Origin of the sequence: Legionella waltersii (assembly GCF_001468085.1) — a bacterium.
Lineage (GTDB): Bacteria > Pseudomonadota > Gammaproteobacteria > Legionellales > Legionellaceae > Legionella > Legionella waltersii.
Genome location: NZ_LNZB01000060.1, coordinates 1 through 115,343 on the forward strand (window position 1 = coordinate 1; position 115,343 = coordinate 115,343).

The window sequence follows — 115,343 nt, forward strand, 5'->3', positions numbered from 1 at the left end:
TCATGATCCCATCGCACGAAATTGTACACATAAAATACTTAAAGTTATTTATAGATGCGGAGCACTTTGTGCTTGAAATGCTTACGAACAACCCCAAACTCGAGGCAAACAGTGTTTTTAATGAGGGAGTTTAGATACACTCAATGACCGAATTAAAACTACTTTTTAACGAAGAGATTGGGAGTTTTTGTAAGTCCCGTAAATCTTCAAGTCGAACTAGAGAAGGTCTTCAATGAACACTCCCAAACTTACCTCTGTATCCAGTGAACAAGAAGATTCCATCCATGCAGAAGCAATGTATTTTAGTGATCAAATCCTGAGTAGCGGTCTGCATGCGGATAGAATCATTAGCGCAGTCCAAAATTATCCGAATTCACTGCGCCTCAACCTGTATCTAGCACTATCTTATCTATTTGCTCAAACAGACAATGAAACAAATACGGCTAAAGCGTTGCTTAAAAAATCTCTTCCTCAATTAAAAAATGCAGACGATGTTCTTGTTCTATGGCACCAAGCACTGCAAAGTTGGGCTGATATCAATTATAAAAGTGCAATCAGTACATTCGTGCAATTGGTTCGATCTTACCCTGATGAACTCTTGGCTTTAAAACTGATTGAATGGTTAAATTACTGTTCAGGACAAGTGATTACGGCAAAACCTATGCGCGAATTATGCGTCAGTCTAGCGGATCGTTACAAAGACAACAGTTATTTTTTGTCCATTTATGCGTTCGCAGAAGAATTATGTGGAGAACTTAAGACATCCAAAACAATAGCCCAACAAGCAGTCGATATAAACCCAGAAGCTGCATGGGCTCATCACGCATTAGCACATTATTTTCTAAATAGTGGACAACTTGACGAAGGACAAAAGCAACTCGAAGTATTCAAATCAACTTGGAATTCGGTCATGCCTTTGTTAAGAGGCCATAATCTATGGCATCTGGCTTTGTTTTATCTAGCAAACAATGAGAAAGAAAAGGCATTAAGCCTGTATCGATTGGAACTTAGCTCTGAAAATCCACCGGCATTTTTAGCAAGCATGGATTCCATTGCCCTGTTATGGCGAATGGAATTAGCTGGTTGGAGTTCACAGACATCCGGTTTATGGCGCCCATTAGTCAAATCAATACAATGTGACCCCCATTACCATTACCTGCCATTTAATAACCTTCATTTATACTATGCCTTAGTGCGTGCAGGACAAGTAGAAAAAGCCAAAGAAGCTTATCACTTTTTAAACTCTTATTTTAACAAAGGAAACCATCCGGAAAAAACGCGATGGCAAAAGATAGGGTTGCCAACGATAGAAGGCGTTATCGCTTTTGCAGTAGGGGATTATAAACTGGCCAGAAGCAAATTAATTCCTTTGCTTCCGAGCATTAATGCTTGTGGAGGTAGTGATGCTCAATCCGAACTGTTTATACAAACTGCTTTAGTCTCTGCTTCAAGATCAGGAAAATCGTCCTTAGCTCATACTATTTTTGATGATCATCTCAGTCATTATAGAAATAGTTACTTGGCTGGAGCTCTATTTAGACAATAATGCAGAACCTTCTCTTGCAATAGTTAGCAAGATTAGTCAAACAGGAAACTAACCAATTCCATAGACTTAACTACGTAAACAAGTTGTGATAGGAATTGAGAAAACGATGAATTATGCACACCAGATCAATAAAGTGATTGACTACATTGGGAAACATCTTGATGAGAAACTTTCTTTAGAAGAATTGAGTAAAATGGCTTACTTCTCGAAATTCCACTTTCATAGGTTGTTTACTGCTTACACAGGTTTATCTTTACAACAATACATTCGCTGGCTTCGGCTTAAACGAGCGGCGCATCAACTTATTGTTCATAAAGATAAGACAATTATTGAAATTGCACTCGATGCGGGGTTTGACTCTCATGAGGCGTTTACTCGTGCTTTCAAACAAAGTTGCGGAGTAAACCCTAGTGAGTTCAGAGATCAATTAAGCTGGCAAGCTTGGGAGAAACCACCTTATTGTTTGCAACAAAACGGTGAAAAAATGATGACAGTAATAATAAAAGACATGAGTGCTAGACGTTTAGCTGTGGTAGAACATCGAGGGGATCCCAGGCAGGTGGGCGAAAGCGTCAATAAATTAATTCATTGGGCAAAAGATCAACCGATGAATTTAAAACCCAAAGCAGGTGAAGCCTTTGCTTTTGCTTATGATGATCCAAAAACAACGCCTAAGGAAGAGTTTCGTCTTGATTTAGCGATTACAGTACCCGAACAAATAAAACTTACCGGCGAAATTAAAGAAAAGAGGCTTCCAGCAGGTCGTTATGCAGTAGCAATTCATAAAGGAAGTCGTGAGAATATTGGTAATACTGTTTATGGCATGTATCGAGATTGGCTACCCCAGTCAGGTGAAGAGCTTGGCGATTTACCTTGCATATTCTGTTACTATAATTTCGACCATGAAGTAGCTGAAACGGAGTTATTAACGGAATGTTGGTTATTGCTGAAGTAACGACAATCTGAGCATTAGGGCAGCACTCATTATTCATGAAGGTTTGCCCTACACATCATTCATTATTTTCAGGTTGTCCCTCACCTTGCTGAATTCCTTGCTCCAAATTCTGTTGCTCTACCTGATTAGCATTGTCTAATTTTCGTTTGGTTTTATCAAGAATATTATTGGTTTGTGGTGGATTGGTATTAGCCGTAGAATCATCACTGTAAGCGATATTCGTCAAAGAATATATCGCGAGGAAATAAACAAGAGAACAATATTTCATAATTTTCTCCAAAATTCTGAACCTAAACAGAGTATAGAGTTTAGAATTCTGTGTGCCAAATTGATCCTAATAAAGGAACAGGGACGGACTCCGGAAAGGAACGGCGGAAAGGAACAGGGACGGACCCCGGAAAGGAACGGCGGAAAGGAACGGGGACGGACCCCGGTGGGGTCCGTCCCCATTACTACCCATTAGTACTATTAGTACTAAAGAGTTAACCCTTTTTGCAAGTTCTTAAGAGCATCTTCAAGTACACCTGGAGCTTTTTCTAGAGTTTTACCTGGATCAACATAAGAAAAATGATCATGCGTATAAGCTTGAACACTATTTAAAAATGAAATAAGGGTATCGTCTTTTGAGGCTTTCAACTCCCCCAATGCAAATTTTAAAGTATCGGGATGTTGCTCACATTGAGAGCTCATTGACGGTGCAAAAACAATTTTTGCTTTACTATTCCACGCTTCTTCTTTTTGAATTACAGAAAAACCATCTTTACCAAGCGTTGGTCCGACTTGCGATAAAATATAATGTAAATGCGAATAATTGGTATGAGACACTAATATCAATTGTATGTTTTCATGCTGATCAAGGAAATCTTTAAATCCCTTGATGCGCTTTAAAGCTTCGGAGTCAACTTTACACATTGAATTAAACATGTTGCTAAAATCAGTAAAGCTCATGGTTAACTTAAACTCTTTATTGAAGCTCTCACACAGCTGACTCACAGTCATTTTACCCAATCTTAAAGACTTTAAATGTCCCGATGATTGCAACCAATTCCAAACATCATCACCCGTCTTTTCAACCGAGCTTTTTTTAAACCAGTCTGAAAATTCCTTTTTGAGTACATCAAGATTCGAGCTAACAAATTGACCTAAGGAAAATACCGCGTAAATCATAACTTCTCTTCTTCTGTTAGGGGGACGTCTCTGCCCAAGTTGTACAACTAGGAACAGAGTCTGTTCCTTACCATTAATTAGCTGATTGTATAGGAATCATGGCCTATAAAACGCGCACCAGGGCCCTCATGAGTGATATCTACAGATTGCTTATTTAATATAGAGACAGTGTCAATGGCCTTTTGGTCCTTATCAAAGTTACCACTAATGCTCAATACGGATTCACACATAGGATAAACCACACTAAAGGAGATCGCGTTACCTACCCAATAACCTGTAATTGGTCTCTTCGTATTTATTGCTTGAGGGCATGATTTTGAGGCAACTGCAGTTGTAAAATAGCCTTCAATTTTATTATCCGCCAAAACATTAATTTCAAGGGTTGAACCGCGTTGGTTTTTAAAGGTTAATGTCTTTTGGGCTGAAAGAGCTGGTTGGCAAACAAGCGCGGTTGCAATCAAAGCCGTAGACAAAAGGTTTAACTTCATTACTAAATCCTCTTTAGTGTTTATTATGTGGACAAATGAATGCGTATGCTATCATTTTATTTCGATACATCAAAATTTCTGAATAGCAAAAACCCTGATTACTATTGCTTTACTTCCTACCCACTCAAAAACTGTTCTATATTTAAACATAAAAGGTTGTGAGTTTATAGACGGCTAAACACAGATAGGTGATTGTATGTGGATGGGCAACGCGTGATGAAGATGGTAAACACTGTTATTTTCAAGGACACAGTGGACAACTATTGGTTGCATCGGACAAGCCTCTCCTAGAACTTGATGTCGAAGTAAGAAATACAAAGACAGAAGGCGAAAGCGGATCTGCTGAGCACCCTACTAAATAGAGCTAGACTATAGACAACCTAGTCACAAACGTAGAAGTCAACATCTATTTAGAGCAAAATGATTTCATGATAAAATTAAAACCATTGAAATTAAATGAAGTGCCTGTAACTCATGTTGATTGATGTTGTTTCTCTGAGCCAATTTAGCTGTGATAAACCTATAATAGCTCGATTAAAGTATGCCACTCACGAAAATTTTGTAGGAACAGTCATCCCTGGGTACAATCCTGATGCTCATGACTTTGCATTGATGACACCAGATGCCGCTAATGCACTATGCCAAGTACAACAGTACCTTCTTAATCACTATAATTTCAGCTTATTAATCTATGATTCCTATAGACCAAAGCGAGCTGTCGACTATTTTCTAATATGGTCTAAGCAAGCAGGATCATCAGAGATAGAGACAGTCCGCAAAGAACTACACTACCCTATCATCAATAAAAATCAGTTGTTCGAACTAGGATACCTTGCTGAAGATTCAAACCATTGTTATGGCAATACAGTAGATCTAGTACTCATTGATGCTCAAGGAAATAAGCTTGATATGGGAACCCGCTTTGATTTCATGGACATCAAATCACGCTCAGATGCAACTGCAACAGAAATTGGAGAGAGAGCTGTTCACCATCGTAAAATTCTCCGTGATGCGATGATGCACTTTGATTTTGAACCCTATCCTGAAGAATATTGGCACTATACTCATGGAGGGATAGAGGGAAGAGAAGTAATGACTCCAATGGACGTAGCTATCACCTCTGACCTGAAGGGAGTAACCAGAGTCAAAACTTCTGAGGGTATAAAGTAAACAGGGATCCCCGTGGCGAATATCCTGGGACGGACCCCAGTGGGGTTCGTCCCCCTCATCTTTCCCCCCTTGAAGATAACATTTACCTGTATTAGAGTTGCAAACTATTTCTCTTATCTTCAGTGAGTACCATGAATTTAAAAACCATAACTAACCTCCTCTGTTCATTGCTTGTTGTTTCATTGTCTGGAGTAACAGAGGCCAATACCACCCGGCCAGAAGCAGAACAAAAGCTAGCCCATGATATATTTAAGCAGTACATAGAAATCCAATCTGGGTTCACAACCGGTGCTACAACTCCTGTTGTAGAAGCAACAGTAAAACGCTTAAAAGAGGCTGGATTTACTGACAAGGATATTTTTGTCGGTGGAGCAAGTCCTAAAAAGGCGAATCTAGTGGTTCGTTATCGAGGTACTGGCGAACTAAAACCAATTCTTTTGCTTGCTCATATCGATGTGGTAGAAGCTAAGCGCTCAGACTGGCACACTGATCCCTTTCAATTTGTCGAAAAAGAGGGATACTTTTACGGTAGAGGAACAACAGACGATAAAGATCAAGCCGCAATTTGGATTGCTAACCTAATTCAATACAAAAAAGAAGGTTTCAAGCCCAATCGCGACATCATTGTGGCACTTACAGCAGATGAAGAAGGCAGCAGCCCGTATAATGGAGTCCGTTGGTTACTCAAAAATCATAAACACTTAATTGATGCAGATTTTGCTCTCAACGAAGGTGGTTGGGGAGATGCGTCCGAAGGGAAAAAGCTAGCCAATAATATCCAAGTCAGTGAAAAATACATTCTTAATTTTCAGGTTGAGGCACGCAATAAAGGCGGACATAGTTCATTACCCACTCAAGATAATGCGATTTATCAACTTGCAGGCGCTTTAGGCCAACTCGCCAAAGTAGAGTTTCCATATGGAGTCAATGAAGTTACCTCTGCTTACCTGAAAGAAAGAGCGGCCTCCGAAAAGGGTCCCATTAAAGCCGATATGCTTGCTGCAGCAAATGGTTCAGTTGATGCAATGAAACGTTTAGCAAAACTTAACCCTCAATGGAATGCCACCCTACATACAACCTGTACACCCACACTGGTAGAAGCTGGCCATGCCATGAATGCCCTTCCACAGCAGGCTGTAGCTACTATCAATTGCCGAGTTCTTCCCGACGAGACTCCCGAGTCAGTCGAACAATCATTACAAAAAGCGATCCAAGACCCTAATGTGAAGCTTGTGCGCCAAGGTGCTATTACCAAAGGCCCGTCTTCCACACTTCGAAACGATGTTTTGAATACGGTAAGAACAGTCACCAATGAGTTCTGGCCATCAGTACCAACAATTCCAGTGATGGTTATGGGAGCAACTGATGGACGCTTTTTACGAGCTGCAGGTATACAAACCTATGGAATTAGTGGACTATTTGTCAACCATGATGACGTCAGAGCCCATGGACAAGATGAACGAATTAGCGTTCAAGGCTTTTATGAAAGTCAGGCTTACCTCTATGAGTTAGTAAAGCGATTCGCTTCCAAAAAGTAAGTGAGGTAGGCGATACAAGGAGACTTGCTAAGATGGCAAAAGAAATGATCCCACAAACCATTTCCTTTCGTTTGTTGGGGATCATTTTTCTGATCATTATTTTAATGCAAACTACAACCGATCAATATTTACCCTCACTCCCCGAAATTACTCAATTTTTTAAAAGTACCGAAGCTGTAATACAGTTATCCCTGACCTTTTTTATGCTGGGATTAGGCTTCTCGCATCTCTTTTATGGTCCTGTCTCAGATCGAGTAGGCAGAAAACCCCCTCTTATGTATGGAATAGGTATAAGTATTATAGGAAGTCTAATTTGTTATGCTTCCCCTAGTACAGAACTATTAATTCTTGGCCGTTTTTTACAAGGATTTGGCATAGGCGCGTGCAATTCAGTAGGGCGTTCTCTAGCCAGGGATTTATTTACAGATAAGGTATTAGCGAAGGTTGGGTCCTACGTTGGAATTATTAGTCTACTGATAATGGCTGCTTCTCCTATTTTAGGTGGATTCATTCAAGAACAGGCTGGGTGGCGTTCTAATTTTCTATTTTTAGTGCTTTTTGGTTTATTCGTCTGGGTTATCGCTGCTTTTGCACTTCCAGAAACCAACAAACAACTCAACCCACAAGCAACCCATTTGCGTGTGATGTGGAAAAACTATATTCAATTACTCTCTAACGGAGTTTTTCTTGGTTATACGCTTTCTGCATGCTTTGCTTTTGCGGGTTTAGTGGCCTATTTTACGATTGCTCCTTTTTTATTTCAGGACATTCAAGGGCTTAGTCCACTCCAGTTTGGACGATTAAGTTTATTTATTGCCGGAGCAATTTGTTTGAGTGGAGTTATAAATAGCGTTTTGGTCATGCATAAGGGCATTGCTTTTATGACTAGGCTTGGAGCAAGTTTAATGATAGTGGGTGGTTTATGGTTATTAGTTGACGCCACATTTCATTGGGATCAGGTTTTTGGAGTGATGATACCCATGTCACTATTTAGCATGGGCGCGGGGTTTACATTTATTAATGCCTTTGCTGGAGCCTTCCACCCGTTTCCTGAGATAGCCGGCACCGTTGGCGCTTTGTATGCCTGTATGCAAGACTTAAGCGCTTCCATCATGAGTGGGTTTATAGCAGGAATAAAGGCCTATGGCTCACTCTCATTAGCAATCATTTTATTATTGTTGGGTCTGGGCTCATTAAAGGCATGTTATCATGCTAATGAAAATAATCGGATGTTGAAAGGATAGTGAATGAAAATTACAAGTAATCAGTTGAAACAAATCGTTAGTAAGTTGTCTGGAATGAAAGAAGAGAACATTCAAGAAGAGATGACTTTAATCGAAGATTTGCATTTTGATTCATTAAAAATCGTAGAACTCTTAGCTATTTTAAGCGAAGAATACCAAATTGAGGTGACCGAAGATGAGGCAATGAATTTCCACACCTTTAAAAACTTATACGATTTTACTCAAAAACAAGATTAGTTTTAAACAACCTCTAGTAATGCGCAAGCAGCGATACCTCCCCCACCAGCGGCAACCAGCAGCACCTTATCATTCGCTTTGATTGGCTTATTGACTCTTAAATCGTCCAGAGCGATGCCGACGCTGGAACCGGAAGTATTACCCGTTTCTTCAACCGTCTTCATTGTATTTTCTTCTGGGATACCTAATTGTTTTGCAACAGACAATACAAGATTTTTATTGCCCTGATGAGGAACTAACCACTGAATATCTCCAGGTTGAAGACCTAGCTCCTTGAGAAAATCAAGTGCACTTTCAACCATTCCATTCACTGCCTTTACAAATAAAGCGGTGCTTTCTTTAATGGTAATAAAAAATTGGGCCTGGTCTTCACAACGAGATGCAGGCAAGCGTGAACCACCTGCAGGAGTAGAAACAATGTCACTGACTTCCCCGTCAGCGAATAAGGCAGAAGCTAAGAATCGGAACTCCGCGTTTTTTCCATCTTTAGAGACTATACAGGCTGCTGCCCCATCGCCAAATAAAACACTGGTAGCAAAATTGTCTTTATTCAAAAATTTGGAACGAATCTCACTAGCAATGAGCAAGACAGATCCGGAGGTATTTAGGGCTAAGGATGCACTAGTATGTAGCCCAACAACAAAGCCGGCACATGCAGCACCAACATCGAATGCTCCGGCTTGATTTAGTCCAAGTCGATACTGGACCAAAGGGCTAGTTGGAGGTGCTGGGTAATCACCTGATATCGTTGCTAAGATGATTTGACGTACATTCTCTTTCTCATCTGGCTTCGCTGTGAATAGCCTTTCAGAAGCCATTACTGCCAAATCGCTACAAGCTTGATCGTCTGTAACCCAACAACGATGTTTTATTCCTGTTGAAAATCCGATGACAGTTGGGTTTTGGGAACTATTCATCCAATCCAGAATATCCTGATTACTCATAACGACTTCAGGTAGCGCAATATAAGGGCCTTTGAGGTATATCGTTTTCTCTGCTCTCAATAAATTCATGATAGCACCCCCTCAGAGCGCACTAAAGGAAGTCCGCCGCTTACTGTCAAGACTGAGCCCGTAATAAACGATGTGGGTGAGAGCAGAGGGTCTATTGCCTCAGCGATCTGTGCAGGTTCGCCCATCGTTCCCTGCGGAATTAGGTTTGCAACTTTTTCTTGGTAACTGGCATTCTTCCAAAACTGTTCGGTACGGGAGGTCTTTATCAAACCTACCCTGACTATATTTGATAAAATATTATCCGCACTGTAATCAACAGCCAAATTGAAAAACAAACCTTCTAAAGCTGCTTTTGCTGCGCAATACATCGGATAACGGCTTGTACCAGTGATGGCAGATAGACTAGAAATAAGAATGACACGACCAAATTGATTTTTTAAAAAGTGAGGGAGCAGTTTATGGATAAGCCAAATATTGCCCTGTAGATTTTCATTGAGATACTTTTGAATTGACGCATAAGGTAAAGCATGTAATTTTCGTAATTGATTGACTCGAGTGAATGCATTGAATACGACCCCATGTAGTGGTTCTGCGAGTACTTCAGCAATCTCTTGGTCACTTGCTTCTGGATTAGCAAAATGATAAATAAAGCCGCGTACGGCCATTCCACGCTTTTTATAAGTCTCTAAGGTCTGCTGCAAACTGTCCTGATTCGAACAAGTGATAACAATACGATCTCCTAACTCCATTCTTCTTTTTGCTATGGCCATGGCAATATCCGAGGAGCCACCTGTAATTAATAAGTTCATTTAACCCCCAATTCTATGAGATAGTTTTCAAGGGAAGCAAGTGTTTCAAAACGCTCTTTTGCTAATGGAATTACAGGAATTTTAATGTTGAACTCTTGCTCTAGTTCAATGATTAATAAAGCCAACATCAAACTATCCAATCCAATCTGATCAAGCGCTGTTTTACTGTCTTCTGGCAAATGACCAAGGCCAATACGCTCGAAGATCTGCTTAATCTGATTTTTTAGCATGCTCTAGCTCCTGCCTTATCAGATCATTGCGATTAAGCTTCCCATTCCTGTTTCGTGGAAAACTGTCTAGAAAACGAAAAGTCAGAGGAGGTTTTTTAGGAAGTAATTGACGCATTACTGTTTCCGTCAAATGTTGAGAATCCCGAAAGTTTGAAAGAGTAGATTTCTCAATGTACAGGATAAGGCGTGTTCCATAAATGTCATCGTCAATAGGTAATACAACAGCCTCCTTGATGGATTCAATTTGACAAATCGCTTGCTCAATGTCAGTAGTCGTCATTTTTTCTCCGCCAATATTCACAACATTGTCCAATCTTCCTTTTATAGCAACTAATCCATTAGGTAAAATGTCAGCAACATCTCCGGTGGATAACCAACCGTCTTGTACTTTCGTGTTGATTTCTTCACCGAGATAACCCAACATAACCTGACTCCCACGAACAAGCAATTCATGTTGCTTCGACAACTTAATTTCCCAATCTCCAACAGGATATCCAGCATAATTTTCCAAGAATCTTGGGTCCTGACTAGAATACGATAACACTCTTGGTGAAGCTTCTGTTAGACCATAGTTGTTATAAACAATAGCATTTGGAAATCTTCCTAGTAGTTCTGCTCGTAATTGCACTGATAACGGAGCTCCAGCAGAAACTATGGCTTGAATTTTTTCAGCGCCTATCTTATACAGCGCACCCATTTTGCTTATAGCGACCCAATGTGATGGAACACCACTCCACATTTCTGGAACTTTCTCCGTCTCAAGTAAGTTTTTGACTTCCATAAACTGACTGATCAAGCGCGTACTAATTCCAGACATCAGGCCTGGTAATAATTGCCCTAGCAATCCGAAGGAATAAGACAAAGGTAAAAACAATACCTGGTCTTTGACATGATTCAACTGCAATGATTGAATAACTGCATCACAATTTGCCAAGATATTTTGTAAAGACAATTGCACTACTTTAGGCTGGCCTTGGCTCCCAGAGGTCAATAAAAGAAGTGCTGCATCAGGATGTAAGCTTTTGTTTACCTTCTGTTTCACCTCCCATATCTCACCCCCCTCTCTTATGATCATTGCATTACCTAGCATTGCTAGATGGGTATCTCTCTCATCTTCAATCAAAGAAGGGGGGAAAATAGCCACAGGACGCCCTGTTTTCAAGCAGGCCAAACACTGAGTAACAAATTCAATACTTGGGTTTGCCGTTAAAACCAGCGTGCTGTTTGACAATGGTTTTATTTTTTCAGTGAGAGCATTGACTCTTTCTTGCAGCAAAGCGTAATGGACACACTCTTCATTCGTTTGCAGTGCAACTCGATGTGGACAATGTTGCGCAATAGTAAACTGTCTTGCCATGTTACCCCTCTTCTAGGTTCAAATGCCAAGATGCTAAAACAGGAATAGTATTTTCCAGCAAATGCTTGCGACAAAAACTCCTGCGAATTTTTCCACTCGTAGTATGTGGGAGAGATTTAAGGGGCACGAACACAATAGTATTGGCTTCAAGTTGATGGTTACGATAAATTAATTCAAATATCTCATTGAATAACTTGTCTTGTTCTTCTTGACCCATACCCTTATTTTTTACTTCACACATGACAACCAATTTATACTCAGGGCCTTCTTGCACTACAAAAGCAGAACATTTACCCAATAATTTGTGAAAATCAGCGTGCATAAGGCTATATTCTATGTCTTGAGGATAATGGTTTTTACCATAAATAATAATGAGATCTTTTATCCGCCCAGTCACGTAGAGTTGATCGTCATGAAGAAATCCTAAATCTCCAGTCCTAAGGTATCGAGGACCGGAGTTGTCTCCATTAATGTAGCCATGAAATGCCTGTTTTGTTTCCTTTTCTTGCTCCCAATAACCTTGAGAAACGCTGTTGCTCTGCACCCAGATCTCACCTACTTGATCGTTATCACAGGGCTGAAGGGTATCGGGGTCAATAATCTTCACCGATTGAATTTGATGACCACAACTCACTAATTGATAACTCCCAGGAGCACCCTCCTCAACAAAATTGACTCGATGATCTTTAAATGGCTCTTTATCCAAAGTTAAATAGGTGAATCCCTGATATGGGTTAACACAAGCAACTAAAAGGGTGGCTTCAGCAAGTCCATAACAAGGATAAAAGGCCTCCTTGTGAAAGCCGTAATCTTTAAATGCGCTGTAAAAATGATCCAATGTTTCCTTGCGGATTGGCTCGGCACCATTGAACGCTATTTTCCAAGAGCTTAAATCCAATCCTTCCTTTTTTTCCTCTTTTATACGCTTTACACAATAATCATAGGCAAAATTAGGCCCCCCACTGATGGTTACTTTGTAACGACTGATGTGCTTTAACCAAGATAAAGGGTTTTGCAAAAAGGAAAATGGAGACATCATTATGGTCGAAAAACCAGCAAATATGGGGGTTAAGATACAACCTATTAAACCCATGTCGTGATGTGGGGGGAGCCAAGAAAAGAGTATAGAATCATCATCCATCTGCGATGAATGATGAATTTTTAATACGTTGTCGATTAGATTCTGATGGCTGACCATCACTCCTTTGGGATGCATAGTGGAACCCGATGTGTATTGAAGAAAAGCCAAATCAGATTTGGATGCAGAAGTCTTTTCCCATAATGAAGCTTTAGCTAAAGAAACAGATTCCAAAGGAATTACTCTGGTGCCTAAAAACAGAGGTATTTCTCTGTTCGTTTCGGCAAATTTATGCATGAAGTCCGAAAGCATCAGCGTTAAAACAGGTGCTGCATTCCTAATAATTCGCTGCGCCTTGTCGAGCAGTTTTTCCTGTGCTGGTGGATAAATAGGCACCGCGATACATCCGGCATAAAGGCAACCCAAAAAAGCTTGAATCAGCGACAAGCCAGGAGAAAAAAGCAATAAAATCCGATCTCCTGGTTTAGCCCCATATTCAGTAATAGTGCTCGCTATAGCCTTTGCATGCCTATCCAACGCTTTATAGGTCATGTGCTCTTCTGCATCTCGATTAAGAAAAGTGCAAGTGATCTTTTCCGGACTTTCTTGCGCTCGGATTTGCACCACTTCAGCCAAAGTTTGGCACTGTAATAATTCACTATTCACAATCTAGCACCTGCCCACAATTACGATTTAACGTAGTTGATGATTTGACCTGCGTAGGATAACCCCCCACCAACACTCATTAAGAGAATTTTACCTGATCGATCAAATAAATCGTCTTCCACCGCTCGAGCTAAGGTATAAAGTATCGATGCACCGCCAATATTGCCAATGGAGTCAGCATCCCAGAGCATTACTTTATTCTGCATCCTAAATTCATCCAATAAGTGATCCATTAATTTGCGATTGACTTGGTGTGGAATTATCCAGGTTATCTCATCCCGTTCTTTTTGCGTAGGTAAAAGCTGATTGATTAACTGTTGATAATGACTCAAGGCCAGAGCCTTCATTAATTGCTCATCACCCACTAAATGATAGCCCACAGAATCAATTTGCTCATGGGTGGGTGGAAAAATACCCTGAGTAGTAAACGCATCGACATACTTCCCCTCAGTAGAAAACAAACATTTTTCAACGCTGAAAGATCCTTGGGGATTTTGTTCAATGAAAATAGAAGCTGCCCCATCTGCCAAACCAAACCAGGTGAGTTCACTTTCAGGATCGATGACTTTTGAGAGAGTTTCAGAGCAGCAGATCAAACAATTTTTGTACCCCAACTGCAATAAGGCATAAGCTAAATGCATAGTAGATAGTGAGGTTGAGCATCCCGTTTTTAGGTCATACGCAGGAAGATTCAATCCTAGTTTTCCCATCACCGCCGCAGCTTGTGAACCAGTAAATCGAGTATTGGTTGTGGAACCCAGCAAAAATGCTTGAATTCCTTGCGGATGGTATCTCTCGATCAATTGAGAAACCACCTTTAGCGCTAATGACTCCGCGTTTAAATGTCTCGATTTATCAAGTGGCTCCCAAGGCTTGTGAGACCAATATCGCTTATGAAAACCGAATTCTTCTCCAATTTTTTCGGCAAATTTAGTTTGAAATGACAGTGATTTGTCAGCTGTTCTTGGAAAATGTCTCAAAATATCAAGGTTTGTAATTGGATCTGAAGACGGTAAAGCTCTGGAAGTCGCCGTGATATTGAAACGCAATTTGGGTTCTAAAATCGTCATAAAAAGCCTTTTATGCACTTGTTATCAATTACACTATTGATTTAATGAGTCAAAATCAAGTAGTGCTGTTAGACACTCTGGATTATTTAACTCTGTCAGGACTTCGCCCCTCCCAAGGCTGAGGAATCGATTCCTATTATAGTGCCCCAACTAATCTCTTCTCTGATGGTCAGTAAGTGTAGGTCCGGCGCTTCGCCTAATGGTGCTGCCTTCGGGGTCATTCGTGAAAGTGGATAGTTCCGTATCCGCTTGCTGACGCGCGCGGCTCGGTTCATTCTTTGCTGTCTGAATCAAATCCTAATCACAGCAGGAGTGAACCGAGCCGCGCGCGTCAGCAAGCGGACCGAGACTGGCCGGATAGATGAACCTAATGACAGCTCTTAAGGCAGCGCCATTAGGCAAGCACCCGATCTTTGGTATAAATGCCCCATTTTAAAATAAGTCGATTCCTCATCCCCCAAGGTCTAGGCAAAAATGGTTTTCATAAGGGAGTTCGATAAAGGAAGTGACCTCATTAAACCCATTTTTTAATGATGAGATTGAGGTTTTTCGTATGTCCTGTTAGTGTTAGGCTATAGTTAAAAATAGTGTTTGCATTTTTATTATTTCAAGGAAGAGCATGCCCCTACAACCTACGAATAATAAATTAATACAATGGATTGATAGACTCATTGACAAGAACAGTTTTCAACCGATTAACACTGCCTCAACGAATAGTCTAAGTCTTGAGGATGAGTGTGAGGTTCTGGCTGGATTAGCAACGGTAAATCAACAGCCAATTGCACTTTATGCCCAAGATAACTCCATAAACCGCGGTTATATCCGTCAAGAAGGCGGAATGAAAATCATTCATATCATGGATAAAGCGAAGGAATTAAACATCCCTATTATCGCGTTATTAGGCTCACCTGGGGTGTACTTAGAGGATGATTTGTTAAGTGGTGATATTTATACTCAAATTTTATCAAGAAACATTCAACTTTCTGGGCAAATACCGCAAATTGCGGTAATCATAGCCCCTACACTTGGCGCACCAGCTTATTCCGCAGTACTTATGGATTTCTTATTTTTTAATAAACACCGCAGTTATTTAATGGTGACTAGTCCAATGGTTGTACAACAAGCCATTGGAGAAAAAACAACCATGGCAGAACTAGGAAGTGCTTCATTGCATGCTACTGTAACAGGAATTGCAGATTTTGTTGCTGATAATGCGACAGTCCAAATCGATCAAGTAAAGACAATGCTGGCCTATTTGCCGTCCAACAGCAGAAATCTCCCACCACGCCATTCCATTCTGGAGCCTACAAAACCGTTACCAGAAATACCCAATAATCCCAAAATACCCTTTAACATGTTGAACTTGATCCATGCTATTGTTGATAATTCTACGACCTCTCTCTATAAACAAAGCTATGGCCAAGCAATGATATGTGCTTTTGTACACATTAATGGCCTAGCTGTAGGAATAATGGCTAACCAGAGCATCCGGTTAAGTGGTGCAATAGATTGCGAAGCAGCCCAAAAAGCGTCTAAATTTTTACGCCTTTGCGACTCTTATTGCATTCCAATTTTAACCTTGATCGATGTACCAGGTTTTATGCCTGGAAAACGTGAAGAGCAAAGAAGTTTGCTTTTGCATGGAGCAAGATTGTGTACAGCGATGCAAACCCGAGTCCCTAGATTAAGTTTAATCGTGCGGAAATGTTATGGGGCTGCTGGCTTTTTAATGATGCAAACCCGTTCACAAAATGGCGATTTAGTTCTGGCATTGGAATCGGCTAATTTAGGTATAATGGATAAGACAACCACAAATAAGGTTCAAACAATTGATGCGCAAACGTCTAATCATAAACAGCAACTAACAAAAGACTCTCCGCATTCATTGGATGACTCATTAGTACAAGCCTACCAACTTGGCCTTATCGATGAGCTTATTAAACCCCATCAAATTCGTTCACGCTTATCTCATCATTTGGAGTTATTATACAAAAAGATGGATAATCTGCCTCCTGCCCGACATTCTATTTTTTGAGGACACCAATGCCCCCCAATCAAAAATGGGTACTACTATTAGAGTCTCTGGAGAATACTTTAGGCAGCCCTCACGATAAGCAGTCCCCTGTTAATTTTGAACAAAGCCTAGACTACGATGAGCATGAAGCTTTGCCCTGGAGTCAAGTGGAGCTCATCCAGAAATGGGGATTCATGGACTATTTAATCCCTGAAAATTTGGGCGGTAAATTGCATGGTTTAGATGATTTATATGGATTAACGAAGCTCATTGCTCGCCGTGATATCACAACAGCCATCGCACTTGGTTTGTCTTTTTTAGCCGCATTACCGACGTGGCTTGCTGGCAGCAAAAAGCAAAAGGAACAATTGGCTGGTCGACTGCGTCAAGGAGAGATTGGCGCTTTTGCTTTAACCGAAGAAGAACATGGTAGCGATTTAACTGCCAACGAAGTAACCGCCATTTCCAATGAACAAGGTTGGGTATTATCTGGTGAGAAGTGGTGTATCAATTTCGCAACCTTAGGTCATTCAGTCACCGTATTGTGCCGAACCCATGAAAAAGCAGGGTTACGTGGATTTTCTTTATTTTACTTTGATAAAAGTAACATTAACCAAGGTTTTTCACCTACTCCAAAGTTGCCAACTCATGGTGTTCGTGGGTTAGACATTAGTGGGTTTTGCTTAGATAAACTGCTTGTACAAAACGATGCTTTAATCGGTAAAGAAGGCAAAGGCTTAGAAATCATTTATAAGACTTTTCAAGTCTCACGCACTTTGTGCGCCAGTTTATCCGTTGGAGGAGCTGATACAGCATTACGTTTAGCCTTGTCGTTTTCACTAAAAAGACAGTTATACAATAAACGGGCATATGATCTTCCAGTTGTAAAACAAAAATTAAGCGAGCTGTTCGTAACTACTCTCATTACTGATTGTATTTCCTTAGTGGTTGCAAGAGCGTCTACAGTAGCACCTGAGTACATGAGCCTATGGTCTGCAGTCATCAAATATTTTGTACCTAAAACCACGTCTGAGATCGTCGAAAACTGCGCAATTATTTTGGGTGCAAGAGCTTATCTAAGAAGTACAGAATGGGGAATTTTTCAAAAAATTCGCCGAGATATTCAAATTGTTGGGTTATTTGATGGTAGTTCACAGGTCAATTTATCGATCATTACAGGTCATTTGCTCGCACAAGCGGAGCTTCGAGATAAATCGACTCTGAAAAAGCCTATGGATATGGATCAATTGTTTAATTTAGAAAAGGAATGTCCTGCATTTGAAGGTGATCAATTTAGCCTATTTACTACGAAAGAGGACCTTGTCCTCTCTGGGATAAAACAACTGCAGTCACAACCTCTCAATAATCTTATTCACCAAGTCGTCAGTGAACTTAAAATGCTTGATGCACACCTCTTAGGATTACGTGATGCAAAAGCGTATGAACCTAGAAGTATAGAAGCTTTTGACTTAGCAGATAAGTATTGTCGACTTTTTGCGGCGAGCTGTTGTTTACAATTTTGGTTTTATAATCAAAAGGCTCTTAGCCAGGAACTACAAAACACTGAGTGGTTGCACCTAGCCGTCGCTCTATTATTAAAAAATACTGCAAAGGGTTTTCACGATGAACAAATTCATGAAAAAATGAGTGACGTTTTACTCTCTTACTTTCAAGACAATAAATTATTTTCAGTTTGTTCTGTGCGGATCAAGGAATAGAAAGGGTATGAATTGGAAAAGATGGCTAATTTCGAAATTAACCCAACAAAAATACAAGCAATTTATTGAAGACACGAAGCATCCTCAACATGCGCGGGCTCGTTTATGGAATGCTGAAACGTTACCATTGATGCAAAAATCTGCTTATTGGAAGCCTATTTTAGAAAAAAATTCTTCTCTCAAATTAGAAGACTTTCCAATCAGTGAATACGAAACCTATGAAAAGGAATTACTTTCCGCTCAAGAAAGTACTATTCAACCTTTTAATGGAGAAAAATTAATTTTTTGGTCTGAAACCTCTGGAACCTCGGGAGTTCGTAAATATTTCCCGATCACTCAATCATTCCAACAACAGTTTCAACGGACCATGGGGCCTTTTGTACATAGTTTAACACAGCGGTTTTCAGGTTTTTTTAAAGAAAAACTTCTTTATCTTGTAGCCGTTGATGCAAACAGGACAACGCCTAGTGGAACACCTTGTGGTTGGATCAGTCATTTTAACTATCGCCACCTACCTCGTTTTATTAAACGATTTTATGCGATGCCTGTCGAAGTTTTTGCGAGCCAGGAAAATTATGAGAACTGGGGACCTGTGTATGCTTTAGCAACCGATCTCAGTGCTATTTTTGCAGTAACCCCTATGGTAATTGATGTTTTTTATGAACGCTGCTCTGCTGGACTTGATGAGTATTTACTGTATTTATTAGGTAAAAAATCCATGCCAAAACACCTCCCAAAACTTAAGATCAGTAGAAAGCGTTTAAACCATTTAAAACAGCTCATTGGAAAAACTCGCCCATCATTTAAAGATCTTTGGCCATCTTTAGAATTATCTGGATGTTGGACATCCGGATTATGTAAGTATCCCGCACAACAACTACAACAGAAAATGGGAAAAGCCATTTGTTTAGTGGATGGAACCTATTCGGCAACTGAAGGCTGGTTGACCGTGCCTTTAGACAATGAACAGCAAGGTGGTGTTTTGCACCCCGGTGCCCATATTGCGGAGTTTATTCCTGAAGGAGATGAGATACATCCGGATAATTTATTGCAATGCTGGGAATTAGATCCCGGGAAAAAGTATGAAATTTTTATAACAACAGCGATGGGTTTTGTGCGTTATCGATTGAAGGATATTGTTTTGTGTACCGGTTATTTGAATAGCGCACCCATTTTGGAATTTTGTTATAAAACGCAGTTATTAAAATTAGAAACTTGCGCACTTACAGGACAGGAGCTGCAAGAGATGTTAATTGCCGTTTCTTTCAGTATGGAGCCCCATTGGTATTTCGCACGAAATAGCCTGGGTGATCGCATTGTGTTAGTTGTCGATGACTTAGCAATTATCCCAGACACGCTGTTAAAGACCATGCATCAAGAGTTAATACGAATTAGCCCTACGTATTCCCACAGCGTAGAACATGGTGAAGTTGCTCCTATTGTTTTATTCCAAAAAGCAAAAGAAGATTTAATCGCCAGTTCGCATGGTCAAACTAAGCCGAAATTGATTTCATATGAGGTGGTTTCAGAAATATAGCTCGGGCGAAGATCCTCAGGACCATAACCCGGGCTTCACTCCTAAAGATCTCCGATCGAGAATGCAATTGTCCAGTTTCGACAATCGCGCTGGAGCATAAACAACATTGTCATTTTAAGCAATCCACTCTTTTTTGTGTTTACGTTACAATAGGCGCAATTAATTCACATTTAATGTGTCCGAATAAAAACAGGACCTACGCAAAACCCCAATCTCTTCGTTAAAAATAGACTTCAATTCAGTTATTTAGTCAGTCTAACATCGCATTATCTCAGACGCGTTGCATGTTCTGTCTTATTTTCTTTAGCATTTCAAGTGCTATAGTCTCATTGACAGAATGAGTTTTTTCTAATTCAGATAATAACATTTGTGTTAAAATAGGAATTTCTTCATTTTGTGCTGCAACCGATAACACTATGTTTTTTATGTGTAATTTCATATGACTATGAACAATGCCCTCTGAAACAAGAGCATTTAAAGCGGCAAAATTTTGTATTAACCCTACTGCTGCTACAATTCGAGAAAGTTCATCTGCATGACTTACGCCAAGTATTTTAAGACAAATCGTTGCTATTGGATGGATTCGTGTTACCCCCCCTACTACGCCAAGTTGTAATGGAATTAGAATTTCTCCATGCAAATGGCCATTATTCATTTCCCATTTAGTAATTGAACTGTACTGTCCATTTCGTGCTGCATAAGCATGAACCCCAGCCTCTACAGCTCGCCAATCATTTCCTGTGGCAATCAAGACCGCATCAATCCCATTCATAACGCCTTTATTGTTTGTTGCTGCTCGGTATGGATCTAGTTGAGCAAACAAAGAGGCTTCTTCTATTCGTTTTCCTAACACCGGGTCGATGTTGTAAATCACTGCATTTGCTGCTGTAAGTTTTTGGTCTGCTAAATTGGATAAGATGCAAAGCGAGACCTCTTCTCCAGTGTGTGATTCAATTAACTCCCTTAAGAACTCACAGGCCTGATTAATTCGGTTTGCTCCCATGGAATCAATCGGATCGATTAATACATGCAAAATACCCATAATTTTCTTATCTGGGCGCTCTAGTTTACGCACAGTAATATCTGCAGCACCACCACCACGTTTGAAAAGAGAGTTCAGGACGGCCTGATTTACCTCGTGTAGAAAAAAAGCCTTTTTATCATTTATCTTTTTGTCAAAGTCTAGAGGATCATTTAGGCATGCAATTTGAATTTGACCTATAGCATATTTCCCTAAAATAGTAGTGCTTAAATTTCCATTAAGAGTGACTTGTTTGGCTGCTTTATTAATTCCTGCAATGACTGAGTGTTCTTCAGTGACCATTGGTATTACAAACCCTTTTCCATCTATGCAAAAATTGACAGCTACACCCAATGGAATACCGAACCAACCAATTGGATTTTCAATGAGCGCGCTTAGTAACTCTTCATTGGTTGTGCCACCACCAAGCAATTTGAGGGCGCTTTCCTGATCTAATACACCCATATTAATTAGGCACTCGAGTTTTTTCTCTTGAGTTAATTTTGAGAATCCTTCCAAAACCCTGACTTTTGATTTAAATTTGCTCATGTTATGCCTTGCCTATGTACTACTTTTTTAATCCGGTATTAACCCATTGAATTAGGGAGCGTCCTAATACAACCAATTTATTGTTCCAATTTAATTTAGTTTTATTACGATCAATTATTAACTGTGGTTCTTTGCAAATTTTATTGAAAACACACCAGTAGTAATTCATAAGTATTAAAAAAGTTAAACGGCCACGGTCTAAAAATTTAGCCAAAGGAAACGCTCGCTGATAATACAGTTTTGTCAAATCAATCAATTTTTGTTTGGCTTTGATTTGGTTATCAATCGGTATATTGATTAAATCGCCTGGTTTTTTAAGATTAGTCCCTAGCAAATCAGTTGGAATATATACTCTGTCTAAATTTAAATCGTCAATTGGGTCGCGTAAAATATTAGTTAGTTGTAAACTAATCCCACAAATCACCGCGAGTTGATCCGTTTCATCTCCAAACAAACCAAAAATATTAACAAATATTCTTCCTACGGATGAGCCAGCTGCCAATTTACAGTAATCCAACAACTCCTCTTCAGTATGATAAATTTGCTTCTGTAAGTCTTGTCTTTGGCAAAAAATCATGTCATCAAAACAGTTTTTGTTGAGTTTAAAACGATTAATTGTATCGATTAGTGCTGGCCAAAAAGGCTCAATGCAATCTTCAAGACATGGACTACTCTGCCAGATGCTATCCGTTTTCTTTTCAACTTGATCCAACTCACTGATCCGCTCGGCAATGGGCTTGTCTGCAGTATCCGCGATATCATCAACATAGCGCATCCATGCGTAGACCGCAAATAAAGCCTTTTTAAAGTCCTTTTGTACAAAGCAAAGACCGAAATAAAAGCTGGAGTTTTTTTTCGTGATTTCAGAGCAGTACTTATAAGACTCCTCTAGGGATAACTCAATTGAGTGCTTAATTTCTTTTTTAGTGAGATTCATTACGATTCCGAAAAAAGAAAAAACTCCTGCGCAATATGTATATTTATAGCACATTCAAACGATTTATATCGACCACTACGCTAAAGACTGTGCCACTGCAGAAAGATCCCTAGCTCGTGACGACGAGGGGAGCTTACTTGTTCTATACTTAGTTAAGCTTAGATTATGCAATGAACGCAATGAAAGACGATGCCGTACAAAAAGATAAGTTGGTCAGAGAAATATACCAACATTCAGATGAGAATTTCCCAATTCTTTCTTGGTTCATGGAGCCTAATAAAAAAAGGGCACTTATGGCTATCTATGGGTTCTTAAGGATTGCAGACAATCATGCAGATAACTTTTCAACGTCTATCCAGGAAAAACTGAATCGACTTAATGAGTGTGAGGAGCAACTAAGAATTTGCTATCGCCATGCAGCAGAAAAGCCATTGTATGTTAGTTTGCAAAAAGCGATAGAAGTTTATGAGTTACCGATAGAGCCATTTCTTAAATTATTGCAATCATTTCGTAATGATGTTATTAAAACAAGATACCAAACCTTAGACGATTTACTGGCTCAATGCCAATTATCAGCTGATCCAGTAGGTCAACTGCTGCTGTTGGTTTATCAGATAAATGATGAAGAAGCGTTGCCTTATTCCAATGCAATCTGCACTGCGTTTCAATTAATTGATCATTGGCAAGATATTCGCGACGATTTGAGAGCGGATAGATTGTTTATTCCCTTAAATCTTCTTAAGCAATTTCAACTTAAGGAAGAGGATTTGAACAATTGTCATGATGGTTACGTGCTTGATGGACTTATTGGGCATCTTATTGCCTTAACAGAAAATATACTTGATCAAGGTAAGCCACTAATGACCATGACAAAAAATTGGCCATTCTCCTTTCACTGTAGCTTAATTTGGCTATCCGGAAAAAGACTACTGAAAAAAATGGCTCGAAATAAGACGACTATTTTAAATACTAAAACAAAGTTGAATAAAATCGATGCGATAGCGATCCTATTTAAGGCTCTTATTATCCAAGAACCATTACATTGGCTATTTAAATTGAACTCTACTAAACTCAAATCAATGTGACTCAGTATGAAAACAATGGATAATAATTCGGTCATTTTAATCACTCCGAACGATGAGGTACTCGGTACAATTGATAAAATGATGGCCCATCGCTTCGCAATGCTTCATAGAGCTTTTTCTGTATTTGTATACAGAATGATCAAAGGCAACATGGAGTTGCTGTTACAACAACGGCAAATGGATAAATATCATTGTGGTGGACTGTGGACTAATACATGTTGTTCTCACCCTACCCCCGGAGAGGAACTTGTTGCTGCTGGAGAGCGTAGGCTTTTGGAAGAAATTGGAGTACAAACCAAACTTAGTATTCTTGGTAAATTTCATTATGTTGCTAGCTTAGATAACGATCTTTTTGAAAATGAGTTGGATTATGTATTAAGCGGACTATTGGATGCTGCCGAGATCCCATTTAATAGAGATGAGGTGAACGCAGTTAAATGGGTTTCAATCAATGATCTGCATGATTGGTTGGCAAAAAAGCCTGAAGAATTTACGCCATGGTTTTGTAAGGCGTTAACTGTTTTTTTGAACAACGTAGGCAAGCTGTGAAATAGCGTTCTTTTCAAGAACCAACCTTTAAAAATCTCGGTTAATAATGTATCGCGATAATCCCTCTAAACAAGGATTAAAACATCCCGCTTTTTTTAAAAACTCAATTGCTTCCTCATACAGTTGATCCCTTCTTTCTTTTGCACGCCTCATGCCTACTAATACAGGATAAATGGGTTTATTCATGTCGATGTCTTTGTTTTGGGTTTTGCCTAATATTGACGTGTCGGTTTCAATCCCAATAATATCATCATGAATCTGAAAGGATAAACCAATACTTTGACCATACTTTGTTAAGTTAACTAATACGTGTTCATCGTTACAGTTCGCTGCATAGACAGCCAATTGAATACAGGCAGTGAGTAAGGCACTGGTTTTCATTTGATACATGCTCTCAACTTCGTTGACAGTTACTCTCTGGTTGACCATTTCAATATCTAATTCCTCACCACCAATCAATCCTCTCGAGCCAATTGATCTTGCAAGGACTCTTATCATTTTCAAAACATTATCTGGATGCACACTATCCAGACTTGAAATTATTTCAAAAGCCAGGGTATGTAGGGCATCACCGGCTAGAATTGCTGTGGCTTCACCATAAGCTACATGACAGGTAGGAACACCTCGCCGCAAATAATCGTTATCAATTGCTGGTAAATCGTCATGGATTAACGAATAGGTATGAATCATTTCTATTGCCGCAGAAACCATAGAGAGTATTTGATCATCGGCATGAAGCTGATTTCCAATTGCAAATATAAATGCCGGTCTTAACCGTTTGCCACCATTTAAGACTGAATATCTCATTGCTTGATGTAATTTGGTTGGATGAGTTGACTCTGAAGGAAGCTGTTCATTTAAAATGAAATTCACTTTTTCCTTGCATGAGTTGAGATATTTAATTATGTCCATTTAAGTACCCCATATAACCGTGTTCAATGCTTGAGTTTAAAGCATTGCTTATTGAGAATTAACTTACTCATCCAAAGGATATAGTTTTATTGGAAAATCTGGGGGAGGATTGTCTTTCCACAAGCTAAGAACATGACCTCCATACCCTGCTCCGACTATTTTGGTTGCTAATGCGTGTTCTTTAAGAACCAAAACATGATCATTCAACTTAGGGGACACTAATCCCCACTCATAATAGCATTCATTCCCGAGATTCAAACCATTTATAAGCAATGACAAGCCTAGATTGTCTTCTCTCATAAGCGCTTCTTTGACTAACGTGGTTGCTAACCTCATTTTATCGTCAATTTGTTGTGCTTTCTCTTTGTCGCTATCGCGGAGATTCTTCACTTTTTCAACACAACTTTTAGTGATAGAAGTCACCTCTGAGTTACTTAAATACAACTTGGGCTTCCATAGAGGTGTTATCGATGCAATTTCATGCGAGGAATAGTAAATGATCAACTTATTAGACATTACCCCTGCAATATCGACTCCACTGGACTGGCCATGAAAAATTCCTTCCAATTTCACCGCAAATTCAAATATCTCAGATGGTTTTATCCATTGTTGATTTGCTACCCATTGTGCCACAGCCACACTTATGGCGGCTGAAAAACCTAAGCCCCCACCAATAGGAATCGTGTTTCTAATATTGAAATAGCCCTTAAGATTTGCGGGGTTCCTATTTAATAAATCCAAGGCATGATTTACAACCGGCCATAGCAGAACTTGTAGAGAATTATGTCCCTCACCGGATATCGTAGCGGTGGTCTTTATTTCAGCAGGTACGTATTCTAAACTAAAGTGATAACTCATTAACGGAGATACTAGAGCGAATCCACCTCTCTGTATAACATGTTCTCCAGCAATAATGCATTTTGCTGGAACTCGGGTGCGAAATGACATTTACAGTCTCAACTTTACCATCATCTTACTATATTATATACAATATGAGCAGACTTTACGAAGTATCGGCGAGCTATTAATACAACTAGAGCCTCTCTCCGCCAGGCCGAGAGAGGCTTGCATTAATGGTGCACGTAGTAAACCTCAACTGCCTCTCGAACATGATAATCCTCATTCCTCGCAGGTCCACTCCCTCACGGCTGAGGGATCGACTCATTTTATAGTCCCTCGGCTAATCTCTTCTCTGATGGTCAGTAAGCGTAGGTCCGGCGCTTCGCCCAATAGCGCTGCCTTAAGCAGCGCTTTTCGTGAAAGCGGATAGTTCCATATCCGCTTGCTGACGCGCGCGGCTCGGTTCACTCCCTACTGTGACTAGGATTTGATGCAGACAGCAAAGAAGAAACCGAGCCGCGCACGTCAGCAAGCGGAGCGATGCAGGGCGTATAGAAGAACCTAATGAAACCGCTTAAGGCATCGCCATTAGGCGAAGAACCCGAATTTGGGTATAAATACCCCATTTAAAAAATGAGTCGATCCCTCAGCCTTGGGGGTCGATTATTATGAAGCAAAGTTAGTTCATAAACAGAAGGGAAATACCAACCTCCATAGCAACCAGTCGATTGTGATATTGGGTAGAGAGGGTGTACCATCCTTCATGCCTTCCTTCTGGAGCATTTGATTTGCTCAGGACTTCTAAACAACTGGAATAATGAATTGGAAATACTAAGCCACTTGAAAGTGCTTTTTTTAAACCACGTTGTTTTGTGTAGGATTATCATCAGGTTCAAAATCGTCTTCGGATAACGAACTGCCAGATTTTAGTTGCGCGTTGGGTCCTCTCACCGGAGGTGTTATCTCCTTTTTAGTAGTAGGTTTGATATCGAACCCCTTAACCATGCTTTCATAGCTTCTGGAGCTTGTTAAAACGCCTTCCTTCTTGTCTGGAGGCTTTGAGGATTCGACCTCCTTTTCTGTTTCAGAGCTACAAACTGCTTTGAAACTGGTAACCGGTGAAATAAATACTCGAACGGCTAAATTACCCCCCTTGAACAAACCTTGTAACCCATAAGCCACTAACAAGAACAAGCTTCTTAAAGACTGAGTGACCGCATTCGTTGGACACCAAGCAATTAAAGCATTTTTAATGTAATTCGCAGTTTCTGATAAGAAATTTAACAGGAACTCCGTTGGCAATTTAATCAAGCTGTGTACAGGAATAAAGATAAAGCCCAAAAGGCCAAAATAGAGTGCTTTTTTAGTCCAACCAGATTCTTGAGGATAACCTAGGAAATAATGTTGAAATCTTTTGGATTGCCTATTTTTCTGGCTTTCCAAAGGCATATAGGTATCTATCCAGGCTTTTTTAATAAAATCTAAATAGCTACTTTTGATTTTGTTTTGTTGTTCAATCGAAGCCACAGGTTTCCTAAGAATCCTAGCAGCCCTTAGTACTGGGCTGTCAGTGGTACTGTTCAATAGGTTGTCTCTGTTGATTTCCTGATGGTTTTTCAATAAAGCTTTAGCTGCTTCTAGATTTGCTGCAGTGTGGTAACCGCAAGAAACTCCATCGAAAAAGGATTGAGTGCCTAGTGTATTATAGCTTACCTGCAGTGTTTTTTGCCCAAACTCAATCGAGGTTTCTGTGTGATAATTTGGAAGAATTGATAACGCCAAACCACCCAATATTGCAGCTACAGTATTAATTTGCTGGTAAAAAAGCTTCTGAACATTGCTGGTTTTAGAGTCAAAAATGGTAACTCGTAGTTGGTCTTCATCATAATTTTGCGGGGGGAAATGGGCCGTGACAATATGTTGTTCGGTGGCTCCTGGTCCAACTAGTCCACAAAGGACATTGTAGTCATTAAAGCTCCCTTCATCCAATTCGATACAAGCTTTTAAAGAATTGATAAGTTCAACTGTGCTGGCGGAGGAAACAGGTTGGGTAATAACAATAGTCTTATTGACTTTGTCAATAGTATATCCAATTGGATTGCTTACTGTATTTTTCTTGTTTTCAGCAGCAATAGTACAAACAGGCTCGTGACCTAGATAGTCCTTTAACACCATCTCACTGTCTATATTGCTCAGTACTTGATAACCAGGCATTTCCCAGAACTCTTTGTTTGCACATATTGTATTTTACACAACCTGTATTAAATCAACATTAAATGGAAGGACTGTTTCTAAAAAACACTTTATGAGCGACTCTGAGTTTCAGAGAAACGATAGAACTAAAAAAAACGAATTGTTTTTCAATTGGATTAGGTACTAAAATAACCAATTAACTGTTCAGAATCGATAATGCGAACACCGAATAAAAAAGCCCCCATCAAGAAGACTCAATTTCCTATATCTTTGTTGATAGTCATTGACCTGATTTCTGTGATGTTAAGCCTCATGCCTAGCGTGGCTGCACTCTCAATTACAGGTCTTTTTTTATACTATACGTTTTCTAAAACTTGGTTTGCACTTGTACTTGCCCCCTTTGTGTTGCTTCTATCGTTCATTTTAATCATTGCTGGCCTTAGAGTATGCTTACCCAGACTTAAGGCTGGTCGTTATAAACGAGAATTAAACAAGGCAATGCTGTCATGGTTTTGCCATTTTGCATTATCAAGAGCCGCAAAAATTGCAGGACTTATTCATTTATTGCAATCCTTTAACACGTTAAAATTTCTCTATTGGCGCGCATTAGGAGTAAAGGTGTCTTTCCAAATCATGAACTCCTTCGACATCGATTTAGTCGATTGTCCATTGATCACTATCGGTAAAGAGGTTACTTTAGCGAGTCAAGTCTCGATTAGCTGTCATTCAGATGTAGGAAATTATCTATTTCTGTCTCCAGTTGTCATTGAAGAGAATGTCTTTGTGGGTATGGCAACAAAGATTGGCCCCGGAACAACCATTAAAAAAGGCGCATGGATTGGCTATGGCAATGCTTTAATCAATCAAACCATTGAAGAAAATGAGAAAGTTGGCAATGTACGACCAATTCCAGAATAGGTTTCTCCAAAAGATAGTCTTACCCGTTCTGTTTTGTCAATAAACGTCTTTTTAGCATAGAAAAATTAGCAAAGTTCTAGAGTGCATTGTAGTATTGAATTCTATCTTATGTAGATGGGTAGCTTTTTTTTAACTAGAGGTATACATTTGTACTCAAATTGTTTTATGGATAGAGCTTATGATTTCATTGACGACTTACTGGCAACAATTTAAAGATTGCATCGATTGTATTCGCGTAGAAAATGCAAGTGAACATTTTCTAAATCAATTGCGTACTGCAAATGATTTAATCACAGCAGGCATGACTATTGAAACGCTGGGAATTACAGCAATTAAAGGAGTAGGAAGCCAATTAGCAGAAATCGCCAAAAATTTTAATCATGAAGTTTCCATTCCTGCGCCACCTGATGTTTACCGCTTTTACCTTCCCAAAATCATTGAAACCAATGGATTAATTTTAGCCATTACCTACTACCAACACTTAAGCAACTATCAACATGTTCAATATCAGGGAAGCATTACATTCTTTAGAGGAACAGTAGAAAAAGGCGTCGAAGAAAAGAAAATAAAAACGAAGTTTCAAGCCTCTGCAATGCTGAACGAAATTAGAGATTACTGCAAAAAAAACTCAATCAATCTGAATGAATCTGAACTCCTCAGAAAGCAAGAAGAGTCAGCAAAAGAGTACATGACACGTATTATTAAAACCTATTCCCCCCCTCCTGAAACTAAGATTGAAAACAAATCCCCACCCAAGGTCGTGCAAAAAAGTGAATTACAAAAACTTGGAGAGTGCCTTGAAATTCTTAAATCCAAAGAAATGGAGTTGCAATCAAAAATAGACTCTCTTGCAAAAAAATTAATCGAGTATCGCCAATCAAGTCACCAGTATTTGGAGTTAAATAAGGAGTGGAATGACAAATCCTTCGTGACCAAATTTTTTGTCTGGCTAATGTCTTGGTTTAAAAAAGATACATTCATACATCAATTGGCTGAAGCCCAAAAAAAACACGACACAGCAACACTTGATCTGAATAATGAGTTTATGCCCTATTCCTCTCCTGAAAATTATCAAACCGTTTTAAAAATACAAATAAGAGCCTTACACAGTGAATACGAAGACACCAAAAAACATATGGAACAAATCTCCCTCGAACAATTCAAAAATGATCTTAAACAACAGTTGCCCCCCAAGGCACCAGATAGCCAAGCAATACCATTAACGCATCAACAATTAACAACCACTGTATGTCCGGTGAGAAAAGACTCTTCTTATAGAGAATCAAACTCTTACAGCCTCTTTAACGAGTATGCTCCCAGCAAAGAAACGATGCTATCTGTCGGCGTAGCAATAGCCGCTGTTGCTTATGAGAGCTTAAGATCGACTTGTTAACGATCCCATATTTTATTAAACAGGGATGGCGGTATGATCTGACCAAAACCTAGTTGCAGAGCCCGTTCAACCAACTGTGAACGGCTAGCACACCTCAACTTGTCCTTTAGAAGATTAATGCGATCTTCAATGGTTCGATGAGATCGCTTTAGGATGAAGGGGCTCTGATTCAGTTGTCATTCGCTGCCCTTTAAACGATATTGGCTTACAAGCAAACCAAACCTATGCCTGCTTCTTGTTTCCTGGTGAAAGCGTCAAGATTGAATTAAAACAGCCGTATTTTAGTCAAGGAGCACATGGTACTTATGCTTTGCTGTTTTAGGATGTGGCTTAAAACAGTTGCATGAATTTATAGAGTCTAGAGCTAGCTCTGAGTTCGAGCGTAATCTCAGAGCTACTGATTAAAATTAGACTCTAATTGAATAGATTTAGTTTATTCTCACAATTAAAAGCAGGAAGCTTAGTCTCATTATGTACGTCAAAAAATGAAAATGTGTTTTTAGCCTGAGAAAGAAACAGCCTTTCCCAGTTGTCCAAGGCGTTAACTGCTGCTCTATGTTCTTTGGGGTTCCGAATGGTTGCACCAAAGGAATCGGTTGCAGCCCAAAACTGCATTCTTTTTCGGAGAGTACTTAGAGAACTTATTTCATGTGAGGCAATCATTTCACGCATCTGATCTTCGGTAAACTCAGCATACGCAGGATCCTGTTTATATTTCTTTGCAAAATACTCTTTTTCAACAGTACTTAATTTACCAAACAATTCCTTTAATTGGTCATTGATGTAATCAATTTCTTTCGGAGTAGGAATCACTTTATCTATATGCGCCCGTTGTTTAAACGGCCCAAAGAAGACGTTAATGCGATTTACAAACTGAGTTATTGCCTCGAGTGTTGCATGGCCATTCTCAGCACGTAATTGATATAAATCAGAACTTAAAAGTTCGCTTAGAGCCTCGTATTGAATCATTGTGAATCTTATTAGTTAGATAGAGCCATATTATATCATAAAATACATAATTAATGATCTTTTTGATTTTTTTGCACACAACAATTTCCGCCCCCTTACGATCCCGGATCGGTTGGTACTGAAATTAAACCGAGCAGCGACCGTCAGGGAGCGGATGAATCCAAACACAATAATTGCTACTTCCTATATTGCATGGCTTCTCGATGTCTTAGACTGTCTTCTTTTGTATTTTTTGAAGAAAGTGGAAACAAACTTACCTCTCTAGGTGCCTGGAGATTGAGATCAAGGCGAGTTTTTTGGTATTGCTCACAGATCTCTGATTGAATTTCCGTAGGCAACACCCCGATAGTCCCATACACTTTCATATTACCACTTGGCTTTTTGTTCTTGGGAAATGCCTTAACTATAGACACAGCTTCTAATAAATCATCCACAAATTGCTCTTTAAAATTAGGCATTAAAGTATGAACATGGGTCAAACAAATATGAAATCCATCAGGGTTCTGTAATAAGTTCAACTTCCACCCTTTTTTGTCAAGCTCATCGGCGATTAAATGGGCGTTTAGTGTATCACTACGAAAACCGAGTACTGACCATTTAGGATCTCCATAGATGCTGATCTCTTTATTACTAAGGACTCCGTATTTCATTAATTGCTCATTGAAGTGGGTTTGGATAGACTCTCTTAAGTGTATGATATTTTCAGCAATCTCTTGATATCGCTCGCGACCATAATAAGACATAGTGGCGTACACTTCAGCAACTCGCGCGCCGCTGGTAGAACCATCTAAAATGCCTGGAGTAGCGTATAAACCACCACTCCAATTCAATGCAGCATAAACTGACAACGCTGGAGAATCTTCACTAAATAAGCAAAATGACGTGCCTTTTGAGCAATAACCATATTTATGCGTATCTGCAGAAATTGAAGTTACTCCAGGTACGCGAAAATCCATAGGATCTGTAGAAGTATCTAAGAATGCAGTTAGAAAGCCACCTAAGCAAGCATCTACGTGAAAAGGAACATTCTTTTTTCTCGCCAACTGGCCTAATTTCGAAATAGGGTCATTGATCCCATACATAAATGATGGGGCTGAACCAACCATTACCGCCGTGTTTGTAGAAATATATGAAGCCATCACATCGGGATCAACAGCTCCAGTTTTTTTATCCACTGGGACCACTATCAAAGTGGCTCCAGTTAGCTTTGCTGCCTTCTTAAATGCCGCATGTGCTGTTTCAGGGACAACAATTTCTGGATAGGCAATACCTCTTGCTCTGGCCTGTATAACATAAGCTGCCATAGCTTCAATAATACTTGTTGTACCGCCGTGCGTTAATAAACCATAGCCTTTCTTAGAGCCATGGAATAAATGTTGACACCAACTAATAATCTCTGCCTGCATGGCATTGATCCTTGGCCATTTATCATGCATAGGATTGGTTAATTCGGTTGCTCCATAGGTCTCTTTTAATAATTCCACCAGTTCTCTAGGGTGCGTCGTATAAAGAGCCCCTGAGTCCTTCCCATCTCCCTTTTTTAATATAAATTGTCTATCAGGATGTTCGTTGTCTATCCTATCGAAGCGATAAGTGCATTTCTTACCTTCAATCTCAAACTCCTTAAGAATTTGTTCCGGAGGGACCCCCTCTTGAGGCATTTCTTCTTGTAGATTCATTTCAGAACGCTGAACCTTAATTTTTTCTTTCGTTGACTCCAGATTTTTTTCAAGCTCTTTGTCAACTCTGGATCGAACCCCTGGCAAATTTTTAGCTAGATCATACGCAGTATCAATAATCCTTTGTTTCATACTGACCGAATTACGACTTCGATACGCTCTTAAAATCCAAGGATTTTGATATTGATTATAAAGAAAATAGAGTAATGCTGTTCCGAAAATAAGCTGGCTGGCAGGGGTGTCCTGGAGATTTTCATCGATTGTTGTGATTGCACTGGAAACCAAATCTGCTAGAAATCCAAACATTGTGTAACTCCTTTTTAACAAAGTGAGGAAGTATACTCAGTTTGATTTCATAAATACATACAAGAAAACCCCAAATGAGGTTGCACCTCCAAAATGGGTACGTACTTCAGTGGGGTCAGTCCCTGAGGAATCGACTCATTGTTTAAAATGGGGCATTTATACCAAAGGTCGGGTGCTTCACCTAATGGCGCTGCCTTAAGCGGTGTCATTAGGCTCTTCTATACAGCCAGCATCGGTCCGCTTGCTGACGCGCGCGGCTCGGTTCCTTCTTTGCTGTCTGAATCAAATCCCAGCCACAGCAGGGTGTGAATCGGTCCGCTTGCTGACGCGCGCGGCTCGGTTCCTTCTTTGCTGTCTGAATCAAATCCCAGCCACAGCAGGGTGTGAATCGGTCCGCTTGCTGACGCGCGCGGCTCGGTTCCTTCTTTGCTGTCTGAATCAAATCCTAGCCACAGCAGGGTGTGAATCGGTCTGCTTGCTGACGCGCGCGGCTCGGTTCCTTCTTTGCTGTCTGAATCAAATCCCAGCCACAGCAGGGTGTGAATCGGTCCGCTTGCTGACGCGCGCGGCTCGGTTCCTTCTTTGCTGTCTGAATCAAATCCTAGCCACAGCAGGGTGTGAATCGGTCCGCTTGCTGACGCGCGCGGCTCGGTTCCTTCTTTGCTGTCTGAATCAAATCCCAGCCACAGCAGGGTGTGAATCGGTCCGCTTGCTGACGCGCGCGGCTCGGTTCCTTCTTTGCTGTCTGAATCAAATCCCAGCCACAGCAGGGTGTGAATCGGTCCGCTTGCTGACGCGCGCGGCTCGGTTCCTTCTTTGCTGTCTGAATCAAATCCTAGTTACAGCAGGGAGTGAACCGAGCCGCGCGCGTCAGCAAGCGGATACAAAACTATCCCCTTTCTTATCCATTACTTGTTTGAGAAACTTACCTTGGAGTTATACTCCACATACATACTTCTAAGCCATCAACAGCTCTGTCAAACTCATTAAAAACACGGTGAGATTGAATGGGTTTTACAAGTTCTTTAGGGATAAATACTGCATCAATGTCGGCATTTTTTTGCATGTGTCCCGCAACATCGATGATACGATCACTAAATTCTTCGAGAGGTGTCGACAAATCATAATAAACAAAGCCTGAGTTAATACCACAACGCAAATGAAAATCGGCTTTCATCAGTTTTGTCTTATTAAATTCGTTCAAACTAATGATGATGTCCCTCGCTGTGTCTACAGCGTCTTCTGTCCTATTAAAACAGGCCATGACCCCATCAGGTGTCCAAGCGGCTTTTAGGTAACCATGTTTGATAAATTTTGAAAGAATAAAATTATGGTATTGATTAAAATCACTCTCAACAACAACAGGATCTTCCCCCTGCTTCATCCCGGTTGAATCAACAACATCTATCGCTAAAAAGGACAAATACCTACCTGTTTTTTCTAACTCTTGTTTTAATTTAATGAAGTCATTCAACAATTGTTTGCGATTTTTTCCTTTAAAATTACTGGAGTCTTCCATTGTTTTTTCGATATTGCTGATCAACTGTAAGTGATTGTTGGTTTTTACAGTACTCTTGAACCTAAGAAGTTGTTTTCTCATTCGGATCTGATTCACTCTGTCTTCTAGCTCTTTAGTAAGCTTAGCGAGGACTAGTAATACTATAAAAGTAATTAGTCTTGACGCATCCCTTCCAACAATTTGCGTTGGTATTGCGCTTTTTACTGTGGCGTTGAGTTGTTTATCGATTTGAATAGGGTATTTCAAATAGGAGAATGAGCTTACATTGGCAATAAAAGGTTTTATAAAGCCAAATAGGGTCACAATGATTAGACAAAAGATGAGTAATCGAAGTCCTTTTACCAGGTAAACCATGCCAGCATGAAAAATTTGCATTTCAATCAGCCTAACAAAGTGCTTACCAACTAATTATAGCGCAATATCATTTAAAATTTTCATAATGAGGACGGAACCTAATGGGATCCGTCTACTTGAGCATTGACATTCAATTTAGGATGAGACTGATGTTTTCCTAAGTCCTGTCATAATGAAAACGGTGAACCCAATTTTTTTCGAACAGCATTCTGATAAACAACCTCAGCAACGCTTAGATCTTGAATGGCTAAACCAACGGATTTAAACACGGTCAGTTTCTTCTTATAGTCCCCCTCTTTCTCTAACAACCAATGACCAATTTCAACAATATCCTCTCTGGGTAGAATACCTGCCTCAACGGCGCTTACTATCTCACCCGCTTCAGCTAAAGCTGCACCCAATTGATCAACGACAACCACTGCCTTGCCCAATACCGAATTAGCCACTTCCTTCATGTCTTTTGTATGAGAACCAATCGCATTAATATGGGCATCTGGTTTTATCTCATTAAAGTGAATTAAAGGCTCAGTACTGCTTGTGGCCGTACAAATAATATCAGCATCTTTAATTGCTAATTGAATCGATGAACAAACCTGAATATCAAACTTTCCAGCAACCTTCGTGGCGAAAATAGCAGCGTTTTTTTGGTTTCTAGACCAAATGGAGACTTGTTTAATTGGTCTCACTGCAGCAACAGCCTCTAGTTGGGTGACAGCTTGAATCCCAGAACCGATAATGGCAACATGGCTTGCTCCTTCCTGCGAAAAATACTTTGTTGCCAAGCCAGAAACTGCTCCCGTTCTCAGCGCAGTTAAGTAAGCAGCATCCATCAATACTTTTGCTTCTCCTGTAGCAGCGTCCAATAAAAGAATACATCCAGTAATACTTGGTTTATTGTTGAGAAGATTATTGGGGAAGATGGACACAAGTTTTAAACCTAACACTTTATCCGAGGCAAGATACCCCGGCATCGCTAAGGTAAGTGCATTCTCTTCTTCAACAGGAATTCCTGTCCTTAAGAGCAAACGCACTTTATTTTCAGCCAATTGAGTAAACGCTCTTTCCATTGCATCTATGGCTTGCTTCATGGTAATGCATTGTTTTACCTCGTCTAAGGACAATAATTTTAAGCTCATGGCTACTCACTTTCAGGGAAAATTGTACAGGACTTACAAAAACTCCAGATAAAAATAATAACAAAAATTGGCGAGTATTAGCGAGAGGTGATAAAGTTCTAGTTTGCTAAGACAGGACTTACGAAAAACCCCAAGGTCGAGGCCACTATCAATGTCAATGAAGATATTTAGATGCTCTCAATGAATGAACTGACGATTAGTGTTAACGAAGAAATGGGGCGTTTTTCGTAAGTCCTGTAAGATTGAGTAAGTTTCATGTTCAATACCTATAATGGAATGCCCAAAGGAGTTAAATCTCTATTTTTTATACAGGCCTTTTCTACGTTTGCCTACGCAGTGCTCTATTCTTCTTTAGCGCTTTATTTGAGCAAACAAATCGGATTAACCCCCTCTAAAGTGAATCAAGTCGTTGGCTTGTTTCTTAGCTTTAACTACATTTTACAATTGCTTGGCGGCTTAATAGGTGGGCGTTATCTGAGCAACAGAGTTCTGTTTCTATTAACCAGTTTGATACAAATTCTAGGTTTAATCGTATTAGTCTTCGCCTACCAGTCATTGCTATATCTTGGATTAAGTTTATTTTTAATTGGCTGCGGTCTTAACTTTACTTCGTTCAATAGCATGCTCACGCAGCAATTTACCCCCGGTGACTCAAGACAATCTGGCGCTTTTTTCCTGAGCTATGCCGTAATGAATATAGGCTTTTTTGCAGGCTATACAACGAGTGGTTTTTTCGATTTTTCAAACCAATATCAACTCCTATTGGGCATCTGCATCGTTACGAACGCACTGTCTATACTGTTTTTATCAGGCAGTTGGTATCACTTAGGTGATCGCGATACCCCTTTAACAGGGCTGTATAATAAAACTAAAATTGCAGTCAATCGGTCAAAGGCGATGATTCTTTTGCTACTGCTTATTCCTGCGATGTACATAGGTTTTCACTTGTCGTTAATCAGTAATATTTTAATTTTAACAACTAGCCTAGTTATGTTTGTCCTCCTATTTATCTTTGGATTAAAGCAAAACTCAGCCGATAACAAACACTCTATTTTCGTTTATTTAATCTTGGCACTCGGATCCATTGCTTTCTGGACCATTTATCTAACGGGTCCAATGGGCGTCACGCTTTTCATCAAGCAAAACGTGAATCGAGAGTTGCATGGGATTGAATTTGCAACGCAATGGCTCAGAAACATCAATCCGATGATGATTATTTTATCTGCTCCAATTGGAGCTTGGATTCAGTCCAAATTAAAATCGAAAGACATCCAGCTTACGGTAGCTGTGCATTTTTCATTTGGATTTTTATTCCTCGCATGCTCTTTTGTTTGCTTGTTTATAGGAATACATGACGCAAATGCAGCTGGTTATACTTCTGTGTATTGGGTAATAGCTCATATGACGTTGCAAGGTTTAGCCGAATTAATGATTGGCCCTATTGGATTAGCATTGGTAGGTCAAATTGCACCCATTCGAATGCAAGGAGTTATGCTGGGATCTTGGATGTTATTTTCCGGCGTTTCAGCCACCTTCGCCCAATACATTTCAAACTCCATGCTGCAATCTGAACGTCTTGACCCGCTTAGCTCTAATCCCGATTTTTTTCTAGTGTTTCAAAAATTGGCAGTATACTCCCTATTGGGAGCAATCCTGTTTTATTTGATATCTAATCGCTTACAGCAATCCGGCAATGCACTAGCTCAAAGCTCCTAAAGCCATTAACTGCTGCTTACTCTTGCGAAAACGTTCGGTGTTTGTGTCCACTAAGGTAACATGACCAAGCTTGCGATTAGGCCGGGATTCTTTACCGTATTGATGATAATGGGCTCCAGGGATATTCAGACACTGGTTTATTGAAGGCATCTCACCTATGCAATTCAACATAAAAGAATGTCCAATTGCCTCAGTACTTCCTATTGGTAAGCCAAAAATAGCCCTTAAATGATTTTCAAATTGACTCGTACAAGCCCCTTCTAGTGTCCAATGGCCTGAGTTATGTACTCTTGGCGCCATTTCATTCACAAGCAATTGCTTTCCATCATAGAAAAACTCCACACTAAGAACACCCACATAGTCTAAGGCAGTTAAAATAGCGGTTACTATGCCTTCCGCTTCTTTTTGAAGGTGTGGTTTGTCCACAGGAACTTCAGACCAGCGTAAAATCCCCTCTTTGTGATGATTGCGAACTAGTGGATAAAAACTAATTTTTTTCTCTTTGTTTCTTACACCAATTAAAGACACCTCAAATTCAAAGGGTATCAATTGCTCGACTATCAACTCTTGATCTCGAAGGGTTTGCCAACCTCTTTCTAAATCAACCTGCGATTTAAGAACACACTGCCCTTTGCCGTCATAACCAAGTCGCCTGGTTTTTAATATGGCATGGCCTAATTCTGAATACGCTTGTTGTAACCTTTCTTTTGAGCTCACATCATAAAAGGCAGCGGTTGGAATGCTCAGTGATTTCAGAAATTGTTTCTCTAATAATCGATCCTGAGATACTGCTAAAGCCTTAACGGAAGGATAAAACGTTTTACTTTTAGTAACGTATTCAACACAAGACAAAGGAATATTCTCAGTCTCGATGGTCACGTAATCCGCATTTTCCAAAAGCTGATCCAAGGCTTTTTCATCCGTTAAAGGGGCTGTAATTACCTGAGTCACTTCGCTTGCACAAGCCTCAGAACTTGGATCCAAACAAATGGTGTGTATTCCAAGTGGATGTGCGCTTAGTGACAACATCCTTGCTAATTGTCCTCCACCTAAAATTCCAAGTTTCATAGGGAGTCCTTCTGTGGATTAGGGTTGTTCAATACTTTTTGCGTTTGCTCTTGACGGTAGGCTTGCAACCTTTGACGTACATCCACGTATTTATTCCCAAGTATGGCTGCAGCAAATAAAGCAGCATTGATAGCCCCTGCTTTACCTATTGCTAAAGTACCCACTGGAATTCCTGCGGGCATTTGCACGATTGACAATAAAGAATCGACTCCATTGAGCATATTTGAAGGAACAGGCACCCCCAAAACAGGTAAGCTGGTTTTGGCCGAAACCATGCCGGGAAGATGAGCTGCTCCACCGGCACCTGCGATAATGACCTCAAATTCATTTTTCTCAGCATGCTCAGCAAATTGAAAAAGTTTATCTGGAGTTCGGTGTGCGGAGACAATTTCAGCATGATAGCTGATGTTTAAAGCCTCTAAGGTCTCCACGGTATGTGACATAATCTGCCAATCACTTTGCGAACCCATGATAACCGCCACTAGTTTTTTATCACTCACCTTCATCACTCCTAGAACATGATGCTTTCAATTTAAGGTGACTAGTTTATCCTAGAAAGCACAAATTTAATAATTTTATGGATGGATACCGTTTCACGACGTTGAGGAAGTGATATAAAGAAAATAATGGAGACCGACCCTGAGGAATCGACTCCTATTATAGTGCCTCAACTAATCTCTTCTTTGATGGTCAGTAAGCGTAGGTTCGGCGAAGCAGATAGTTCCGTATCCGCTTGCTGACGCGCGCGGCTCGGTTCACTCCCTGCTGTGACTAGGACTTGATTCCGACAGCAACGAAGGAACCGCGCCGCGCGCGTCAGCAAGCCGACCGATGCGGGCCAGATAGATGAACCTAATGACACCCCTTAAGGCAGCGCCATTAGGCGAAGCACCTGACCTATGGTATAAATGCTCCATTTTAAACAATGAGTCGCTCCCTCAGGGACTGCCCCCACTGGGGTCAGTCCTCGTCATTTGCCCGTGATTTGTTGATTAGTTGATCCACGAATTCATTTACCCATATTTACAATTTAGTAACATTTACTTAACAATTCCTTAACATTCGTTTGGCATAATGCCGAAGCAGAAAAGGAGTTCTATTGTTTGTTGTTAACCAGATTGATGGTTAGTTAATAATTAAAATTACCTGGGGAGTCAATTATCATGGCATTATCAGATATCAAAATCAAAGACGCGGTAGTACATTACACTCAATCAATCATTACAGGATCGAATTATGAACTGTTAAGGCAGTATCTTCTGGAAAGAAAGCCCGTCCAAGCAGTTATGGAAAGTGTTAAAAAAGACCTTCATCAACTCTGTGAGAGCGATAAACAACGATTCAAGCAAGAATACACTGTCTCAGCCTGTGAGACTCAATTAATTAGCGATGAGCAAGATGCTTTCAGTGATCAAGAACAATATGACACTGAAACACGTTTAACTCAAGAATATTCCATACAGCTTCCTGAATTAAGAAAGCAATTGGAAAGTCTTAAATCCACTTATTTACTCCAAGAAAAAAGCACACAGCTGGTACAAACCAACTTAGAGATGTATAAAAGAGAGGAATCGAGGATTGAAACTAGGTTAAGTGGCATTAGAACCCAAAAATCGTTACTGACTTTACAATATCCCTACACTCAGACAGTCCATACTCATTTCCATTCTCATCCAGCAGTCGTAACCACTCACCCTAATTCATCTTACAATTGGACTTGGTCGAATCAACTTCAATGGAACAATTTATGCATCGAAGAGAGTCAGTTGTTGAGTGAATTACAACAAGTTAGAGGTAATATCAGCAGTAAAAAATTGGAATGCCGTTTCGAAGAAACTAAATTAAGTGAACTCTTAGAACAAAAGACAACACTAGAAAGAAAAATCGATTCAATGCAACGTCAATTAAACACTGAATTTCCCCAAAACGAAAAGTCTAGACAGCGTCGCAAAGAGGAAAGAGCTTTTAGAGCCAGCGCGAGAAAAACAGAAGACCCTCAATTAAACCAGTTATCTTATCGCAATCGCGAAGCACTCTCTCAAAAAATCTCTACTCAAAATAAGGCATTAGATCGGTTAAAAGAGAAATTAGATCAAGAAGCCAGTGATATGAGCTACTCCGTCTTCTTAACAGAGCTAGAACTAAAACTTGAATCTCAGAATACCAATCATTTGCTTATGAATGAAAATGAAGCGCTAAAAATGATTTTAGGCATCATGAAAGAATACCAGCTTCTGGCTACTGAAGAACAAAGGATGCAAACTCAATTAAAGGAAGAAAACAGAAAATTACAATCCTTACAACGCAATTTAGAGTCAAATACACAACTTGCTGAAAGCAATCAACAACTCACTCAAAATAGTGAATCGGCAGCAAGTGCCAGAAATACCTCTCTCTTTATTGGTGGTACTAGCGCAGTGGGAGGTGTAGTTGGAGCAATCATGGTTACTAACATGATCGTTGACCCCATACTGTTTTTTGTACCTGGAGGATTAGCTCTAGTTGCAGTGGTCTCTCTCATAGTCGCATTCGTCTACCATATTCAGAAATCTAGCTATGATGCTGACATTGATCGCAATAATAAATCAATGATATCAAACGAGACCGAATTGTTGGACGAAACCTATAAAAAGGACAATGCAAACTCTCCTAAACCAACTCTCCAACAACAAATAGAGACAACCCAAAAAGAAATCCAAACGCAAAGTGCTCTTTTGGAAGAACATCAGCAAGCCATGATCAGGTTGATGCAAAAGGGCCAAAATGTAAGTCATACGTATCAACGAATCTATCCGCTCTTCACACCGTCTGAAAATAGAGGGTATCCTTATACCCCTCAACCCTCGGCGCCAACGGATGACCGAATGCCCCCATCCTATGAGCCACCTACTTACACTGTGGGTGATTTGTTGAATTATGGAGGTTACCTACCAGCTACTTATCAATAATTAGCGCTTGTTTTCAACATGTTGTAAGGGCACGGACCCCACTGGGGTCCTTCCCTGAGGAATCGACACCTATTTTAGTGCCCCAACTAATCTCTTCTTTGATGGTCAGTAAGCGTAGGTTCGGCGCTTCGCCGAATGACGCTGCCTTAGCAGCGTCATTCGTGAAAACGGATAGTTCCGTATCCGCTTGCTGACGCGCGCGGCTCGGTTCACTCCCTGCGGTGACTAGGATTTGATTCATACAGCAAAGAAGGAGCCGAGCCGCGCGCGTCAGCAAGCGGACCGATGAGGGCCAGATAGATGAACCTAATAACACCGCTTAAGGCAACGCCATTCGGCGAAGCACCTGACCTTTGGTATAAATGCCCCTTTTTAAAAAAGGTGTCGATCCCTCAGGGTCCGTCCTCTCCCTTATCCCATGAGCGACTCAAACAGTTAGCCGAATCCAAATTACATTTCACCTTGAATAATCAAGAGACCGTATGCTATAAAAACCTATACCACGCTCACTATAATTAGGGATAAACATGTATTCAATTGGAATGTATTTAGCAAAGCGGCTTGAAGAATTAAAAATATCTGAATATTTCGCTATCCCTGGTGACTATAACTTAATTCTGCTGGATGAGGTTCTCAAGAATAAGCAATTACAAATGATTAATTGTTGCAATGAACTAAACGCCGGCTATGCAGCAGATGGTTATGCTCGGATCAAAGGCATTTCTGCTTTGTTTGTAACCTACAGCGTAGGCGGTTTAAGCGCGATCAATGCCATAGCCGGAGCCTACTCTGAAAACCTACCGGTATTAGTCATTTCTGGTGGCCCCAATACTAACTCTATTCAGGACGCTGAAATTTTACATCATACCCTAGCCAATGAAGATCATCTCTATGTAAGAGACATGTTTGCCAGAGTCACTGCGCATTCAGTTTGTATTCGCAAACCAGAACTTGCAGGTATACAAATTGATGAAGCGATAGCTATAGCTATTTCAAAGAAAAAACCTGTTTATATTGAAATCGCTTGTAATATTGCCAACTACCCGATTGCTGAACCTACTCTTCGAGCCTTTAATGCTCATAAAGTCAGCGATAGCTCTTCTCTTGCCGCCGCAGTTAATCATGCCTCTGAAAAGTTAAATAATGCCACTAAACCAAGCCTGATCGTTGGAAGTAAAACCAGATCTTGTGGAGCCCTTGAAGCAGTGGATAAGCTGGCAAGCAGTATAGGATATGCCCTTGCAGCCATGCCCGATGCCAAAGGATTTGTTTCCGAACAACACCCCAATTTTATCGGAATCTATTGGGGACCTGTTAGTTCATCGGGTTGTGCTGAAATTATTGATTCAAGTGATGCTTACCTGTTAATCGGTCCTAATGAAAACGATTACACCACTGTCGGGCACGTGTGGGGTATTAATCCTCATAAATCCATATCCATCGCGGATGGCAATGTTGTTATTGGTGATCATGTCTACACCAATGTTTACATGAATGATTTTCTACAGGCACTAGGTAAAAAGCTAAAGTTCAATGATGGGTCATTTAAAGCTTATCAACGCATTGCAGAAGAAGTCGTCCTTTATCCAGAGCCTAAAGAACCCAATAGCCCAATCACTACCCGCTATCTGTTTGGTCAAATTCAAAAAATGCTATCCAATAACAAAGCCATCCTGGCTGAAACGGGCGACTCTTGGTTCAACTGCATGCGCTTAAATTTACCTGAAGGATGTCCTTTTGAAATTCAAATGCAATATGGGTCTATTGGTTGGTCTGTAGGGGCATTGTTAGGCATGCAAACTGCCCTTCACAACAAAAAGAGAGTGATAGCCTGCATTGGTGATGGCTCATTCCAGATGACAGCCCAGGAGATTTCAACTTTAATTCGCTATGGATTTAAACCCATCATTTTCTTAATGAACAATGCTTGTTATACCATTGAAGTCCAAATTCATGATGGTCCTTACAATGTAATCAACAATTGGCATTACGCAGAATTGGTCAATGTATTTCGAGGCGAACAAAGTAATGCCAAATCTTTCGTGGTCAAATCAAACAAAGAATTGGTCAATGCCATTAACAATGCAGAAAAAACGGATGCCCTTTGTTTTATCGAAGTGCATTTGGACAAAGATGATTGCAATAAGAATTTGTTGGAATGGGGATCTCGTGTGGCAAATTACAATGGACGTCCACCACGCCCTTAATTGAAGTTCAGTTACCCCAATGTATTTGACTTGGATAATTTATTGGGTAAAAGTTTAAAACACCTTAACGGTCCCTATGCAATTCACCCCATACAATGTCATCAATTTGATGACAATTGTTATTGATAGGAGCAAATTGACAACCATCTGATATAATTAAATTCAAGACATATTGATTAATTTATCCCAATGAAATCTAGAGATGATAACAGAGTTCATTTTAAACCCAGTGGTGACAACACTTTTACCATAATTACTATAAGTCATTACGAGGAAAACAGAAAAAATATAGATTTTTGTCAAGAATTTGTTCCTACCAGAGGGAAAGAATTTGATACAACTTATGAATGTACTTTAGATGCAGAAGCAATGGATAAAATTGTCACTGAATTTATAAGTAACCCACCGACTAAAAAATTAAACGAGCCTTTAAAAAAGGTCGAAGATTTAAAAAAAGATCCCTTTATTGTCGGGGAAGCTCATCAGCATATTAGCTCTAAACGATTTTTAATTGAAAATATGAAGATGTTAAAAAGAGAAGGCTTTGAAATTTTATTTATGGAACATTTTTTTTATGATACTGATCAAAATGACTTAGATAAATTTTTTCAAACAAAGGATGCACCTTTATCAGGCACACTTCTAGCAAGATTAAAGGAAATGGAAAGACATGGGATTATGACTAAAGATTTAGATGAAGAATGGGAAAAATATAGTTTCACAGATATTTTATATGCAGCACGTGACGCGGGTATTAGAGTTATTGGAGTTGACGTTAGCACGACTTATAAAGCACAAAAAATTGGCTATGACAATGAGCAGTTAGATGATAAAAGACAGAAATACATGAACTACACTGCCTATGAAATCATAAAAAAAGAAACAGGGCCTGGGAAAAAGTGGTTTGCATTAATGGGAAATACTCATGTTCATTCTTTTGCCAATGTTCCAGGTGTAGCAGAATTGACTGGTGCCAGAAGCGTACAAATATTTGATACAGGAAATAATAGTAAAATAAGTGAAGTTAATCTCAATTCAAGTTATAAAGTAGGTAACGTTGATTTACAAGGCGACTTAGTCATTACACAAAATCCTAAAGAGAGTACATTTAAAATTTTATTTCAAAAGGAACACGAAGAAGCCAGTAAAATTCAAGCATATTTAAGCGACCTAAAAAATAGTTTTAAAAAAAAATATTGGAAAGATTTTTTTAATGGAAAACCAGAGGACCTTAAGCATAAAAATATCGACAGTCCTAAATATAAGGCGATTAGAGATTTAAGACAAAAGATAGAAATAGCCAAAAACTTGGGAACACTAGCTGAAGTTCAACAATATCTAAAAGAACCGATCGAGTGTGTGATAAAAACGTCTAAGGAACAACAATTACATAATTTTATTCTTTTTAAAAAAGCTCTTAGAAATAGTCAAGTAGCTGATAATTTAGAAGATTTTAAAAAAAATCATCCGTACAATGCCCCCCAAATTTAGACCACACAAACCGAAAAATTTAGGCCATAATACCCCTCCTGTTAGGGGATAAATGGCTAAACATAAAAAGTGGTTGTCCTCAGTAAAATTTGAAATTGCATTATTGGCACTGATGAGTGAGGCTTGTGGATATTTTGATGAGTTAAAGACCTAACCACCGAATAAATTGGTTGGTCGTTTTTAGACTCGCTGTTGGCTTTGCTTCAAAATTAACCGTAAATTGATTTTGCGGCTCTTGAGGCAATTGCGACAGCGCAATGATCGGTTTTATGTCTTTTATTTTACCTAAATTGACGATTTTCATTTGCGTCTCAAAGTACCCACCATTCACCATAATAATTTGAGGAATGACTAAACGTATACTGCCTATAGCTTCTTGATTGCCCTGTGCTACGATTTGATTAAACTCATTCCGACTCAGAGCAATATACTCAGCATGATCAATTTGACGGCGAAGCATCCTAGCTAAAGGAGCTTGAACATGAAAGATTTTTTCATAATTATCTGCAGACATTGTTAGAATAGGATCACTTTCATCCATTCTACTGTTTTTATTTAAATCAACGTAAAGGATATCTTCTCGTACCTCATCCTCTGAAGGAGTTTGAGTTTCAGATCTTGCCTGGTAGTTGACAGAATTTGAACTGTTCTTTTGGCAGTTTAAAAATTTTGACTGATCAAACCATTCTTCACTTGGGTAATAAACCACCAACAATGAATTGTCTTTAATGGTATCTATGATCTGTTTTTTTAAAGACAAAGGTACTGCGGGACAACCCCAGCTCCTTCCCGGTCTTCCATATCGTTTAATAAATTGCTCATCCATATACCAACCACCATGCATGACAATATAACGACTAAATGCATTGTCATTAAATTTGGGGTCAAGACCTACCAATCGTAGAGATAATCCTTCTCGACCATAGTAGGCTTGTTCAGTCTTATAAACTCCTAAGCTGCTGGCCTTGCTATTGTTTTTATTCGAGAATTTATCGGTTAATAACGTTCCTGATTTAATACCATGCGACACATAGGTATAAAACAATCGTTTTTTAGTGTGCAAATCAAACACCCATAGCCGTTTTTGATTGGATGGCAAGGAATAATCAATAATCACTAATACGTTATTTCTATCCACATGATAAGCATTTGCGCATCTTAAGCTGGTGATCACCTTGTCAATCACTTGGGGACGCAGTGTCGCACTTTCTTTATGCAACATGACCTCAATGTCCTGAATGGGCGTTATTATTGGAGGAATATAGCTGTCGGTTACTGCTTCTTCTATCGTTTGAATTGCGTCTTGACTGGTTTGAATAGGCAGATTAAAAGAACTAACTGCTAAAATCCATAGCAGATATATAATCATGATTGGTCCTTCATTCTAATTATATGTTTCTTTCCCCGTACTTCTTAATATAGGACATAAAGGGCTTTTGTGCTTAATAATTTTATTTTAATCCTAATGAATTTATTTTGATCGACATGATTTTGCGAAGCAATTATTGGCTTTATTCATAACAGGACTGAATTTTTTAACTATTTAAAGAACGCAAGTAGAAGAATTGATTGCAAGCGACATGCTTTTCTCGCTATTATTTGAAAATTATTCACTTCATAGTTCAATAGGGATGTTTTAGTATATGAAAGCAAGTTCCTACCTAGTATTTAGTTTACTTCTGTTGCCTTGCTCTATGGCCTACCCTGGAAAATATGAGCATCCCAAGAACATCAACACATCAACCGATGTGACGGGTGAGATAAATCAAAGTACATCAACACTGAAAAACATCACTCCTGAATTTCTGTATAGTTACGTTGATTTTAACTTTGACTCCTCAATTGGTACCCGTTTTAATCGCTACAATGGTTTTTCAAACCTGTATTCCGTTGGGGCAGATCATATTAATCCATTCAAAGACCTCATTGCCGGTTTGTACGTGTTAAAAGTGGATACCGAAGTTAATTCTCAGCTTTCATTAAACCCAGGCTCGATAATCCCTGCTCAACAAACCATTCATAATGGAACTTTGTATGGACATATCAAAAAACCAATTGGAGAAAATTTTAGTATCGATGTTGCTGGGGGTTATGGACAAAACCAGATCAAATCAGTAACCACTTTGAATTTAAATACACCTGCACAAAGCTATGCAACATCCAACTATTACAATGAAAACTGGCTAGCCAATTTAAATGCCATATACAACAAGCAATGGGGAAAATTGAACACCAGGGCTTATGTCGGCGTACTCTACAGTCAATTAAATACTGGGAGTTATGCAGTATTTATGTTAAATGGCGGGACTCCACAAGCCACTTTACCTTTAACAACCAAAACCACTTACGTCGTTGAGGGGGGTGAGATAAGCTATAAACTAAACTCTACCTTTTCACCCTTTATTAATGCTGCATTGATTCAAGTCGCTGATTATGTAAACAGTAGACCCATCATGGCCCAACCTATTAATGGCTCTCTTCCTCAATTAATCATGGACAAGAATGGATTTCGAGTTGGTGGTGGTTTGAATTTTACCCACAAGCAGTTCACAGTCCGTCTTGAAGAAAAATATTACAGGGCAGGAAATATATTCTCCAGCTACCAAACATTAGCTGCGCTTGAATATCGATTCAATTAGTTATCAAAAAATCAAAAGGATTGCTGGGTGTGAATAGGTTTTATCAATTCAAAACGTCGATAAAACAAACCAAATGGATTGAGTTCCTGCTAGGAATAAGCTGTACCTTGCTGGTCTTGCTTCACTTGGTCATTCACGCCCCTGTTTTGAGCGATTTGATAAACAATTTGGACAACCAAATTTACGATAAAATCGTTCAACTTAATTTGCGTCCCCAACCGCATAACCCCAATGTTGTGATTATAGACATCAATGAAGAATCCGTTAAGCAGGAGGGTCGATGGCCTTGGCCAAGGGATAAAATGGCAAAATTAATTTCCATTTTGAAACAAAGTGGAGTGGTCACTATTGGCCTTGACATCATCATGTCTGACCCAGAAACAAATTATGCAACAGCCTTAAAAAAGAAACTGTTGCAATATTCTGCCAATTCAACAAAGGAACAAAATGAGCTGATTACTGCCCTTAATAAAATTAGCAATCAGGTGGATAATGATCAACAATTTTTACATGAATTAACCGATAAAAATGTAGTACTTGGCTTCTTATTTCAATATGAAGAAAACGTCCAGAAAGGGAGCTTGCCCCCCGCATTAACAAACGATAAGGATCAGCCAATCAATCCTGGCAAGTTCGATTTTTATCATTTTCCTGGATATGATGGAATTTTAGATTCTTTTATTAAAACATCAACTCTTGGAGGATTTGTTACTAATTTACCTGATTCTGATGGCACTGTACGAAGAGCCCTTGCCTTGGCAAGTCATAAGGGAAAACTCTATCCAAGTTTATCCCTTGCAATTGCAATGAATTATTTAATGGTAAACCATATTCAATTTATTCACCAAAATGGCCATCTCTCTGGGCTGCAATTAGATGGAATTAATGTACCAACGAATGCTCGTGGGCAAATGCTAATTCCCTTTTGGGGAAGTGCCGGCAGTCTCCCTTACTATTCAGCAAGCGATATTTTGAATCATCACTTTAACCAAGAGGATCTGAGTGGCTCCATCGGGGTCATAGGGTCCTCGATGATTTTGCTCTCTGACTTACACCCAACACCTGCCTATCAACTGTTCCCCGGGGTTGAAATGGTAGGTAATTTAATCAAGGGGATCGCTTCTCAACAAATACCCCATGAATTCGACTGGCGCTCTCTTTATGGAGCCTTAATTATTATTGTTCTTGGTTTGCTTCTTTCATCGAGCTTCTCGATCCTGTATGTCGTGGGTAAATTGATATTGTCCATAGCCTTCATTCTAGGCTCAATAGGTGTAAGCATCTATTTGTTTTCAATGCATAACATGTATTTACCACCTGGAATATTGGTTATTTTAATCAGTCTACTTGCCCTATCAAACTTTACCTTTTCATACATTACTGAACGCCGCCAAAAACGAGAAATTAGACAATTATTCGGACAATACGTTCCTGAGGATTACGTCAATGAGCTGCTTGAATCTCCTGAACATCACAGCATGGAAGGACAAACTCGCACCATGACTGTATTGTTCTCAGACATTCGTAACTTTACCACCATTAGTGAAAATCTAGACGCTACTGAAGTGAAGAACTTACTCAACTCTTTTTTCACACCCATCACCGAAATTATTTTCAATAACAAAGGTACTATTGATAAATACGTTGGAGACATGGTCATATCATTCTGGGGAGCTCCCATGGAAGATAAAGAACATGCCTATCATGCTGTTTCCACCTCTTTGACCATGATTGAGCACCTGCCAATCATCAATGCTGAGCTCCTTGAAAAGGGATTACCCTCTCTGCAAATTGGGGTGGGCTTAGCAACTGGCCCTATGAACGTTGGTGACATGGGTTCAAAATTCCGTCGCGCTTACACAGTACTTGGTGATACTGTTAATCTGGGATCGCGATTGCAGGATTTAACTAAATTCTATAAAGTCCCTATCTTAACCAATGATATAACTTACGCAGGGCAAAATAAGTTTGTATGGCGTCCAATTGATAAAGTAGCTGTTAAAGGACGAGCAAGTGCGTTGACTATTTATCAACCTCTAGGTATGGTTGCTAGTGTAACAACTGAAGTTGAAACGGAGTTACAACGTTACCTAATGGCTTTAAATTTCTATTATCAACAGAATTGGAAAGAAGCCGAAACAAGTTTTAAAAGTTTACTGGCTAGCGCCCCAAGTACTTACTTATACCAATTGTACTTGGATCGCATTGCCCAGTTTAAGAAGACCCCTCCACCAGAACATTGGGATGGAGTCTTTATCCATAGCCATAAATAGATTAAGCGTTAATTACAAGGACAAACATTGAATACAAATCCATTAAAGAGAATCCGTATGAAAAAAGTCATTTTAGTCGGTTTATTTTTAACCATCAACAACGCGTTTGCCGAAGACGTCGCAACAGTGCTTTTTGCATCCAATAAAGCAACTGTAATTAGACACAATTCAGAAACCTCTTTGGTACGCGGTGCCAAATTGGCAGTCGGAGATGCCATCAAAACTGGACCAAAATCGTTAGTCAATATTAAATACAACAATGGCACGTTAGTGAATTTAGGGGATAATTCAGACTACAAAATAATAGCCTATTCCTCAAAGCCAAATGAAGTGCAAGTCAATGCTGAATTATCAAAAGGCAAACTAAAATTTCAAACCACAGGAAAATCAAAAGAAGTACTCAATACCCCAATTATTGCTCTAGCTATCATGGGAACGAGTGCTCACATTTATGCGACTTCCAATGGAATTTACGTGAATTTAGCAGATGGTCAAATCTTAGCCGGGAATAACTCGCTACCAACAAACCAGACCTCGCTTGTTAATCCTAATGGACAAGTATCGGAATCTCAAATGCCACCTGAAGGTAATGTAGAGACCCCATCAGGATCTGAGGGTAATGTTGATATTTCAGCCTCCTCAAGCTCTCAAAGCGAAAACGAAGGTCCCTCCCCAACAGTAGTAGAAGGAGTAGCTTCCGTGGCTACGATTGCCTCGACACAAGTAGCGAGTGAAACGTCAGGAGAATCAGCTACTGCGGTTCCAGCGATTTCCATTGACTGTGCTGTAGGTGGATCACCACCTTAATCAATAAAGGAGATACAATGAGTCAGAATCAACTAAAAAGAAAGCTACGGTGGATTGCAACTATCACTTTATGCATGATGCCTTTCTATTCTTCGAATGCCGTCCCAATCAATACAAGCGATTCGACAAAGAGGATTACGATTCAAGTTTCTACAGAAAATCAAAAGATAAAGCCCTGCGCTTATAGTGATTATGCCATTTGCACAATCGAGTTAAATCAAATGGATGCGCCCTACGGGGTCCTTACAATCACCAATTCCGGGGGGTGACACTAAGTAATATTGACGTAGGGCCAATTACAAACTCCACCATTTTGATGTCAGCAACCATACAATCGAGAACAAACTGCACTACAGTCATTCCTGGAGCCCAATGCGTCATACGTTTTTTCCAATTTGCTGCAGGAACGGCGAGTGAATTGTTAGATATTACGGGTAATGGTGTAGTACTTGGACAGTTTATACTCTCCATAAGTTAATGAGTTGTCATCAGACCTATTCTGAAACTCCCCCAAAGAGGCTATATTGGAACTGCGCATTCGGTGCAGCTCCAGTAAAAGCAAGGATGGAAAATCAAGTGCACGATAACAAATTGACTAAAACCCACTCAAAACCAACTTTCCTCTAGACCGTCCACTTTCTAATAATGCATGTGCCCTGCGTAAATTTTCTGCATTGATTCGTCCCAAACATTCCGCAACGGTAGTTTTAATCCGGCCTGCGTCAACAAGCTTTGCCACCTCCGTTAAAATATCATGTTGCTTAATCATATCAGGGGTTTTAAACATGGATCGCGTGTACATCATTTCCCAATGAATGGAGATACTTTTCAGCTTAAAAAGCTTGATATCTAAATTCTGTGGATCATCGATTAAAGCAAATTTCCCTTGGGGTTTTAAGACCTCGACTAAAGCTTTAGCATGTTCATCGGAGTGCGTTAAACTAATCACGTAATCCACCTCAGAATACTGCAGAGCATTTAATTGAGATTTCATATCTGTGTTGTGATCGATAACATGATGAGCGCCATTGTTTAAAATCCATTGAACGGACTCTGGCCGTGATGCAGTTCCAATCACCGTTAATTGAGTTAAATTCCTGGCTAATTGCACCAAAATTGAACCAACCCCACCTGCAGCTCCAGTGACTAATAAAACTCCTTTTTCATCAGGCGTACACTGTAAACGATCAAAAAGCAGCTCCCAAGCCGTTAGACTGGTGAGGGGTAAGGCAGCCGCTTCATCGAAATTGAGCGATTTGGACTTCTTAGCAACAATGCGCTCATCCACTAAATGCAGTTGACTATTTGCCCCAGGCCTAGTCAAATCACCTGCATACCACACTTCATCGCCAGGTCTGAATAAGGTGACTTCAGATCCAACTTCCTGAACAATGCCCGCCACGTCCCAGCCTAATATTTTAGGTCTTCCAGCCTCGGGCTCCACATTGCGTCTAATTTTGGTGTCCACTGGGTTGACCGCAATGGCTTTCACTTCCACCAACAAATCATGACCAGATGCGCTGGGGTTTGGTACATCTAACTCCATTAATGCACTCTCATCATGAATAGGTAGACATTGATAATATCCTATTGCTTTCATTCGCATTTTTCCTTTAATAGTTGCTTGTTTCAGTTATAGGCTCCGACTGGATTGTGTTTAACCAGCGTCTAGCTCAATAGACTTAGGACAATTCGTCGGGGTCCGGCATTTTGTCTAAATTCCATTAAATAGATTCCTTGCCATGTACCTAACAGTAATTGACTGTTTTGAAATGGAATTGATAATGAAGATCCACACAATATAGATTTGATGTGTGCAGGCATATCATCTGGACCTTCCTCATTATGCTTGTACTTTTTGCTCTCTGGAACCATCTCGTTAAAAAAATCCTGAACATCACTGAGGACATCTGGTGAAGCGTTTTCATTTAAAGCCAGAGCGGCGGATGTGTGTTGAATGAATAAATGCATAAGCCCATCTCCAACAAGGTTTACTTGATGCATTAGTTCACGAGTAATTAAATGAACCCCATACTGTTTAGGGGAAAGCTCTATGAGTTGGTGTTGGATCATGAATAAGTCGCCTTATGTTCTTGTCGAACAATGGATCTGGATTTTAATACTTAATTAGCCTACCCTATTTTACAAGAACTTTACACAAGTCTTGGCTCTTAGGAAAGGAACACGAATGAAAAAAGGATTTTTTAAAAATGACAAGATTAAAGCTAAAACTGATTCTGACTGCACTATGAACACTACCGATCTAAAAATTCAAATCCTGGCTGATTCGGACATTACAGAAACCCGTTATATGCCTGCTGGTGCTGATGAAGACCAATCACTTCGATTAAAGAACATGTCAAAGGTTGTTAAGGAGTACAGTCCGGTCCCATTAATTACCACTGAACAATGTGAATTATCCAATAAGTGGTTAAAATTGTTCAAAGCGATTGATGAGGCTGATTGGCAAAATGCTCAAACCAGTTTCAAGGAAATCCCTGCAAGTGATCGGTTATTAAAGGTTCTAAAAGGGGTGCATACTGAAGAATATCTGTTGGAGATCATTCAAAACTGTATTCTTGCTCATAAAACTGGGATTAAACGTTTAAATTCAGACATAGTCATTACCCCAAAAACGTTTGAAATTCTCATGAAAGATTGCGCTCTAACGTTGATGAGCACAACCAAGGCGACGTTCTCCTTTGGCTTACCTTCTCATCATGCTTTCAGCGAAACTGGTACAGGTTTTTGCGTACTTAATAAAACAGCCCTGTTAATAAAGCATGCTGAATTAACTTCCAGCAAACCCTTGCAATACATGGTCGTTGGTACTGATGTGAATAGAGACAATGGTCTTTGTGATGTTTTACGTAGACAATTTTCACATCTCCCAATTTGTCATATCGATGTATTCGATAGCAGAGTCTACCCTGGCCAAAACGCGGAAGACATCAACTTAGAATTTAGTACGAAAGGAACAACGACTCAACAAAAAATTCAAAAGTGGAGCTCCGATAAATACGATTATTTCATGGTGGATTTAAAAGACACTTATCGAAAAAAAGTTGGGGTTCATCCTGCTCTGCTTTTTGCTCTGGAACAAATCAAAGAAAAAGTGAAGCTCGCAAAATCAAAGGGAATTCAAATCGCATTATTAATGCCTACAGGTTGGGATTCGCATGAAGATGAAACAGCACCCTGTGGTAAATTTGTTGATGGTCGCATGATGGGGTACGAAAGCGCCAAGACCTATCGTTTTAATGATGGAGATTTGAGTTATTTTTACGAAGAGGTCTTCAAACTTTATAATGATAATCCAGACTGTTTTGCTTCATTGTATTGGGGCTTGGAAGGTGGATATGACAACACCATGTACACCAAGCAAATCAAATTGCTCATGCAATTGATTTCTAAGGAATTAGTGCCTAAAGCAACTCATTCTACACCGTTAAATCAATTGTAAATGTGCAAAACAAATGATACTCTTGCGCAGATTTTAAAACCAAATCAGGAGTATAAAACATGACGTTTAAATCAAAATTAACGACCTTCCTAAGTGCGCTTGTTATCGCTGGATCAGCCATGGCTCAACAGGAAGGTGGATGCCCAGACATCAATGACATTAAATCAGAAGGCCTACCGATGGTTGAACAAATTGGTCCAGAAATGTATATTGCCTACAACCTAAGCTATTACAATTCTGATGCAATGTGGGGCTTCTTTATTGCTCCAGTCGAAGGGGATTCAGAGGAAACTGCTTTAGAAATTTCCAATGAAATTTTGGACAGCATGAATGCTCCAGGAATTCCTCATGAGCAAGGCGGCGACGTGATTTGCAGTTACGAAACTGGCATCCCAAATATGATTGCTGCTGCCATCAAAGATGGACAACAAATTTCTCCTTTGAAATTAAAGCAAGTCTTTAAAACAATTCGATAATCTTATTTGCCCCTGTATTAGGGGCTTTTTCTCACACTCTTATTATGCAATTTGTCGAGTGCTTTCTTTAAGGCTTCTTGGGAGTTGGAGCGTTAGCATAGACACCATCCTGCTGCAGTATAACTTCCCTTATAAAATCAGTGAACTTTGCTAGATAAATTCCCAGCTGACTCATGTAGTCTAGGGGAATATGGCGTTTTTGCGCAATCACTGCTTTGGCATTATTGGTCATGGGTACATGGTGTTTTTCCAGTTCCTCCGTTATAAACAAGTGAGTGTGCTCTGCAGACCGAGTGCTGATATGAATTTGCTTTAATCGTTTAGGCGGAACGTTCTTTATAAAATAACTCACCATATAGGGTTGATTACATCGAATGGCCTTCAGTAAATAATTTAAGTGTTGTTCAGCAGTCAAGGCACCTGAAGCTTGCTCATACTTGCTAACCAATAATTTCACAGACTCGACACTACCACTAGGTATGGCTGCTGAAATGGCAAAATCCAATTGACTTAACCCTGCATGAGTGCGCTCATAATAATCAATGACTTTCGCGAGAAGGTGCGAATTTCCACCTTTTGCTGCAGCAACAATGGCTTGTGATGAATATAACGGCAAAGCCTTTTTTAAATCATACAAGGTATCAACTATCTCTTCTCTTCCCTCTTCTAGAGCAAACATAAAAAAAGTTTGAAACATAACAGTGTCTTTATTATTTCCAATCAATGCCCTAAGTGATTTATGATTATTGTTAGCTATAGCTACAGCAGCTGCTTTCCAATTGTTGTCTTTAGCGCCTTTTGCAAGCAAATGATTGATAACTCCCTCATCATTGATGGAGGCTGCTGCCTTCTGTAATGTATTGGTACTATTACCAAACCATACGTAGGACTCATCATTGATGTTTTGCTGACTCAAATACTTGTCATACAACTTGGTCACTTCAGGATACACCCTTGGACTCATATCCTCTGGGTGCCTTATTATACTTACGGACATTCCCATAGGTCCCACCGGCAAGTAAAAACGATTACGGAAATTAAACACGTTGTAATACAATTCATGAACCAATGCGATTTCATCAGCAAACTCTCTTACCCCTTTAGAGTAGTTAGGATCAAAGACCCTATACCCCTTTTCAGTTTTTTTAATGGCGATAGAATGATTAGTGCTGGATATTTTCATCATTTCATTAGGTCTTAAATCGATTTCTTTCAGTATTTTTTGCCAATGATGAGTACTGGTGGTTATTGCAAAATCAAAAGACGAATACATCGATTTATTATTGATGGTTAATGCCTGCATTGAAGTTGATTGACTCAACTTGTATCCAAAGTGTTCGATATGTAAGGCCAATACAACATCATAGACAAATTGATTGATTTCAGCTTCCATGTTTGCTTTAGGCTTCAAAGAAACGATTTGCTCTATCAACTCCCAAAACTTTTTCTCTTTTCCTTGCAATGCATATTGGATGTATACGGTAGCTATGCCATTACAGATTCCATCTCTATTCACCTCAATGGGCATGTTATGCCATTTAAGGTATTGATTTAAATAATCAATCACCGTTGCTTGATCAAGATCCTGAGTCATATCACCCCTAAGGTTAGCCAAAAGGTTGGAAGATTAGTTTCATTGGCTCACTTTCTTCTCCATCCGCTGGTTTTTTAAAAAATAAACGGTTTGAGTATCTACTCCGTAATTGAGTTGCAGTTTCATCCATCAGTTCAAGCAATTGGGCTCGATTTAGATCATCAATTGCTTCAAAATCATTGCTTTTAGACTCTATATGACGCAATTGAGTAATCAATTGTGCTTTTAATCCTGGTTCCAAGGTAAGCATCGACTCTACCTGAACGATTGTTTGCTCCACTTCTTGATGATATTCATTTTCAAATTGACCAATCTGTAATTGCAGCACTCGTGCAGTTTCTATCATCTCAGCCGTCTTCGTCTTAAATATCGAACAAAAGCGAGCAAAAAAATTCGAAACCTGAACCCAAAAACCATCATTTTTAGTAATAAAGTTGGCTAGAATTGCATTGGTTTGTTGATATTGTTTTAAGACAGCATGATCGTGCTTTATTTTTGTAATCAGATTTATGTAACTACACAATGTAGATCTTATCTCAGTATTGACCTTCACTAATTGAGATAAATGTTCAGACGTATCCTCTTGAATTAACTGCATTAACTGGGGATTGTTCAACGCCAATTGTGCCGGTAGCTTTAACAGTTCCGCTCTTACAGAAGCCAACCGATTCGACAATTGATTGACTGACCTTGAAGCCATCTCTTTGAGTAAATACTTAGACTCACTGTCTAAAGTTTGAATGAGCATGGGAATTCGCTCTTGAATAGACTTTGGGGTTACATAACGATACACAGCCCGAAAAGGAGAAGTTAACCAACTGATGGAAGCACCGATTGCAAGTGCTATATATTGAATAAGATCTGGGGATTGCAGTTGCCGCAAGTTATTCTCTAATTTGGATTTTAATTGACCTGAAGAAACACTCATTAATTGTTCAAAGGCACTCTTATTCTGCTCTACCAATTCCCATATGTATTTTCTACCAGTGACTTTCCCTTCATTGGCTTCATAAGATCTTAAAAGACTTTGAACAGAAGGGATAAGGTTCTTTATCCTAATCTGCTCTTCTCTCAAATAAATCAGGCGCGATAATCCCTCAATAACGTCTTTCATTCCCGTATCAAGAACACTTAATTGATCCTCCTCATCTTTCTTTTGACTACTCAGCAACAAGTACCTTAGATTAAAATGTTCTTGAATGGATTGATTGGAATGTTGAGAACTAGTAGCAAGTTTAACCCGCTCTTGTAGGATTATTTCATCCATTTGCCCTACTCGTTCTTCTGCTTCAGTTCGCAAATCATGTACATCTCTCATGAGCTTATCCAAATCCACGAAGCGATTGATAAGAAACAATGCGGCTCTACTGAGTTTACTCACTGATAAAATGACTGTACTTAGAAAAATATACAAAATATAACACAGGGTTTTGGCCTGTTGTATATTGGATACATTCTCCAGATCCAAACTCAACAGGTGCTTAGTGGTTGAAATCAAATCTTCTACTTTTTGCTTAGTATTCGTTGTTGGACTTTCATAGCATCCTGCCAATGTATCATTTAATTTAGAGAGTAACTGGCGCTCTATGGTGTTCATTTGATGGTTCGTTTCCAGCAACTGCTCTATGAACAGTTTGGAATACAGTAAAACGCCAACAGAACGGCCTCCGTAGACGTCAAAGGACTGGTAAACCTCCGATTCGTGGTTATTAAAGTCACGAGTGACTTGTTGAACGTTCACAATTGTTTGCGTATAAGCTGCAAACAGTAGAGCTGATTTAATAAAGTTCTCTTCATGTAAAGCCTGGTCTTTGCGCCAATTGGTAAACCGTTCCCTCAACCCTATCATATGCACGACTCCTTTTTTGCAGGCTAACAACTTCAACAATAATCCAGATTGCTCATATTGTCATCTGGTAATCGCGTATTACTGGTTTAGGGATTAATTTTTAGCCGTTCAGATCGTTATCCGCTCCCTGATGGTCGCGGCTCGGTTTGCACAAACAACATCCGAGCCGCGACCATCAGGGCTGAGGGATCGACTCATTTTTTAAATGGGGTATTTATACCCAAAGTCGGGTTCTTCGCCTAATGGCGATGCCTTAAGCGGTGTCATTATGTTCTTCTATACGCCCCGCATCGCTCCGCTTGCTGACGCGCGCGGCTCGGTATCTTCTTTGCTGTCTGAATCAAATCCTAATCACAGCAGGGAGTGAACCGAGCCGCGCGCGTCAGCAAGCGGATATGGAACTATCCGCTTTCACGAATAGCGCTGCTTAAGGCAGCGCTATTGGGCGAAGCGCCGGACCTAAGCTTACTCTGACCATCAGAGAAGAGATTAGCCGAGGGACTATAAAATGAGTCGATCCCTCAGCCATCAGGGAGCGGATAGCATCTCCAGAGAAATAACAGAGATAACACCAAAAAAGGGTTACCCAAAAAATGGGGACCAAAAATGGGGACGGACCCCACTGGGGTCCGTCCCCAAGGATCTTAGAAAACAGTGATCTAAACTCTGTTAATGCACATTGAGATTACTTTCATCGGGAGAAGGTGCACCATCACTGTCTCCCCCTTTTATTTGAGCTAGGAAAAATTTTGAATGTGATAGAATTTGTTGGGCTCTGAGTTTTTCTACCTGACCAGGGGTTTCCTGCTTCGGTTTATCATCGGATGATTTTGATGCCTCTACCGGTAACTGTAAAGTAGGAAAATGTCCTTTAACTTGTTCATTAGCTTCAACTGCATTTCGTTCCAAATCTTTCTTAAATTGCTCAATTTGCCCATTTAACTTTTGTGCCTCTTCAATCATTTGCACCGTTTTGGATTTTTTACCCGTAAAAAGCTCTACTAAATAATTCCAAAAATAGGTCGATGTAACGGCATTTTCCAGAACAAATGCAGCCATCTGGTCTTTACTACTCTTTAACTCATCAATAAGCTTAATGTCTTTTCTCACATCCACGTAATGACTCACTGCTTGCTGTACGAGTGCATGTGCTTGGAGAACCTGCTCTAGTTCGTCAACAGACTCACGTTGGGTTAAATCCTTTAGTGTAGGAAAACTGCTCTCAAAATCGGAGAGTTCTCTAGCGTAAGCTTCATCAGCCAATTGAGCCGCTTTTAATTTTTCCTCTAATAGCTCATTACGCCGAGTAAGAAACGTCACATTGAAATTATCAAATAAACCCGCCTTAAACTGACCTAGTTCTTGGTCAAATTCTTTTTTCTTAGCTTCCATATCCTTTCTTTTTGCAACAAGGGCATTTAAGCCGACTGACAGCTTTCGTAATTGAAGTTGCAATTCATTGAGTTTTTGATCCTCACTCTTTCTTTTTTGCACCAAAATCTCTAAACAAATAGCCTTCATCTCACCTAACAAGGAGATTTGAAGAGGATGTAGTATTTGGGGATCTTCAACCACGCGTTTTAGTGCCCGCGCGCAGAGTTCTGAATATCTTTTCTCAACTTCAACGACAGATTGTACCTCACGGTGTAAAAACTCTAAGGCGCTGCTTTGTTCTTGCAACACGGCTGTTTCCTGAGCCAATACCAAGTTGTGAAATTCCACTGAAATCACCTCTTGGTTGGGTATTTGAGGAAGCTCTTTTTGTACTCGCACCAGTTGTTGATTTAACTCTATTAGCCGATCCATGACTACCTTCTCAAGCAGTTTCTTACTTTGGCTATCTAAAGTCTCAGGAGCAATAGCCTCTACGACTTCTTTAACTTTTTTAGGCGCTGCAGCTCGATAGGCCATATTACTCAGAGAACCAATGCCACTTAATACCCATAACCCTTTAGAAATAAGGTATCTAGCTAAATCAGGATGCTCTATTTTAAATAAGTTTTCGTTGAGTTTTTGGAAATTAGGATCACCTTGTGAAAGATTACCTAATAGTTTTAAGGCATCTCTATGCCGTTCTACTAATTCGTGCACATACAACACCCCTTTAATTTTTTCTTTATTGAGCGCAAGATCTCTAGAAAGTACTTGAAGTGTGCGAATATCATCAATAATTTTACTTTGTTCTGACTTTAAACGGAGCACAGATGCCACATCCATTTTCAAAACACCTAGACTGTCAGCTACCTGAGTCAGATCAATCCTATCACCTGCTTTTTCTTTTAGTATAATAACTGCTTGATCTTTAACCGTTTTTTTAACCGGTAATGCTTGTAGCCTTTCAGAGGGGCTAGGCTCATTTTGAGAGGATTGAGCAGAGGGCTGTAAGACTTCCTCTTCAAGGTCTTCTACAGATGCGTTATTAGCTTGTGATTCCTTAAGCTGTTCTATTTTAGCTTCAAGCTCTTTGAGCATTTGGTTAATATCAGCTAGTAAATCCTCGACCTTCAAGCGAGTTGCCTTTTCAACTCCAAATTTTCCTAACCGACTTAGTTTGGAAAGTGAACGCTCCAGGGTGCTTAAAAGAACAAATGCTCTTAGACATATGTCCTTCACTACCAGAGCATCATGAGCATTTTCAATGTCTAGTTGAAGTAATTCTTTCATTAAAGCTAAAAGGATACTTTTGTTTGCCACTGTATTATCGAGTGGTTTGGCATACATTACCGCTAAGAGCTCCCCTAAAGTAGCTAATTGTTGTTTAAGAGGAGAGTCTCTTGGTCCGGATAGGACCTCAAGAGCATCATCGATACTGAATTTTACAGCTGCCATTGCGCCAAGCGCGCGATTGTATCCACCATCACCCAGTTTTTGAGTAATGTCTTTAGAACTTATTAATTCATGTCTTAATGCTGTAAGTGGGATAGGATGAGCAGAATAATCCTCCATAAACTGATTGAATTTCAATACTATTTCGAAGTATCCCTTTTCCTTTTGGGCAAGTTTACCTCTAAAAGCTTTAAACTGTTTATCTAGCTTATCTCTTCTTTCAATCATTAGACATCTCGATTTTCAATACAGCATTTAAAGCCAAGAGGATCCACTGTCTTACTATATAGTATATTCCTAAATTATTATGAAATGATTAAGGTAATTTGCATTTCAAAGTAAATGCTCTACAAATTCAAAATCATGGGATTGTAAATTGTTCCCACTGCAAACAGGGCTTGCCCATAGATCTGCGCATGGCTTATCCCTGGTTAGAGACCACATTGCTAATCCACCTAAATGCTTAGATTGAGCAAATAACCTTAATTGATCTGCATTAAATAAAGTGAACTGTTCAACATTGACATCGTTTACCCCAATCATAGGCGTGACTTCTACCATTTCCCAAATAGATTCTGATTTCTGTTCTGGATACAGTTGTTGTAAAAAGCGATGCAATTGAGTAGCGGCTGAAATGGCATATTCTCCCATATCCCCTGCATACACAGGGCCATAATCCATCGCCATAATATTGACATGAAAGTTTAGTCCCTTTTGCTTGGCTGCACGAACAATGTCTTCACCCACTGAAGTTAAACCTTCAGGCATAACGGGCAAAGTAAAACTGAGATGAATATCAGGATTTTCTTGTACGAGTAATTGCAAAGCATCCATAATGCGGGGAATATTTGCTGTGCCATTTTCGATATCAAAGTCTAGGGTCTCAGCATGATAGTGCTTGATAACGTCTTTAAATACAGCCAGTAATTGCTTGCTATCACAGGAGTAAGACAAATCTGTCCCACTAGCCCCTCCAAATGAAACTTGCATGTTTACATGATTTGCAGCTAATTTGTCGAACTCGCGCTTTCCCCAATGTTTTGCTACTGAGTAGGCTTGTTGCCCCCCCCAAGCTGGCTGACATTGGCCACTATCGGTTATAAACGCCGCATGATACGATTTTAGGCCTAATTGCTTTGCTGGACCTAGCAAGTCCATAGGTTCCATGTCTTGAGTTTGGGAATCCCAATGGGTGTTTAAGGTAATATCCACATAAGGACTAAATACAGGTTGATGGATTACAGCCGATGCTACATTCGAGGATAATAGCAAACCATTGATAAGTGATAACACTTGACTCCAGCGCATAATTAACCCCTTAAAAGGAAATTATGGGCAATTTTACACCACTGGGTAAATTAATCAATCATTATGTGGCAATTAAATCAGAAATGACCGAATTTATTCATCGATGTCTATGACGGAGTTCATGAATAAAATAGATTGACAGTCAATCAATATTTAATTTAGTTTTAGCAACAGATCCCGGCCAATAAGCGAATTTTTTATTCCAGCTGCGCTCATAAGCAAGCGGACCAGTAAATGCACCATTAACGCTAAGGATGTAGCAATGAAACCATTATACATTGACCCAGATATAAGCAAAGCTTCAACCATCCCTTCTGAATTCTATACATCCATAGATTGGTTTGAAAAAACAAAGGAAGATATTTTCAGTAAAACTTGGCAATTTTGCCTAAGTACAGACGCTTTTACTGAGCAGAACCAATTGATTCCCTTTACTCTACTGCCGGAATTCCTTAATGAGCCTTTACTGTTTGCCAAGGATGAGCAAAACATCATTCGCTGTCTAAGTAATGTTTGCACTCACCGAGGAAATTTACTGATTGATAAACCTTGCGTTGCTCAAAAAATAAAGTGTTCCTATCATGGCAGGCGATTTAACTTCTGCGGAGAACTGCTGCATATGCCTGAGTTTGAATTAACTCAAAATTTTCCTTCTGCATCCGATCATTTAAGCCAAATCCCCTCACAAACGATGGAACCATTTCTTTTTGCCTCATTAAAACCGTTCATTTCATTTCAAGAAGTGTTTGCTGACATTAAAGAGCGTTTATTTTGGTTTCCTATAGAGTCTATGCGTTTGGATAAACAACGCTCAAAAAATTACGAGGTCAAGGCCCACTGGGCACTGTATTGCGAAAACTACCTTGAAGCCTTGCACATACCCTTTGTTCATCCTGGACTAAGACAGGTTATTGACTGTACAACATACACCACAGAGCTCTTTAGATACTGTAATTTGCAATTGGCTTTAGCGTATAACGACGAGACCTATTTCGACTTACCTAAAGAGTCTCCTGATTATGGCAAAAAGGTATCAGCCTATTATTATTGGGTTTTCCCCAACACCATGCTCAACTTTTATCCATGGGGATGTTCAGTGAATGTCGTTAAACCAATCACACCAGAATTAACCCAGGTATCCTTTTTAACCTTTGTTTTAGACGAGTCTAAATTAGACCAAGGAGCCGGGAGCGATCTTGATCAAGTAGAAATGGAAGATGAAGCAATTGTAGAATCAGTTCAAATAGGCATAAAATCCCGCTATTATAATACAGGACGGTTTTCGCCGACCAAAGAGCAAGGCACCCATCATTTTCAAAGGTTGCTTTGTGAATTTCTTAATCACTAATAAACTCATAACCAAGGAGTGGAGACTGAACACCATGGCAAACAAAAAGGAAATGTATATTTTTACCTTGATTGGGCTAGTCCTTGGTACCGTACTGGATTTATTATTACGTAACCACGTTACCACGATCTTTTATTACAGCATCATTAGTCTTTTTGCAGTGTTGTTTGTGTTAACCTACAACAACATGCATCTGCTGAAATTAGTTGGATCTAGTTTCATCGCATCTCTCTTTTTATCCATTCCCCTATTACCGATGGAGCTGGAGCTGCCGATCAGAAACTACTTGCATTTTTTTACCTTCATGCTTGGATTCCCGTTCTTTTTTTATGTCACCTATTGCTTCCATTACGCCTTTCATCATGACAACACCTGGAGAGTGAGTTACAGCTCCTTATTCGCTGCTGTTTGGAATACCATACCTCTACTCATTGTTGCCTCGATTTTTATTTCGCTGACTAATTTACTGATCGTCCTAGGGGCCTTTGTTTTTAAAACAGTAGGCAGCAATTTTTTATGGGATTTATATTTCTACAATCACGATTTTAAATTAATTAGCAACACTGTTCTTTTCTTTATTGGTTTAGGTGTGGGACTCCAGAATATTACGATTATCCATAACATGCGCTATTTATTGCTGCGAATCATGTACTATCTGTTTCCTTTGTTAGCCATTATTAGCGTGTTGTATTTTATTTTGTACCACACTCATTTTGTAACTGGCGGCCCGGAATACATCAACCCACTTGTGGTGCTTATTCCATTAACCACTGCTGGTATATTATTTTTTAACGCCTACTTTCAAGATGGAAGCCTTAAATCAGATTATCCAGACTGGGTAAAAATAGGTCTCAGAATTTATCGAGTAGTCTTGTTTTTTATAAGCCTAATGATGGCCTATCGAATATTGCAAGACCATTCTATAGAGAGCAATCTTCTCCTTTATCTCATTGTTATTCTCTTATTTGCATTGAATTATGGGGTTACCGCAATATTTAATGAAAACACTGAAAAGAAATGGATTTGCTTAGGAAACATTGTGATTGGTCTGTTTTTTATAATTGCGCTATTCCTCTTTAATATCCCACATCTTCAAATTGAGTTTAGTGTGGGCGGTGGAAATTCTACGAATATTATTTTAAAAGCCCCAGAATAAACAATATCCGCTCCCTCACGGTCGCGGCTCAGTTGGCACTGAACTAACCGAGCCGCGACCGTGAGGGAGCGGATGCAATCTAAACCCAGGAATGGGGACGCCCCCCACTAGAGTCCGTCTCCCTAAACCCTAGAATGGGGACGGACCCCACTGGAGTCCGTCCCCGTGTCGATAGCCCTCTTTTCATTAATCACTAATTTCTGGAAAAATCACTCTAAACCCAGGCTCTAATATCTGCCCCAGAGGATTTTTTGATAACTCATTCGTTTTAACAGCCATTCTAAGTTCAACCAAGCGCATCATCTGCTGTTTTACACCCATTTTAGAAGACAAGAATTGATTTATCAGCTGTTCATAGAATTTGATTTTATTAGACATCAAACGATAATCTAATTTTCCAAGGATTAATACATTGAGCAACAAGTCGAGATCTTGTGTTTTCGCACCATAGCGACTTAAGTTTTGATTGAATTTGAACATCCACTGTTCTCTGGTGTTAGGAACTAATTTTAAGAGTGCGCAACGTTTTTCTGAAAATACTGGATGGGTAAAATCAACCATCAATACCGCTAAGGCAAACTCTTTAGTGATGATTTTATCCTGAATCAATTTCTCTATAGCTTGCAGATCAGCAACTCCCTTAACCGGGGTCAGCCAACGATGATCAGCATCGCGTAAACCATTTTCAGGAAACTGCATGTTCATTTCTGTAAGCAATTGTTCATATTGATTAGAAGGGATCTTCTTTTCAAAATGTCCTAACAAAGGATTTAACCAAAAACCTGAAGGTATAGAAACATGAGATAAATCGTCATCCATGCTCGAGGCAATATTAATTTCAGTCGTGCAAAACAAAGGCCGTAACTGCTCTTGCAGCGACAAGGTTTTATGAAAGTTATCCAAGCGATTGCTGCTTTGAATGTTCTGCATTCCTTGTTTAACTTCCTCTGCAAATGTATTCGCATTAACCAACTGCTCAACCAGCTCCTCTACATCAAAATCTGGGTCGTTTGGTTGCAATATCAGAGGTCTGTTTTTTGTCCACCAATCGTTATGAGGTGACGTCAATTCTTTTAAGATCGGCCCACCCGAATTATGGCAAGCTGAGCAACGCATTCGCTTCCCAAAATGATCTTTGCCTTTAGGGGAATCACGGTACAACCACTGATTGTCTTTATAAGCATCTTTGGAATCCCCTCTGTAAAACCAACGAGTCCCTCCTTGATCAATGCCTCTTAATTCGTAAAAGTTATACAGTTCTTTTTCATTATCCCAACTAATAGCTTCTATAAGAAGCTTACTGTCTTCCGGATATTGATCTAGAAATAGCCTTGAATGATCCAAGCCAGTGAAATACCCAAGAAAGAGCTCACCATGCCGTATTTCTAAACTAGAGGTCTTTTGACCATACACTGACTCAAAAAAACTAAAACTACCTAAATTTGGATTATTTCTGCCACGATTTGCAACCATCGCAATTCGCTCTTTTAATCCATGAACCTTGAGCTCTCTCCGAAGCTCTTGAATAGACTGTACACAGATCTCTGATGCGGTGACTAGCTTATACAAGGGATCCTTCAATTTTTTGTCTAAAGGCTTGTCTTTGAAATACATCTGGCAATTGGCTTGAACGAAAGTAGAAATAAACAAAAATGGCAAAATCCAATGATACGTCATAAAACATCCTGTTAAACAGTGCTTTCAAAAAGTGAATTCCTGGACTGAATAGTAAAGAAAAAAAGTACTCTAGGCAAAAAAATTAATGATGGAAGTCGCGCAACTATCCCTAGTCGGATTCAGTTGAAAGAAGACGAGTTAATGACCCTAAAAAGGGTTCATCATACTGATTCTATAAACAAAAAAACCAGTGCGTTATTTACATACCCTAATTACACGATCTGTTTTAAAGATAAAGCCCGTATTAGTGCAGAGTAATACGGGCTTTATAACGAATCTATTTGTTTTTTGCTTTATAATTTGCGCTGTATTCATTACCTAGTTGTTTTGCTTTTTCTAAATCAGCTTGACTAAGTGATTTTTCAAGATCGGAAAGTCCTTCTGAGGCCTTGTCATAACCATTGCTTTTTGCGGCAGTAAACCAGGCATAAGCGACAATCGGATCTACTTTCACACCAATACCATCTCGATAGAATACCCCTAATCGATTCTGAGCTTTACCATATCCTTGTTCAGCCGCTTTCTGTATCCATTTGACGGATTGCTCCATGTCCCTGGTAACACCATCGCCATAAAAATACATATCTCCGATGCTGTACTGAGCATAAACATAACCTTGATCAGCACTCTTTTGATACCATTGGGCTGCTTTTTGATAATCCGCTTTTCCTAATTTTCCACTATCGTATAAATAACCCAACTCATATTGCGCTCTGTCGTAACCTAAGTTAGCTGCCTTCTCAAGAATTTCAGCTGCCTTATTGTTGTCCGCGGGTAATCCATCCCCTTGCTCATACATCAACCCAAGATTGAACATTGCTTTTGTATTACCAAGATCAGCTGCTTTGGTATACCACTTAACTGCCTCTTGTTTATCTTGTTTAACCCCAGTCCCCATGTCGTAGAAATAACCTATTGCAAACATAGACAGAGGGTTTCCCAAATCGGCTGATTTTCTGTACCAAACCAAGGCCGTTTCTAAATTCTGCGGAACAGATATCCCTTTTTCATACATATAGGCCATGCCATATTGACCATCAGGGCTATTTTGATTAGCTGCTTTTTGATACCACTCAAATGCTTTTTTATAACCATCAGAAGTATCTAAATACCAATAATAATCACCTAATAAAACTTGCGCATCAACGTTTCCTTGATTGGCTGCAGCGGATAAATATTTTTCAGCTTTATCGCCGTTATAACTAACGCCTTGACCATTAAAGTACATTTTTCCTAATAAATACTCAGCCTTTACGTCGCCTTTATCCGCTTCTGGCGATAACAAAATAAAAGCTTTTTCGTAGTAACCTTTGTTATAAGCATCTTCACCCTCTTGAGTCGTTGCTAACGCTGAAGTGCTTATCAATGTAAACAATGAAAGCGATAAAATATATTTCTTCATGTCCATGATTTATACCTTATTTTTAAGTGCTATCGTTTTAAAGTATATTACATATTTTGTACAATGCATAAAATTGTTAATCTATTTATACAATTTACAATCGACCAAATTTTGTATATAATGTTCTTCTTTTGCAACACTTCTGCGCCTAATAAACTTGCAAATCGTATACCTATTCTAGATATATCCAGATTCAGTGGGTTTTAGAAAGCGCTTGATTAACACAATAGGAATCTTATGTTTTCAAAAAGTACTCACCAAAATAAAAGACTGGATAAAAAAACTGGTCTTCCAATTCCATTAACAAGCCTTGAGGCTTATCAAATTTTACAAGATCAACAAAGCTGTGAGGTCATTGAAAGAGTCGTTCGTAATTTTCAAAATCTAGTTAACACACAAACGAGTGTTTTGGTGGATCTTCAAAAAGGAGAGGCGGCAATGAACAACCAGGAGTTTTTAGATCAACTGATTAAAACTTCAGGGCGTTTAATCTCAGCGCTAAAATGTCACACCCCTTATTCGACACTATTTGGTGATCTCGTGAAGTTCAAAAGCCAATTGCAGGTCATATTGAGATATTATCAAACTCAAATTGCAACAGGGCAGCCAATAGCTAAGCAGTTTGTTATGAATGCTGAGGAAATACTTCCTAGCATCCATACTGAAGGTTTGCTGTCCGATTCTGAATCCATGGAATTATTGATGTACAGCATCAATTACTGCGCTGATGACATCATGAAAAACGACCTCAAAAATATATACGATTTCATCTTGGATCCCTTTTTACTCGATCACAGTAAAGAAGAAGGGTTCTCTTACTTTAGGCCTTAATGATTTGGCAATAAGGGCTTACAAAGAAATCGATTTATTTGTAAGTCCTGGTGGTTTCTCTTATTTACTTTCAAAAGTAAAATAAGAGAAACTATACAAAGAACTCTATAAAGCTCACCAAAGGATCGATATGGATATTCATTTAATGGTGTTTGCTGCACCTATGTTCTTAATACTAATCAGCATTGAGAGCATTATTGATTACTACAAACAAACAAAACTCTATCAATTTAATGACTCTATAAACAACTTTAGCAGTGGAATTCTAGAAGAAATAGCAAGCCTTCCAATGCGTGCGTTGCTTATCTTTCCTTACTATTACATCCATGAGAACTTTGCTCTTTTTAAGATAAACTCTCATTCTATATTTTCATGGTTCATTTTGTGGGTTTCAGTTGACTTTTTTTACTATTGGTACCACCGAGCAAGTCATCGTATTACCTTTTTTTGGATTGGACATTCCGTTCATCATCAAAGTGAGCTCTTTAATTTATCGGTCGCATTAAGACAAGGTTATTTCCAAACACTGACCTCCTGGGTATTTTATTTGCCCATAGCGTTAATTGGTTTTCCTACCTGGATGTTTGTGATTGTCTCTGCCATCAATACCATTTATCAATTTTGGATTCACACCGAATCCATCAGGAACATGGGGTGGTTTGAGTATGTGTTCAATACCCCATCTCATCACAGAGTGCATCACGGCACGAACCCTCAGTATATTGATAAAAACTACGCCGGTAGCTTAATCATTTGGGACAAATTGTTTGGAACCTTTGAGCCTGAGAATGAGTCGGTCATTTATGGTGTGACCGAGCCATTAGACTCCTGGAATCCTTTTTACGCCAATATTAAAGTAGTTAAAGATGTTTTACATTATGGCAAAAAGCTTAGAAATAGTTGGAATCTGGTTAGGGCATTCTTTATGCCCCCAGAATGGATTATCAATCAACTGAAAAAAGAAAATGCATCCACCGAAAAACAAATCATTCATGCTAAGAATCAAAGTTCACCATTCGCCTATATGCTATTTAATACTGCAGTGGCTGTCTCTTTGTATACTTATTTGTCAGTAATTTACGATCCGGCTAAGAGCCTTTCCTGGTTTTTTGGGGCTGTAATTCTTTTAACACTCTATCTGTTGGGGAGAGTAGCAAATGGCAATAAGTCCATTCGTCTCTTTGAGGTGTCTCGTGCCTCTTTCCTTGTATTAGGACTCCATTCGCTCCAAACTCAATGGTTAATTTCTATAAGCTTCGGCATTTTGTTTTTTGTTATTAATTTTATCTTGTTTAAAATGCCAGGAGCAGAGGCAGAGTCACCATCATTAGTAACAACCTAGTCTAGAGGGGACGGACACTGAGGGATCGACACCTATTATAGTGCCCCAACTAATCTCTTTTTTGATGGTCAGTAAGCGTAGGTTCGGCGCTTCGCTGAATGGCGCTGCCTTAGCGGCGTCATTCGTGAAAGCGGATAGTTCCGTATCCGCTTGCTGACGCGCGCGGCTCGGTTCACTCCATGCTGTGACTAGGATTTGATTCAAACAGCAAAGAAGAAACCGAGCCGCGCACATCAGCAAGCGGACCGACTCACTCCCTTCTATGACTAGGATTTGATTCAGACAGCAAAGAAGAAACCGAGCCGCGCACGTCAGCAAGCGGACCGACTCACTCCCTTCTATGACTAGGATTTGATTCAGCAAGCAAAGAAGAAATCAAGCCGCACGCGTAAGCAAGCGGACCGACTCACTCCCTTCTATGACTGGGATTTGATTGAGACAGCAAAGAAGGAACCGAGCCGCGCGCGTCAGCAAGCGGACCGATGAGGGCCAGATAGATGAACCTAATAACAACGCCCGTTCGGCGAAGCACCTGACCCTTGGTATAAATGCCCCTTTTTAAAAAATGTGTCGATTCCTCAGGGACGGACCCCAGTAGGCCGTCCCCATTTACGCCCATTTAGACCCGCCCACTCATTGCGCCAACTCAAAATGCGGCAAATACGGTTGAGCAAACTCGTTGCGCAGAATACCCTCTTTGACCTCTTCCGGAAGGAATCCAGCCGTTTGAGCATCCCACATGGATTTGTAAAGCCCATTTCGTGCAATCAGTTCCTCATGCGAGCCATCTTCTACAATCACCCCTTTATCGAACACTAAAATTCTGTCCATATGCAATAAGGTTGATAAGCGATGAGCAACTACAATCGTTGTTTTACCCTCACATAACGATTGTAGTGACTCTTGGATATACTCTTCAGTTAGAGAATCAAGCTGAGAGGTAGCTTCATCTAAAACTAAAATAGGCGCATGGTGCAAAAATGCGCGCGCAATGGCAATTCGCTGTCTCTGGCCACCTGAAAGTTTTGTTCCGCGTTCGCCCACTACTGTATCGAAACCCTGCGATAAGTTTTGAATAAAATCAATGCAATTAGCCATATCCGCTGCAGCGACAATGTCTTCAATGTTTGCGTCCTCTTTACCGTATTTAATATTCTCAATCAACGTACGATGAAAAAGATGAGTATCTTGGGGGATCATGCTGATGGATTTGCGTAAAGAGTATTGCGTAGCTTTACTGATATCCTGATTATCAATCAAAATCCGTCCCGCATTCACATCAAAATAACGCAAAATTAAATTAATAAAAGTGGTTTTTCCACTGCCAGAATATCCCACTAAACCAACTTTTTGCTTAGGAGGTATCACTAAGGATTTATTATTGAATAGCTCAAGTCCTTCTTTATGATGGAAGGTCACATTATCAAATCGAATCTCCCCTTGAGTTACTTTTAACTCTTTGGCGTCTTCGGCATCTTTTACTTCGATAGGTATCGATAAAATGGCTAAGGCTTGCTTAACAATCCCTACCTCAATGAACAAATCGCATAGAGAGTTACTTAGGTTCCACATTTGCGTCATGATGGCGAAAGAGGTTGTAAAGATGAAGACGAGATCGCCAGTAGTGATAAGCTCTCTTTGCCAAAAACTAACTACTGAATAGATCATGACGACAAGCATAATACTTACAGGTATGTCCACAAAAAGACGGAAGACATTAATGAAATAGATCAGTCGGCTGTTACTATGAACTTCTTTCAATTGAGATTTCATCACGTATTTCTTTTCATACTCATTCTGAGCAAACAACTTTACCGTATTGATGTTGTTTAAAGTATCTACAATTTTTCCCTTAAGTTGACTCTTATCTTCTGCGTTAACTTTAGCGAGTTTATTGATTTTCTTTGCTGCAAATAGGCTTATTAGCAGTTGAATAGAAATCCATGTTAATAAAATGACTGCAAACCAGGAATTAATCGTTAAGAGAAAGAACATCGAAACCGTGATTGCAGCAATCGTTGTAATTACACTCCAGGAAATGATTTTACGAATGGCTTCAATTGAGCGAGGTATATCACTTATTTTATTGGCTAGATTCCCAGCCATCTGATTCGAAAAAAAGTGATGAGAGTGCTGCATGAGATAACTAAGAACAGTCATACGGATTTTAGCTTGAAATCTCGGTACCAAATAAGCTTGCCACCAATTGTGTAAACGCAACACAATAATAAAGCTAAACCAAGCAATACCACCCAACCACAATGCAGGAGCAATGGATTGGAAAATAGTTAATCTTCCACCCTGATGGTTAACAATTCCATCTACTATCATCTTTAAGGAATAGGGAATAACATTCGTTTCGAGAACCATCACCACTGGCGCCAGAAAGAATAAAGTATAGAGCCATGGAGATTCTTTGATGAAATACCAAATAAATTGTGTAATTGTGCTTGGTAATTGTTGTGAGTTCGCCATATTCACATCCTTGTAAAAATCTGGAACATCTAAACCAAAGATACCAAAGGCGAACCCAAATCGTAAGGGTTTATGAAGCAGAAAATAAAATATCTTAAACAATAGTTCTTTATTACATCAATTAGATAAAAATAACATCATCTCAAGGGATGCATAACACTAAAATCGAAACACAAGAAATAACACTGACAAACCATACCGTTGATCGTAATGTGGCTTGGTCCAGTAAATAGAGTACATGATAAACTATTCGACACACGATATGTGTTATCGCTAAGTATTGGATGGTTAAAGTAACATGATTGGTTGCTAAGGCGGTCAATGCAGCCGCAGAAAAAACAGCCAAAGATTCAAACGCATTTTGATGACCAGCTACAGCACGCCCCCCAAAACCATGCAAACGAGACTGCTGTTCACGAGGATGATGATTATCATATCCCTTTCCCTCTTTGCTCATGGCATAAGCAGCGGGTATCTTGGCTAAATAGGGCAATAGGACTGCTATCAATAAACAAATTATGAGCGTTGACATGAGGGTCTTCCTGACAAAAGATAACTGGTTTTGTATCTTAGCTAGTTTCATTGAGCTATTCAAATAATTTGTTTATGACCCAGGGTAAGGGAAAATGCACTTATTCCGCTCCCTCACGGTCGCGGCTCGGTTAGAACTGTGCTACTTGATCCACAGTCTTCAACACAACACAAAACCGAACCGCGACCGTGAGGGAGCGGAATAAGTGTGTAAATGGGTGTGATGAGGGATTGTATAGACACTAAATGACCGAATTCAAACCATTTTTTAACGAGGAGATCAGGGTTTTGCGTAAGTCCGCTCTATTTTTAACGAAGAAATTGGAGTTTTGCATAAGTCCTGTTGATGTTCGCACAATGACTCGCTACTATAAGCCAATACTCAAGCAACGGATCTGGTGAGGCAACTGTGAACGATATTAGCCGTGGTGGAATTCAAGTTAAAGGGTTTGCAGATCCAGAAATGGATTTTCAATTAATTCGTCAATTAGGAGCATGTGCTTATGGGGCTGCATCCATAGGTGAATGTTTACATATTGCAAACACAATAAAGACCAACAACCCTGTCGATTGGGTCAGAGCATTTGAAAACCTTGCTGAATGGCAAAAAAAAGATGGGATGGAACGATTAGTAAAGAACCATCTTATCAGTGGTCGAGAACAATTGTTTAAAGCAGCAAACTCTTTTCGTGCTGCTGAATATTATTCCCCAATGACCTCCGAGAAGCACCGTAAACTGGGCCTCAATTCTGCTGACTGCTTCAGCTTAGCTATTTCTAGCATGGATATTCACTTTGAACACCACCTCATTCCCTACCAAAACATTAATTTGCCAGCTTACTTTATTTCTCCGGCAAATGACGGCATTAAACGCGATACTATTTTAATTGTCAGTGGCTTTGATGGTACTTTAGAGGAAGAGTTTCTATTACGTGGCCAAGCGGCCATTGATCGTGGTTATAATGTAATCCATTTTGCTGGTCCTGGACAAATGGATGTTTTTCGGCACTATTCAGAAACCCATTTCGAACCTAATTATGACCATGTTGTAAAGCGTGTTATTCATTATTTCCAGTCAAGGCATGAAATCAATATGCATACCCTTACTCTGATGGGTATTAGCTTTGGCGGCTATTTTGCTACTAGGGCAGCCTGCCATGACTCTAGAATCAAAGTGTTGATTGCAAACTCCCCTATTCTGGATTTACATGCTTACATGTGTTCATTTGTTAACATGGATCCTTGTAAAATGGCTGATTCTGATGATTTCAGTATAAAAGACATTCCGTCCATACCTGATGATGTCATGCCGCCACAACTCAAGTCTCAAGCCGAGCAATTAATTCATCGATTCGGACAGTCAAGCTTTAAAGCAACGTTTAATTATTTGAAGGAGTTCTCTGTTGGGGAAGCGATAAAGAATATTGACATTCCCTGCCTAGCCTTGCTTGGAAGTAGTGAGGGTGAGGAACCAAGACGTCAATTCGAAGAGTTTTGTCAAATAACACATGCTGATCAACATGAGTTTAGTGATTTTGAAGGTGCTGGAAGCCATTGCCAAGTTGGAAATGTCGCTTTCGCCAATGCAGTCATCTATGACTGGTTAGATACTATTTAACCAACCCTTTCAACTTAATAAAAGAGAAAAAAATCATGACACAGGATGACTCAAAGAAAAAAAACAAAGGACACATTGTTCTGACATCTCACCCTGCTAGACACAATGTAGCGCCATTAAATGTCCAATGGGGAAAAGCTGATCCTAAGGAAAGAGGGCCAGTTATAGCATCGCTCACGAATACTAGACATAGAAACGTCATTGGAACTCATTCTGGTTTTTATTCTGTCTATCGAGCACTTGCTGTAGCTGCTGGACTATTGGATCCAGAGCACGTTCCTGATTTAAGTAATACTACCCCTCCTGCAGACATTGGCCCTCATGCACAATGGAGTACTCCAGGGAAAATTATTTCACTCGACCCTTGGGGGCACCTAGTGGCCAACGTTTTTGCTGATGAAATACAAGCTGGATATGATATTAGACCTACCATTGCTGTAACTCGCGCTCATATAAACCTCCCAGACTTACATGTAGCCATGCAAAAGGGCCGATTAAAAGCGGATGGTAAAATTCTAAGCGAAAATGGTGATGTGGTCGTGACTAAAGCAGCCATTGAGCCTGTGTGGTATCTTCCTGGAATTGCAGAACGATTCCAAGTTTCTGAGTCGGTATTGAGAAGAACTTTGTTTGAACAAACCGCAGGTATGTTTCCTGAACTTGTCACTCGACGAGATCTGGATGTTTTTTTACCCCCAATTGGTGGTCTTACAGCCTATTTCTTCGGAGACGTTACCACTATCCATAAACCGGAAATAGAATTAACCTGCCGAATTCATGATGAATGCAATGGTTCAGATGTATTTGGTTCTGATATTTGTACTTGCAGACCATACTTGGTTCATGCGATTGAACTGTGTATTGAATCAGCCCAAAAAGGTGGAGCTGGTTTGATTGTATACAACCGCAAAGAGGGAAGAGGTTTGGGCGAAGTCACTAAATTCCTAGTTTATAACGCTCGCAAAAGACAAAAAGGTGGAGACACGGCTGCTAAATATTTTGAAAGAACAGAATGCGTTGCTGGCGTACAAGACATGCGCTTTCAAGAAATCATGTCAGATATTCTTCATTGGCTTGGTATAACAAAAATACATCGATTTGTTTCTATGTCGAATGTTAAATATGAAGCGATAGTAAGGGCCGGTATTCATATTGATGAGCGAATTCAAATTCCAGATGAATTAATCCCTTCCGATGCACAAGTTGAAATCGATGCAAAGCGAGCTGCAGGCTACTATTCTACGGATGGAATTATTGACATTAATGAACTAGCCAAACCCAAAGGAAGAGCACTTCATGAATAATATTGGGCAGGACGTTCCAGACTTTATAAAAAGAGTATACGATCCAAAGACCATTCGCTCGCAATCTAAACGTATACTGGACTTAGCCAAACAGAACCAACTGAATTATTTTGCCTTAAATTCAGAAAAAATGGTATCAACCGCTTCTTTCGTTATCGATGTTATCGCCAGCCAATATCCTGATCTCAATATCCCATATCATAGCCGTTGGCGCCATTTTGAAATGGATGGAATCAATCGTATCGAGCAATTAAGGCAAAAAGCCCAACCTGAAAACTCTCTTTCATGGGGTAAGATTCTGTATGAACTCGTTATCATCTCAGTGCTTCTAGACGCCGGGGCCGGTCGAAGCTGGGTTTTTCAAGAAGAGAGCAGCGGCAGAAGCTATAGCCGGTCGGAAGGATTAGCATTAGCCAGTTTCTATTTATACCAAAGCGGTTGTTTTAGCTTGGACCCTAATAACCCCTTTCGAGTAGATGCAGAATGCTTGCTACGTTTTAGTGAAAAACAACTACAAAATGCCTTTCAATTGTCAAACAACAATGTATTGGAAGGTGTTTCAGGACGCATCACTTTACTGAATAAACTAGGTACAGCTATTTTAGAGCAGCCGCATTTATTCAATCAGCAGAAACGACTTGGCGAGTTTTATACTTATGTACATAACTTACAAATCAACAAGATGCTTTCAGCAACACAACTGTTTCAAACTACACTCCTAGCATTTAATGGTATTTGGCCTACAAGATTAAGCCATCAAGGAGTCTCCTTAGGAGATGTATGGATACATCAAGCCCTAAAAACCAAAGAGCAAGGATCTGAATACATCCCATTCCATAAGCTCACCCAATGGCTAACTTACTCGCTCATTGAACCACTAGAGCAGTTAGGAATTACCGTTACAGAAATGGATGCTCTAACTGGCTTGCCGGAATATCGAAATGGTGGTTTACTCCTCGACTGTGAATTATTGCAGGTGAAAACCCCGGCTATTCTGGAGAAAGCTCAAGAACCCGGTTCAGAGTGCATTGTAGAATGGCGGGCTTTAACCGTAGCACTATTGGATGAATTAGCAGTGCTCATCCGAAACCAACTTAACAAAGATTCGACATCTCTTCCTTTAGCAAAAATCCTACAAGGTGGAACTTGGGAAGCAGGGAGAAGGATTGCGAAGCAAAAGCGCAACGACGGCACACCCCCAATTCAAATTATTAGTGATGGTACAGTCTTTTAATAAGGAAAAGTCATGGACAAAAATCAAGTTGTCGTTATCAATCATCCGCTTATTCAACACAAGCTGACAATTATGCGCCAAAAGGAAACCAGCACTTGCAAATTTCGCATGCTGATGCATGAAGTCAGTATGCTGCTTGCCTATGAAGTTACACGAGATTTGGAAACGGAGATGCATGACATCGAAACTCCGCTAGATTCTATGAAATCCCCGCTTATAAAGGGTAAAAAAATGGTTTTCATTTCCATTTTAAGAGCTGGAAACGGGTTGTTAGAAGGGATGCTGCAGCTTGTCCCTACTGCCCGAATAGGCCATATCGGATTATACAGAGACCCTAAAACTCTTGAACCTGTTGAATACTATTTTAAACTTCCCGAACATACCCAAGATCGAGATGTGATTATCGTCGATCCAATGTTAGCGACTGGAAATTCAGCGGTGGCTGCTGTGAAAGAAGTAAAGGCAATAAATCCTAAATCGATCAAGTTTTTATGTCTCTTAGCTGCGCCTGAAGGGATAGCCAATTTTCACGAAGAGCATCCGGACGTACCAATCTATACGGCAGCGATTGATAAACAATTAAATGATCATGGCTATATAGTCCCTGGATTGGGTGATGCAGGGGATAGATTGTATGGCACTAAATTGGATCACTGATTGAGAGCACAATGATCATTGGGCCTATTATCCGCTCCCTCACGGTCGCGGCTCGGTTTCTTCTTTGCTGTCTGAATCAAATCCTAGTCACAACAGGGAGTGAACCGAGCCGCGCGCGTCAGCAAGCGGATACAGAACTATCCGCTTTCACGAATGACCCTGCTTAGGCAGCGCCATTAGGTTCATCTACACGGCCCGCATCGGTCCGCTCCCTGACAGTCGCGGCTCGGTTTCTTCTTTGCTGTCTGAATCAAATCCTAGTCACAACAGGGAGTGAACCGAGCCGCGCGCGTCAGCAAGCGGATACAGAACTATCCGCTTTCACGAATGGCGCTGCATAAGCCTCACTCAAGACTCACTAGCCAAGCCAACTCCAACATGGCCTTCTTCCTTTGCCAATAAAACACTACGAGCTGTTTGTAAATCAAAAGATCCTTCCCACGTTGAAAGAATAATCGTTGCTATTGCATTCCCTAACATGTTAATAATCGATCTTGCCTCATTAAGAAATTTATCGATGCCTAAAACCAATACCACTCCAGCTGCAGGAATATGACCCATTGTCGCTAAGGAACTAGCTAATACAATAAAACCACTTCCAGATACCCCTGCTGCCCCTTTAGAGCTGATAATCATCACTCCAAGTAATGATAACTCTTGCCATATTGTCATGTCTGTATTTGTGGCTTGAGCAATAAACATAGCGGCCATGGTTAAATAAATGGCTGTACCAGCAAGATTAAACGAATACCCCATAGGCAATACCAAACCAATGACCGACTTATTACAACCAATCTGTTCTAGCTTTTCCATCAAATTAGGTAACACCGTTTCAGACGAAGAAGTACCCCAGACAATCAACAATTCATCCTTTAAATAGCGAAGCAAATGAAAGATATTAATCTTACAATACCACTGCAAAATCGAACCCATGACAACTAAAATAAAGAAGATGGATGTCGCATAGTAACAAGCCAATAAACCCATCATATTCAGTAAAGGTCCTACTCCAAACTTACCTACACTGAATGCCATCGCTGCGAAAGTTGCAAGAGGTGCCAGATACATAACGAGATGTATCATTTGAAAAAATACCTTAGTCACTGTTTGCATCCCAGCAATGATTGTTTTACCTGGGTTGCCAATCAAAATTAATCCAAAGGAAAATAGTAAAGAAACAAAAATAACTTGTAGCATCTCCCCATCAACGAAAGCACTTACAAATGTCCGAGGAATTACGTTCAGTAAAAGCTCTGAAATTGTAGTTGCTTTATGCACCCCACCTACGTATGAATTTGCTTCTTCAATATTAAGAGATGCCGGATTGATATTTAGTCCAACTCCTGGCCTGAAATAATCCGTAGCAACCAGTCCAAGAATCAAAGCTAATGTTGTAAGCACTATGAAGAATACCAGCGCACCTCCTGCAATCCTTCCCACATGACGTACATCATGGAGTGCGGCAATTCCCGAAACCAAAGTAAGAAAAATGATTGGTGAAATCAACATCTTAATAATTCGAATAAACACATCTGCAAATGCTTTGAGTTGTATACCTAAATCAGGAAGGAAATAACCAAGGAGAATACCAAGAATTACACCAATTAGGACTTGCACATACAGTGGTTTTAGAAAGGTCATTGTTATACTCCAAGAGGTTTATGGACTTGTATTGTGAAGCTTAAAAACGCATTCCCTGCTTGGAATATTATTACACAAATTATTTTTAGATGGCTAGAACTTATTGATTGGAATTTTATTATTCAAGGATTTATAACCATGTTATGGAGAATCATACAGCAAGAGTCCATTCTCATCCTTACCATTACTAATGTCGCATTCAAAATCAACAACCAAATAACCAGTACTCAGATTATGATTATAAAAATTAACCCTTAAAGTTGCCGTGTTGTCATCCAACACATTTAATCGAGCAATCATTTGTAAAAAGACCCCCGGAGTATTTTCAATCAATTGCTCTGTGCTTGTGGTCACAATATCTCTTAGTTGTTCATTAATGCGAGTTTTAAAATGAAGATATTGCGTAAAATTAATTCGAGTGGTTGCTGCATCGATGTTTTGAGCAAGTTGGCTTTGCAGCTCTGGGTCAGTAATATCGCAAAAATCCAATCGAATAATGGCTTTTACATCATCACCTCTTTCAAGAGCTTTAACCAGTTGTGAATAGTTGGTTAAGAGATTAGTCACCGCATTGGCGCTTGTGGCCGCAATTAATAGTACGAAGCATAATAAACCAGAGACTAATTTATTCATCCGTTTCCCCATATTTCTATGTTTGGAGTTATGCCATTATCCGCTTCCTCACGATCGAGACTCGGATTGGCTAGCGAATATCGGCGACTGACCCCAGTGGGGTCTGTCCCCAACCACGCTGCTCAATGATAACCGAGCCGCCACCGTGAGGGAGCGGATTTGAATCTCAGCAACATGAATAAGACTAAATTATAAATAAAGTGTATAGTCTTAACTCTAAAATCGCCAGTTTTTGGAAAATGATTTGGTTTCATAGATGAGTTAAGCGATAATCTCTTTAACCAAAAACCCCTAGGGCTTACGCACATGTCCAAGGTTTTGTGTAAGTCCTCATACTACAAACTCATCCAAGAGACTATATGCACCAATTAATTGACTATATTTTACACATCGATGTCTATCTAAATACCTTTGTGTCGAGCTATGGTTTCTGGGCCTACTTGGCTTTAGTTTTAGTTGTCTTTTGTGAAACTGGGCTTGTTGTTACTCCTTTCTTGCCAGGAGATTCACTCCTTTTTGCCGCAGGGAGCATTGCTGCTCAACCTAATCATCCATTAAGCCTATGGATACTTTTTACTCTACTATTCTTTGCATCAACACTTGGCAATCAAATCAATTTTTTAATCGGCAATTGTGTTGGACCTAAAATCTTTAGTGTTAAACGCTCATGGCTCTTCAATCCAAAGCATTTGCATGAAGCTCATGCCTTCTATGAGCAACATGGTGGGAAAACAATTGTGTTCGCACGTTTTATTCCTATTATACGAACATTCGCCCCATTCGTTGCAGGCATTGGCTCGATGAATACCCTTCATTTTACGCTTTATAATCTATTAAGCGCCGTTTTATGGATTGGAAGTTTACTCTGTTTAGGTTATTTCCTAGGATCAATTCCGGTTGTAAAAGAGAATTTTACCTTAGTCATTTATGGGATCATTGTGGTTTCATTGATGCCACCAATTGTGGGATTGATAAGCAAAAGACATAAGGGTTGATGTTTTGTTTAATTCCGCTCCCTGACGGTCGCGGATATAGAACTTCAAATTAACGACATAGAGTATTCAGGAACCTGAGGTTTTAAATCCTCCCTCAATCGCTTCAACGATTTACTGTAATTTTCTGAAAGGAATTGCAATGATTTTTTATCCTCCCTCGCGCCCTGAAGCTCGTGAAGGAGCATGGTTCTGTAAGAGTGTGCATGCGTATTTCCATTGCTATTATCACCAAGATACTTCAATAGGCTTGTTTTTGCTGTTTCAAAATCTCTAATTTTAGAAAAATCTTGATTGAATTGTTCTGCACGATCTCGGCCTGCTCTACCATGATAATGAAAGAAGCAGAACCAGATGCTCTTGTTGTAATCAGTATAGGCCAGAGTAGCCTTCGCTACAATTCGTTTTAAATATTCTAGCTTTCTCTGATCAGCCGTTAATTCCTCGACTTCTTGTTCGCCACTCGCCTCTGAACCAGCACTCGTCCTTGATTGGAGTAGAGTCGAGTTTAGACCCAAAGGACTTCCTACCCCAAAGAGAGAGATTGATTGAGTTGAAAGAGTAGGTTGTTCAGATTTTCTTGTGGGATTTTGGACACTCAATGCATCAATTGCTGGTATCTTCCTGGCCTCGATGACCTCTGTGGTCCAATGTGCATTATTTAGATTTTGTAATGTGATAGTGTGTTGGTTAGGGAGATCATTGGGGTATTCTTGAACTGCATTTTGATTACGTAATACATGAAGGTTTAGATTGAAAGCAATTGATAGATAATCTAAATCAATGTGTGATCCCCAAAAGAAATCTTGTGTAATACCATTCATGGCAACAAGAATTGGAGAGTTTTTCTGTGGCTCGGTACGATAAGTAATGTCCTTAGGCTCAACTTTATCACCATAGACAAGTTTCAAAAAAATGGGCATTAATACATCATTTTCATGATTTTTGATCACTGTTCGTCTATCAATCTTCTGCAATTCACGCAAAATATCAGGCGAGTTTGCAAAAGGGTTAAACCTTGGATCAGTATCAATTGGATTGCCATAATACAAATAAGCGAATTGCACAAAATTACTGTTTTCTTCAAGATCTTTTGGCTTTATGTGAAATTTTGCACAACTATTTCTTAATTCAGAAACTTGATATTGATAGGTTATAATTCGCAAAGAGCTTTGGAGTTGATCTAAGAGCTCTTTGTCTCTTCCACCCATATTATTTCTTAATATACTGTCATACAGAGCGGGCAATCGGTCATAGAGGTCTGATACCGATGGATCAAGTTTGACCCAACGATCAAACATTTCTCTCTTGCCCTGGTTTTTTTCTTGTACAATGATGCTTAGAACGGCCGTAGCAAACGCGTAAAAGGCACAGTTACCAAGTCCAGGGTTATCAATAATGCGTTTGAGATGCACAACAGATTCCTTTGCCACTTCTTGCGATTCCTCTATGGAAGGGGATTTAACCGACTTTTCGCCTTGATACGCTTCCAGAGGTGTCAGTTTCAATCTCTGAGGTGTTCTATCTAGATAGATGCTAGCGTCTCTATCATTAAATTTTACAACCCAATATTGTTGTTTATTCTCTACTACTACCCTAGCTTGTTTTTTAGAAGGCGCATCGATGCTACCTTCAGATACATCCAGGGACAGTGCATCGGATAATGCTTTAACATCTTTAACCGAGTAACTCCTCTGAAATGCATTTTTATCGGATTCAAATTTATCTTTCAGATCGCCCAATATCACTGTGGCGTTTTTTGCGAGAAACTCTTTGATAGCCTCACGGTTACTTCCTAGCTCGATACCTTGTAGCAACCTGCTTAAATCGAGCAATAATTTATTTCTGACGTCGAGAAGCAAATTATCTAGTCTAGGGCAAAAGTTACCCACCAATTCCAGCTGAAACCATTGGTTACCACTTGCAATATTGGCTTTGAATTTCAACACCAAGTCAGTCAACTCTTCCAATGCCTCACTTTCTGCACTAAGTTGATAGTGTTGGTTTAATTTTAATAGAACAGGAGCCAAAATGAGTTCAATATCACGAGCATTATTGTAATAAATAAGCCACTCTTTTAGAGTTTTCCAAGCTTTAGGTTTGAATTGTGGGTGAAGTTTTGCAAATTCATCGAGCAATGCTTGGTAAGCAGGGGTTTCTTGAAAAGCATCCAAGCGACCACTGAGTATTTCAACTCCTAAACCAATTGCTAGTGCATTGAACAGAGAAGGACCATCTCCATCGGCTTTAATTACTGTTGTCATGAGTACCCCTAAAACCTCTGATTTGCATCTAAATACAATGTATAGATATTATCCTATAGGATGAGACACTATTCAACAACTTAGTTTGATATAAAGCGAACTATCCATTCAGCAATCAAACCATCATTTTCCTCCAAAGCCAATGATTGTATTGCCCTTGAAAATTCTGACTCACTCACTTTGTCTTCTTTGGAAACCATTAAATCTCGTGAATAGTCTTTGGTGAATTCAGGATGTCCTTGAATGGTTAATACAGTTGACCCAACTTGCAACATATAGTTTGGACAGAAATCGCTACCAGCAAGCAATTCAGCACCTGGCGGCAGTTCAATCACTTGATCTTGATGACTCACCAAAATATTGAATTGCTCTACCTTTGGAACCATCCACTCTTTTTGATGATACACTTGATTTTGGGACATGCCCACTCCCCATCCTTTGGGTGATTTAACGACTGTTCCGCCTAAAGCCTGAGCCACCAATTGATGACCAAAACAAATTCCCACCAGTTTTTTTTGTTCTAAATGCAACAGTCTGACGAACTGCTCTAATTGCTTTATCCACGGATAATCATCGTATACACCATGTCGACTGCCAGAAATCAAATAAGCATCCACTTCATGAATGCTCTTAGGAAACTCACCATTTTCTACATTAAACACTTTAGACTCAAGAGTTGAATCGGCTCGTTTTAGCAGATTCATAAACATTTCAGGATATTGACCGTATTTAACTGCCAATGCTGGACTGACTTGATCACACAACAAAATACCTAACTTCACGATAGTGTCTCCTACTTGCCGATGGCTTTTACAAGGATAACCTTGTATTCAGCTTGAGAAAATGGAATGGGATTTGAACCAGCTGCAGCATCCTCCGTCGCCATTTTAGCTAAACGATCAACTTGTTTGTGATCAATGCCCAACTCGCTTAGAGTGTTTTCAATCTTTAACTCTAGCCGCATCTGCATGATCCAATCTAAAAAGCCATCAAAACCATTAGAAATCGATAAGAAATTGGAGAGTCGTTTGATCTTCTCCTCAATAGCAGAACGATTTGCCTCCAACACGTAGGGCATTAAAACCGCATTCAATCGACCGTGGTGCGCATCAAATAATGCCCCTAAGGGATGCGCTAAAGCATGCATAGCTCCTAAACCTCTTTGAAATGCAGTTGCTCCCATTGCTGAAGCAACCAACATATTGCATCTTGCTGTTGTATCATTTCCCTGTTGATAGGCTCTAACCAGATTTTCTTTGATCAATCTTATTCCTTCCATCGCGATTCCCTCCGCCATTGGATGATAATAAGTGGCGCAAAAGGCTTCTAAACAATGAGACAGCGCATCCATTCCCGTTGCAGCAGTTAAAGCAGGCGGCAATCCGACTGTTAATTCTGGATCTAAAATGACCAATCCAGGCAGCATATTGGGATGAAAGATGATTTTTTTAATTTCCTCTTCTGTATCGGTAATCACTGATGCGCGCCCTACTTCTGAGCCTGTTCCTGCAGTAGTAGGGACAGCTATCACCGGTGCCATGGCAGCGACATTGACTCGAGACCAGTTATCCCCAATGTCCTCAAAATCCCATAATGGTCGTTCCTGGCCTACCATTAGAGCAATCGCTTTTGCTGCATCTAGAGCCGAACCACCACCAAACGCAATGACACCGTCGTGTTGTCCAATTTGATAAGCTTGGGTACCCAATAAGACGTTCTCACCAGTCGGATTAGCTTTAATTTGACAAAATAATCCAACGTCTAACCCAGAAGCTCGCAGATCCTGAATAATTCTGCCAACCATCAACGTCGCCGCTAAACCCGGATCCGTAACAAATAAGGGAGCCTTTATACCCATGTCTATGCAGGCTTGTGCTAATTCAGAAATCCGACCCGCACCTATACGAATCCGAGTTGGATAATTCCAATTAGCAATTAAAGACGTTTCACTCATTTATCTTATCCTCTCAATGTTTTGATATGAAATGATTTGGGGCGAGTTAAGTACTCATATCCAATGGAGGATAGGGTACATCCTCTTCCAGAGTTTTTAACTCCTGTCCAAGCAAGAGCAGGATCTAAATAATCACAACGATTGATGAAAAAGGTCCCTGTTTCGATCTGTTCACCAATGGCTATCCCCTTTTCTATATCTTGGGTAAACAAAGCAGCAGTTAGGCCATAGTCACTATCATTCATTAAGCGTATCGCTTCCTCATCAGAATCAACTGGCATAATTCCGACCACTGGACCGAATGTTTCCTCTCGCATAATACGCATGTGATGAGTTACTTCTGTTAAAATCTGCGGTGCTAAGTAGGCTGTGCCAGCTTTATCCATTTGAAAATCGTTTGAATTGATATGCCCTGTTGCTCCTTGTTGCACAGCCTCCCTGATTTGCTCCCTGACAAAATCAGCTGCTGAAGCACGCACCATTGGGCCTAAAGTGGTTTCAGAATCATCTGAACGACCCAATCGATATTGATTGACTAAAGTCACGGCTTTTTTCAAAAATTCACTGTACACTTGCCGATGAACATAAATTCGCTCAATACCACAACAAGATTGGCCAGAATTAAAAAATGCCCCATCAATGGTAGTTTCAACGGCGTAATCAATATCGGCATCTGCTCGAACATAAGCGGGATCCTTGCCACCCAACTCCAATCCAACGTGAATAAATCGCCCAGCTGCTGCTCGCTCAACCATTTCACCCCCCTCTACTGAACCAGTAAAAGCAACTGAGTTGATGCAGGGGGACTTAATGACTTGTTCTGTATCTTGGTGCGTTAAGTGCAAATATTGAAACACTCCTGAAGGCAATCGTGCCTGTTTAAACGCTTGATCAAATCGCTCAGCAACTAAAGGTGTTTGTGCTGAGTGCTTTAGTATCACCACATTCCCAGCCATCAATGCAGGAATAATCGCATTCACTGCAGTGAGGTAGGGGTAATTCCAAGGTGCAATTACAAATACGACACCCAGTGCTTCGCGCCGAATAAATCGGATAAATCCTTTCTTATCTTCTAATTCTACTGGTGCCAATGAAGTTGAAGCCTGTTGAATCATGTATCTAGCACGCTCTTCGAATCCATTAACCTCACCTTGTGCATAACGTATAGGCCGCCCCATTTGCCAAGCAATCTCTTTAGCAATCGCTTCTTTGTTGGCTACAATAGTGTCTACAGCGGACAAACAGTACTCCTTTCTTTCATCCAAGGAAGACTTTGCCCAGAGCCTTTTAGCCAACTTTGCTGTTTCCAAGGCCTTGTCAATGTCCTCCTGAGATGCATACGGCCTTTCTACATACAATGAATTGTCAATTGGCGAGTATGTTTTTAATGTTTTAGTCATTGTGAGTTAATCCCATTAGATAATTTCAAAATACCGATCCAATTCCCAATCGGTGATATGTCTTCTAAACTCTCGTTCTTCCCACTCTCTTGTTGCCGCGAAATGGTCAATGAAGTGATGACCAAACAGATCTTTGGCTGCTTTTGATTGTCTTAAATGTTGAGCAGCGTCCCAAAGGGTTCTTGGTAAAGCCAAATCAGGACTATGTCTTTGTTCATAGGAGTTCCCTTTCACTTCTTCTTCAGGTTCCAATTCATTTTCAATTCCATACAAACCGGAGCCAATTGCTGCGGCCAACGCTAAATAGGGATTAGCATCTGCTGCTCCCACTCGATATTCTATTCGCTGTGATTTATCGCTACCAGGAATGAGTCTTAATGCAGTCGTTCGATTCTCTACTCCCCAAGTTGCATCTGTTGGCGCCCAAAAACCTGGGATTAATCTTGAATAGCTGTTAACCGTTGGAGAAACCATCGCTAATAGCTCTGGCATTAAACGCTGTTGTCCTGCAAGAAAATGCTTCTGCGTTTTACTCATGCGGTGTGGCTTATCCGCATCATAAAAGGCTGAGCGACCAGAATCTCTTTCCCGTAAGGACAAATGAATATGGCCACTTTGCCCAGGATAATGACCTGACCATTTTGCCATAAAGGTAGCCATTTTATGATTGCGTTGGGCGAGTACTTTCATAAATGTTTTAAACAATGCCGCTTTATCACCAGCTTCCTCAGCAGTATCTACTGCGATAGCTGCCTCTAATACACCAGGACCAGTTTCTGTATGCAATCCTTCGATCGGAAAATCCATTTTTTCCGCCATACCTAAAATCTGCTGATACAATTCAGCATGAACAGTATTTCGAATCATGGAATAACCAAAATTATCCGGTGTAAAGGGTTGGAGGTTGCGAAAGCCTTTAGCTCGCACACTATCAGGTGTTTCATCAAAAACAAAGAATTCATATTCTAAAGCAGCATACACATGATAGCCCATCCCTGCAGCTTTATTAATCACACGCCTCAAGACAGCTCTAGGACATATACTTTCAGCTTGTTGAGAAAATTCACCAATGAAAAGCAATTGATTGTCTTCAAACACTAGATCACGACAACTTGTGGGAACAATCCTCACAGGGGCATCTGGATAACCGGTATGCCAGCCAGTAAATTTAACATTATCATAGAGTTTATCTTTTGAATCCCAACCTAAAACCACATCGCAAAAAGCAAACCCATTATCTAAGGCTGAAAAAAACTTCTCCCTGCTCATGTACTTACCCAACATGACCCCATCAACATCAAACAGCCCCACTTTCACATGGGAGAGTTGTCTTTGTTCAACAATGGTTTTAGCGTCCTCAACGGTCTTCACTTGTCTGGGGTTCAGCATGTCCTGTCCTTTTGGTTTTGTTTTTAATTTTGGTCAGTCTAGCGCTCAAAGTTAGCAAAAAATTGAAGCTTCCTTAACGTTAGCTGCAATAGTTTGAATAATAGGATGATTCTCAACAAACAGGAAGATCCAATGGCAATTATTGAAGGTACTTCGCAAATGCTTGAAATTAACAGGTTCGAATCAACAGGGCCTATGTAAACAGCCTTATTGTCGATAAGGTGGTGTTTATGCCCATTTATACCCAAGAAACTTCAAAATGCTAAGTTTTTAAAAACTGGAAGTTGTCATTAATTCGCCCATCAAGAGCATTTCCAATAAAAGTGGTTTTGCATAAGAGATCATATGACGTTTCGCCCTTATGGCTCAGCAGTTATGCTTAATTTCAAAACACATCAATGGGGTCAGGCCTTGGATTGTGAATTGTACCGGTTTTTTATTGGCACGTGGTTGGAATTCAAAATTCAAGGCCTGAGCCCACAGGTTGGCTGCTGATTGTTTAAAATGATTTTCGCAAAACACCTTCTAACGTTACAACACTAGAGGCATTCCTGATTAGAATTTGCTCTTGCTTTTCAATCATATCCGCAGATTTAATCACATTCTTTATACTTTCTTCCAATACTTTGAAGTAAGCACCAATACCGGGATTCGCTTTGAGCACATCGAGAATATTATTTGCCGCCTTCTTCTTTTCCGCTAAAGAAGCATTAACAAGCAGTAAAGCGTCCATATCCTTTCTTAATGGTTCAATCAGCTTTCTCTCTGCTTCACTAGTCATTCCAGCAAGCCATAACCGTTTACCCTGTAAATTTTTATCCATTTTTCTCTGCTCACTGGCTATAATCTCGTTTGGAGAGGCCATCTTGTGGGTTACACTAAGATTGGTGGCGGCTGCACTAAAGTCCTGGAACATTGCATTGATGTTGTCTAGCTCTTGCTTCTGTTTAGCTGTAGGATTAGTTTCATATAGGTTTTTAAGTATTTTTATTGTCTTTTCCAAAAATTCGTTTTGCTTGGCAATATCTACGAGCGGATGCTTTTCTGATTCCTCTATAGCGCTCATTAATTCCTTCATTAATTTTTTTTGTTGTTGCGTATACTCCCTTGAATATAAATCCTGGATGGGTGTGCCAAAAGAATCAAAATTATCGCTATTTTTCATGGAAGAATTAAAAAATCCATAAAGCGGTTCATTGATTTCTTTATCAACATAGTTTTTTAAGGAGTTTCTCAGGTCATGAAGGCGAGTGGATTGATAGAGTTGTGTATTTTGAGAGTGAATGCACATGACCTGAATGTGATAAATACCCTGTATTTCAATTATCTCGATAGGAATCATGGCCACGTCATCAGGTATTCTTGACATAAACTCAGCTTCGTTCGGAAGAGCGGATACATTGGCCACCGCATAATAATCAGCAAGTTGTTCGGGATTACAGACATGCAAAACAACTCCTCCATTACCAGCGAAACCCTTGGCTATATCTATGTTAGAAGTCATGCTTACATTCTTTTTTGCGATAATATCTACAATATTAATTTCAACCAGTTGCTCAGGGGCTAAGGAAGCAAGTTGGCCCTTTTTTTGTAAATCCTGGACACGTGCAAATTTTTGTTTAAATATAGGGCTCCCAAAGCTTTGACCGCGGTACAAAAAATCCGGCGTTTTATGGACTTCAACCTCTCTTTTCATAAGCCCAGCCTTATGAATGGCAATATTAAGTAAAAAAGCCATTTTTCTTTCTTCGTCGGAAGTGCTCGATGGGTCATTATAGGCGCCGACAATAGCGTTCAATTTCTTATAGAAAGGAGACTCCTTGGAATACATCCTAAGTAGTACATCCTCAAAATTTGGCTCTTTTCCATTTTTAGTTAATTCTGTTTTGCATTGATTGTATAAATCAGATAAAGCAATGGTTTCTCCATTTGCTGTCATTTCAAAATCCGAATTTTTTAATATTTTTTCAATACCAATCAGAAAATTTTCATCCAGTTGTTTCGCGATAACTGTTAGATGGCCTCTTTTAGTCATATTTTCAATTGAGTCCATTGGAATTTCAGCTAAAAGGGATCTTTGATTTGGGGGTTGACTGAGTACAAGAACTAGTTTTTCAATAGCTTGCTTTACAGCAATTTCCTCTTCAGCAAACTTTTGGGGAGACAAAGTATATTGAGCTGCAATTAATCCCTCTATATCTTTACGTAACTTATCTCTTGCTTCTTCTCGACGTAATTTATCTTCTACCTCTGTCTGTATTTTATCTTTTATAGCTTTGAATATTTTATTTATATTAGGATTTTTATCTTTGGATGAGGGCATCATATAACTCCAACAACACAGGCAAATTAGTTACTTACTAATTGTATAGAATTATAACACATAGCATGTATTTATGGCAATAAATCGATCATTAAGAGCAAATAGCTAGCAAGAAAATAAAATTTAACGCGATGAATCATCCAACAAAAAAATGCAAAGTTTATTTATTCAAATTCAATTTTTAATGAAACAGGTTCATCAATCCGACATTCCGCAATAAATCTATGAATAAAATCTCCAATAAGCTTTACCAAGTTCATTCAGTATCACTCTCTGCCTATCAACAATATTTGTGGTCACTTCTATTTTTTGATCGATGAACAACACGCTAATTCCCTGAAAACAAAAAATACTCATCGTGCAGTTGGTCGTTGCGTTGGTTTATTATTCATATCCGGGAAATAAGCATTTTCTTCTGCCAGCCTCCACATGACCGTATTTAATGCAACCTGACCGGGATCCGGACGGCAATCCCGGCTATATCCTCAAGTAATATTGATGGATTGTGCATCAATATCTTGTTCATAGTCTCCGTCCAAATGAAAACTGGTTGTGTCCAGATTCAGGCTGTTACAGGGTAATTTCAGATAATCGTTGAAAGGTATACACACTATCGTAATCTAAATGAATGAATGAATGGGGTCCGTCCCTTAGCTTTTTACAGGGCTAATCCAAACTGACTTTCTCTAAATAAGTAGGAATTGAACATTCCCACTTTAATTCCTTCTCAATGTGTCCCTTCAACCCTAATGCAGCATTCGGTTCGCCATGCGTTATAAACACTCTCTTTGGAGCTTTTACAAACTGCTTCAGCCAAATCAAAATCTCTTCATAATCTGCATGAGCGGATAAATTAGTGATGGATTCAAGTCTTGCTCGAACAGGATATTCATCACCATGAACTTTAATTGTAGGCTCATGATTCAACATCCTTGCACCTCTAGTACCATCTGCTTGGAAGCCTGTTAATAGAATCGTGCTCAACTGATCTGGAGCATAAACCTTTAAATGATGCAAAACCCTTCCACCCGTCATCATCCCACTCGCTGAAATGATTATTTTAGGGCTACGATCCAAATCGATACCAATGGATTCTGTTGGAGTTTGGATATAAGTCGCTGTACGACACACCGCCTTGCATAGCTCTGGCCCCAATAGATGATCACTGCTGTACTTTAGCAATAACTGAGTTGCATCAACAGCCATAGGGCTATCAAGATATACAGGTATGTCCGGAATTTGTTTTTTTTGTTTAAGCAGGTAGATAAAATACAATATTGTTTGCGCTCTTCCCACTGCAAATGCAGGAATAAGTACAGTCCCACCGCGCTGAAAAGTTTCATTAACAATACCTGCGATAAGCCCTAGCGGGTCCGTTTTATCATGCAAGCGATTACCATAGGTTGACTCTAGAATCAAATAGTCTGCTTCTTTCATAAGTTCAGAGGGTTTCAGGATTGGATCATGTAGACGACCTATATCCCCGCTGAACAATAGCTTGGTCTGAGTTGAACGTATCTGCACAAAAGAAGACCCTAAGATATGACCAGCTCTATGCCAACTTACTTCAAAATCATCAAATAGAGGATAATCAGTATTAAAATCAACTTCTTCAAAGTACTTCAAACATTCTTCAGCATCCTCTTGGGTATACAGCGGTAAGGCTGGTTGATGCTTACTATAGCCGTATTTATTGGCTCTTTTTGCATCCTCTTCGTGCAAATAACCACTATCAGGCAATAGAATTTTACACAGATCATAGGTAGCAGCAGTTGCATAGATTCGCCCCCTAAACCCATTTTTAACCAATAAAGGTAAATATCCGCTGTGGTCAATATGAGCATGCGTCAAGAGCACTGCATCGATGCTTTTGGGCGTGATGGGCAAAGCGGACCAGTTGCGCAAACGCAGTTCTTTTAAGCCCTGAAATAGACCACAATCTACAAGAATTTTTTTAGTGTTTGTTTCAATGAGGTATTTAGACCCTGTTACCGTTCCTGTAGCACCCAAAAAGGTCAACTTCATAGCAATTCCTTTGTTATTCACTTTGCTTCACAATTTCCGCAAAACCCCAATCTCTTCGTAAAAAAATGGGTTGAATTCGGTCATTTGGTTTATCTAAACTCCCTCATTCAAACCATTTTTTGCCTCGACCTCAGGGGTTTGCGGAAGTCCTGTGCTTTTATAGTCACGACTAACGAAAAGCACCTAGCCCCAGGCAAAATTTGATTTCGATGAAAACGCTAAGCGCACTAACTGACTGAATTGAAATCCACTTTTACCAAGAGAATGGGATTTTGCATTACTCCTGATTGAAGGATACACGTACTTACTCTTTAATTGAACTAGAACGAAGAAGATTAAGCCATTTTTCACGTTCGTCTGCATTCATGTTGGCCTTTTTTATCGCATAGTGCAAAAAATAAGCCCCTTCTTTTCCAGTGGTAATTTTAAGGATTTCATCTTGAACCAGTTCACTTGGTTTGACGACTTTAAATTCAAGAATAAACAAATCTTGGCTATTCTCAAAAATTTCATACACATACTCTACACCAGTCTCGTCCAGATTCTTAAAAAACCTATCCCCTAGATCTGCTGCTGTTTTCCCCTTTAAGTTAGGCATGAACTGAGTTGTAATCAGCTCGTTCCATTGGTTAATATTTTGCCCTATGGGGATGTACTCCAAAGTGAAACCAGTCGGAGTTTTCTTCCCCCAAGCAGCAACCCAAGGCCTGTTATCAAATTTAATCGATTGTTTTTCATCTTGAACCAATGAGGGATCCATCACGGAGGAATCCATGGGAGTTAAACTACAATACAAGTCTCCTTTATAATTCACAAACTCCACGCATTGAGCGCCTGTGTCTTTACTAACTTTCACTAAGCCTTTAGGGAGCTCACTATCCGTTGCATAGGCAAAACCATTTAGACAAACCAAGAAACTAAATACAATTGCGATGAGGTATTTCATGACATGACAACTAAGGAGTAATATTTATTAAGTGTAGACCTTATTTTGATTATTTCTCAAATTGGCTGCTTTTAAGTAGTTGTAAAAGAAGTCATTAAGAAACAATGGGACGGAGCATGAGGAATCGACTCATTTTTTAAAATGGGGCATTTATATCAAAGGTCGGGTGCTTCGCCGAATGGCGCTGCCTAAAGCGGTGCCATTAGGTTCTTCTATACGGCCCGCATCGCTCCGCTCGCTTATGCGCGCGACGCGGCTCGGTTCCTACTTTGCTGTCTGAATCAAATCCTAGTCACAGCAGGGAGTGAACCGAGCCGCGCGCGTCAGCAAGCGGATATGAAACTATCCGCTTTCACGAATGACTCTGCTTAAGGCAGCGCCATTCGGCGAAGCCCCGGACCTACGCTTACTGATAATCAGAGAAGAGATTAGTGGGGGCACTATAAGTTGAGTCGATTCCTCAAGGACCGACCCCTACGATTGTATCCTTCCTATCCAGAGTCCAAGGTCAACACTTCATAAAACAGATAAAATTAACCTATTTTTTATACAGTTAGCACTATTGGTATATACTTAAAGTATAAGGTCCTCATAAGGAGATTATCATGAGTGGTTGCAAATTAAATCCTGTAGGTTTAGGGCTATCTTTAGGAGTTATCTGGGGAGTTTCCATCTTCATAATGGGGTTATTGGCCTACCATTTCTCATATGGAAAACCATTTGTTGAAATGATGTCAGCAATATATCTTGGATTTGCTCCCTCAGTGATGGGTAGCGTTATAGGTGGAGTTATTGGCTTTGTGGATGCCTTTATTGGAGGCTTCTTGATAGCATGGCTTTATAACTGCTTTAATTGTTGCCCCAGCTGTTGTAAAAAAGAAGAGAAATAGCGACTAGGCTAAAGAGCAACAATTACTGCTTGACTAAGGTTCTTAAGGTCGAACAATGATATTGTTCTGAACGGATTGGACCCCGGGTACCTTGCGTGCAATCTGTTCAGCCGTATCGCTTTGACGGATTTTCTTCACGTAACCACTTAAAATCACCACATTCTGGTTCGTCTCCACATGCACTTGTATTAATGCTGGATCATCACTGCTAGCCAGAGCATCTTGAACTGATTGTTGCAGGGTCATTCCTGATGGATAAGATGGAGTTAATAAATCACTCACCGGATTATTTTGACAAGCAACCAACATTAAAAACACGGTGCTCAATACAGTACTAAAAATCAATTTTCGCATTATCGCCTCCTAAATAAATCCTATCATAACTATAATTCAGTCTTATTTAAACCTGCTATAATCCTTTTATAAATCAAAAGCCTTCAAGGAGTGAAGTATGAAAAAAGCTGGAATCGTTCCTGAAAAGGCAAGGAAACCTAAATCACCCCGCACCAGTGAAAAAAAAACCAGTACCGTGAATGAACCAATTACTCCCAATGAAAAGATACACCAAGAGCCTAAACCAGATGAGGTTTTTAAATTTCTTGATAAAGTATTTCAAGCTAATTTAGGAAAATTGACAGCCGGAATTAGTCCAGCAGCACTGGGGACAGCCTATTTTTCATGGATTGCTCAACTATTACAATCGCCAGGCTCCTTAGTGCGCTTAGCCAGCTATCCTTTTTTACACGCTGCAGATGGCATCAACAATTTATTCAATTATGAAAAACCAAGAGACGGAAAAGACGTGCGCTTTCACACAGACAACTGGAGCAATTACCCTTGGCGTTTGTGGGCTGAACAATTTTTGCAATTTGAGGATTGGTGTTTACAAGCCTCTACAAAAATTCCTGGGCTACCCATTCACGTTAAACGGACTGTATCCTTTGGAACTCGACAGATCTTAGATGCTTTGTCCCCATCTAATTTTGTTTTGACAAATCCAGATTTATTTTATGAGACTATAAAATCTAAAGGTCAAAATTTAGTACGTGGAACCGAATTGGCTATTCAAGATTTTATGGAGAAAATTACAGGCTCACCACCAGCAGGCGTTGAGAATTTCATTCCAGGAAAACAGGTTGCGATCACAAAAGGAAAAGTAGTTTTCAGCAACCACCTGATTGAGCTTATTCAATATGCCCCACAAACAGAAAAAGTGTACAAAGAACCAATACTGATCCTGCCAGCCTGGATTATGAAATATTATATTCTGGATTTACTCCCAGAGAACTCCCTAGTTAATTGGTTAACTCAACAAGGCCACACCGTATTTATCGTCTCCTGGCGCAACCCAGATAAAGAAGATAGAAATCTCGGAATGGATGATTATTACCGCATGGGAGCAATGGCAGCTATAGACGCAGTCACTCAATTTATACCCCATACTCGAGTCCATTTAATGGGTTATTGCTTAGGAGGAACGCTTGCCATGATTGCAGCCGCTGCTATGGCTGCGGACCATGACAATCGCCTTAAAAGTCTTACGCTTCTTGCAGCACAAGGGGATTTTTCAGATGCCGGAGAACTTTTGTTATTCATCACCAAGAGTGAAGTGTCCTTTTTAAAAAGCATGATGTGGGAGCAAGGCTATTTGGACACAAAACAGATGGCCGGAAGCTTTCAAATGTTGCGATCCTATGATTTGATTTGGTCTAAAATGGTACAAGATTACATGCACGGAACCCAAAGAGGCATGATCGCTCTTCTTGCATGGAATGCGGATGCCACAAGAATGCCCTATAAGATGCATAGCGAATATTTGGAAAAATTATTTTTGAACAATGATCTTTCTGAAGGTCGATTTACCGTCGAGGATAAACACATCGTTGCAGAAAATATTAAAGTCCCCGCCTTTGTTGTTAGTACCGAAAAAGACCACGTAGCTCCTTGGAAATCAGTCTACAAATCACATTTACTCATTAATAACGATCTCACGTTTGTACTAACCAATGGTGGTCATAATGCAGGGATAGTCAGTCAACCTGGTCATGAAGGCCGCTCCTACCGTATTCGCGAGCGCAAAAAAGACACGCCCTATCTTGCACCGAATGCATGGCTTAAAACAACTCCCCCACAAGAGGGTTCTTGGTGGACAGCTTGGCACGAGTGGTTGGTCCAACAGTCTTCACAAACCTTAGTGAATGGGCGTAAACTAGACGATAAATTGCCCGATGCACCAGGAACCTACGTACTTCAAAAATAACTAGGCTCTTGTTTCAACGAGAACTAGGGCTAAGGCATAACGCTAAAATCAAACATAGCTTTCAATGAGGGAGTATGGATAAAGATTACTACAAAATTATGGGTGTGCAACAGGATGCCTCTGAGCAAGACATCAAGATGGCTTACCGTAAACTAGCGCGCAAATATCATCCAGACATCAGCAAGGAATCCGATGCTGAAGAGCGCTTTAAGGAAATGGGAGAGGCCTACGAAATCCTAAAAGATCCCAAGAAACGAGCCGAGTATGATCAATATCTGAAATACAAGGATCATCAAAGTCATCAACAACATGGCCATCAATACCAAAATCAACCTCATCAGGAGTTTCAGTTCGATGGTGATCTCTTTGAGAGTTTATTTGGCCACTCACGCTATCAACATCAACCGATGGCTGGGCAAAATTATCAGGGTAAAATAACCATAACTCTTGAAGAAGCCTATGCAGGAGCTGTTAAGAGCTTACAAGTTCCTGTTGATCAAGGGCAGGAAACCAAACTACAAACATTAAACGTAAAAATTCCCGCAGGCGTTAAATCAGGTCAGCAAATACGTTTAGCTGGACAAGGCGGAAGTGGTTTCAATGGAGGACCACGAGGTGATCTGTACTTAACCGTTGACGTATTGAAGCACTCCTTATTTGATGTGATGGACAATGACATTTATCTCACTCTTCCAATCACTCCTTGGGAAGCAGCTTTAGGGACAACCATTGTTGTTCCTACATTATCTGGAAAAATTGATTTAAAAATCCCACCTGGATCACAAGGAGGACAGAAGTTGCGCATAAAAGATCGCGGCTTACCTGGAAAAAACCCTGGTCACCAATTCGTCCTATTAAAAATAATAACTCCACCTGCCCACAGTGCTGAAAGCAAGGCCCTGTATGAAAAAATGGCTGAAATAATGCCATTTAATCCACGTGAACACCTCGGAGTATAAACATGAACAAAGACAAGCTAATTGTAGGCGTGGTGATTGAAGAAACGACCACTTACACGTTTGTAGAAATCTGTCAAAAATACCAAATTCCCGAAGAATTATTGATAGAAATGATTGAGCAAGGTTTCTTTCCAGAACAATCGACAAATCCAAATGAATTAAAGGTAAACCAAAAATCATTACAAAGAATAGAATCTGCATTTAGACTGCACCGAGATCTTGGAATCAATTTACCCGGAGTAACTTTGGCTTTGGATTTGTTGGATGAAATCGAGAAAATGCGGAAAGAATTAGATATTTTACGCAAACATTTCTAAACCCTGACCACTATTCTTTAGGCTGATAGTCCGGAATATCTTTAGGGTAGCAACCTTTAATGGTACGAAAAAAATCGAGGATTGTTGGAAAGTCTATTTGGATATCGCCAGTAGGCCAAAAAGGTTCATTAATACGAATCTCTTTGCTGGCATAATCAGGGCCTACCATCACAATTGGAATTTTTGCTTGGCAGGCAATATGATAAAACCCTTCTTTCCAACGTTTTACTGGACTTCTCGTCCCTTCTGGTGCTAAACCAAGTCTGAACACATCGCTACGATTAAAGATCTCCACAGCTTGTTCTACCTTATTCCCTTTTTTAGAGCGATCCACTGGAGTACCTCCGACAGCTCTTAAAAAAAGACCGAAGGGAAAAAAAAACAGTTGTTTTTTTGCAATAAAATTGATTTTCACACCAACAACAAAGCGAGCACACAAGCAGATGACAAAATCCCAGTTGCTGGTGTGTGGGGCAACTATGATGATGTATTTTTTGGCTTCAGGAAGTTGGCCCACAATCTTCCAACCCATGAGTTTAAAAATAAGCTGACTGAGTCTTCTCATTAACAATCCATTTTGGTTTAAAATTCAAGGGCCTGCTGACAAATCAGTAGCCAATGCTTCAATGAATTATAATGTTCTAAGATCCTCCGCACAACACTCCAAACTTGTACTATGATTAACATAGGGAAGTAATAATTGGTGGTGCATTATGAAAACAAATGATCCAGCCTTAAGTTTTTCAAATCCTAGATTATTAGCAGCCATTTATTTTGGCTTATTGTCTGTTGTAGGTACTATATTGATCAATGCATTGCTTACCACAATAGGAATTGAAGAAATAATCCCTGTATATCAAGCAGTTATCTTAGGAATGATCGTATCATCATGCACAGCCGCTATTTTTGGTGAAAGTATAGTTCATTGCAAATATCCCTATAAAAGAAAGGTATTTTGGCTGGGATTTGCAATGGTCATGTGCTCACTACCCATATTCGATCTTGGAATTGTTTTTCTAATGAGAGAGGAGAATGCTAAATTATTTGCAGTAACCTCTTTAAGTTCAATGGTACTGTTTTATCTTGTTACTCTAGCCTATAGTTATGTTTTATTTGGTGTCGTTCTTGCTGTAGCCTCTGGCTTGGCTGCCATGTACTTGCGTTCACAATTAGTATACGACATCCTGCATACAACTACTCGACGTCATGAAAAACATGCCCTAGCTAAATCAAAAGCGACGCACAGACATAAAGAACACTGATGAACCTGGACTTAAAATGGATTACACTTATCCTAAAACGGTAATGGGTAATCCATGCAGGAAATAAAGAATAAGAAAAACCTAACTCAGTTATTGCAGGATGGAGCAACAATAGTCACTCCCAATAATCGTCTAAGCAATGCAATACTTCAGGATTACTTTGCTGCGTTTCCTCAAAAAACGATGATCAAGCCCCAATGTTTACCCTATAAAACTCTTTTAATTCAATCTTATAAGCATCTGCTCTACTCAAATCCATCTCAACACTATTCCATGTTGTTAAGCCCGCTCCAAAGCCTATCGATATGGAAAGAACTTATCCAATCCGAAGAGGAAATAACTTACACTAAAGGTCTGCTGGATGCGATAATAGAGGCTTGGGAGTATTGTGAGCTTTGGAAGCTTTCTCCAGATCATCCTGCTTTTCAATACACTCAGCAAACCCAGTATTTTCAAAAATTGTGGACTCAATTTAGGCAAAGATTAAAGCAACTTGATGCAATTTCTGAACATCAACTTGTCTCTACCCTTATTCAAGAAAATTACTTAGGATTTACCAAAACGATCATCTGGACGTGCTTTGATGAATATACCCCTCAGCAATTAACTCTTCAAAACTATTTACAAGAGCATGGCTCTATTTTGCATCACTACGATTTAACCCCAAACCAAGTAGAACCCCAAGTATTGAGTGCAGAAGATGAAAAAGAGGAATATTCCCAATTGATTTCTTGGCTAAAAAGCAAGACACAAGACACAACTCGACGAGTTGCTGTGGTAATCCCTGATTTGCAAAACAACTCCCAAGCAATACAAAGAAAGCTACTTCAACAGTTTGATAAATCACAATTTAATATATCCCTAGGTCAGTCACTAAGCCAATTTCACTTGGTAGCCCATGCTTTAACATGGATAAAATTGTCTCCCGAGCAACTCAGCAATCATCAAGCAACCCTATTGTTACAATCTCCTTATCTTGGAGCAGCAAAAGAAGAGTTTGTTCAACGCTCACAGTACTTACAAGATAGCGAGCTGCTCAAAAAGCAAAACATTCATACACGAAACTTCATGAAACTAGTCGTCCAATATGCTCCGAAACTTGCCCTGTTAATGGATGCCTTATCAAACTATCCTGATAGCACTTCCATCAACCAATGGGTAGATCTTTTTCAGGAGCGTTTAAATGCACTGGGTTTTCCAGGAGACACAGGTTTAACGTCAGAACAATATCAATGCTTCAATCGCTTCTCCACTGCCTTGGATGAACTAAGGCAATTACACCTCGTCAAAAAACGCTTCACCAAGTCAGAAGCAATTGATGCATTACAAACCGTCATGGAAAACACGATATTTCAAGTGCAAACAACCAATACCCCCATCCAGATTTTAGGCCTCTTAGAAGCATCAGGATGTGAATTTGATGGCATTTGGGTCATGGGCTTAACGGATCAATGCCTACCTCAAGCGACTCGTTTATCAGCCTTTATCCCTACTTATCTACAAAAACAATTGTCCATGCCACATAGTCTTGCTCACAGAGAGCTGCAATTTGCCCAACAAACTCTCCAACGATTGAGAAATGGAAGCCAGGAAATTGTATTTAGTTATGCAACATTTCAGCAAGACAGCCCTTGCCTACCTTGTGCTTTGATAAAAGAGTATCCTTCTTATCCTACTCAGAATGATTGCAAGTCACTAGAAAATACTTCGAAATTAATTCAAGTTGAAGAGTGCTATGAAATTCCCGTTCAGCAAAACGAATCCATTTCCGGAGGAACAAGCATTTTAGCTAATCAGGCAAAATGCCCATTTAAAGCATTTGCCGAGCATCGACTCAAAGCCAAAGAAATTCCCCAAACTACGCTTGGAATTGATGATAAAGAGAAAGGGCAATTAATCCATAAAGTCCTTGAACTGTTGTGGAAATCACTTCGAAGCTCAGCGAACTTACAACGCTTAAACTCAGAAGAATTAAATCAAGAAATACATCAAGCCATTGATAAATCACTTGAGTCACTCCCTTATCAACCAGGTTTGGTGAAAGAAGTTGAATTCAAACGTTTAAAACGAATTGTAATATCCTATTTAGAGTGGGAAAAGCAAAGAGCGCCCTTTTCTGTTGCGGCCCTCGAGGAAAATCACCAAATCCAATTGGCTGGATTGGATTTTAAAGTGCGCGTTGATCGAATTGATCAAGTTGGTCAAAGCAAATGGGTGATTGATTACAAAAGTTCTCTACCGAGCAGCAAACCATGGCTAGAAGATAGGCCGCTAGAACCTCAATTATTGTTGTATGCATTGCTTGACGAACAGATCAATACCTTACTGCTGCTCCAGTTAAAAACAGGTAAAATTAAACTCAGTGGTTTTAGTGAGGAAAAACAAGACAGCAAAGACATTTTTTCCCTAAAAGTAGAAGAGCATTGGGAGGATTATCGCCAAAAATGGCATAAGCAACTTACAGAGTTAGCCACTGAAATTCAAACCGGATACTGCCCTCCTGAACCCAACAGTTTAACCATTTGCCAACAATGCAGTTTTCCATCATTGTGCCGCATTCAAACCACTAGAAATTCAAATCAAATATGATATTATGCTTCCACACTGGTTATTTCTAAACCAGTTTTAATATAAAAATCAATTACTTAATTAAGGTGAGTTATGCCAAGTCAACGGATTACTGGTGAATTAGAGAAATGCAAAAAAGCTCTATTTCAGCTGTTTATAGATCAAGTTCAGCTACAAGGAATTAATCATCATTTAAACCAACTCCATCGTTACTACTCTCGATTAATCGATAATGCTGAGTATTGTTTAGAAGAAGATGAAGTGATAGAGGAGTATTGGGATTTTATTAATCAATTAAGTCAAGTTAAACAGGGAAACATGACTGCTCAAGAAGCCATGGATCAAGCCGAAGAGTTAATGTCCGACAAGGATTGCGGGTCCCTTTGTGATGAGCTGTTTAAACTGTGTGAAGTGATTTTTTGGGGAACAGTAGCATGTATTGGCTACGTAAGCTGTGCTGCTATTGGAATGCCTCTTATTTTGTGCGAGCCTTTGCTTGGAGTTGCTTTGACGCTAAGCACACTTGCTTTAGCAATGATGGCAACTGATGTCTGTCTAGAAACTATGGAAGACTTTGAACTCTATGCTGGACATAATGAAGCCTTAGGAAATCAAAAAGGACTACTTACTGCCGTTTCAATGTTCAAGAAAACCGACGCAAAAAAGGAGTCCGCTCAACCTAGCGAACCAGAATTGCCACCTACTTATCCGTCTATGGACTAAATAACATGGAATGTTGGGTCAAACGACCAACATTCCACTTAACCGATCCGCGACCGTAAGGGAGCGGAACTCGTATTCCTGCTGAAGCGCAACAACACATGATCAGCACGTTTTACAGCCTCATTTAATGCTTCTTCAGGATTAATAAGCCCGGCAAACATAGCTTCCAAGACTTCATCATTAATCCCGCGAATTTGATTTTGTGGGCCTAAATGTCTGAAGGGAGTGGGTGAGACCTTACCTTCTAAATCCCCTTTCGCTATAAGCAGAACAGGATGCTTGCTGGTTTGCACAATAGGGGTATAAATACCTTGTAGCCCGATAGGTAAATATCCTGTGTGTTCATGCCATTTCTTTTGTACCTCTGGTTTTGCGATAAATGCAAAAAACAAAGCGATGCCTTTATACTGCTCAACACTTTGTCCTCCAACTGCCCACAAAGCAGCGCCACCAGCCACATTTGCATATCTTACAGGACTCACCTTGGTATCTAATGGCATAGTCGCCACCCCTAAACGAAATGGGACTAGTGCGGATAAGCTGTTGTAAGCCCCAGATGACTGACTAAATAGCGGGCATTTACTGCTGGTAAACAAAATAGTCCCGTCATCAACACGACCACCGTATTCGAAATACCCTTGCTTATGCCATCGGTTCAATCGTTGAATATGCCTAAGCAGTTGAGGGGTATTAAACACTACTTTAGGTGGTTGCCCTTGAGTTATCGATAAGCCATGAATGGCTAAATAGGATTCAAACAACACCCAACCAGGATAAGCCGTAGTATAGGTGCAATCATAACCAGCTTTTTTAATTTTCTCAGCCAGAATTTCCATGTCAGCCCAGGTGGTAGGAAAATTGGTTTGGTCATAGCCTACTTTTGCCAAGACATCTAAGTTGTAATATAAAACAGGTGCAGAAAGATTAAATGGCATGGCCATTAGCTGATTATCCCTGCTGTAAAACTCTCTGACTGATTGTATAAAATCTTCCTTTGGGAGATGAATACCCTGCTCCTGCATTAATTCATCGACTGGTTTAATGACCCCTGGTGGTGAGAGCATGATGGCCGAACCAACTTCAAACACTTGCACAATAGACGGTGCCTGATGCGCTCTAAAAGCTGCTGCAAAATTAGTTAATGTCTCCGTGTAATTTCCCTTGTAAATTGGCTTGATGACGTAATTGCTCTGGCTTTTATTGAAATCGTCAGTAAGCGCCCTAACTTCTTCCCCAAGATGACCAGCCATTCCATGCCAAAATACCAATTCAATTGGCTTAGCATGAATTGCAAGAGAACTTAGCAGCAAAAACAGTAGACTTAATTTTTTCATAGTATTTTCATAGTAATAGATCTGGATAATCACTAAAGACAGCGTCAACTCCCCATGAAAACAGTTTATTTGCTAAACGTTTGCGATTCACTGTGTAAGCACAGACAACATAACCCTGATCCTTCACTTCTTTAACCCGATCAGCGGTTAAAATTTTTCGATTAAAATGCACAGAGTAACAGTCAATCTGCTTGGCTTTTTGCAACCACTGCACATCCCATTCGTGAAACAACATACCCAAAGGCATTTCAGGAGCAATACTGCGACATAAGATCAATGCTTCCCATTCAAAACATGAAACCAAGGGTAATTGCTTATTTTGAGGCCAATAGCGATGGATATGACTTAATACCGCAACCGTCGTTTGCTCAATAGTGCCAGGATAGGGTTTAATTTCTATATTGGCTTGAACATCAGAAAAAGACAACCATTTTAAGGCTTCAATAAAATGGGGTATTTTCTCCCCTTTGTACTGTTTAGAAAACCAAGAGCCTGCATCTAAGCGTTGTAAATAATCAGAGTCTACCTTGCCTACATCCCCAGAACCATTGGTTGTTCTTTTTAATGCATCATCGTGAATAATGAATGGTTGTCCATCGGCACTGCACATGACATCAAACTCAATAAAACGACACCCAAGAGCTAAGGCTTTGTTAAATGAAGCGATGGTGTTTTCTGGAGCATAAGCTGAAGCACCCCTATGACCAATGACTTTATCAACAACTAACAACCTCGTCTCCTTAATTGCGATTTGATGCAGCTTCAACCATGGCAGTAATAACCAACTCATTGCTTACTGTCAGCGGTGCTGGTGCTGCGCCCATCACTAAAGTATTCAATTCCTTAGCCTGGTATGCTTTGGGTTGCTGGATAGGTGGATTATCCCCTTCATAAAAGACAAGACTGCTTACCGAGTATTTTTGTGTTGGGTAGGCCTTGTTCATTCTGGCGATTTCATCATTGACCTGCTGATACAATTGCTCTCGAATTTTAGCGCGAACGGCTTGGGTTTCCTCTAAACTTGGCTTAAATTCCACCCCACTGATGTCATATTTTGCACCAGGCATACTTACCGATTTGGCATTTTGATAAATATCGGTCAAAGCTGACTGATCAACTCGTGCTTGGGCTTGCACGTATAATTTTTCGAGACCTGAGCTGTCTTGAGAACGATCGAATTCGAGTAAATGCCATTCTCCTTTGGCGATTTTATTCAAACTGTCCATGATATCAGCGCGGGCTTTAACCAGATCAGCGTTATTGAGTGTTACGTTAATACTTACATTCAGTAAAGCAGTTTGAGTGGATACCCATTTTTTAGCTGCCACTTGAAAATAGATCTGATCCAACACTAATTCTGGAGCTGGTGTGTCTGCCCAGGCAAAGGGAGTGATACTTATAAAACCTAGCATCCAAGCTATTTTTTTCATAACATGCTCCGCGTTATCAACCATCAATTAAATTAGTGTAGCGCAGGGTGAGTTATTTAGAAACCCCTTCAAGTTCAGTCTCTCAAATCTTTCAGCCCTCACGTTTCCGGATCGGATTTAGGAACTCAAACCGAGGACAGACCCTACTGGGGTCATCCCCCTTCCTTTCCGGCTCGGATTAAGGAAGTCAAACCGGGGACGGACCCCACTGGGGTCCTCCCCCTTCCTTTCCGGCTCGGATTAAGGAACTCAAACCGGGGACGGACCCCACTGGGGTCCGTCCCCTTCCTTTCCGCTACTTCCACGATGATTGAAATACAATCATTCACTAAGATTTACGTTGATTTATCCTTTAAATCAGTCTATAACTTCATCCTAAAAAATATGACTAGAGGAGCTTTCGGAGATGATGTCGGTAGACAAATTAACAAGTAATAATCAAATTGCGAATGATGATGATTTCCTCGAGTATGCTTTGTCTCATGGTTTTGGTGATTTGCATTTTAAAGTTGATCCTGAAACGGGCTTGAGAGCTATGATTGCTATCCATAATACTAAATTAGGTCCGGCTTTGGGGGGATGTCGCTTTATTGAATACCCTAGTACTACAGCTGCTCTGCGAGATGCTATGCGCCTTGCTCGGGGTATGAGCTATAAAGCGGCTTCGGTAAATTTACCTTTGGGTGGTGGCAAATCAGTGATTATTAAGCCTAAAGGCTCTTTTGATCGTAAAGCGTATATGCATCGCTTTGGTCAATTTGTGAATGAGATGAATGGACGATACATCACTGCTTTAGACAGTGGAACTGAATTGCCGGATATGGACATTATTTATGAACACACCCCTTATGTGGCAAGTTTATCGAAGCACAATGGCGATCCTTCTCCTTATACAGCGTCTGGTGTTTTACGTGGAATACAAGCAGCAGTTGCTTTTAAATTAGGGAAAGATAGTTTGAGAGGATTACACATTGCCATTCAAGGTCTTGGCCATGTTGGTTATGCCCTTGCTAGAGAGCTTTATGAGCTGGGTGCACGATTAACAGTAGCTGATATTTCTCCTGAAGCAGTAAACATGGCCGTTCAGGAGCTTGGCGCCACTGCCGTGAGTACTGAGACCATCCATAAGGTCCCTTGCGATGTGTTTGCACCTTGTGCTTTAGGAGCAATCATTAATGACATAACTATTCCACAATTGCAGACTACCATCATTGCTGGAGCAGCGAATAATCAGCTGGCTCATGGTTTTCATGGAAAGACTTTGTTTGAAAAGGGAGTTCTTTTTGCCGTTGATTACGTCATTAATGCTGGAGGCTTAATTTTTGCTGCTTCCAAATATTTACATACACCTGAAGAACAGGTTAATGATCAAATCGATGGGATTTACACTTCGCTTACTGAGATCTTTGCTCGTTCCGCCAAAGACAGGCTACCTACAAATGAAATTGCTGATACGATGGCCCAGGAAAAACTGGCTTAAATAAGGAGTCAATTATGAAACATTTATCATTAACTCCTGAACTTTATGAATACATGTTGGATGTGTCTTTACGCGAACACCCTTCATTAAAGGCCTTGCGTGAAGAAACATCGACCATGGAACTGGCTAATATGCAAGTTGCTCCTGAGCAGGCTCAGTTTTTGCAATTATTAATTCGATTGACTCAAGCCAAGAAAGTGTTAGAGCTGGGTACCTTTACTGGATACAGCGCTCTGGCGATGTCTCTGGCACTTCCAGAAGATGGCGAGCTCATTACTTGTGATATCAATGCCGAATGGACTAAACATGCACATCCTTTTTGGCATCAAGCTAAGCAAGAACATAAAATCAATTTACGCCTTGGCCCTGCCATAGAAACCCTTCACTCGTTGTTGGAACTGGGCGGAAAACATCAGTTTGATTTTATTTTTATTGATGCCGACAAAACAAACTACCTTAATTACTATGAACTTAGTTTACAGTTAATTAAGCCCAAAGGATTAATTGCTGTTGATAACATTTTTTGGGATGGTAATGTTATTAACGCCGCAGACACCAGTGCACAGACTCGAGAAATTCGAAAATTCAATGAACTTATCAAGCACGACTCTCGAGTGAACGTTAGTTTATTAGCGATAGCTGATGGTTTGTTTTTAATACAACCCATATAATTTGGTGCAATAAGCAGAATATGGGCAGGAATAGACAATAGACTTCTTTCGAAACTCGCTAATGCTGAAATAAAAAGAGTTATTTTTGAGAATCGCAGCGCAGTTTACATCAAGTAAATGAGCAGCGAATCGCAGAAAATCACTCTTTTTAGCCAGCAGTAGTAGAGTTTCAAAAGAAGTATAATGACTTTGTATAAGGAGAGTTGATGATGCAAGAAAATAACCCCTGTGGATTAGATGGCTTTGCCTTTTTAGAGTTTTCAGGCCCTGATAGAAACAAGTTACATCAGCAATTTATACAAATGGGGTTTAAACCAGTAGCTAAGCACAAAACTCAAGACGTTACTCTTTTTAAGCAAGGCGATATTCAGTTTATTGTGAACGCAGCTCCTCATTGCCAAGCCAGTACCCACGCTGAAACTCATGGCCCTGGTGCATGCGCTATGGGATTTAAAGTCAAAGATGCTCAAGCTGCTTTCGAATACGCTATTCGCCATGGGGGAACTGCATTTGAAGACGCACCACATGTCAATCATGACTTAACCGCAATTCAAGCTATTGGCGGCAGCGTCATATACTTTGTAGACGACAACAACAAGCCTTTTGCGAATGATTGGGAAATGTTGACAACTGAACCTGTGATTGGTCATGGATTGCAAACGATTGATCATCTTACTCACAATGTATTCCGTGGAAACATGGATAAATGGGCGGCCTTTTATGAATCGATTTTTAATTTCAAAGAAATTCGCTTTTTCAACATTAAAGGAAAAATGACAGGATTGGTCAGTAGAGCTCTCGGTAGTCCCTGTGGCAAAATTAAAATACCCCTCAATGAATCAAAAGACGAGGTATCACAAATTGAAGAATTCTTGCATGATTACCGTGGAGAAGGCATACAGCATATTGCACTTACCACCAATACTATTTACAAAACAGTAAATTCTCTTAGACAACAAGGTGTTTCATTCTTGGATGTACCAGATACTTATTACGAGATGATTCAAGATCGTCTTCCATGGCATCAAGAGCCACTCAAGGAATTAAACACCGAAAAAATTCTTATCGATGGAGAAACAGATCCCAAATACGGCTTACTCTTGCAAATATTTACTGAGAACATTTTTGGACCGGTATTTTTTGAAATCATTCAGCGCAAAGGCAATCAAGGATTTGGTGAAGGGAATTTTCAAGCCTTGTTCGAAGCAATCGAACGAGATCAAATACGTCGCGGTACACTAACAGTAGCTCAATAAGGTATCGATATGAAACTAGCTAGCCTGAGATCATCCCAATTAAGAGATGGCATTTTATGCGTAGTGAATAGAGAATTGACTAAAGCGGTCATAGTCTCTCATATAGCCCCCACCCTCCAACACGCTCTTGATAGTTGGGATAGTGTAGAGAGCAAATTGCAGGAAGTTTATCAGTTGCTCAATGACAATCTAGTTGATCAATCCTTTGCATTTGACCCTAAACAATGTACTTCCCCTTTACCAAGAGCCTTTCAATGGGCTGATGGTAGCGCTTACGTTAATCACGTTGAATTAGTCCGTAAGGCAAGAGGCGCAGAAATGCCTGCTGACTTCTGGACCAATCCCTTGATGTACCAAGGGGGGTCTGATGGATTTTTAGGGCCTTATGACCCCATCCTAGTGCCTGATGAAGCTTATGGAATTGATTTTGAATCGGAAGTAGCTGTGATCACGGATGATGTTCCGATGTGTGTTGGAAAAAAGGAAGCTGCCCAGCACATCAAATTACTGATGTTAGTGAACGACGTCTCTCTGCGAAATTTAATTCCTGAAGAACTGGCTAAAGGCTTTGGCTTTTATCAATCTAAGCCAGCCAGTAGTTTTTCACCGGTAGCTGTAACACCCGATGAATTAGGCTCAGATTGGAAAGATGAGAAGGTTCACCTTTCATTGTATAGCTATCTCAATGGAGATTTATTTGGTAAGCCTAATGCTGGTGTTGACATGACTTTTTCTTTTGCTGAGCTCATTCAACATGCTACTAAAACAAGAAGTTTAGGTGCAGGTACAATTATTGGTTCAGGAACAGTCTCAAATATCGATCGAAGCAATGGCTCTTCTTGCATCGCTGAAAGAAGAATGTTGGAAATTATTGAATCAGGAAAACCCAAAACTCCGTTTATGAAATTTGGCGATCGAATCAAAATAGAAATGCTCGACAATCAAAACCGATCTATTTTTGGAACAATTGACCAAATTGTAACTCAATATTCCAAGGAAGGCTGATGATACTTTACGATTATTTTCGCTCCACAGCCTGTTATCGAGTTAGAATTGCATTGAACTTAAAGCAAATACCCTATGAAAAAGTGGAAGTGCATTTGGTCAATAACGGTGGAGAGCAACATAGTCCAATGTACCTGAAAATAAATCCACAAGGACTTGTACCGACAATCGATAATAATGGCCAAGTAATCAGTCAATCTTTGGCCATAATCGATTATTTAGAGGATGTTTACCCTGATCCTCAATTGCTTCCCAAAGATCCATACATAAAAGCAAAATTGAAATCTATCGCATTCACTGTAGCCTGTGACATGCACCCACTCAATAATTTAGGGGTCTTGAATCGTCTAAAGTCTCAATTTAATGCCCAAGAAGATCAAGTTACCACGTGGTATCATCATTGGTTGAAAAAAGGGTTTGATGCCATTGAAAAGCAACTGGAACAACTCGAGCGCTCCCAAGCAGTCTGTTATGGAGACACAATAAGCCTTGCCGATGTTTGTTTAATCCCTCAGGTATACAACGCCTATCGATTTCATTTTAACCTGGATGCTTACCCTCTTATCCGCAGCATCAATGAGCATTGTTTATCAATTGAAGCCTTTAAAAAAGCAGTGCCATAAGGGGAAGGGGTAATTAAAATGCTCCTCATAGATTCACTGAACCGCACGCTTAAGCCAGAGGAATTTAGGACTTAGATTATTCCGCTCCCTCACGGCTGAGGAATCGACTCAAATTATAGTGCCCCAACAAATCTCTTCTTTGATGGTCAGTAAGCGTAGGTCCGGCGCGTCGCCTAATGGCACTGCCTTAGAAGCGTCATTCGTGAAAGCGGATAGTTCCGTATCCGCTTGCTGACGCGCACGGCTCGGTTCACTCCCCGCTGTGACTAGGATTTGATTCAGACAGCAAAGAAGAAACCGAGCCGCGCACGTCAGCAAGCGGACCGACTCACTCCCTTCTATGACTGGGATTTGATTCAGACAGCAAAGAAGGAACCGAGCCGCGCGCGTCAGCAAGCGGACCGATGAGGGCCAGATAGATGAACCTAATAACACCGCTTAAGGCAACGCCGTTCAGCGAAGCACCTGACCCTTGGTATAAATGCCCCTTTTTAAAAAATGTGTCGATTCCTCAGCCCTCACGGTCGCGGCTCGGTTAACATTGTAAAAAACCGAGCCGCGACCGTGAGGGAGCGGACAACGATCTAGATGACAATTAAGACCGTAACATCGAAATTAATGGTTCCAATAATAGCAACAATATGATTAAATATAATTCATTATATATCTTTAATGAACAAAACGAGAATTCAATTATGACGTTAATAAAACAGCTAAGTCTTAGTTTTTTGATTTTTATGAGCCTTGATGCCAACGCCTACATGACAAGAAATGGCCAAATTTATGATGACCGGGGTAATCCAGTCATCATTAACGGATTATCATGGTCTGGTTTTCAAGACACTAATGTATTTCAAGGACTACAAAGCAATCCCTTTTATAGTCTCAAAACAGGCTCTAATACCGATAAAGCTGGCTTACTGGATTTGCTAACCCATCCTTGGGATTATGCTGACTCAGGCGTGGACAAGCAATCCGCTGTACAATTTAAAACAATTCGTCTGCCAATACAGCCGGATGTGCTTTACGATGATGAACATCAAGTGGATTTAAACAAAGGGCTCAGTAATAAACTGCAACCAACTACAGGAAATGGAGTTTTTTGTAAAACTTGGCAAGTCAATGGAAACGGATGTGAGCAGGCTGTTAGTCCTAAGCAAGCTTTTTGGGTGGTTTTAGAAGAGATGAAGAAGAACAATATCAAGGTTATGATTGATATTCACCATCGTAATGGCTACGGGGACGGGATGCGTGATGGGACTGTCTATGATATGCATCAATACGAAAAAGATCTGACTCTTTTGGCTTCAGAAATTAAAAACCGTCAGTTGGATAATGTCATAGGTATTGATGTGTTTAACGAACCCTATCAGTTAAGTTGGTTTAAAGGGAGAAACGGACAGGTTGCCTGGATGAAAGTCATCGCTACTGCGGCTAATGCAGTCCATCAAGCTAATCCAGAGTTGTTATTATTTGTTGAGGGGCCTGGGGGTGGTAATGATGATCTTGATAATCCCGTCATTTGTGTGCCTCGCTCTCAAATTCAAGATGATCCTAATGGGTATGCACATTGGAAAGACCAGTCAGCCTGTGGGGACAGCCAAGACGTTGTATTGTTCAAAGGAAATTGGGGTGAAGATTTTAAACCCCTTTTGAATAAGGATTTAGCCAAGAAAGGCCAGGCGGTGTTTGATGTGCAATATTTTGCGAATGCTCTAGTGCAGCAAGAACCCAAGATAAACTCGGCGACAATGGACTGGTTTTTAGGGGATGATAGGGCTGGCAACAATGGGCATTTGGTATTCTCTCCTCACGTTTATCCAAAAGAGGTTGCGGGTTGGGAAACAGCGCCAGGGAACCCCTCAAACCTTCGTTTTGATTGGAGCTGGGGATTTTTATATCAATCAGGATATCCAGTTGTCCTAGGAGAGGCTTCCTGGAAAACATCGCAAGGGAAGCAATTCTTTATCAATGCTTTAATGCCTTATTTGCTACATAGTGGAATAAGTCCTCATAATCTCTATTTTTGGGCTATTGGTTATTTGGGGGATACTGTAAGTGTTATTAATCCAAATACAGGGAGATTGGATAGCGGTGTTCAACAAACATTGGCACCTTATTTTAATTAATTTTATGCTAGACGGTTCGATCAAGGCTAAGGTGAATCGGTCCACCACCTTAGCGAATCACAAATATGTAAAAAAATAAAACAATTTTAGAGGTTTCTTAGCAATTATTGGCATTTTACGCTATAATAAGTGACTTTGAATTCTTCCCTAAAAATAATGCCTATTACGCACTTATTATTAGCACTGGTGGTTGTTTTTGCCTGGGGTATCAATTTCATTTTTGTTAAACTTGGACTTGATGAAATTTCCCCATTGCTTCTTTGCGCCTTGCGTTTTTTATTGTCTAGTTTTCCTGCTGTCTTATTTATTAAGCCTCCTAAAGCACCTTTTGGTATTGTTGCAAGTTATGGCTTAATTATGTTTGCCCTGCAATTTTCCTTGGTTTTTATTGGATTAAATGTTGGTATGACTCCTGGAATGGCTTCTTTGTTGATGCAAGTTCAGGTGTTCTTTAGTATGTTTTTTGCAGTGATATTTTTAGGTGAACAACCGAACTTTGGCCAAATAATTGGTGCCTTAGTCGCTTTTGTAGGTATCGGCATAGTGGCAATGCACTTTGATCACAATGTAACTCTACTTGGTTTTTTATGCATTATTGGAGCTGCGGCTACCTGGGGAATCGGGAATTTAATTACAAAAAAAATGAAGTCCACTAATTTTATCGCAGTTATTGTATGGGGTAGTTTCGTGGCGTGTCTACCGATGTTTGTTATTTCTCTGATCTTTGAAGGCCCAAGTAACTTTGTAGAAACTTATCAAGGAATTACATGGAAAGGCGTCATCTCTCTGCTTTATACCGTATATATTTCTACTTGGGTAGGATATGGCGTTTGGAATTGGTTGATTGCTCGGCATCCTGTTAGCACAGTTGTGCCTTATACTTTAATGGTCCCCGTAGTAGGTATGTTAAGCTCAGTTCTGTTTTTAGGTGAGCAATTTTATTTATGGAAGCTTGTTTCAGGTTTATTGGTTATCAGTGGTCTTTGTATTAATCTATTAGCCACCCGATTCTTTGCAGTAAAAAAACAGGAACCAGAAACTGCATAAAGGATTCGCATGACCTATCCTAAAAATATTCTACTTTGTGCTGATGACTTCGGATTAAGTGAAGGAGTCTCTCAAGGAATCATTCAGCTTGTACAATTACAACGTATATCTGTGGCTAGTTGTATGGCAAATTCTCCTTACTTTGCTGAACAATCGAAATATTTATCCAATTTACATGACCATGCAAAGTTTGGATTGCATTTTAATCTGACTGAAGGGGCCTTTTTATCGGCTTCAACCTCAATAGGCTATAGCCTACAGACTTTGCTTTTCAAAGCCCATGCGAGAATGCTAGATGTCCAATTTATAGCCAAGGAGTTACGTGCTCAATTTGAATGTTACGTTGATCTGGTTGGAAAATTCCCCAGTTTTATTGATGGACACCAACATGTTCACCAATTCCCTCAAATAAGAGAGGTATTGTTGCAATTTTATGAGGAGAAGTTAAAAGGGAGTGGAGTCTACATTCGCTCCACCTATCCAGCGGTAAACCTCGCAAAATATTCGTTAAAAACTAAGGTATTAGCCTTCACCGGAGGCAAAATCTTACAGTCGAAGTTAAAGAAAGGTTTTATACCACATAACCAGTGTTTTGCTGGAATTTATGACTTTTCAGAGCAAGCAAACTATAGAAACTTGTTTCGGCAATGGCTGGCGGCAGCACCTGATGACACATTAATAATGTGCCATCCTGCTCAAGACTCATCTGGTGTGGTTGAACACGCAACCACAAGGAAGCATGAGTTTGACTACTTTACAAGCGATGATTTTCTAAACGATTGCGCAGAGTTTCAGATTCAATTATCGACACGCCCAAAATCGAGAAACAACGAAGTTGTACACAGCAACTAATACTAAGACTAGAGTCAAAGAAACTAAGTAGTGAATGCTGGTGTATTCCAAAAATAGGTAATATAAGGCCTCATTGAGGAGACCAGCAGAGGCAGCGACTATAAAAAAGTGCATTAATTTTAATTCTTTCTGATCGTCTAAGTTTGAAAAAGTATATCTTTTATGCCCCAGGTAGCTCACATTAAATGCGATGAGAAACCCGAGAACATTCGCTAATAATGGACTTATGGAAATAAAATGAACAAGAAGGCCTACAATTAGAATATTAACAGCTGCGGCGGAAGTACCGATAATGATGTAATAGAATAAACGATGAGATAACTTAAGACTTGCTGTCGTCAAAACTAGCTACCTCATCAACAATATACAGAGGTCTGTTTTTAACTTCATCAAAGACACGACCAATGTATTCTCCTACCACACCGATAGCAAATAATTGTACCCCTCCGAAGAAACTAATGGCGGTGACGATAGTTGCCCATCCGGGTGTTTGCACTCCAAATAGAAGAGTTGAACAGACTATCCATGCAGCATAAAGCAGTGCGATGGATGAAATGCATATACCTCCCAATGCGATCATTCTTAAAGGGAAG

Annotated in this window: 96 protein-coding genes (1 of these 96 running past the window's edge); 48 read left to right on the top strand and 48 right to left on the bottom strand. The window is 39.9% G+C overall.

Features of this window, described 5'->3' with window-relative positions; translation table 11 throughout:
• Window positions 1-232 precede the first annotated feature (232 nt).
• Both Lwal_RS13240 and Lwal_RS13245 read left to right on the top strand, forming a co-directional pair.
• On the top strand, window positions 233-1,546 hold the full coding sequence (locus Lwal_RS13240; protein ID WP_058481284.1) for a tetratricopeptide repeat protein: 1,314 nt from the start codon (window positions 233-235) through the stop codon (window positions 1,544-1,546).
• A gap of 106 nt (window positions 1,547-1,652) precedes the next feature.
• Entirely contained in the window at window positions 1,653-2,501 is an 849-nt protein-coding gene (locus Lwal_RS13245) for an AraC family transcriptional regulator (RefSeq protein WP_058481285.1), read from the top strand.
• Between the two features lie 55 nt (window positions 2,502-2,556).
• Here the strand turns inward: Lwal_RS13245 and Lwal_RS13250 are convergent, their stop codons facing one another.
• The 3 genes from Lwal_RS13250 to Lwal_RS13260 form a co-directional block, all read right to left on the bottom strand.
• Window positions 2,557-2,769, bottom strand: a complete 213-nt coding sequence (locus Lwal_RS13250; protein ID WP_058481286.1) for a hypothetical protein — start codon at window positions 2,767-2,769, stop codon at window positions 2,557-2,559.
• Between the two features lie 206 nt (window positions 2,770-2,975).
• The gene (locus Lwal_RS13255) at window positions 2,976-3,668 is read right to left on the bottom strand and encodes a hypothetical protein (protein ID WP_058481287.1); all 693 of its coding nucleotides are present in this window, start codon (window positions 3,666-3,668) and stop codon (window positions 2,976-2,978) included.
• Between the two features lie 77 nt (window positions 3,669-3,745).
• The gene (locus Lwal_RS13260; RefSeq protein ID WP_058481288.1) at window positions 3,746-4,156 is read right to left on the bottom strand and encodes an avidin/streptavidin family protein; all 411 of its coding nucleotides are present in this window, start codon (window positions 4,154-4,156) and stop codon (window positions 3,746-3,748) included.
• Window positions 4,157-4,630: 474 nt separating this feature from the next.
• On the opposite strand from Lwal_RS13260, the gene Lwal_RS13265 reads away from it, so the two are divergent.
• From Lwal_RS13265 to Lwal_RS13280, 4 genes are all read left to right on the top strand, one after another.
• Window positions 4,631-5,326, top strand: coding sequence for a M15 family metallopeptidase (locus tag Lwal_RS13265; protein ID WP_058481289.1), 696 nt, complete (start codon window positions 4,631-4,633; stop codon window positions 5,324-5,326).
• A gap of 131 nt (window positions 5,327-5,457) precedes the next feature.
• Window positions 5,458-6,864, top strand: a complete 1,407-nt coding sequence (locus Lwal_RS13270; protein WP_058481290.1) for a M20/M25/M40 family metallo-hydrolase — start codon at window positions 5,458-5,460, stop codon at window positions 6,862-6,864.
• A gap of 32 nt (window positions 6,865-6,896) precedes the next feature.
• Window positions 6,897-8,108: a multidrug effflux MFS transporter gene (locus Lwal_RS13275; RefSeq protein WP_058481291.1), complete on the top strand. Its 1,212-nt coding sequence runs from the start codon at window positions 6,897-6,899 to the stop codon at window positions 8,106-8,108.
• Between the two features lie 3 nt (window positions 8,109-8,111).
• Complete coding sequence (locus Lwal_RS13280; RefSeq protein WP_058481292.1) at window positions 8,112-8,345, top strand: acyl carrier protein; 234 nt, start codon at window positions 8,112-8,114, stop codon at window positions 8,343-8,345.
• Between the two features lie 2 nt (window positions 8,346-8,347).
• Here the strand turns inward: Lwal_RS13280 and Lwal_RS13285 are convergent, their stop codons facing one another.
• Genes Lwal_RS13285 through Lwal_RS13310 form a run of 6 tightly spaced genes read right to left on the bottom strand, consistent with a single transcriptional unit; the run spans window position 8,348 to window position 14,508 of the window.
• On the bottom strand, window positions 8,348-9,358 hold the full coding sequence (locus Lwal_RS13285) for a 3-oxoacyl-ACP synthase III family protein (RefSeq protein ID WP_058481293.1): 1,011 nt from the start codon (window positions 9,356-9,358) through the stop codon (window positions 8,348-8,350).
• The gene (locus tag Lwal_RS13290; protein ID WP_058481294.1) at window positions 9,355-10,107 is read right to left on the bottom strand and encodes an SDR family NAD(P)-dependent oxidoreductase; all 753 of its coding nucleotides are present in this window, start codon (window positions 10,105-10,107) and stop codon (window positions 9,355-9,357) included. The genes Lwal_RS13285 and Lwal_RS13290 overlap by 4 nt, the downstream gene beginning before the upstream one ends.
• Window positions 10,104-10,337: an acyl carrier protein gene (locus tag Lwal_RS13295; protein ID WP_058481295.1), complete on the bottom strand. Its 234-nt coding sequence runs from the start codon at window positions 10,335-10,337 to the stop codon at window positions 10,104-10,106. The genes Lwal_RS13290 and Lwal_RS13295 overlap by 4 nt, the downstream gene beginning before the upstream one ends.
• The gene (locus tag Lwal_RS13300; RefSeq protein ID WP_058481296.1) at window positions 10,318-11,694 is read right to left on the bottom strand and encodes a class I adenylate-forming enzyme family protein; all 1,377 of its coding nucleotides are present in this window, start codon (window positions 11,692-11,694) and stop codon (window positions 10,318-10,320) included. The genes Lwal_RS13295 and Lwal_RS13300 overlap by 20 nt, the downstream gene beginning before the upstream one ends.
• 1 nt (window position 11,695) lies before the next feature.
• Window positions 11,696-13,438: a fatty acyl-AMP ligase gene (locus Lwal_RS13305; protein ID WP_058481297.1), complete on the bottom strand. Its 1,743-nt coding sequence runs from the start codon at window positions 13,436-13,438 to the stop codon at window positions 11,696-11,698.
• 20 nt (window positions 13,439-13,458) lie between these two features.
• On the bottom strand, window positions 13,459-14,508 hold the full coding sequence (locus Lwal_RS13310; protein WP_058481298.1) for a 3-oxoacyl-ACP synthase III family protein: 1,050 nt from the start codon (window positions 14,506-14,508) through the stop codon (window positions 13,459-13,461).
• A 619-nt stretch (window positions 14,509-15,127) separates the two neighbouring features.
• Between Lwal_RS13310 and Lwal_RS13315 the strand changes: the two genes are divergently transcribed.
• From Lwal_RS13315 to Lwal_RS13325, 3 genes are read left to right on the top strand one after another with little or no spacing between them, the layout of a single operon-like run.
• Complete coding sequence (locus tag Lwal_RS13315) at window positions 15,128-16,543, top strand: carboxyl transferase domain-containing protein (RefSeq protein ID WP_058481299.1); 1,416 nt, start codon at window positions 15,128-15,130, stop codon at window positions 16,541-16,543.
• 8 nt (window positions 16,544-16,551) lie between these two features.
• A complete protein-coding gene (locus tag Lwal_RS13320; protein ID WP_058481300.1) occupies window positions 16,552-18,240 on the top strand; it encodes an acyl-CoA dehydrogenase family protein in 1,689 nt (562 codons plus the stop codon).
• Window positions 18,241-18,247: 7 nt separating this feature from the next.
• Window positions 18,248-19,777 (top strand): GH3 family acyl-acid amido synthetase, encoded by a 1,530-nt coding sequence (locus tag Lwal_RS13325; RefSeq protein WP_058481301.1) that lies wholly within the window; start codon window positions 18,248-18,250, stop codon window positions 19,775-19,777.
• 271 nt (window positions 19,778-20,048) lie between these two features.
• Here the strand turns inward: Lwal_RS13325 and Lwal_RS13330 are convergent, their stop codons facing one another.
• Both Lwal_RS13330 and Lwal_RS13335 read right to left on the bottom strand, forming a co-directional pair.
• A complete protein-coding gene (locus Lwal_RS13330; RefSeq protein ID WP_058481302.1) occupies window positions 20,049-21,347 on the bottom strand; it encodes a hydroxymethylglutaryl-CoA reductase, degradative in 1,299 nt (432 codons plus the stop codon).
• Between the two features lie 19 nt (window positions 21,348-21,366).
• A complete protein-coding gene (locus Lwal_RS13335; protein ID WP_058481303.1) occupies window positions 21,367-22,284 on the bottom strand; it encodes a phytoene/squalene synthase family protein in 918 nt (305 codons plus the stop codon).
• A 170-nt stretch (window positions 22,285-22,454) separates the two neighbouring features.
• Here Lwal_RS13335 and Lwal_RS13340 point away from each other — a divergent pair, with 170 nt between their 5' ends.
• On the top strand, window positions 22,455-23,369 hold the full coding sequence (locus Lwal_RS13340; RefSeq protein ID WP_083500107.1) for a squalene/phytoene synthase family protein: 915 nt from the start codon (window positions 22,455-22,457) through the stop codon (window positions 23,367-23,369).
• A 6-nt stretch (window positions 23,370-23,375) separates the two neighbouring features.
• Complete coding sequence (idi, locus tag Lwal_RS13345; protein ID WP_058481305.1) at window positions 23,376-23,918, top strand: isopentenyl-diphosphate Delta-isomerase; 543 nt, start codon at window positions 23,376-23,378, stop codon at window positions 23,916-23,918.
• A gap of 27 nt (window positions 23,919-23,945) precedes the next feature.
• On the opposite strand, the gene Lwal_RS13350 is transcribed toward idi, so the two are convergent.
• The 3 genes from Lwal_RS13350 to Lwal_RS13360 form a co-directional block, all read right to left on the bottom strand.
• Window positions 23,946-24,830: a polyprenyl synthetase family protein gene (locus Lwal_RS13350; RefSeq protein ID WP_058481306.1), complete on the bottom strand. Its 885-nt coding sequence runs from the start codon at window positions 24,828-24,830 to the stop codon at window positions 23,946-23,948.
• A 63-nt stretch (window positions 24,831-24,893) separates the two neighbouring features.
• Window positions 24,894-25,778 carry a mevalonate kinase family protein gene (locus Lwal_RS13355; RefSeq protein WP_058481307.1) on the bottom strand — a complete coding sequence of 295 codons (885 nt, stop codon included), beginning with the start codon at window positions 25,776-25,778 and terminating at the stop codon, window positions 24,894-24,896.
• Between the two features lie 747 nt (window positions 25,779-26,525).
• The gene (locus Lwal_RS13360; RefSeq protein ID WP_058481308.1) at window positions 26,526-27,884 is read right to left on the bottom strand and encodes a hypothetical protein; all 1,359 of its coding nucleotides are present in this window, start codon (window positions 27,882-27,884) and stop codon (window positions 26,526-26,528) included.
• 195 nt (window positions 27,885-28,079) lie between these two features.
• On the opposite strand from Lwal_RS13360, the gene Lwal_RS13365 reads away from it, so the two are divergent.
• Complete coding sequence (locus Lwal_RS13365) at window positions 28,080-28,781, top strand: hypothetical protein (protein ID WP_058481309.1); 702 nt, start codon at window positions 28,080-28,082, stop codon at window positions 28,779-28,781.
• A 178-nt stretch (window positions 28,782-28,959) separates the two neighbouring features.
• On the top strand, window positions 28,960-30,174 hold the full coding sequence (locus Lwal_RS13370) for a hypothetical protein (protein ID WP_058481310.1): 1,215 nt from the start codon (window positions 28,960-28,962) through the stop codon (window positions 30,172-30,174).
• A gap of 414 nt (window positions 30,175-30,588) precedes the next feature.
• On the opposite strand, the gene Lwal_RS13375 is transcribed toward Lwal_RS13370, so the two are convergent.
• From Lwal_RS13375 to Lwal_RS13390, 4 genes are all read right to left on the bottom strand, one after another.
• Window positions 30,589-31,143 (bottom strand): hypothetical protein, encoded by a 555-nt coding sequence (locus Lwal_RS13375; protein WP_058481311.1) that lies wholly within the window; start codon window positions 31,141-31,143, stop codon window positions 30,589-30,591.
• 176 nt (window positions 31,144-31,319) lie between these two features.
• A complete protein-coding gene (locus Lwal_RS13380) occupies window positions 31,320-33,128 on the bottom strand; it encodes a pyridoxal phosphate-dependent decarboxylase family protein (RefSeq protein WP_058481312.1) in 1,809 nt (602 codons plus the stop codon).
• 925 nt (window positions 33,129-34,053) lie between these two features.
• Window positions 34,054-35,022, bottom strand: a complete 969-nt coding sequence (locus Lwal_RS13385; protein WP_058481313.1) for a hypothetical protein — start codon at window positions 35,020-35,022, stop codon at window positions 34,054-34,056.
• A 146-nt stretch (window positions 35,023-35,168) separates the two neighbouring features.
• On the bottom strand, window positions 35,169-36,137 hold the full coding sequence (locus Lwal_RS13390) for an ornithine cyclodeaminase family protein (protein WP_058481314.1): 969 nt from the start codon (window positions 36,135-36,137) through the stop codon (window positions 35,169-35,171).
• A 255-nt stretch (window positions 36,138-36,392) separates the two neighbouring features.
• Between Lwal_RS13390 and Lwal_RS13395 the strand changes: the two genes are divergently transcribed.
• Complete coding sequence (locus Lwal_RS13395) at window positions 36,393-37,853, top strand: peptide MFS transporter (protein ID WP_231950961.1); 1,461 nt, start codon at window positions 36,393-36,395, stop codon at window positions 37,851-37,853.
• Here the strand turns inward: Lwal_RS13395 and Lwal_RS13400 are convergent.
• Window positions 37,836-38,921 (bottom strand): 5-(carboxyamino)imidazole ribonucleotide synthase, encoded by a 1,086-nt coding sequence (locus Lwal_RS13400; protein WP_058481315.1) that lies wholly within the window; start codon window positions 38,919-38,921, stop codon window positions 37,836-37,838. The genes Lwal_RS13395 and Lwal_RS13400 overlap by 18 nt on opposite strands.
• Complete coding sequence (gene purE, locus Lwal_RS13405; RefSeq protein ID WP_231951059.1) at window positions 38,918-39,391, bottom strand: 5-(carboxyamino)imidazole ribonucleotide mutase; 474 nt, start codon at window positions 39,389-39,391, stop codon at window positions 38,918-38,920. Before purE ends, Lwal_RS13400 begins: the two co-directional genes overlap by 4 nt.
• Before the next feature lie 693 nt (window positions 39,392-40,084).
• On the opposite strand from purE, the gene Lwal_RS13410 reads away from it, so the two are divergent.
• The 3 genes from Lwal_RS13410 to Lwal_RS13425 all read left to right on the top strand — a co-directional run bounded on the left by Lwal_RS13410 (window position 40,085) and on the right by Lwal_RS13425 (window position 45,567).
• Window positions 40,085-41,869, top strand: coding sequence for a hypothetical protein (locus Lwal_RS13410; RefSeq protein WP_058481317.1), 1,785 nt, complete (start codon window positions 40,085-40,087; stop codon window positions 41,867-41,869).
• A gap of 527 nt (window positions 41,870-42,396) precedes the next feature.
• Window positions 42,397-44,076, top strand: a complete 1,680-nt coding sequence (locus Lwal_RS13420; RefSeq protein WP_058481319.1) for a thiamine pyrophosphate-binding protein — start codon at window positions 42,397-42,399, stop codon at window positions 44,074-44,076.
• Between the two features lie 189 nt (window positions 44,077-44,265).
• A complete protein-coding gene (locus Lwal_RS13425) occupies window positions 44,266-45,567 on the top strand; it encodes a membrane-targeted effector domain-containing toxin (RefSeq protein WP_058481320.1) in 1,302 nt (433 codons plus the stop codon).
• A 142-nt stretch (window positions 45,568-45,709) separates the two neighbouring features.
• Here the strand turns inward: Lwal_RS13425 and Lwal_RS13430 are convergent, their stop codons facing one another.
• On the bottom strand, window positions 45,710-46,936 hold the full coding sequence (locus Lwal_RS13430) for a murein L,D-transpeptidase catalytic domain family protein (RefSeq protein ID WP_058481321.1): 1,227 nt from the start codon (window positions 46,934-46,936) through the stop codon (window positions 45,710-45,712).
• 274 nt (window positions 46,937-47,210) lie between these two features.
• On the opposite strand from Lwal_RS13430, the gene Lwal_RS13435 reads away from it, so the two are divergent.
• The 5 genes from Lwal_RS13435 to Lwal_RS17745 are packed head-to-tail and all read left to right on the top strand — an operon-like array spanning window position 47,211 to window position 51,764.
• A complete protein-coding gene (locus tag Lwal_RS13435) occupies window positions 47,211-48,206 on the top strand; it encodes an autotransporter outer membrane beta-barrel domain-containing protein (protein ID WP_058481322.1) in 996 nt (331 codons plus the stop codon).
• Between the two features lie 29 nt (window positions 48,207-48,235).
• On the top strand, window positions 48,236-50,479 hold the full coding sequence (locus Lwal_RS13440) for a CHASE2 domain-containing protein (RefSeq protein WP_058481323.1): 2,244 nt from the start codon (window positions 48,236-48,238) through the stop codon (window positions 50,477-50,479).
• 57 nt (window positions 50,480-50,536) lie between these two features.
• Window positions 50,537-51,286, top strand: a complete 750-nt coding sequence (locus tag Lwal_RS13445) for a FecR domain-containing protein (RefSeq protein ID WP_058481324.1) — start codon at window positions 50,537-50,539, stop codon at window positions 51,284-51,286.
• 17 nt (window positions 51,287-51,303) lie between these two features.
• On the top strand, window positions 51,304-51,555 hold the full coding sequence (locus tag Lwal_RS13450; RefSeq protein WP_058481325.1) for a hypothetical protein: 252 nt from the start codon (window positions 51,304-51,306) through the stop codon (window positions 51,553-51,555).
• Window positions 51,552-51,764, top strand: coding sequence for a hypothetical protein (locus tag Lwal_RS17745; RefSeq protein WP_133141256.1), 213 nt, complete (start codon window positions 51,552-51,554; stop codon window positions 51,762-51,764). Before Lwal_RS13450 ends, Lwal_RS17745 begins: the two co-directional genes overlap by 4 nt.
• Window positions 51,765-51,881: 117 nt before the next feature.
• Here the strand turns inward: Lwal_RS17745 and Lwal_RS13455 are convergent, their stop codons facing one another.
• Together Lwal_RS13455 and Lwal_RS13460 are read right to left on the bottom strand one after the other, a co-directional pair.
• A complete protein-coding gene (locus tag Lwal_RS13455; RefSeq protein ID WP_058481326.1) occupies window positions 51,882-52,886 on the bottom strand; it encodes a zinc-binding alcohol dehydrogenase family protein in 1,005 nt (334 codons plus the stop codon).
• A gap of 68 nt (window positions 52,887-52,954) precedes the next feature.
• Window positions 52,955-53,359, bottom strand: a complete 405-nt coding sequence (locus tag Lwal_RS13460) for a secondary thiamine-phosphate synthase enzyme YjbQ (protein ID WP_058481327.1) — start codon at window positions 53,357-53,359, stop codon at window positions 52,955-52,957.
• 115 nt (window positions 53,360-53,474) lie between these two features.
• Here Lwal_RS13460 and Lwal_RS13465 point away from each other — a divergent pair, with 115 nt between their 5' ends.
• Together Lwal_RS13465 and Lwal_RS13470 are read left to right on the top strand one after the other, a co-directional pair.
• Complete coding sequence (locus Lwal_RS13465; RefSeq protein WP_058481328.1) at window positions 53,475-54,749, top strand: arginase family protein; 1,275 nt, start codon at window positions 53,475-53,477, stop codon at window positions 54,747-54,749.
• A gap of 59 nt (window positions 54,750-54,808) precedes the next feature.
• Window positions 54,809-55,225 (top strand): DUF4949 domain-containing protein, encoded by a 417-nt coding sequence (locus tag Lwal_RS13470; RefSeq protein ID WP_058481329.1) that lies wholly within the window; start codon window positions 54,809-54,811, stop codon window positions 55,223-55,225.
• Window positions 55,226-55,292: 67 nt separating this feature from the next.
• Here the strand turns inward: Lwal_RS13470 and Lwal_RS13475 are convergent, their stop codons facing one another.
• The 4 genes from Lwal_RS13475 to Lwal_RS13490 form a co-directional block, all read right to left on the bottom strand.
• Entirely contained in the window at window positions 55,293-56,819 is a 1,527-nt protein-coding gene (locus Lwal_RS13475; RefSeq protein ID WP_058481330.1) for a hypothetical protein, read from the bottom strand.
• 13 nt (window positions 56,820-56,832) lie between these two features.
• The gene (locus tag Lwal_RS13480) at window positions 56,833-58,668 is read right to left on the bottom strand and encodes a hypothetical protein (RefSeq protein WP_058481331.1); all 1,836 of its coding nucleotides are present in this window, start codon (window positions 58,666-58,668) and stop codon (window positions 56,833-56,835) included.
• 669 nt (window positions 58,669-59,337) lie between these two features.
• Window positions 59,338-61,722, bottom strand: coding sequence for a hypothetical protein (locus Lwal_RS13485; protein ID WP_058481332.1), 2,385 nt, complete (start codon window positions 61,720-61,722; stop codon window positions 59,338-59,340).
• A gap of 105 nt (window positions 61,723-61,827) precedes the next feature.
• Window positions 61,828-62,802, bottom strand: coding sequence for a chitinase (locus Lwal_RS13490; protein WP_058481333.1), 975 nt, complete (start codon window positions 62,800-62,802; stop codon window positions 61,828-61,830).
• 262 nt (window positions 62,803-63,064) lie between these two features.
• Here Lwal_RS13490 and Lwal_RS13495 point away from each other — a divergent pair, with 262 nt between their 5' ends.
• Complete coding sequence (locus Lwal_RS13495) at window positions 63,065-64,150, top strand: SRPBCC family protein (RefSeq protein WP_058481334.1); 1,086 nt, start codon at window positions 63,065-63,067, stop codon at window positions 64,148-64,150.
• Window positions 64,151-64,184: 34 nt separating this feature from the next.
• The gene (locus tag Lwal_RS13500) at window positions 64,185-65,306 is read left to right on the top strand and encodes a hypothetical protein (protein WP_058481335.1); all 1,122 of its coding nucleotides are present in this window, start codon (window positions 64,185-64,187) and stop codon (window positions 65,304-65,306) included.
• Between the two features lie 186 nt (window positions 65,307-65,492).
• Here the strand turns inward: Lwal_RS13500 and Lwal_RS13505 are convergent, their stop codons facing one another.
• Complete coding sequence (locus Lwal_RS13505; protein ID WP_058481336.1) at window positions 65,493-66,983, bottom strand: hypothetical protein; 1,491 nt, start codon at window positions 66,981-66,983, stop codon at window positions 65,493-65,495.
• 277 nt (window positions 66,984-67,260) lie between these two features.
• Window positions 67,261-68,391 (bottom strand): SEL1-like repeat protein, encoded by a 1,131-nt coding sequence (locus tag Lwal_RS13510; protein ID WP_058481337.1) that lies wholly within the window; start codon window positions 68,389-68,391, stop codon window positions 67,261-67,263.
• Window positions 68,392-68,622: 231 nt separating this feature from the next.
• Between Lwal_RS13510 and Lwal_RS13515 the strand changes: the two genes are divergently transcribed.
• Both Lwal_RS13515 and Lwal_RS13520 read left to right on the top strand, forming a co-directional pair.
• The gene (locus Lwal_RS13515; RefSeq protein ID WP_058481338.1) at window positions 68,623-69,216 is read left to right on the top strand and encodes a hypothetical protein; all 594 of its coding nucleotides are present in this window, start codon (window positions 68,623-68,625) and stop codon (window positions 69,214-69,216) included.
• 130 nt (window positions 69,217-69,346) lie between these two features.
• Window positions 69,347-70,558 (top strand): sterol desaturase family protein, encoded by a 1,212-nt coding sequence (locus Lwal_RS13520; protein WP_058481339.1) that lies wholly within the window; start codon window positions 69,347-69,349, stop codon window positions 70,556-70,558.
• 633 nt (window positions 70,559-71,191) lie between these two features.
• Here the strand turns inward: Lwal_RS13520 and Lwal_RS13525 are convergent.
• Both Lwal_RS13525 and Lwal_RS13530 read right to left on the bottom strand, forming a co-directional pair.
• Window positions 71,192-73,033: an ABC transporter ATP-binding protein gene (locus Lwal_RS13525; RefSeq protein WP_058481340.1), complete on the bottom strand. Its 1,842-nt coding sequence runs from the start codon at window positions 73,031-73,033 to the stop codon at window positions 71,192-71,194.
• Between the two features lie 142 nt (window positions 73,034-73,175).
• Window positions 73,176-73,565, bottom strand: a complete 390-nt coding sequence (locus tag Lwal_RS13530; RefSeq protein ID WP_058481341.1) for an MAPEG family protein — start codon at window positions 73,563-73,565, stop codon at window positions 73,176-73,178.
• 408 nt (window positions 73,566-73,973) lie between these two features.
• On the opposite strand from Lwal_RS13530, the gene Lwal_RS13535 reads away from it, so the two are divergent.
• From Lwal_RS13535 to upp, 4 genes are read left to right on the top strand one after another with little or no spacing between them, the layout of a single operon-like run.
• A complete protein-coding gene (locus tag Lwal_RS13535; RefSeq protein ID WP_058481342.1) occupies window positions 73,974-75,182 on the top strand; it encodes an alpha/beta hydrolase family protein in 1,209 nt (402 codons plus the stop codon).
• 35 nt (window positions 75,183-75,217) lie between these two features.
• Window positions 75,218-76,486 (top strand): GTP cyclohydrolase II, encoded by a 1,269-nt coding sequence (locus Lwal_RS13540; RefSeq protein WP_058481343.1) that lies wholly within the window; start codon window positions 75,218-75,220, stop codon window positions 76,484-76,486.
• Complete coding sequence (locus tag Lwal_RS13545) at window positions 76,479-77,720, top strand: URC4/urg3 family protein (RefSeq protein WP_058481344.1); 1,242 nt, start codon at window positions 76,479-76,481, stop codon at window positions 77,718-77,720. The genes Lwal_RS13540 and Lwal_RS13545 overlap by 8 nt, the downstream gene beginning before the upstream one ends.
• A 12-nt stretch (window positions 77,721-77,732) precedes the next feature.
• Window positions 77,733-78,377 carry a uracil phosphoribosyltransferase gene (upp, locus tag Lwal_RS13550; RefSeq protein WP_058481345.1) on the top strand — a complete coding sequence of 215 codons (645 nt, stop codon included), beginning with the start codon at window positions 77,733-77,735 and terminating at the stop codon, window positions 78,375-78,377.
• 348 nt (window positions 78,378-78,725) lie between these two features.
• On the opposite strand, the gene dctA is transcribed toward upp, so the two are convergent.
• A complete protein-coding gene (gene dctA / locus Lwal_RS13555) occupies window positions 78,726-80,018 on the bottom strand; it encodes a C4-dicarboxylate transporter DctA (protein ID WP_058481346.1) in 1,293 nt (430 codons plus the stop codon).
• A 141-nt stretch (window positions 80,019-80,159) separates the two neighbouring features.
• Complete coding sequence (locus tag Lwal_RS13560; RefSeq protein WP_058481347.1) at window positions 80,160-80,651, bottom strand: hypothetical protein; 492 nt, start codon at window positions 80,649-80,651, stop codon at window positions 80,160-80,162.
• Between the two features lie 359 nt (window positions 80,652-81,010).
• Between Lwal_RS13560 and Lwal_RS13565 the strand changes: the two genes are divergently transcribed.
• Window positions 81,011-81,646, top strand: a complete 636-nt coding sequence (locus Lwal_RS13565; RefSeq protein WP_058481348.1) for a DedA family protein — start codon at window positions 81,011-81,013, stop codon at window positions 81,644-81,646.
• Between the two features lie 44 nt (window positions 81,647-81,690).
• On the opposite strand, the gene Lwal_RS13570 is transcribed toward Lwal_RS13565, so the two are convergent.
• From Lwal_RS13570 to Lwal_RS13605, 8 genes are all read right to left on the bottom strand, one after another.
• The gene (locus tag Lwal_RS13570) at window positions 81,691-83,907 is read right to left on the bottom strand and encodes a hypothetical protein (protein ID WP_058481349.1); all 2,217 of its coding nucleotides are present in this window, start codon (window positions 83,905-83,907) and stop codon (window positions 81,691-81,693) included.
• Between the two features lie 80 nt (window positions 83,908-83,987).
• Window positions 83,988-84,689 carry a glutamine amidotransferase-related protein gene (locus Lwal_RS13575; RefSeq protein ID WP_058481350.1) on the bottom strand — a complete coding sequence of 234 codons (702 nt, stop codon included), beginning with the start codon at window positions 84,687-84,689 and terminating at the stop codon, window positions 83,988-83,990.
• A gap of 11 nt (window positions 84,690-84,700) precedes the next feature.
• On the bottom strand, window positions 84,701-85,861 hold the full coding sequence (locus Lwal_RS13580; protein WP_058481351.1) for an iron-containing alcohol dehydrogenase: 1,161 nt from the start codon (window positions 85,859-85,861) through the stop codon (window positions 84,701-84,703).
• 5 nt (window positions 85,862-85,866) lie between these two features.
• Window positions 85,867-87,261, bottom strand: coding sequence for an aldehyde dehydrogenase family protein (locus Lwal_RS13585; protein ID WP_058481352.1), 1,395 nt, complete (start codon window positions 87,259-87,261; stop codon window positions 85,867-85,869).
• 15 nt (window positions 87,262-87,276) lie between these two features.
• Entirely contained in the window at window positions 87,277-88,650 is a 1,374-nt protein-coding gene (locus Lwal_RS13590; RefSeq protein ID WP_058481353.1) for a glutamine synthetase family protein, read from the bottom strand.
• Window positions 88,651-89,149: 499 nt separating this feature from the next.
• Window positions 89,150-90,976, bottom strand: a complete 1,827-nt coding sequence (locus Lwal_RS13595; RefSeq protein WP_133141257.1) for a hypothetical protein — start codon at window positions 90,974-90,976, stop codon at window positions 89,150-89,152.
• Between the two features lie 663 nt (window positions 90,977-91,639).
• Window positions 91,640-92,998, bottom strand: coding sequence for an MBL fold metallo-hydrolase RNA specificity domain-containing protein (locus Lwal_RS13600; RefSeq protein ID WP_058481355.1), 1,359 nt, complete (start codon window positions 92,996-92,998; stop codon window positions 91,640-91,642).
• A 304-nt stretch (window positions 92,999-93,302) separates the two neighbouring features.
• On the bottom strand, window positions 93,303-93,944 hold the full coding sequence (locus Lwal_RS13605; protein WP_058481356.1) for a hypothetical protein: 642 nt from the start codon (window positions 93,942-93,944) through the stop codon (window positions 93,303-93,305).
• A gap of 605 nt (window positions 93,945-94,549) precedes the next feature.
• Between Lwal_RS13605 and Lwal_RS13610 the strand changes: the two genes are divergently transcribed.
• On the top strand, window positions 94,550-94,834 hold the full coding sequence (locus Lwal_RS13610; RefSeq protein WP_058481357.1) for a bacteriophage holin: 285 nt from the start codon (window positions 94,550-94,552) through the stop codon (window positions 94,832-94,834).
• 42 nt (window positions 94,835-94,876) lie between these two features.
• On the opposite strand, the gene Lwal_RS13615 is transcribed toward Lwal_RS13610, so the two are convergent.
• Entirely contained in the window at window positions 94,877-95,188 is a 312-nt protein-coding gene (locus Lwal_RS13615) for a BON domain-containing protein (protein WP_058481358.1), read from the bottom strand.
• A 97-nt stretch (window positions 95,189-95,285) separates the two neighbouring features.
• Between Lwal_RS13615 and Lwal_RS13620 the strand changes: the two genes are divergently transcribed.
• From Lwal_RS13620 to Lwal_RS13630, 3 genes are all read left to right on the top strand, one after another.
• Entirely contained in the window at window positions 95,286-97,094 is a 1,809-nt protein-coding gene (locus tag Lwal_RS13620; protein ID WP_058481359.1) for a PHA/PHB synthase family protein, read from the top strand.
• Between the two features lie 74 nt (window positions 97,095-97,168).
• A complete protein-coding gene (locus Lwal_RS13625; RefSeq protein ID WP_058481360.1) occupies window positions 97,169-98,053 on the top strand; it encodes a DnaJ C-terminal domain-containing protein in 885 nt (294 codons plus the stop codon).
• A 2-nt stretch (window positions 98,054-98,055) separates the two neighbouring features.
• On the top strand, window positions 98,056-98,370 hold the full coding sequence (locus tag Lwal_RS13630) for a chaperone modulator CbpM (RefSeq protein WP_058481361.1): 315 nt from the start codon (window positions 98,056-98,058) through the stop codon (window positions 98,368-98,370).
• A gap of 10 nt (window positions 98,371-98,380) precedes the next feature.
• Here Lwal_RS13630 and Lwal_RS13635 read toward each other — a convergent pair whose 3' ends face one another.
• A complete protein-coding gene (locus Lwal_RS13635; RefSeq protein WP_058481362.1) occupies window positions 98,381-98,935 on the bottom strand; it encodes a 1-acyl-sn-glycerol-3-phosphate acyltransferase in 555 nt (184 codons plus the stop codon).
• A 148-nt stretch (window positions 98,936-99,083) separates the two neighbouring features.
• On the opposite strand from Lwal_RS13635, the gene Lwal_RS13640 reads away from it, so the two are divergent.
• From Lwal_RS13640 to Lwal_RS13650, 3 genes are all read left to right on the top strand, one after another.
• Window positions 99,084-99,632, top strand: coding sequence for a hypothetical protein (locus Lwal_RS13640; RefSeq protein WP_058481363.1), 549 nt, complete (start codon window positions 99,084-99,086; stop codon window positions 99,630-99,632).
• Window positions 99,633-99,686: 54 nt separating this feature from the next.
• Window positions 99,687-102,221 (top strand): PD-(D/E)XK nuclease family protein, encoded by a 2,535-nt coding sequence (locus Lwal_RS13645; protein WP_058481364.1) that lies wholly within the window; start codon window positions 99,687-99,689, stop codon window positions 102,219-102,221.
• Between the two features lie 72 nt (window positions 102,222-102,293).
• Window positions 102,294-102,923 carry a DUF5638 domain-containing protein gene (locus Lwal_RS13650; protein ID WP_058481365.1) on the top strand — a complete coding sequence of 210 codons (630 nt, stop codon included), beginning with the start codon at window positions 102,294-102,296 and terminating at the stop codon, window positions 102,921-102,923.
• 38 nt (window positions 102,924-102,961) lie between these two features.
• Here the strand turns inward: Lwal_RS13650 and Lwal_RS13655 are convergent, their stop codons facing one another.
• The 3 genes from Lwal_RS13655 to Lwal_RS13665 are packed head-to-tail and all read right to left on the bottom strand — an operon-like array spanning window position 102,962 to window position 105,687.
• Window positions 102,962-104,257 carry an extracellular solute-binding protein gene (locus Lwal_RS13655; RefSeq protein WP_058481366.1) on the bottom strand — a complete coding sequence of 432 codons (1,296 nt, stop codon included), beginning with the start codon at window positions 104,255-104,257 and terminating at the stop codon, window positions 102,962-102,964.
• 7 nt (window positions 104,258-104,264) lie between these two features.
• On the bottom strand, window positions 104,265-104,987 hold the full coding sequence (locus Lwal_RS13660; RefSeq protein WP_058481367.1) for a glycerophosphoryl diester phosphodiesterase: 723 nt from the start codon (window positions 104,985-104,987) through the stop codon (window positions 104,265-104,267).
• A gap of 10 nt (window positions 104,988-104,997) precedes the next feature.
• On the bottom strand, window positions 104,998-105,687 hold the full coding sequence (locus Lwal_RS13665; RefSeq protein WP_058481368.1) for a hypothetical protein: 690 nt from the start codon (window positions 105,685-105,687) through the stop codon (window positions 104,998-105,000).
• A gap of 406 nt (window positions 105,688-106,093) precedes the next feature.
• Between Lwal_RS13665 and Lwal_RS13670 the strand changes: the two genes are divergently transcribed.
• The 8 genes from Lwal_RS13670 (at window position 106,094) to Lwal_RS13705 (ending at window position 114,750) form a co-directional block, all read left to right on the top strand.
• On the top strand, window positions 106,094-107,167 hold the full coding sequence (locus Lwal_RS13670) for a Leu/Phe/Val dehydrogenase (protein ID WP_058481369.1): 1,074 nt from the start codon (window positions 106,094-106,096) through the stop codon (window positions 107,165-107,167).
• 14 nt (window positions 107,168-107,181) lie between these two features.
• On the top strand, window positions 107,182-107,838 hold the full coding sequence (locus Lwal_RS13675) for a class I SAM-dependent methyltransferase (protein ID WP_058481370.1): 657 nt from the start codon (window positions 107,182-107,184) through the stop codon (window positions 107,836-107,838).
• A gap of 209 nt (window positions 107,839-108,047) precedes the next feature.
• Window positions 108,048-109,094 carry a 4-hydroxyphenylpyruvate dioxygenase gene (gene hppD / locus Lwal_RS13680; RefSeq protein ID WP_193787246.1) on the top strand — a complete coding sequence of 349 codons (1,047 nt, stop codon included), beginning with the start codon at window positions 108,048-108,050 and terminating at the stop codon, window positions 109,092-109,094.
• Window positions 109,095-109,103: 9 nt separating this feature from the next.
• Window positions 109,104-110,099: a fumarylacetoacetate hydrolase family protein gene (locus tag Lwal_RS13685; protein ID WP_058481372.1), complete on the top strand. Its 996-nt coding sequence runs from the start codon at window positions 109,104-109,106 to the stop codon at window positions 110,097-110,099.
• Entirely contained in the window at window positions 110,099-110,722 is a 624-nt protein-coding gene (maiA, locus tag Lwal_RS13690; RefSeq protein WP_058481373.1) for a maleylacetoacetate isomerase, read from the top strand. Before Lwal_RS13685 ends, maiA begins: the two co-directional genes overlap by 1 nt.
• A gap of 695 nt (window positions 110,723-111,417) precedes the next feature.
• On the top strand, window positions 111,418-112,851 hold the full coding sequence (locus Lwal_RS13695; protein ID WP_058481374.1) for a cellulase family glycosylhydrolase: 1,434 nt from the start codon (window positions 111,418-111,420) through the stop codon (window positions 112,849-112,851).
• Window positions 112,852-113,007: 156 nt separating this feature from the next.
• Window positions 113,008-113,898 (top strand): EamA family transporter, encoded by an 891-nt coding sequence (locus Lwal_RS13700; protein ID WP_058481375.1) that lies wholly within the window; start codon window positions 113,008-113,010, stop codon window positions 113,896-113,898.
• 9 nt (window positions 113,899-113,907) lie between these two features.
• Window positions 113,908-114,750, top strand: coding sequence for a ChbG/HpnK family deacetylase (locus Lwal_RS13705; protein WP_058481376.1), 843 nt, complete (start codon window positions 113,908-113,910; stop codon window positions 114,748-114,750).
• Here the strand turns inward: Lwal_RS13705 and Lwal_RS17135 are convergent.
• Together Lwal_RS17135 and Lwal_RS13710 are read right to left on the bottom strand one after the other, a co-directional pair.
• A complete protein-coding gene (locus Lwal_RS17135) occupies window positions 114,700-115,092 on the bottom strand; it encodes a GtrA family protein (RefSeq protein ID WP_083500109.1) in 393 nt (130 codons plus the stop codon). The two genes, Lwal_RS13705 and Lwal_RS17135, sit on opposite strands and share 51 nt — an antisense overlap.
• On the bottom strand, window positions 115,073-115,343 hold the 3' end of the coding sequence (locus Lwal_RS13710; RefSeq protein WP_058481377.1) for a glycosyltransferase family 2 protein. Its footprint extends 689 nt past the window's final position; only the last 271 of its 960 coding nucleotides appear in the window; its start codon lies beyond the right edge, outside the window; the stop codon is at window positions 115,073-115,075. The genes Lwal_RS17135 and Lwal_RS13710 overlap by 20 nt, the downstream gene beginning before the upstream one ends.

Bases quoted from the DNA above. Each gene is read 5' to 3' on its own strand.
- Lwal_RS13615 (WP_058481358.1), bottom strand. From the start codon at position 95,188: ATGCGAAAATTGATTTTTAGTACTGTATTGAGCACCGTGTTTTTAATG.
- Lwal_RS13475 (WP_058481330.1), bottom strand. From the start codon at position 56,819: ATGACTCAGGATCTTGATCAAGCAACGGTGATTGATTATTTAAATCAA.
- Lwal_RS13695 (WP_058481374.1), top strand. From the start codon at position 111,418: ATGACGTTAATAAAACAGCTAAGTCTTAGTTTTTTGATTTTTATGAGC.
- Lwal_RS13685 (WP_058481372.1), top strand. From the start codon at position 109,104: ATGAAACTAGCTAGCCTGAGATCATCCCAATTAAGAGATGGCATTTTA.
- Lwal_RS13320 (WP_058481300.1), top strand. From the start codon at position 16,552: ATGCCCCCCAATCAAAAATGGGTACTACTATTAGAGTCTCTGGAGAAT.
- Lwal_RS13445 (WP_058481324.1), top strand. From the start codon at position 50,537: ATGAAAAAAGTCATTTTAGTCGGTTTATTTTTAACCATCAACAACGCG.
- Lwal_RS13590 (WP_058481353.1), bottom strand. From the start codon at position 88,650: ATGCTGAACCCCAGACAAGTGAAGACCGTTGAGGACGCTAAAACCATT.
- Lwal_RS13560 (WP_058481347.1), bottom strand. From the start codon at position 80,651: ATGAATAAATTAGTCTCTGGTTTATTATGCTTCGTACTATTAATTGCG.
- Lwal_RS13350 (WP_058481306.1), bottom strand. From the start codon at position 24,830: ATGGACATAATTAAATATCTCAACTCATGCAAGGAAAAAGTGAATTTC.
- Lwal_RS13610 (WP_058481357.1), top strand. From the start codon at position 94,550: ATGAGTGGTTGCAAATTAAATCCTGTAGGTTTAGGGCTATCTTTAGGA.
- Lwal_RS13530 (WP_058481341.1), bottom strand. From the start codon at position 73,565: ATGTCAACGCTCATAATTTGTTTATTGATAGCAGTCCTATTGCCCTAT.
- Lwal_RS13410 (WP_058481317.1), top strand. From the start codon at position 40,085: ATGGCATTATCAGATATCAAAATCAAAGACGCGGTAGTACATTACACT.
- Lwal_RS13655 (WP_058481366.1), bottom strand. From the start codon at position 104,257: ATGAAAAAATTAAGTCTACTGTTTTTGCTGCTAAGTTCTCTTGCAATT.
- Lwal_RS13400 (WP_058481315.1), bottom strand. From the start codon at position 38,921: ATGAAACTTGGAATTTTAGGTGGAGGACAATTAGCAAGGATGTTGTCA.
- Lwal_RS13565 (WP_058481348.1), top strand. From the start codon at position 81,011: ATGCACCAATTAATTGACTATATTTTACACATCGATGTCTATCTAAAT.
- Lwal_RS13670 (WP_058481369.1), top strand. From the start codon at position 106,094: ATGATGTCGGTAGACAAATTAACAAGTAATAATCAAATTGCGAATGAT.
- Lwal_RS13375 (WP_058481311.1), bottom strand. From the start codon at position 31,143: ATGATTCAATACGAGGCTCTAAGCGAACTTTTAAGTTCTGATTTATAT.
- Lwal_RS13605 (WP_058481356.1), bottom strand. From the start codon at position 93,944: ATGAAATACCTCATCGCAATTGTATTTAGTTTCTTGGTTTGTCTAAAT.
- Lwal_RS13585 (WP_058481352.1), bottom strand. From the start codon at position 87,261: ATGACTAAAACATTAAAAACATACTCGCCAATTGACAATTCATTGTAT.
- Lwal_RS13395 (WP_231950961.1), top strand. From the start codon at position 36,393: ATGTTCAATACCTATAATGGAATGCCCAAAGGAGTTAAATCTCTATTT.
- Lwal_RS13525 (WP_058481340.1), bottom strand. From the start codon at position 73,033: ATGGCGAACTCACAACAATTACCAAGCACAATTACACAATTTATTTGG.
- Lwal_RS13295 (WP_058481295.1), bottom strand. From the start codon at position 10,337: ATGCTAAAAAATCAGATTAAGCAGATCTTCGAGCGTATTGGCCTTGGT.
- Lwal_RS13460 (WP_058481327.1), bottom strand. From the start codon at position 53,359: ATGATCCAACACCAACTCATAGAGCTTTCCCCTAAACAGTATGGGGTT.
- Lwal_RS13510 (WP_058481337.1), bottom strand. From the start codon at position 68,391: ATGGACATGAAGAAATATATTTTATCGCTTTCATTGTTTACATTGATA.
- Lwal_RS13700 (WP_058481375.1), top strand. From the start codon at position 113,008: ATGCCTATTACGCACTTATTATTAGCACTGGTGGTTGTTTTTGCCTGG.
- Lwal_RS13545 (WP_058481344.1), top strand. From the start codon at position 76,479: ATGAATAATATTGGGCAGGACGTTCCAGACTTTATAAAAAGAGTATAC.
- Lwal_RS13370 (WP_058481310.1), top strand. From the start codon at position 28,960: ATGATTTCATTGACGACTTACTGGCAACAATTTAAAGATTGCATCGAT.
- dctA (WP_058481346.1), bottom strand. From the start codon at position 80,018: ATGACCTTTCTAAAACCACTGTATGTGCAAGTCCTAATTGGTGTAATT.
- Lwal_RS13390 (WP_058481314.1), bottom strand. From the start codon at position 36,137: ATGAGCTTAAAATTATTGTCCTTAGACGAGGTAAAACAATGCATTACC.
- Lwal_RS13430 (WP_058481321.1), bottom strand. From the start codon at position 46,936: ATGATTATATATCTGCTATGGATTTTAGCAGTTAGTTCTTTTAATCTG.
- Lwal_RS13520 (WP_058481339.1), top strand. From the start codon at position 69,347: ATGGATATTCATTTAATGGTGTTTGCTGCACCTATGTTCTTAATACTA.
- Lwal_RS13335 (WP_058481303.1), bottom strand. From the start codon at position 22,284: ATGAATCTCACTAAAAAAGAAATTAAGCACTCAATTGAGTTATCCCTA.
- Lwal_RS13425 (WP_058481320.1), top strand. From the start codon at position 44,266: ATGAAATCTAGAGATGATAACAGAGTTCATTTTAAACCCAGTGGTGAC.
- Lwal_RS13360 (WP_058481308.1), bottom strand. From the start codon at position 27,884: ATGCCTGGTTATCAAGTACTGAGCAATATAGACAGTGAGATGGTGTTA.
- Lwal_RS13245 (WP_058481285.1), top strand. From the start codon at position 1,653: ATGAATTATGCACACCAGATCAATAAAGTGATTGACTACATTGGGAAA.
- Lwal_RS13485 (WP_058481332.1), bottom strand. From the start codon at position 61,722: ATGATTGAAAGAAGAGATAAGCTAGATAAACAGTTTAAAGCTTTTAGA.
- Lwal_RS13250 (WP_058481286.1), bottom strand. From the start codon at position 2,769: ATGAAATATTGTTCTCTTGTTTATTTCCTCGCGATATATTCTTTGACG.
- Lwal_RS13285 (WP_058481293.1), bottom strand. From the start codon at position 9,358: ATGAATTTATTGAGAGCAGAGAAAACGATATACCTCAAAGGCCCTTAT.
- Lwal_RS13380 (WP_058481312.1), bottom strand. From the start codon at position 33,128: ATGTTTGGATTTCTAGCAGATTTGGTTTCCAGTGCAATCACAACAATC.
- Lwal_RS13470 (WP_058481329.1), top strand. From the start codon at position 54,809: ATGACGTTTAAATCAAAATTAACGACCTTCCTAAGTGCGCTTGTTATC.
- Lwal_RS13280 (WP_058481292.1), top strand. From the start codon at position 8,112: ATGAAAATTACAAGTAATCAGTTGAAACAAATCGTTAGTAAGTTGTCT.
- Lwal_RS13240 (WP_058481284.1), top strand. From the start codon at position 233: ATGAACACTCCCAAACTTACCTCTGTATCCAGTGAACAAGAAGATTCC.
- Lwal_RS13290 (WP_058481294.1), bottom strand. From the start codon at position 10,107: ATGAACTTATTAATTACAGGTGGCTCCTCGGATATTGCCATGGCCATA.
- Lwal_RS13450 (WP_058481325.1), top strand. From the start codon at position 51,304: ATGAGTCAGAATCAACTAAAAAGAAAGCTACGGTGGATTGCAACTATC.
- Lwal_RS13455 (WP_058481326.1), bottom strand. From the start codon at position 52,886: ATGAAAGCAATAGGATATTATCAATGTCTACCTATTCATGATGAGAGT.
- Lwal_RS13365 (WP_058481309.1), top strand. From the start codon at position 28,080: ATGCGAACACCGAATAAAAAAGCCCCCATCAAGAAGACTCAATTTCCT.
- Lwal_RS13640 (WP_058481363.1), top strand. From the start codon at position 99,084: ATGAAAACAAATGATCCAGCCTTAAGTTTTTCAAATCCTAGATTATTA.
- Lwal_RS13315 (WP_058481299.1), top strand. From the start codon at position 15,128: ATGCCCCTACAACCTACGAATAATAAATTAATACAATGGATTGATAGA.
- Lwal_RS13620 (WP_058481359.1), top strand. From the start codon at position 95,286: ATGAAAAAAGCTGGAATCGTTCCTGAAAAGGCAAGGAAACCTAAATCA.
- Lwal_RS13325 (WP_058481301.1), top strand. From the start codon at position 18,248: ATGAATTGGAAAAGATGGCTAATTTCGAAATTAACCCAACAAAAATAC.
- Lwal_RS13480 (WP_058481331.1), bottom strand. From the start codon at position 58,668: ATGATAGGGTTGAGGGAACGGTTTACCAATTGGCGCAAAGACCAGGCT.
- Lwal_RS13600 (WP_058481355.1), bottom strand. From the start codon at position 92,998: ATGAAGTTGACCTTTTTGGGTGCTACAGGAACGGTAACAGGGTCTAAA.
- Lwal_RS13625 (WP_058481360.1), top strand. From the start codon at position 97,169: ATGGATAAAGATTACTACAAAATTATGGGTGTGCAACAGGATGCCTCT.
- Lwal_RS13420 (WP_058481319.1), top strand. From the start codon at position 42,397: ATGTATTCAATTGGAATGTATTTAGCAAAGCGGCTTGAAGAATTAAAA.
- Lwal_RS13500 (WP_058481335.1), top strand. From the start codon at position 64,185: ATGGCAAACAAAAAGGAAATGTATATTTTTACCTTGATTGGGCTAGTC.
- Lwal_RS13495 (WP_058481334.1), top strand. From the start codon at position 63,065: ATGAAACCATTATACATTGACCCAGATATAAGCAAAGCTTCAACCATC.
- Lwal_RS13270 (WP_058481290.1), top strand. From the start codon at position 5,458: ATGAATTTAAAAACCATAACTAACCTCCTCTGTTCATTGCTTGTTGTT.
- maiA (WP_058481373.1), top strand. From the start codon at position 110,099: ATGATACTTTACGATTATTTTCGCTCCACAGCCTGTTATCGAGTTAGA.
- Lwal_RS13490 (WP_058481333.1), bottom strand. From the start codon at position 62,802: ATGCGCTGGAGTCAAGTGTTATCACTTATCAATGGTTTGCTATTATCC.
- Lwal_RS13635 (WP_058481362.1), bottom strand. From the start codon at position 98,935: ATGAGAAGACTCAGTCAGCTTATTTTTAAACTCATGGGTTGGAAGATT.
- Lwal_RS13275 (WP_058481291.1), top strand. From the start codon at position 6,897: ATGGCAAAAGAAATGATCCCACAAACCATTTCCTTTCGTTTGTTGGGG.
- Lwal_RS13570 (WP_058481349.1), bottom strand. From the start codon at position 83,907: ATGACAACAGTAATTAAAGCCGATGGAGATGGTCCTTCTCTGTTCAAT.
- Lwal_RS13265 (WP_058481289.1), top strand. From the start codon at position 4,631: ATGTTGATTGATGTTGTTTCTCTGAGCCAATTTAGCTGTGATAAACCT.
- Lwal_RS13580 (WP_058481351.1), bottom strand. From the start codon at position 85,861: ATGAGTGAAACGTCTTTAATTGCTAATTGGAATTATCCAACTCGGATT.
- Lwal_RS13645 (WP_058481364.1), top strand. From the start codon at position 99,687: ATGCAGGAAATAAAGAATAAGAAAAACCTAACTCAGTTATTGCAGGAT.
- Lwal_RS13650 (WP_058481365.1), top strand. From the start codon at position 102,294: ATGCCAAGTCAACGGATTACTGGTGAATTAGAGAAATGCAAAAAAGCT.
- Lwal_RS13255 (WP_058481287.1), bottom strand. From the start codon at position 3,668: ATGATTTACGCGGTATTTTCCTTAGGTCAATTTGTTAGCTCGAATCTT.
- Lwal_RS13300 (WP_058481296.1), bottom strand. From the start codon at position 11,694: ATGGCAAGACAGTTTACTATTGCGCAACATTGTCCACATCGAGTTGCA.
- hppD (WP_193787246.1), top strand. From the start codon at position 108,048: ATGCAAGAAAATAACCCCTGTGGATTAGATGGCTTTGCCTTTTTAGAG.
- Lwal_RS13385 (WP_058481313.1), bottom strand. From the start codon at position 35,022: ATGCAAATTTTTCATGCTGGCATGGTTTACCTGGTAAAAGGACTTCGA.
- upp (WP_058481345.1), top strand. From the start codon at position 77,733: ATGGACAAAAATCAAGTTGTCGTTATCAATCATCCGCTTATTCAACAC.
- Lwal_RS13465 (WP_058481328.1), top strand. From the start codon at position 53,475: ATGAAAAAAGGATTTTTTAAAAATGACAAGATTAAAGCTAAAACTGAT.
- Lwal_RS13595 (WP_133141257.1), bottom strand. From the start codon at position 90,976: ATGATGCCCTCATCCAAAGATAAAAATCCTAATATAAATAAAATATTC.
- Lwal_RS13630 (WP_058481361.1), top strand. From the start codon at position 98,056: ATGAACAAAGACAAGCTAATTGTAGGCGTGGTGATTGAAGAAACGACC.
- Lwal_RS13540 (WP_058481343.1), top strand. From the start codon at position 75,218: ATGACACAGGATGACTCAAAGAAAAAAAACAAAGGACACATTGTTCTG.
- Lwal_RS13355 (WP_058481307.1), bottom strand. From the start codon at position 25,778: ATGTCATTTCGCACCCGAGTTCCAGCAAAATGCATTATTGCTGGAGAA.
- Lwal_RS13705 (WP_058481376.1), top strand. From the start codon at position 113,908: ATGACCTATCCTAAAAATATTCTACTTTGTGCTGATGACTTCGGATTA.
- idi (WP_058481305.1), top strand. From the start codon at position 23,376: ATGAAAACAATGGATAATAATTCGGTCATTTTAATCACTCCGAACGAT.
- Lwal_RS13310 (WP_058481298.1), bottom strand. From the start codon at position 14,508: ATGACGATTTTAGAACCCAAATTGCGTTTCAATATCACGGCGACTTCC.
- Lwal_RS13330 (WP_058481302.1), bottom strand. From the start codon at position 21,347: ATGAGCAAATTTAAATCAAAAGTCAGGGTTTTGGAAGGATTCTCAAAA.
- Lwal_RS13435 (WP_058481322.1), top strand. From the start codon at position 47,211: ATGAAAGCAAGTTCCTACCTAGTATTTAGTTTACTTCTGTTGCCTTGC.
- Lwal_RS13675 (WP_058481370.1), top strand. From the start codon at position 107,182: ATGAAACATTTATCATTAACTCCTGAACTTTATGAATACATGTTGGAT.
- purE (WP_231951059.1), bottom strand. From the start codon at position 39,391: ATGGGTTCGCAAAGTGATTGGCAGATTATGTCACATACCGTGGAGACC.
- Lwal_RS13260 (WP_058481288.1), bottom strand. From the start codon at position 4,156: ATGAAGTTAAACCTTTTGTCTACGGCTTTGATTGCAACCGCGCTTGTT.
- Lwal_RS13665 (WP_058481368.1), bottom strand. From the start codon at position 105,687: ATGAAAAAAATAGCTTGGATGCTAGGTTTTATAAGTATCACTCCCTTT.
- Lwal_RS13515 (WP_058481338.1), top strand. From the start codon at position 68,623: ATGTTTTCAAAAAGTACTCACCAAAATAAAAGACTGGATAAAAAAACT.
- Lwal_RS13505 (WP_058481336.1), bottom strand. From the start codon at position 66,983: ATGACGTATCATTGGATTTTGCCATTTTTGTTTATTTCTACTTTCGTT.
- Lwal_RS13340 (WP_083500107.1), top strand. From the start codon at position 22,455: ATGAACGCAATGAAAGACGATGCCGTACAAAAAGATAAGTTGGTCAGA.